General features: G+C 47.9%; 97 protein-coding genes and 2 tRNA genes. 45 read left to right on the top strand and 54 right to left on the bottom strand.

The annotated features are described in order from the left end of the window. Positions 1-117 precede the first annotated feature (117 nt). The 9 genes from miaB (at position 118) to H515_RS0101350 (ending at position 15,478) form a co-directional block, all read left to right on the top strand. The gene (miaB, locus tag H515_RS0101395; RefSeq protein WP_025874717.1) at positions 118-1,452 is read left to right on the top strand and encodes a tRNA (N6-isopentenyl adenosine(37)-C2)-methylthiotransferase MiaB; all 1,335 of its coding nucleotides are present in this window, start codon (positions 118-120) and stop codon (positions 1,450-1,452) included. Between the two features lie 111 nt (positions 1,453-1,563). Continuing rightward, entirely contained in the window at positions 1,564-3,423 is a 1,860-nt protein-coding gene (locus tag H515_RS0101390) for an ABC transporter ATP-binding protein (RefSeq protein ID WP_025874719.1), read from the top strand. 46 nt (positions 3,424-3,469) lie between these two features. Beyond that, a complete protein-coding gene (locus H515_RS0101385; protein WP_028901473.1) occupies positions 3,470-5,443 on the top strand; it encodes an LTA synthase family protein in 1,974 nt (657 codons plus the stop codon). A gap of 638 nt (positions 5,444-6,081) precedes the next feature. Continuing rightward, complete coding sequence (locus H515_RS0101380; protein WP_081410098.1) at positions 6,082-9,375, top strand: C10 family peptidase; 3,294 nt, start codon at positions 6,082-6,084, stop codon at positions 9,373-9,375. A 629-nt stretch (positions 9,376-10,004) separates the two neighbouring features. Then, the gene (locus tag H515_RS0101370) at positions 10,005-10,652 is read left to right on the top strand and encodes a hypothetical protein (RefSeq protein WP_025874724.1); all 648 of its coding nucleotides are present in this window, start codon (positions 10,005-10,007) and stop codon (positions 10,650-10,652) included. A 44-nt stretch (positions 10,653-10,696) separates the two neighbouring features. After that, complete coding sequence (rpoN, locus tag H515_RS0101365) at positions 10,697-12,208, top strand: RNA polymerase factor sigma-54 (RefSeq protein ID WP_028901472.1); 1,512 nt, start codon at positions 10,697-10,699, stop codon at positions 12,206-12,208. 50 nt (positions 12,209-12,258) lie between these two features. Continuing rightward, positions 12,259-12,876, top strand: a complete 618-nt coding sequence (locus H515_RS0101360; protein WP_025874726.1) for a membrane protein — start codon at positions 12,259-12,261, stop codon at positions 12,874-12,876. A gap of 12 nt (positions 12,877-12,888) precedes the next feature. Then, positions 12,889-13,395 carry a 5-(carboxyamino)imidazole ribonucleotide mutase gene (gene purE, locus H515_RS0101355; RefSeq protein WP_025874728.1) on the top strand — a complete coding sequence of 169 codons (507 nt, stop codon included), beginning with the start codon at positions 12,889-12,891 and terminating at the stop codon, positions 13,393-13,395. A gap of 163 nt (positions 13,396-13,558) precedes the next feature. Beyond that, the gene (locus H515_RS0101350) at positions 13,559-15,478 is read left to right on the top strand and encodes a 4-hydroxy-3-methylbut-2-en-1-yl diphosphate synthase (RefSeq protein ID WP_025874730.1); all 1,920 of its coding nucleotides are present in this window, start codon (positions 13,559-13,561) and stop codon (positions 15,476-15,478) included. Positions 15,479-15,816: 338 nt separating this feature from the next. On the opposite strand, the gene cysS is transcribed toward H515_RS0101350, so the two are convergent. Next, the gene (gene cysS, locus H515_RS0101345; RefSeq protein WP_025874732.1) at positions 15,817-17,304 is read right to left on the bottom strand and encodes a cysteine--tRNA ligase; all 1,488 of its coding nucleotides are present in this window, start codon (positions 17,302-17,304) and stop codon (positions 15,817-15,819) included. Between the two features lie 128 nt (positions 17,305-17,432). Between cysS and pncB the strand changes: the two genes are divergently transcribed. Then, the gene (gene pncB / locus H515_RS0101340) at positions 17,433-18,653 is read left to right on the top strand and encodes a nicotinate phosphoribosyltransferase (protein ID WP_025874734.1); all 1,221 of its coding nucleotides are present in this window, start codon (positions 17,433-17,435) and stop codon (positions 18,651-18,653) included. Between the two features lie 46 nt (positions 18,654-18,699). Here the strand turns inward: pncB and H515_RS0101335 are convergent, their stop codons facing one another. Further along, positions 18,700-19,743 (bottom strand): C1 family peptidase, encoded by a 1,044-nt coding sequence (locus H515_RS0101335; protein WP_025874736.1) that lies wholly within the window; start codon positions 19,741-19,743, stop codon positions 18,700-18,702. A 292-nt stretch (positions 19,744-20,035) separates the two neighbouring features. Between H515_RS0101335 and H515_RS0101330 the strand changes: the two genes are divergently transcribed. From H515_RS0101330 to H515_RS0101315, 4 genes are read left to right on the top strand one after another with little or no spacing between them, the layout of a single operon-like run. Continuing rightward, positions 20,036-21,286, top strand: coding sequence for a peptidase U32 family protein (locus H515_RS0101330; protein WP_025874738.1), 1,251 nt, complete (start codon positions 20,036-20,038; stop codon positions 21,284-21,286). A gap of 22 nt (positions 21,287-21,308) precedes the next feature. Beyond that, positions 21,309-21,776 (top strand): hypothetical protein, encoded by a 468-nt coding sequence (locus tag H515_RS0101325; protein WP_025874740.1) that lies wholly within the window; start codon positions 21,309-21,311, stop codon positions 21,774-21,776. Positions 21,777-21,790: 14 nt separating this feature from the next. Next, a complete protein-coding gene (locus tag H515_RS0101320) occupies positions 21,791-22,207 on the top strand; it encodes a SufE family protein (RefSeq protein ID WP_028901471.1) in 417 nt (138 codons plus the stop codon). A gap of 56 nt (positions 22,208-22,263) precedes the next feature. After that, positions 22,264-22,833 carry an RNA methyltransferase gene (locus H515_RS0101315; RefSeq protein WP_025874742.1) on the top strand — a complete coding sequence of 190 codons (570 nt, stop codon included), beginning with the start codon at positions 22,264-22,266 and terminating at the stop codon, positions 22,831-22,833. Positions 22,834-23,150: 317 nt separating this feature from the next. On the opposite strand, the gene murI is transcribed toward H515_RS0101315, so the two are convergent. The 11 genes from murI to H515_RS0101255 form a co-directional block, all read right to left on the bottom strand. After that, positions 23,151-23,993: a glutamate racemase gene (murI, locus tag H515_RS0101310; protein WP_028901470.1), complete on the bottom strand. Its 843-nt coding sequence runs from the start codon at positions 23,991-23,993 to the stop codon at positions 23,151-23,153. 6 nt (positions 23,994-23,999) lie between these two features. Next, entirely contained in the window at positions 24,000-24,503 is a 504-nt protein-coding gene (locus H515_RS0101305) for an OmpH/Skp family outer membrane protein (protein WP_025874744.1), read from the bottom strand. A 294-nt stretch (positions 24,504-24,797) separates the two neighbouring features. Beyond that, positions 24,798-25,301, bottom strand: a complete 504-nt coding sequence (locus tag H515_RS0101295; RefSeq protein WP_025874746.1) for an OmpH/Skp family outer membrane protein — start codon at positions 25,299-25,301, stop codon at positions 24,798-24,800. 115 nt (positions 25,302-25,416) lie between these two features. Then, entirely contained in the window at positions 25,417-25,962 is a 546-nt protein-coding gene (locus H515_RS0101290) for an OmpH/Skp family outer membrane protein (protein ID WP_025874748.1), read from the bottom strand. A gap of 82 nt (positions 25,963-26,044) precedes the next feature. After that, positions 26,045-28,675 (bottom strand): BamA/OMP85 family outer membrane protein, encoded by a 2,631-nt coding sequence (locus H515_RS0101285; RefSeq protein WP_028901469.1) that lies wholly within the window; start codon positions 28,673-28,675, stop codon positions 26,045-26,047. A 12-nt stretch (positions 28,676-28,687) separates the two neighbouring features. Then, the gene (locus tag H515_RS0101280; RefSeq protein ID WP_025874750.1) at positions 28,688-29,434 is read right to left on the bottom strand and encodes an isoprenyl transferase; all 747 of its coding nucleotides are present in this window, start codon (positions 29,432-29,434) and stop codon (positions 28,688-28,690) included. A gap of 49 nt (positions 29,435-29,483) precedes the next feature. Then, positions 29,484-30,176, bottom strand: a complete 693-nt coding sequence (gene porG, locus H515_RS0101275) for a type IX secretion system protein PorG (RefSeq protein WP_028901468.1) — start codon at positions 30,174-30,176, stop codon at positions 29,484-29,486. Between the two features lie 113 nt (positions 30,177-30,289). Continuing rightward, complete coding sequence (locus tag H515_RS0101270) at positions 30,290-31,660, bottom strand: DUF6242 domain-containing protein (RefSeq protein ID WP_028901467.1); 1,371 nt, start codon at positions 31,658-31,660, stop codon at positions 30,290-30,292. Positions 31,661-31,854: 194 nt separating this feature from the next. Further along, the gene (gene pckA / locus H515_RS0101265) at positions 31,855-33,468 is read right to left on the bottom strand and encodes a phosphoenolpyruvate carboxykinase (ATP) (RefSeq protein WP_025874752.1); all 1,614 of its coding nucleotides are present in this window, start codon (positions 33,466-33,468) and stop codon (positions 31,855-31,857) included. A gap of 486 nt (positions 33,469-33,954) precedes the next feature. Further along, positions 33,955-34,341 (bottom strand): hypothetical protein, encoded by a 387-nt coding sequence (locus H515_RS0101260; protein ID WP_154653609.1) that lies wholly within the window; start codon positions 34,339-34,341, stop codon positions 33,955-33,957. A gap of 112 nt (positions 34,342-34,453) precedes the next feature. Next, positions 34,454-35,350 (bottom strand): hypothetical protein, encoded by an 897-nt coding sequence (locus H515_RS0101255; protein ID WP_025874755.1) that lies wholly within the window; start codon positions 35,348-35,350, stop codon positions 34,454-34,456. 584 nt (positions 35,351-35,934) lie between these two features. Here H515_RS0101255 and upp point away from each other — a divergent pair. Continuing rightward, positions 35,935-36,594 carry a uracil phosphoribosyltransferase gene (gene upp / locus H515_RS0101250; RefSeq protein WP_025874756.1) on the top strand — a complete coding sequence of 220 codons (660 nt, stop codon included), beginning with the start codon at positions 35,935-35,937 and terminating at the stop codon, positions 36,592-36,594. A 325-nt stretch (positions 36,595-36,919) separates the two neighbouring features. On the opposite strand, the gene H515_RS14355 is transcribed toward upp, so the two are convergent. The 4 genes from H515_RS14355 to H515_RS0101235 all read right to left on the bottom strand — a co-directional run bounded on the left by H515_RS14355 (position 36,920) and on the right by H515_RS0101235 (position 42,523). Next, positions 36,920-37,108 (bottom strand): hypothetical protein, encoded by a 189-nt coding sequence (locus tag H515_RS14355; protein WP_154653608.1) that lies wholly within the window; start codon positions 37,106-37,108, stop codon positions 36,920-36,922. Positions 37,109-37,374: 266 nt separating this feature from the next. Continuing rightward, the gene (locus H515_RS0101245; protein ID WP_025874757.1) at positions 37,375-38,382 is read right to left on the bottom strand and encodes a 2-oxoacid:ferredoxin oxidoreductase subunit beta; all 1,008 of its coding nucleotides are present in this window, start codon (positions 38,380-38,382) and stop codon (positions 37,375-37,377) included. Between the two features lie 16 nt (positions 38,383-38,398). Continuing rightward, complete coding sequence (locus H515_RS0101240; RefSeq protein ID WP_028901466.1) at positions 38,399-40,297, bottom strand: 2-oxoacid:acceptor oxidoreductase subunit alpha; 1,899 nt, start codon at positions 40,295-40,297, stop codon at positions 38,399-38,401. Positions 40,298-40,861: 564 nt separating this feature from the next. Next, positions 40,862-42,523, bottom strand: a complete 1,662-nt coding sequence (locus H515_RS0101235) for a nucleoside kinase (RefSeq protein ID WP_036890487.1) — start codon at positions 42,521-42,523, stop codon at positions 40,862-40,864. A gap of 88 nt (positions 42,524-42,611) precedes the next feature. Between H515_RS0101235 and H515_RS0101230 the strand changes: the two genes are divergently transcribed. Beyond that, positions 42,612-44,327 (top strand): Na/Pi cotransporter family protein, encoded by a 1,716-nt coding sequence (locus H515_RS0101230; RefSeq protein WP_025874761.1) that lies wholly within the window; start codon positions 42,612-42,614, stop codon positions 44,325-44,327. A gap of 18 nt (positions 44,328-44,345) precedes the next feature. Here the strand turns inward: H515_RS0101230 and H515_RS0101225 are convergent, their stop codons facing one another. The 7 genes from H515_RS0101225 to H515_RS0101195 all read right to left on the bottom strand — a co-directional run bounded on the left by H515_RS0101225 (position 44,346) and on the right by H515_RS0101195 (position 51,687). Further along, entirely contained in the window at positions 44,346-44,954 is a 609-nt protein-coding gene (locus H515_RS0101225) for a WbqC family protein (RefSeq protein ID WP_025874763.1), read from the bottom strand. Positions 44,955-45,162: 208 nt separating this feature from the next. Next, positions 45,163-45,378 carry a hypothetical protein gene (locus H515_RS0101220; RefSeq protein WP_154653607.1) on the bottom strand — a complete coding sequence of 72 codons (216 nt, stop codon included), beginning with the start codon at positions 45,376-45,378 and terminating at the stop codon, positions 45,163-45,165. Between the two features lie 48 nt (positions 45,379-45,426). Then, positions 45,427-46,956: a S26 family signal peptidase gene (locus tag H515_RS0101215; protein ID WP_025874767.1), complete on the bottom strand. Its 1,530-nt coding sequence runs from the start codon at positions 46,954-46,956 to the stop codon at positions 45,427-45,429. A gap of 39 nt (positions 46,957-46,995) precedes the next feature. After that, positions 46,996-47,751 carry a 4-hydroxy-tetrahydrodipicolinate reductase gene (gene dapB, locus H515_RS0101210; RefSeq protein ID WP_025874769.1) on the bottom strand — a complete coding sequence of 252 codons (756 nt, stop codon included), beginning with the start codon at positions 47,749-47,751 and terminating at the stop codon, positions 46,996-46,998. Between the two features lie 651 nt (positions 47,752-48,402). After that, a complete protein-coding gene (locus tag H515_RS0101205; protein ID WP_025874771.1) occupies positions 48,403-49,533 on the bottom strand; it encodes an acyltransferase family protein in 1,131 nt (376 codons plus the stop codon). Between the two features lie 6 nt (positions 49,534-49,539). Then, positions 49,540-50,733 carry an FprA family A-type flavoprotein gene (locus tag H515_RS0101200; protein WP_025874773.1) on the bottom strand — a complete coding sequence of 398 codons (1,194 nt, stop codon included), beginning with the start codon at positions 50,731-50,733 and terminating at the stop codon, positions 49,540-49,542. A 21-nt stretch (positions 50,734-50,754) separates the two neighbouring features. Beyond that, positions 50,755-51,687 (bottom strand): carbohydrate kinase family protein, encoded by a 933-nt coding sequence (locus tag H515_RS0101195; RefSeq protein WP_025874776.1) that lies wholly within the window; start codon positions 51,685-51,687, stop codon positions 50,755-50,757. A gap of 134 nt (positions 51,688-51,821) precedes the next feature. Here H515_RS0101195 and H515_RS0101190 point away from each other — a divergent pair, with 134 nt between their 5' ends. From H515_RS0101190 to H515_RS0101175, 4 genes are all read left to right on the top strand, one after another. Then, positions 51,822-53,072: a M16 family metallopeptidase gene (locus H515_RS0101190; protein WP_025874778.1), complete on the top strand. Its 1,251-nt coding sequence runs from the start codon at positions 51,822-51,824 to the stop codon at positions 53,070-53,072. Positions 53,073-53,153: 81 nt separating this feature from the next. Continuing rightward, positions 53,154-54,617, top strand: a complete 1,464-nt coding sequence (locus H515_RS0101185) for a right-handed parallel beta-helix repeat-containing protein (protein WP_081410097.1) — start codon at positions 53,154-53,156, stop codon at positions 54,615-54,617. 9 nt (positions 54,618-54,626) lie between these two features. After that, positions 54,627-55,106: a cytidine deaminase gene (gene cdd / locus H515_RS0101180; RefSeq protein ID WP_025874782.1), complete on the top strand. Its 480-nt coding sequence runs from the start codon at positions 54,627-54,629 to the stop codon at positions 55,104-55,106. A gap of 82 nt (positions 55,107-55,188) precedes the next feature. Then, positions 55,189-55,389: a DUF4250 domain-containing protein gene (locus H515_RS0101175; protein ID WP_025874784.1), complete on the top strand. Its 201-nt coding sequence runs from the start codon at positions 55,189-55,191 to the stop codon at positions 55,387-55,389. 33 nt (positions 55,390-55,422) lie between these two features. On the opposite strand, the gene H515_RS0101170 is transcribed toward H515_RS0101175, so the two are convergent. The 4 genes from H515_RS0101170 to H515_RS0101155 form a co-directional block, all read right to left on the bottom strand. Further along, complete coding sequence (locus tag H515_RS0101170) at positions 55,423-56,370, bottom strand: alpha/beta hydrolase (RefSeq protein ID WP_028901465.1); 948 nt, start codon at positions 56,368-56,370, stop codon at positions 55,423-55,425. A gap of 248 nt (positions 56,371-56,618) precedes the next feature. After that, complete coding sequence (locus H515_RS0101165) at positions 56,619-57,230, bottom strand: glutathione peroxidase (RefSeq protein ID WP_025874786.1); 612 nt, start codon at positions 57,228-57,230, stop codon at positions 56,619-56,621. Between the two features lie 163 nt (positions 57,231-57,393). After that, complete coding sequence (locus tag H515_RS0101160) at positions 57,394-58,101, bottom strand: SIR2 family NAD-dependent protein deacylase (RefSeq protein WP_028901464.1); 708 nt, start codon at positions 58,099-58,101, stop codon at positions 57,394-57,396. Positions 58,102-58,110: 9 nt separating this feature from the next. After that, positions 58,111-58,698 carry a hypothetical protein gene (locus tag H515_RS0101155; protein WP_028901463.1) on the bottom strand — a complete coding sequence of 196 codons (588 nt, stop codon included), beginning with the start codon at positions 58,696-58,698 and terminating at the stop codon, positions 58,111-58,113. Between the two features lie 123 nt (positions 58,699-58,821). Here H515_RS0101155 and H515_RS0101150 point away from each other — a divergent pair, with 123 nt between their 5' ends. The 6 genes from H515_RS0101150 to H515_RS0101125 all read left to right on the top strand — a co-directional run bounded on the left by H515_RS0101150 (position 58,822) and on the right by H515_RS0101125 (position 65,270). After that, positions 58,822-59,427 carry an FKBP-type peptidyl-prolyl cis-trans isomerase gene (locus tag H515_RS0101150; protein WP_025874790.1) on the top strand — a complete coding sequence of 202 codons (606 nt, stop codon included), beginning with the start codon at positions 58,822-58,824 and terminating at the stop codon, positions 59,425-59,427. An 84-nt stretch (positions 59,428-59,511) separates the two neighbouring features. Next, positions 59,512-60,414 carry an FKBP-type peptidyl-prolyl cis-trans isomerase gene (locus H515_RS0101145; RefSeq protein ID WP_025874792.1) on the top strand — a complete coding sequence of 301 codons (903 nt, stop codon included), beginning with the start codon at positions 59,512-59,514 and terminating at the stop codon, positions 60,412-60,414. Positions 60,415-60,509: 95 nt separating this feature from the next. After that, positions 60,510-61,550, top strand: a complete 1,041-nt coding sequence (locus tag H515_RS0101140) for an FKBP-type peptidyl-prolyl cis-trans isomerase (protein ID WP_028901462.1) — start codon at positions 60,510-60,512, stop codon at positions 61,548-61,550. 168 nt (positions 61,551-61,718) lie between these two features. After that, positions 61,719-62,183, top strand: a complete 465-nt coding sequence (locus H515_RS0101135) for an Lrp/AsnC family transcriptional regulator (RefSeq protein WP_028901461.1) — start codon at positions 61,719-61,721, stop codon at positions 62,181-62,183. A 136-nt stretch (positions 62,184-62,319) separates the two neighbouring features. Then, positions 62,320-64,182, top strand: a complete 1,863-nt coding sequence (locus tag H515_RS0101130; RefSeq protein ID WP_025874795.1) for a membrane dipeptidase — start codon at positions 62,320-62,322, stop codon at positions 64,180-64,182. Positions 64,183-64,253: 71 nt separating this feature from the next. Next, a complete protein-coding gene (locus H515_RS0101125; RefSeq protein ID WP_025874797.1) occupies positions 64,254-65,270 on the top strand; it encodes a M28 family peptidase in 1,017 nt (338 codons plus the stop codon). A gap of 284 nt (positions 65,271-65,554) precedes the next feature. Here H515_RS0101125 and yfcE read toward each other — a convergent pair whose 3' ends face one another. Continuing rightward, positions 65,555-66,103: a phosphodiesterase gene (yfcE, locus tag H515_RS0101120; RefSeq protein WP_028901460.1), complete on the bottom strand. Its 549-nt coding sequence runs from the start codon at positions 66,101-66,103 to the stop codon at positions 65,555-65,557. Positions 66,104-66,218: 115 nt separating this feature from the next. Between yfcE and H515_RS0101115 the strand changes: the two genes are divergently transcribed. Further along, on the top strand, positions 66,219-67,154 hold the full coding sequence (locus H515_RS0101115) for a DUF7017 domain-containing protein (protein WP_025874799.1): 936 nt from the start codon (positions 66,219-66,221) through the stop codon (positions 67,152-67,154). Positions 67,155-67,270: 116 nt separating this feature from the next. Here H515_RS0101115 and dprA read toward each other — a convergent pair whose 3' ends face one another. The 3 genes from dprA to H515_RS0101100 form a co-directional block, all read right to left on the bottom strand. Continuing rightward, positions 67,271-68,395 (bottom strand): DNA-processing protein DprA, encoded by a 1,125-nt coding sequence (gene dprA, locus H515_RS0101110; protein ID WP_025874801.1) that lies wholly within the window; start codon positions 68,393-68,395, stop codon positions 67,271-67,273. Positions 68,396-68,506: 111 nt separating this feature from the next. Continuing rightward, on the bottom strand, positions 68,507-68,917 hold the full coding sequence (locus H515_RS0101105) for an acyl-CoA thioesterase (RefSeq protein WP_025874803.1): 411 nt from the start codon (positions 68,915-68,917) through the stop codon (positions 68,507-68,509). 2 nt (positions 68,918-68,919) lie between these two features. Further along, positions 68,920-70,215, bottom strand: a complete 1,296-nt coding sequence (locus tag H515_RS0101100) for a DUF2851 family protein (RefSeq protein ID WP_028901459.1) — start codon at positions 70,213-70,215, stop codon at positions 68,920-68,922. A gap of 246 nt (positions 70,216-70,461) precedes the next feature. Here H515_RS0101100 and metK point away from each other — a divergent pair, with 246 nt between their 5' ends. The 6 genes from metK to tyrS all read left to right on the top strand — a co-directional run bounded on the left by metK (position 70,462) and on the right by tyrS (position 75,588). Then, entirely contained in the window at positions 70,462-71,754 is a 1,293-nt protein-coding gene (metK, locus tag H515_RS0101095; RefSeq protein WP_025874805.1) for a methionine adenosyltransferase, read from the top strand. A 7-nt stretch (positions 71,755-71,761) separates the two neighbouring features. Beyond that, positions 71,762-72,721: a DUF4271 domain-containing protein gene (locus H515_RS0101090; RefSeq protein ID WP_025874807.1), complete on the top strand. Its 960-nt coding sequence runs from the start codon at positions 71,762-71,764 to the stop codon at positions 72,719-72,721. Positions 72,722-72,727: 6 nt separating this feature from the next. Continuing rightward, on the top strand, positions 72,728-73,474 hold the full coding sequence (locus H515_RS0101085; protein WP_025874809.1) for a uroporphyrinogen-III synthase: 747 nt from the start codon (positions 72,728-72,730) through the stop codon (positions 73,472-73,474). A 47-nt stretch (positions 73,475-73,521) separates the two neighbouring features. Then, on the top strand, positions 73,522-73,947 hold the full coding sequence (rnpA, locus tag H515_RS0101080; protein ID WP_025874811.1) for a ribonuclease P protein component: 426 nt from the start codon (positions 73,522-73,524) through the stop codon (positions 73,945-73,947). A 20-nt stretch (positions 73,948-73,967) separates the two neighbouring features. After that, positions 73,968-74,216, top strand: coding sequence for a membrane protein insertion efficiency factor YidD (gene yidD, locus H515_RS13855; RefSeq protein WP_081410096.1), 249 nt, complete (start codon positions 73,968-73,970; stop codon positions 74,214-74,216). 73 nt (positions 74,217-74,289) lie between these two features. Continuing rightward, complete coding sequence (tyrS, locus tag H515_RS0101075; protein ID WP_025874813.1) at positions 74,290-75,588, top strand: tyrosine--tRNA ligase; 1,299 nt, start codon at positions 74,290-74,292, stop codon at positions 75,586-75,588. A gap of 65 nt (positions 75,589-75,653) precedes the next feature. On the opposite strand, the gene H515_RS13850 is transcribed toward tyrS, so the two are convergent. Next, positions 75,654-75,854: a hypothetical protein gene (locus H515_RS13850; RefSeq protein WP_025874815.1), complete on the bottom strand. Its 201-nt coding sequence runs from the start codon at positions 75,852-75,854 to the stop codon at positions 75,654-75,656. 77 nt (positions 75,855-75,931) lie between these two features. Between H515_RS13850 and H515_RS0101065 the strand changes: the two genes are divergently transcribed. Beyond that, a tRNA-Gln gene (locus H515_RS0101065) sits at positions 75,932-76,002 on the top strand. Between the two features lie 558 nt (positions 76,003-76,560). Here the strand turns inward: H515_RS0101065 and secDF are convergent. The 4 genes from secDF to H515_RS0101040 form a co-directional block, all read right to left on the bottom strand. Continuing rightward, complete coding sequence (gene secDF / locus H515_RS0101055) at positions 76,561-79,593, bottom strand: protein translocase subunit SecDF (RefSeq protein WP_025874817.1); 3,033 nt, start codon at positions 79,591-79,593, stop codon at positions 76,561-76,563. 30 nt (positions 79,594-79,623) lie between these two features. Then, on the bottom strand, positions 79,624-79,764 hold the full coding sequence (locus tag H515_RS14350; protein ID WP_154653606.1) for a hypothetical protein: 141 nt from the start codon (positions 79,762-79,764) through the stop codon (positions 79,624-79,626). Between the two features lie 100 nt (positions 79,765-79,864). Beyond that, positions 79,865-80,959, bottom strand: a complete 1,095-nt coding sequence (locus tag H515_RS0101045) for an endonuclease/exonuclease/phosphatase family protein (RefSeq protein WP_036890499.1) — start codon at positions 80,957-80,959, stop codon at positions 79,865-79,867. Between the two features lie 166 nt (positions 80,960-81,125). After that, positions 81,126-82,073: a rhomboid family intramembrane serine protease gene (locus H515_RS0101040; RefSeq protein ID WP_025874821.1), complete on the bottom strand. Its 948-nt coding sequence runs from the start codon at positions 82,071-82,073 to the stop codon at positions 81,126-81,128. 196 nt (positions 82,074-82,269) lie between these two features. On the opposite strand from H515_RS0101040, the gene H515_RS0101035 reads away from it, so the two are divergent. From H515_RS0101035 to H515_RS0101020, 3 genes are all read left to right on the top strand, one after another. After that, positions 82,270-82,545: an HU family DNA-binding protein gene (locus H515_RS0101035; RefSeq protein WP_025874823.1), complete on the top strand. Its 276-nt coding sequence runs from the start codon at positions 82,270-82,272 to the stop codon at positions 82,543-82,545. 695 nt (positions 82,546-83,240) lie between these two features. Next, on the top strand, positions 83,241-85,061 hold the full coding sequence (argS, locus tag H515_RS0101025) for an arginine--tRNA ligase (protein WP_025874824.1): 1,821 nt from the start codon (positions 83,241-83,243) through the stop codon (positions 85,059-85,061). Between the two features lie 164 nt (positions 85,062-85,225). Beyond that, on the top strand, positions 85,226-86,107 hold the full coding sequence (locus H515_RS0101020; RefSeq protein WP_028901457.1) for a DUF559 domain-containing protein: 882 nt from the start codon (positions 85,226-85,228) through the stop codon (positions 86,105-86,107). Between the two features lie 334 nt (positions 86,108-86,441). Here H515_RS0101020 and thiD (H515_RS0101010) read toward each other — a convergent pair whose 3' ends face one another. Then, complete coding sequence (thiD, locus tag H515_RS0101010; RefSeq protein ID WP_025874826.1) at positions 86,442-87,596, bottom strand: bifunctional hydroxymethylpyrimidine kinase/phosphomethylpyrimidine kinase; 1,155 nt, start codon at positions 87,594-87,596, stop codon at positions 86,442-86,444. Positions 87,597-87,664: 68 nt separating this feature from the next. After that, entirely contained in the window at positions 87,665-88,696 is a 1,032-nt protein-coding gene (locus tag H515_RS0101005; protein ID WP_025874828.1) for a patatin-like phospholipase family protein, read from the bottom strand. Between the two features lie 143 nt (positions 88,697-88,839). Here H515_RS0101005 and H515_RS0101000 point away from each other — a divergent pair, with 143 nt between their 5' ends. Then, on the top strand, positions 88,840-90,495 hold the full coding sequence (locus tag H515_RS0101000) for an RluA family pseudouridine synthase (protein WP_025874830.1): 1,656 nt from the start codon (positions 88,840-88,842) through the stop codon (positions 90,493-90,495). 385 nt (positions 90,496-90,880) lie between these two features. On the opposite strand, the gene H515_RS0100995 is transcribed toward H515_RS0101000, so the two are convergent. The 11 genes from H515_RS0100995 to H515_RS0100945 all read right to left on the bottom strand — a co-directional run bounded on the left by H515_RS0100995 (position 90,881) and on the right by H515_RS0100945 (position 102,159). Further along, positions 90,881-92,179 (bottom strand): L-cysteine desulfidase family protein, encoded by a 1,299-nt coding sequence (locus H515_RS0100995; protein WP_028901456.1) that lies wholly within the window; start codon positions 92,177-92,179, stop codon positions 90,881-90,883. 115 nt (positions 92,180-92,294) lie between these two features. Then, complete coding sequence (locus tag H515_RS0100990) at positions 92,295-92,690, bottom strand: hypothetical protein (RefSeq protein WP_025874832.1); 396 nt, start codon at positions 92,688-92,690, stop codon at positions 92,295-92,297. A gap of 12 nt (positions 92,691-92,702) precedes the next feature. Beyond that, positions 92,703-94,712 (bottom strand): AAA domain-containing protein, encoded by a 2,010-nt coding sequence (locus tag H515_RS0100985; RefSeq protein ID WP_025874834.1) that lies wholly within the window; start codon positions 94,710-94,712, stop codon positions 92,703-92,705. A gap of 436 nt (positions 94,713-95,148) precedes the next feature. Then, a complete protein-coding gene (locus tag H515_RS0100980) occupies positions 95,149-95,742 on the bottom strand; it encodes a thiamine phosphate synthase (protein ID WP_025874836.1) in 594 nt (197 codons plus the stop codon). Positions 95,743-95,834: 92 nt separating this feature from the next. After that, positions 95,835-96,608, bottom strand: a complete 774-nt coding sequence (locus H515_RS0100975) for a sulfide-dependent adenosine diphosphate thiazole synthase (RefSeq protein ID WP_025874838.1) — start codon at positions 96,606-96,608, stop codon at positions 95,835-95,837. A gap of 143 nt (positions 96,609-96,751) precedes the next feature. Beyond that, positions 96,752-98,329, bottom strand: a complete 1,578-nt coding sequence (gene thiC, locus H515_RS0100970) for a phosphomethylpyrimidine synthase ThiC (RefSeq protein ID WP_025874840.1) — start codon at positions 98,327-98,329, stop codon at positions 96,752-96,754. A gap of 158 nt (positions 98,330-98,487) precedes the next feature. After that, on the bottom strand, positions 98,488-99,135 hold the full coding sequence (locus H515_RS0100965; RefSeq protein ID WP_025874843.1) for a thiamine phosphate synthase: 648 nt from the start codon (positions 99,133-99,135) through the stop codon (positions 98,488-98,490). Continuing rightward, a complete protein-coding gene (gene thiD, locus H515_RS0100960) occupies positions 99,132-99,947 on the bottom strand; it encodes a bifunctional hydroxymethylpyrimidine kinase/phosphomethylpyrimidine kinase (RefSeq protein WP_028901455.1) in 816 nt (271 codons plus the stop codon). Before thiD (H515_RS0100960) ends, H515_RS0100965 begins: the two co-directional genes overlap by 4 nt. A 275-nt stretch (positions 99,948-100,222) precedes the next feature. Further along, a complete protein-coding gene (locus H515_RS0100955) occupies positions 100,223-100,930 on the bottom strand; it encodes an ABC transporter ATP-binding protein (protein ID WP_025874845.1) in 708 nt (235 codons plus the stop codon). A 305-nt stretch (positions 100,931-101,235) separates the two neighbouring features. Next, a complete protein-coding gene (locus H515_RS0100950; RefSeq protein WP_025874847.1) occupies positions 101,236-102,030 on the bottom strand; it encodes an ADP-ribosylglycohydrolase family protein in 795 nt (264 codons plus the stop codon). A gap of 57 nt (positions 102,031-102,087) precedes the next feature. Continuing rightward, positions 102,088-102,159: transfer RNA gene (locus tag H515_RS0100945), tRNA-Arg, on the bottom strand. 170 nt (positions 102,160-102,329) lie between these two features. On the opposite strand from H515_RS0100945, the gene H515_RS0100940 reads away from it, so the two are divergent. Both H515_RS0100940 and H515_RS0100935 read left to right on the top strand, forming a co-directional pair. Beyond that, complete coding sequence (locus tag H515_RS0100940) at positions 102,330-104,849, top strand: TonB-dependent receptor (RefSeq protein ID WP_025874849.1); 2,520 nt, start codon at positions 102,330-102,332, stop codon at positions 104,847-104,849. A gap of 647 nt (positions 104,850-105,496) precedes the next feature. Then, complete coding sequence (locus tag H515_RS0100935) at positions 105,497-106,363, top strand: DMT family transporter (protein ID WP_025874851.1); 867 nt, start codon at positions 105,497-105,499, stop codon at positions 106,361-106,363. A gap of 160 nt (positions 106,364-106,523) precedes the next feature. Here the strand turns inward: H515_RS0100935 and metG are convergent, their stop codons facing one another. The 4 genes from metG to H515_RS14975 all read right to left on the bottom strand — a co-directional run bounded on the left by metG (position 106,524) and on the right by H515_RS14975 (position 110,231). After that, entirely contained in the window at positions 106,524-108,587 is a 2,064-nt protein-coding gene (metG, locus tag H515_RS0100930; protein ID WP_025874853.1) for a methionine--tRNA ligase, read from the bottom strand. A gap of 323 nt (positions 108,588-108,910) precedes the next feature. Then, positions 108,911-109,462 (bottom strand): hypothetical protein, encoded by a 552-nt coding sequence (locus tag H515_RS0100925; RefSeq protein ID WP_028901454.1) that lies wholly within the window; start codon positions 109,460-109,462, stop codon positions 108,911-108,913. 18 nt (positions 109,463-109,480) lie between these two features. Continuing rightward, the gene (locus H515_RS15335; RefSeq protein ID WP_025874855.1) at positions 109,481-109,879 is read right to left on the bottom strand and encodes a hypothetical protein; all 399 of its coding nucleotides are present in this window, start codon (positions 109,877-109,879) and stop codon (positions 109,481-109,483) included. 196 nt (positions 109,880-110,075) lie between these two features. Beyond that, the gene (locus H515_RS14975) at positions 110,076-110,231 is read right to left on the bottom strand and encodes a transposase (RefSeq protein ID WP_238300055.1); all 156 of its coding nucleotides are present in this window, start codon (positions 110,229-110,231) and stop codon (positions 110,076-110,078) included. Between the two features lie 167 nt (positions 110,232-110,398). Between H515_RS14975 and H515_RS0100910 the strand changes: the two genes are divergently transcribed. From H515_RS0100910 to H515_RS12770, 5 genes are read left to right on the top strand one after another with little or no spacing between them, the layout of a single operon-like run. Continuing rightward, on the top strand, positions 110,399-111,346 hold the full coding sequence (locus H515_RS0100910; protein ID WP_025874859.1) for a lysophospholipid acyltransferase family protein: 948 nt from the start codon (positions 110,399-110,401) through the stop codon (positions 111,344-111,346). Positions 111,347-111,360: 14 nt separating this feature from the next. Further along, positions 111,361-112,278, top strand: coding sequence for a glycosyltransferase family 2 protein (locus H515_RS0100905; protein WP_025874861.1), 918 nt, complete (start codon positions 111,361-111,363; stop codon positions 112,276-112,278). Positions 112,279-112,337: 59 nt separating this feature from the next. Then, positions 112,338-113,114, top strand: a complete 777-nt coding sequence (locus tag H515_RS0100900) for a DUF5672 family protein (RefSeq protein ID WP_025874863.1) — start codon at positions 112,338-112,340, stop codon at positions 113,112-113,114. A 23-nt stretch (positions 113,115-113,137) separates the two neighbouring features. Beyond that, the gene (locus H515_RS0100895) at positions 113,138-114,319 is read left to right on the top strand and encodes a glycosyltransferase (protein WP_025874865.1); all 1,182 of its coding nucleotides are present in this window, start codon (positions 113,138-113,140) and stop codon (positions 114,317-114,319) included. 4 nt (positions 114,320-114,323) lie between these two features. Further along, positions 114,324-115,274, top strand: coding sequence for a glycosyl transferase family 90 (locus H515_RS12770; protein ID WP_081410095.1), 951 nt, complete (start codon positions 114,324-114,326; stop codon positions 115,272-115,274). Positions 115,275-115,343: the final 69 nt, after the last annotated feature.

The following is a 115,343-nucleotide window of genomic DNA, read 5'->3' as shown; positions in this document are numbered from 1 at the left end:
GTAAACGGTAGGAAATCGAAAGCGAAACCATGGGCCATTGATATGGCATGGATGTCCTTGTGGCAGCTTATCGGCATCGGACTTTTCGGCTAAAACAACTGAAATAAAAATAGATTAATGAAAAAACTCTTTATAGAGACCTATGGATGCCAGATGAATGTGGCTGACTCGGAGGTGGTAGCTTCCGTCATGGGTATGGCAGGATACGACATTTGTGAGAACGAGGGAGAGGCTGACGCCATCTTTTTGAACACCTGTTCAATACGCGAAAATGCGGAAAACAAGATTTATAACAGACTTGAGACACTCTATGCGGAGAAGAAAAAAGGGCGGAAGCTCATTCTCGGCGTACTCGGATGTATGGCAGAGCGCGTGCGCAAAGACCTTATAGAAAACCACTACGCAAACCTCGTCTGCGGACCAGACTCCTATCTGAACCTGCCGGAGATGATTGCCCGTTGCGAGAATGGCCACAACGCCATGGATGTTGACCTGTCAACGACAGAGACCTATCGCGACGTAGTCCCACAACGCATCGGAGGCAACCGCGTGTCGGGCTTCGTGAGCATCATGCGCGGATGCAACAACTTCTGTCACTACTGCATCGTGCCATTCACACGTGGACGTGAACGATCGCGCGACGTGGAGAGTATCTTGCGGGAGGTGAGCGACTTGCACGACAGAGGTTTCAAAGAGGTGACGCTACTTGGACAGAACGTCAACTCATACGGACTGTTGCCCAACGGAAAGCGACCGGAGGAAGGCACATCGTTCGCCGAACTGCTGCGGAAAGTGGCACGGAGCGTGCCCGATATGCGTGTACGCTTCTCGACATCGAACCCTGAGGACATGACGGAAGATATACTCCATGCTGTCGCTGAGGAACCGAACATCTGCAACCACATCCACTTCCCCGTGCAAAGCGGCAGCTCCAAGGTACTCAAGATGATGAACCGCAAATACACCCGTGAGGACTATCTGGCGAAAGTGGCTGCCATCAGAAGGATAATCCCCAACTGCGGACTGACAACCGATATATTCGTAGGCTACCATGATGAGACGCTTGAGGATCAGGAGCTCACCCTCTCACTGGTCAGAGAGTGCCAATTCGATTCCGCTTTCATGTTCAAGTATTCCGAACGGCCAGGCACCTATGCCGCAAAACATCTCCCAGACAACGTGACGGAAGAGGAAAAGGTGCGCCGTCTGAACGAGCTCATCAAGCTGCAGACCGAGATTTCTGCACAACAGAACAAGAAAGACGAAGGCAAGGAATTTGAAATACTCATTGAACGGTTCAGCAAGCGTAGCCGTGAGCAACTCATGGGGCGCACGGAGCAGAACAAGGCTGTGGTCATACCACGCGGTAACCACCATATTGGCGAGACTGTCAAAGTGAGAATCATCAGCTCCAGCTCGGCAACACTCATCGGAGAGGTCGTCGAACAATAGCCCCCTCAGTCCCAAAGCTAATTGCCCAACACAAGGAGACAGAGCGGCACGACGATGAAAACTCGGAATTTTATTTGCAAGTTTCCGTCGAAACACATATCTTTGCATTTCATGAGAGAATTCATACACGTATTACGCAGGTTTGTTCCACCATACAAGAAGTATCTTGCCATGGCGGTTATCTTCAACATTCTGTCAGCACTGCTGAATATTTTCTCTTTTATGACACTCATTCCGATGCTCCAAATCCTCTTCAAAGTCGATTCGGGAACCAGCGCCACACACGCAATGGCATGGAGTGAGGGTTCGTTCAAGGATGTTTTGTCAAACAATGCCGACTACTACACACAGATATTCATCACCAGTTGGGGACCCACCAACACGCTACTCATCATCGGGCTCGCACTGGCTTTCATGACTCTTCTCAAGACAGGTGCCTATTTTCTCTCCTCCGCCTCAATCATCCCCATCAGAACCGGAGTAGTCAGGGATATTCGCAACCAGCTCTATGAGAAAATCAACAGCCTTTCGCTGGGCTTCTTCAGCGAAGAACGCAAGGGAGATATCATAGCACGCATGAGCGGTGACGTTCAGGAAATCGACAACTCTATTATGGCGTCGCTCGACATGCTATTCAAGAATCCCATTCTCATCTTATTGTATTTCACAACACTATTACTCGTGTCGTGGCAGCTGACACTTTTCACCCTCATCTTTGTACCTTTCTTCGGATGGTTCATGGGAAAAGTAGGGCGCAAACTGAAGCAGAACAGTATCGAGGCACAAGGGCTCTGGAGCGATACGATGAGCCAAGTCGAGGAGACACTGGGCGGATTGAGAATTATTAAGGCATTCTGCGCAGAGGGAAAGATGAACCGCCGCTTCGATAACGTCAACACCGAATATCGCAACACCATCATGCGGGTAAACATACGCCAGCAACTGGCTCACCCTATGAGCGAGTTCCTTGGAACATTGATGATCATCGTCGTGCTGTGGTTCGGCGGAACACTCGTCCTGGGGCAATACCCGGTCATCAGCGGACCAACATTCATCTACTATCTAGTCATCCTTTACAGCATCCTCAATCCGCTAAAGGAGTTCTCAAAGGCAGGATACAACATCCCGAAGGGTATGGCTTCCATGGAAAGAGTTGACAAAATACTCATGGCTGAGGTGGAAATAAAGGAGAATGACAATCCTATCCACATCGAATCGTTCGACCATGAGATCGAATTCAGGAACGTTAGCTTCGCCTACTCTGATGAAAAGAATGCAAATGGACAACCAGTGAAGCACTGGGTGCTCAGAAATATCAACCTCGTTATTCCGAAAGGCAAGACCGTGGCTTTGGTAGGGCAGAGCGGAAGTGGAAAATCGACCTTGCTTGACCTGATTCCCCGCTATTACGATGTTCAGGAAGGGGAGATACTGATTGACGGAATCAACATCAAGAACTTACGTTTGCACGATTTGCGGCAGCTCATTGGCAACGTCAACCAAGAGGCAATTCTCTTCAACGATACGTTCAAGAACAACATTACCTTTGGTGTCACGGCCGACGACAGAGCTGTCGAGGAGGCAGCGCGCATCGCCAATGCCCATGACTTCATCATGCAGAGCGAGAGAGGTTACGCTACGAACATCGGCGACCGAGGAGGGAGACTCTCAGGGGGGCAGCGTCAGCGTGTGAGCATTGCCCGTGCGATTATGAAGAATCCGCCAATACTGATACTCGATGAGGCTACGTCGGCCCTTGACACAGAGAGCGAGCGCCTGGTGCAAGATGCGTTGATGAAACTGATGAAGACCCGCACCACGATAGCTGTGGCCCACCGTCTCTCAACCATAAAGAACTCCGACGAAATCTGTGTGATGCACGAGGGGCGGATTGTGGAACGTGGCACGCACGATGAGCTGATGCGGATTGACGGCTACTACAAGAAGCTGCACGACATGCAGGAAATATAGTCGTTCCATCGGTAATGACTCATGATAACAACACTTATTTAAACTGATGAGACCATCTAACGGAAATAGTATTCTCAGCATTTCACTGAAGCCAGTAGCAGCATTGATTTTCAATCTGATACTGGCTTATGTCGTTTATTTCATCGCCCGTGTGGCTTACCTGTTCGAAAACTTCGGCTTCTTCAGCGAAGGGCTGACGGCGGGTCATCTGGCGGAGATGTTCCGTGGCAGTCTGATGTTCGATACCACGGCTATCGTTTACAGCAATGCCCTTTATGTGTTGCTGATGCTTTTCCCATTGTGGTTCAAGGAGACAGAGGCCTACCATCGTTTCTGCCGTATTCTTTTTGTCGTCACCAACAGTATCTGTCTGGCCATTAACCTTGCCGACGCCGTTTATTTTCCGTTCACGTTGCGGCGGACCACCACCAGCGTTTTCAGGGAGTTCGGAAATGAGAATAATTTATGGGGAATCATCGCTACGGAGTTGGTCAGACATTGGTATCTCGTTGTCCTTTTCGTGGCTATAACGTGGCTGATGTACAAGCTTTACCGGATCCCCCGCAGTCGCATCTTCGACTTTCAGAGCCTAAGAAGTCGGTGGTTGTTTGCGGGCATCAACTTTTTGTGTCTTGCTGTCGCAGCAGTGCTTTGCGTCAGCGGAGCCCGTGGGGGATTGCAGAGCGGCGTCCGTCCGATAACCATCAACAATGCCAACGAATACGTGAACCGTCCGGTGGAGTGTGCCTTGGTGCTCAACACGCCGTTCGCCCTGATGCGCACTATCGGCAAGAGCGTTTTCAGCGTACCTACTTATTATCCGAGCCTTGAAGCCTCGGCAAAGGTGTTCGATCCGATTCACAAACCAGTGGCGACCGCCCACAACAAGAAGAACGTGGTGATACTGATTGTCGAGAGTTTCGGCCGCGAGTACATCGGAGCGTTCAACAAACAGCTGGAGGGGGGCAGCTATAAGGGGTACACACCCAACGTCGATAGGCTCATCAGCAAGAGTTGTGTGTTTGAATACTCCTATGCCAACGGTCACAAGAGCATCGACGGCATGCCGTCGGTACTCTCCAGTATCCCGATGCTTATAGAGCCGTTCGTATTGACTCCTTCGTCGATGAATGCCTACACGGGAATCCCCGGACACTTGTCGAAGTGGGGCTACCAGACGGCTTTCTTCCATGGTGCCAACCGCGGCTCGATGGGATTCCTTGCCTTTGCCAACAAGATTGGTTTCCAGAACTATTACGGACGGCAGGACTACAGTGCCGACAAGCGCTTCGGAGGCGACGCCGACTTCGATGGCAACTGGGGCATCTGGGACGAACCTTTCCTACAATACTTCTGTACGAAGATGGGCGAGATGAGGCAGCCTTTCATGACTGCTATCTTCACGGTGTCGAGCCACCATCCCTACATGGTTCCCCGAAAGTACGAGAATATATTCAAAGAGGATGGACTCCCCATCCACAAGTGCATCCGATACACCGATATGGCCATCGGTAAATTCTTTGCGACGGCCAGCAAACAACCGTGGTTTAAGAACACTATTTTCATATTAACGAGCGACCATACCAACCAGAGTGATCATCAGGAGTACAAGACTGACATAGGGGAGTTTGCGGCGCCACTTATCATCTACGACCCGTCGGGCAACGTAACACCAGGAATGCGCAGGGGAATCGCACAGCAGATTGACATCATGCCGACCGTGTTTGGCATTCTCGGCTACGACAAGCCTTACCTGTCGTTTGGTTGCGACTTGCTGAGAACACCCGCTGACAGAACTTACGCACTGAATTACATCAACGGTGTCTATCAATATACCAGCAACGGTTATACCCTCCAGTTCGATGGTACGAAAACCACTGGCCTCTACAAACTCACCGATAAGCTGATGCAGCACAACTTAGCAGGACACGTCAGCGAGCAGGCACGGATGGAAGAGGAATTGAAGGCCATTATCTATCAATACATGTACAGGATGGTGAACGACCGATTGAAAAATTAACCGCCTCACATCGGCTATTGTCGTCGGATTGTCGCCCAAGGCGAACTTGGTGGAATGACCTTAGCACAGTTTGGGCGATGAACTGAAGGGCGTAAAAAGTGTTTTTTTTACTCAATTTCGGAATCTTTCAGAGACCTGTATGTAATCGTCTTATAATCAATGTTTTATGTATTGTAGTTTTATGGCTGACCTATGGCATTGCAAAAGCTCACCTTTTGTGGGCCAATAGCTTACCTTTCGTCGGGTGAAAGCTCACCTATCGTTTTTTCGTTGCTGACCGTGTGTACCACATTTATTATTTCTCTTTTGTTTTAAGACGTCATATTTACCATATCTCTTCTCTCAAATACCCTTAAGGTTGTTTTCGCAGCTACTCGCATCGGGGAACATTTTGAAGAAATTTTTCAATCATATCGGCAGACAACAAACGAAAAAATCAAATGTAAGAAGTGAAAGAAAAAAATGCAAGAAATTTGCAAATCTATGATATTCTTTCACGTATAACACGATATTGGTATAAAATATGTAAAAATATTTACAAGAATACTTATATTTTATTATTTTTGTTCAGCGTTTCTTAAGGCATCTTCCAAACAATCGCTTTAACATTTCGTTTTATCAATTAATTATCTATTCTTATGTTAAGAAAAACTACTTTATTATTCGCATTCTTGCTTTCGGTAACTCTTTTTGCCGCACCCATAACGCAAGATCAGGCAATGCAAGAAGCACAAGCCTTCCTAAACAGCAGAAAAAGCTTGCCACGCTCAATGAAAATGCGCCAGGCATACAGAGTCCCAAAACTCAAGTCGGCATCCAATCAATCGTATTTCTACATCTTCAACGTGGGCACGAACAATGGTTTTGTCATCGTTTCTGGTGACGACCGTACAGCCGCCATTTTGGGTTACACGGATGCTGGCTCCTTTGACGCAAGCAAGATAAACCCAAATATGAAATCGTTCTTGGACGCATACGTTGAAGAACTCAAACAGTTGGACAAAATAAACGTTCTACCAGGGAAACATGCAGGTAGAAAAGCGATTGTCCGACCAAAAGAACCGATATCTCCGCTGGTATCAATACATTGGGATCAGGAAGTCCCCTACAACAACCTCTGTCCGGAAATAACAGATGAAAGTATGAAAAAAGACACGTATAACGGTCGGTTCGTAACGGGCTGCGTGGCTACAGCGATGGCACAGGTCATGGGATATTACCAATGGCCACAGGGGAAAACATTGATGCCGATTCCGGCATACACCTCCAAACAAGCGAATTTGAATGTTTCAGAGTTGCCGGTAACCACTTTCGACTGGAGAAACATGCGAAACGTTTACAGTAGAAACTACTCCCAAGCAGAGGCTGATGCCGTAGCAAAGCTGATGCAGTATTGCGGAAGCAGCGTTCGCATGAATTATTACTATTCCTCCAAGGGCGGTTCTGGGGCTTTTGGCAGCGACGTGCCCAAAGCTCTTAAAACCTATTTCGATTACGCGGCTACAACAAAACTGATAACACGCTACGATTATACCGCAGATACATGGGCAGACGCACTTTACGGCGAGTTGAAGGCGAAGCGTCCAGTGGTGCTCTGTGGCGCATCGCCTTTCGGTGGGCACTGTTTCGTAGTGGATGGATATGCCGAAGGCGAGTTCTTCCACATTAATTGGGGCTGGAGCGGTTTTCAGGACGGATATTACCGCCTGTCGGTTTTAGAACCGGGAGCACAGGGTATAGGTGGTTTTGAAGGCGGTTATTCCCAAGATCAACAAGCCATCATCGGCATTCAGCCGAACAACGGGCAGCCGGCTGCCTGCACACTGGTAGGTTATGGTATATACCCATCTGTGAAAACTGTCAATCGAGCATCAAAAGACGTGAACTTCAAGGGAGCAGATTTCTATTCCAAAGATGATGAATATTCATATACATTCAAAGTGCTGAATATGGAGAAAGGCCCAAGAAACTGTTATCTCAGCATCGGGCTATGCGATGAAAATAACCAATTGATTCAAGTATTGAGCAATGGATCGGAAGAATGTAAATACAAAGACTACAACTATTATTATACCATCAAATTATGGGAGTTAAACGACTTCGGAGCAAACCTCCCATTGGGGAAATATAAAGTATTCCCAGTGTATAGAGAAAAGACAAATGAAGATTGGAAACTCTGCGACGGTTATACGAAAAACTATGTAATGGTGGAAATTACAGAAACACAGTATCGTGTTTTGGAAACTGAAGACGGGTCGAACTTCAACCTCAACGCAACTGCGAAAATTGAAGGAACACCGACGGTAGGAACTCCTTGCACATTCAATTTTGACGTTAGCAACACTGGTTCTGACTATTACGGGCTCGTGGGACTTAGGATCGACAAGAATAATGTTGAAGAGAATGTGGTGTCACTGTCCGTCGCACGTGGCAAGAAATCACAGATATCGTTCGGTTATATCCCAAAAACTGCCGGAACGTTCAAATACAGTTTGGTCAGCGTAGAGGAGTCTTATAACGAGACCACAAAGAAATGGGAAGATACCTATACGGATATTCCTGGATCATCAGGCACATTCATCGTTCGAGAGGCCGGAAACGGAGGTAATCTTAAGGCAGAGGTAAGCATTGACGCGAACAAGGACGGTGTTGTCTATGGAAAAGGCATCACGGGTAAGTTCACATTGACAAACAATGCTTCTACACCATACAATGACAAGATATACGTAACCGTGTTCCAACACTCGGGAAGTAAATGGTACAACCTCGGCGATGTTCCCCGAGAAGTATCGGTAAAGGCAAACGGAACGCTCACACAGACATTTAAATTTGTTGGTTTGAGTGAAGAGCAGAGTTATCTTGTGAGTGTGTTCACACATAAAGATGGTGGGGAATGGAACGAAAGGGGTTATTCAGCTGAATTCAAGGTGTTGCCTGGTGTAACGGCTTTCTATCCGGACGGGACTTTCAAGACTTTCAATCCGACCAATGACATAGATTTAGGCAATGCCACAGCCATTGATTTCGGTTCATCGACCATCAAGGGTGCACTTACTGGTAGTACGAACCCGAATGCGCTCTACTATTTCGCTGAAAAAGCAAACGTACCTTCCGCAGTTGCAGGAAAGAATGTCATTGTCAACGGAGAAGCCGAGAAGATAACCTTGGTAGATGATGCCAATACGGACTTCAGACCTCTTTACGACTTCACTGCCAAAGACATTACCTATACTCGTAAATTTGAAAAAGGTTATGACGGTACAAACTATAACTGGCAAACCATCGTGCTACCATTCGATGTGAACAGCATTACCATTGATAACATAGCTTATGACTGGCTCAAGTCGGAAAAAGACAAAGACAAGAGCGTCTGGTTGATGAATGTTTTCGGTGAAGATGACGCAAAGAATACGATTTACTATGACTATGTAAGAGATTTCAAGGCAAATCATCCTTATATTATTACGATAGAAAACAAATTAATGGGAACTGCTATTGACCCGACTCCAAAGGATGTTGTGTTCCATGGTACGAATGCTGAGGTAATGGCAGATGTAATTCCCGTTGTTACAGGCACAAAGTATAAATTTGTTGGTAGCTACACTGCAGAGCCTGTTGAAAAGGCATATCAACTGAATGAGACTGGTACGAAATTCGTTGTACAGCCTTCGAGCAAGAGCGCACCATTCTACGCTTATTTCATGACCGCGGATGGAATTATACCAGGAGCGGACATAGCCAATGCTTTGAAAATAGATATCGTCACGCCAACTTTAGGCATTGCAGACGTTGGGGTTGATGCCACATTTGACAATTCTATCATCTACAACATCAATGGAGAGATAATGGGATATGGCAAGGCTGACTTCCTTCGTCTTCCGAAAGGTATTTATATTATCAATGGTAAAAAAGTATTAAGAACGGTTCGTTAATTCATTTCAACCATGCAACCTCGTGGTATAATTAAAAGTCCCACGAGGTTGCCGATGACATTGATAATTCTCTTTTGATGGCCTCCAAGCCTAATTTGGGAAAAAACTCAATAACAAAGATAACCAAAGGGGCTGATACTTCGACGAAGTGTCAGCCCTAATTTTTGAAACGGTGACCTATAACTCATTTTGCATTCTGAAAAGTGTCATACCATTATACCTACCTTTCAGCTTGAGGATATCAGTTATTCGCTTTTTTCTGGCTTGCTCCATCATACAGAAAGCAAAGTCTTCAAATTCAATCTATATAATGTTAATGTCAAGTCATTCAGTAAACAAGAAAATATTTGACAAGTAAAACAGAAAGATATCGTCAGATCTGACAAGTGATTTTAGGGAAAAGACAGTGTTTTACTTTTCTCTTTTCAAAAGCTTAGGTTTTGAGATGCAATAGCTTACCTTTCATGTGTCGAAAGCTCACCTTTGACCGTGCGAAAGCTAAGGTATCGGGATGTGGTGGTAAAATTATTTTACACCGACGCTCTATTTCCACAATCTTTTCATGATTATTTGTATAGTAATTATAAAATAGGTAACTTTGCGAGTAAACAAAGAAATCTTCCTCATTTATGGCAACACATCCTCTTTGGTCTGACGAATATTGGCTCTTGCTGCTGCAACTCTATCAGCAGAAGCCAGCCGGAGTAAAACCTTTGTACTCGCACCAGCTGGTGAAGCTCAGCCTTGAGTTGCACATCCCTCCGCAGAACCTTTACGAACAGCAATTCGTGCTACGCCAACGCAATATGCCCGTCATGCGGCTCATCTGGGAAACTTATGCCGACAATCAGCGAAAGCTGAACAGGGATGTGCGTAAATTGCGCGCACTGAAAGGTTTCGGACAGCCGAAGGAATTCTACGAGGGTGTCGAGGTGAAGGAGACTTTCGAGAAAGACTTCATGCCGCTACCGCAAAACGAAAGGTTGAAGCCTGTGATGCTCATCATGATACTTGACTTATACTTCCGGTTGACGCCCATAACCATGGTGACGGAGACACCTGAGGTGAAGGAAATGGCCAAAACGCTGAAGTTAGCGCCCGCGACGGTGGTCGAGATATTGGACGTTTTCCAGTTCTGCGACCCCTATCTGAACCGAGACGACCTGATGATTTCGCCCCTCTTGCTTCCCTGTCAGGAGATATGGATCAGATATGGAAACGACAATCCCAACAAACTTTCATCACTGGCAGCACAATTACACGAATATTTCAGGTGAATATCTTACTTTTTTCGTAATTTTGCATTGAAATTCAAAAGTCGATGGCTCAAAAACAAGTACAAATCCAAGAACAGAAACAACAGCAGGTGCAGCGTCTATCACAACAGCAGATGTTGCAAGTGAAGTTGCTTGAGATGCCATTGACAGAGCTGGAGGACAGCGTCAATGCAGAGCTTGACGACAATCCAGCACTCGAAAAGGGAGGCGACGAAGGCGAATGGACCGAAAATGCCGAGGCAACCGACAGCCAGGAGAACGACTACGATACGCAACAGGAGCGGGAAGAACGGCAAGATGCACTCGATACGGCACTGGAGAGAATGCGCTCCGACGACGAACTGCCCACCTATGATGGCCGGCAGCAGCGCGACAATGCCGACTACGAGGAGATAGTCTATGGCGACACAACTTCATTCATCGACAAGCTCAACCAACAGGTTGGCGAACGGGAGATGACCGAGCTGCAACGCACTGTCATCGAATACCTCATCGGCAGTCTGGACGACGACGGTCTCTTACGAAAAGACCTTGACACCATAGCCGACGAACTGGCCATCTATCACGGAATCGATTGCACTGAGGAAGACATTGCAAGCACATTGGAGCTTCTTCACGACTTTGATCCTCCCGGAATCGGCGCCCGATCGCTCCAAGAATGCCTGCTGCTGCAAATCGACCGTAAGGTAGCGAATGGCGAATGGCAAGCCAACAGCTACATTTACCAGAATCTCCACACAATATTGACCGACTTTTTCGACGCATTTACCAAGAAACACTGGGACAAAATACAAAGCGCCCTCTCACTCTCCGACGACCAAGTGGAAGCCCTCCAAAGAGAGATCCGAAAGCTGAACCCCAAGCCCGGCGCATCAATGAGTGAGACCATGGGCAGGAGCATTCAGCAAATAACACCCGATTTCATTGTTGATACCGACGATGACGGAACGATCAGCTTCACACTCAACCACGGCCGTCTGCCCGAACTGCACGTATCGCAGAGCTTCAACGATATGCTGGCTGCCTATAAGGAGAACAAACAAGGCATGAACCGACAGGCAAAGGAAGCGCTCCTCTATGCAAAGGAGAAAGTTGAAAAGGCCCAAGGGTTCATCGAAGCCATCAAACAACGCCGCAACACACTATACATCACGATGAGAGCCATCATCGACATACAGCGGAAGTTCTTTCAGGACGGCGACGAGTCTGACCTGAAACCGATGATTCTCAAAGACATTGCCGAGAAAACGGGGCTTGATATCTCAACGATTTCCCGTGTCAGCAACATAAAATACGCACAGACAAGATGGGGAACCTTCCCACTCAGGTTCTTTTTCACCGACAGTTACACCACCGAAGATGGCGAGGAAATGTCAACACGTAAGATAAAAGTGGCACTCAGGGAAGTAATCGACGGCGAAAACAAGAAAAAACCGCTCAGCGATGAGGCCCTTGCAAAGGTGATGAAAGAGAAAGGATTCCCGATAGCCAGACGTACGGTGGCCAAATACCGCGAGCAACTCAACCTCCCCGTGGCACGGTTGCGGAGGGAATAGTGACCAAAAGCAAAATGAACAAGCCGAAAACAACTAACGGAAAGTAAAGAATGAGCGAGAAAAACATAATAATGACAGCCAGAATCGTGAGCATGCTACTCACACCCTTTTACCTCCCAGTGGTGGGAGTTCTGGCTATATTTGTTTTTTCTTACCTAAGCACGTTCCCTTGGCAATTCAAGATATCGTTAGTGCTCATGGTCTATCTGTTTACGGTGCTCATTCCCACACTGCTCATCCACATTTACCGGCAGTATCATGGCTGGACACTGATACAACTTGGCCAAAAAGAGCGCCGTATGATGCCTTACGCCATATCAATCCTCTGCTATTTCGGCTGTTTCTACATCATGAATCTGCTGCACCTGCCCCATCTCATTACGTCCGTTCTGGTTATGGCGCTGGTAATTCAGGTATTGTGCGCCATTATCAATGTCTGGTGGAAAATTTCCACACATACGGCTGGCATAGGGGGCGTTCTTGGGGGACTCATTGCTTTCTCGGTGGTGCTCAGTTTCAATCCCATCTGGTGGCTTTGCCTCACCATAATTGCGTCGGGAGTTGTGGGTTCGAGCCGCATAATTTTGCGACAGCACACGCTCACACAAGTGACGGCAGGATTTTTCCTTGGCCTTGTGAGTGCATTTGTTACGATAATGATCATATAATATTCATAGAAGATGAAACCATTAGTTAGTATTATCATGGGTTCAACAAGCGATCTCCCTGTCATGGAAAAAGCTTGTAAGTGGTTGGAGCAGTGCGAAATTCCTTTCGAGGTTAATGCATTGTCGGCTCATCGCACACCGGCCGCAGTAGAAAGTTTCGCCAAAGAGGCCAAGGGTCGTGGCATAAAGGTGATCATTGCGGGAGCCGGCATGGCCGCAGCCTTACCTGGTGTCATCGCAGCATCGACCTCTCTGCCAGTGATTGGTGTACCAATCAAGGGTATGCTGGATGGTCTTGATGCCATGTTGTCGATTATTCAGATGCCGCCGGGCATCCCTGTGGCCACCGTTGGTGTGAATGGAGCTCAGAATGCCGCCATTCTCGCTGCCGAGATGATGGCACTTGGCGATGAGGAGATAGCCCGTAAGGTTGAGAATTGGAAGTCAACACTGGGGGAGAAGATTGAGAAGGCAAACAAAGAACTGGCCGAAATCAAGGATTATCGGTTCAAGTGCTAAGCCAAACATCAATTCATCACTCACGGTTCACGACTTGTTTTCATGATTGGCTTTGCCGCTCACGACTGGTTGCTTGATGACGACAGGGCGAGAGTTGCTGCAAAACTCAATAATAGCAGTGATAATCGATCATTGCGCATGATGACTTATGGGTTAAGGAGACATGATAGATTTATTCAATTACGAGAGAAGGAAGAGTACTGTCACACATGTGGGTGTGTTGGACATCGGTGGCGATAATCCCGTCAGGGTGCAATCGATGACCACCACATCGACCGATGACACACAAGCGAGCGTCGAACAGTCGGAAAGAATCATCGATGCCGGCGGGGAGCTTGTCAGGCTGACCACACAAGGCAAGAAAGAGGCTGAGAATCTAAGGAATATCAGTGCCCGCTTGCGTGCCGACGGCTATAAGACACCTCTCTGTGCGGATGTCCATTTCAATGCGAACGTGGCTGATGTCGCCGCGTTGTATGCCGAGAAGGTGCGCATCAATCCGGGGAACTACGTCGATCCCGGTCGCACGTTCAAGGTTCTGGAATACACCGATGAGGAATATGCCTGCGAGTTGCAGCGCATCGAGGACCGTCTGCTGCCCTTTATCAACATCTGCAAGGAGCATCATACGGCCGTTCGTGTGGGTGTGAACCACGGAAGCCTGTCCGACCGCATCATGTCACGCTACGGCGACACGCCTGAAGGCATTGTCGAGAGCTGCATGGAGTTCCTCCGCATCTTCAAGAAGTACGAGTTCGGCGACATAGTCATATCCATCAAGGCGTCGAACACCGTCGTAATGGTCCGTTCCGTCCGCCTTTTGATTGCCGAGATGGAGAAAGAAGGTATGCACTACCCATTACATCTTGGCGTTACCGAAGCCGGCGAGGGTGAGGACGGACGCATCAAGAGCGCTGTGGGCATCGGCGCACTGCTCAGCGATGGCATCGGAGACACCATCCGCGTGTCGTTGAGTGAGGATCCGGAGTGCGAAATTCCTGTGGCAGCTTATCTCACGCGCTACATCCGTCGCCGACAGGGACATCTTCTCATACCTGCCGAGGCTGGAAAGGACTTCGACTACTTGCGACCGGAGCGCCGTCAGACGGTGGCCGTGGGCAATATTGGGGGTGAGAACGTGCCCGTTGTCATCGCTACCCAGAACAAAGCCAACCAGCCAGTCATGGTATCATCGGCCGATATGCCGAAACCCGATTACATATATGTCAACGACACGCTCCCGAAGCAACTCGTCAAGGGACAGAAGTACATCCTCGACTACAATGCCTACATCGAACTGGCCACAAAGGGTGAGCTACCCGAAGACAATGTCTATCCGATATTCCCGACACCGGCCATCCCTCTCATCGGAACGGTGAGGTCGGAGATGAAGTTCCTCGTGCTGAAATATGGCACACCCTCAGAAGAGTTCCTCACTTGCCTGAAGTACCATCCCGAAGTGGTGGTCGTCTGCACCAGCAATCATCAGAACAAGCTCGGCGAACAGCGTGCTTTGGTTCATCAGATGATGACGGCTGGTGTCAGGAATCCTGTCGTCTTTGCCCAGATGTACCAGCATTCCTCTGTCGATGGTCAGTGTAAATCATCGCCCATCACCACGAAAGAAGCCTTCCAATTGGAGGCAGCGGCCGACATGGGAGCACTGATGATGGACGGATTGACAGATGGTTTGTGGCTGATGAATGACGGAGACCTTTCGGCCGATGACATAGAGCAGACAGCTTTTGGAATTTTACAGGCTGGGCGCTTGCGAATGGTCAAGACGGAGTACATCTCTTGTCCAGGCTGTGGTCGCACACTCTACGATCTCCGCACGACGATTGCCCGCATCAAGGAGGCCACAAAGGGAATGAAGGGCTTGAAAATAGGCATCATGGGTTGCATTGTCAACGGTCCGGGTGAGATGGCCGATGCCGATTATGGTTATGTAGGCGCTGGCAGGAACAAGATAAGTCTTTACCGAAAGAAAGTGTGCGTGGAGCGCAACATTCCTGAAGAAGATGCCGTTGAGCATCTGTTGGCACTCATCAAGTCAGATAGGGCCACTCAGTCGGAAGGCTAAGCGTGGCAAAAAGTCGCCCCACTGGTTTCGCACCGCCAGCTTACAGCAAGGTAGCCGTTAGTTCCGCCATCTAAATGACGGGACTCAGTGGCTTGAATAACCGATGAGGGGTCGCGGAATGGATGAAGAAACTGTGATTGGATGCAGATAGGAAACAAATCGTTTCGTATCTAATTGATTATCAAGTGTCTATGAACCTATAAATAAAAGGTCAGCTTTCGCATGTCGAAAGCTGACCTTTTATTGTGCGAACGCTTACCTTTCACGATGCGATTGGTGAGCTTTTAAAATCAGGTAGTGTTCCGAAGCGAGTACAGTCGCACATCGGCTATACCTTCTTACTTGTCGAGTTTCCATGTCACACCATCCTTGGTGTCTTTCACTTGGAAACCGGCCTCGGCGAGAGCGTCGCGAATCTGATCGCTGACAGCCCAGTTTTTCTCAGCCTTTGCCTTGGCACGAAGGTCGAGAACCATGTCAACCACTTTGCCGAAAGCCTCCTCGCGTGCATCGTTGTTGGCACTGCGCTCGTTCTTCAGTCCGAGAATGTTGAATGTGAAGAGCGTCATCGTGTCAGAAAGCTCCTTTAGGTCGTCGGCGGAGATTTGCGCCTTGTGGTCGATGAGTAAGTTGACAACGTGGCAAGCCTCGAAGAGCAGCGAGATGACCGCTGGTGTCATGAGGTCGTCGTTCATGGCATCGTAGCACTTTTGGCGAAGTCCGGAGACGAATAGCCTTGTGTTGTCGTCCGATGCGCCTGCCGTCGGAATGCGGTTGAGGTCCTCAATGCCGTTCATCAGTCGTTCGTAACCTTTCTGTGCTGCCTGTAAGGCCTCGTTTGAGAAGTCAACCGTGCCTCGGTAGTGCGCCGACAGGATGAAGAAACGGATGGTCATTGGCGAGTAGGCCTGATCCAGTGTTTTGTGGTTGCCGGTGAAGAACTGTTCGAGAGTGATGAAATTATTGAGCGATTTCCCCATCTTCTGACCGTTGATGGTAATCATGTTGTTGTGCATCCAATATTTCACCATGTCCTCTCCCTGTGAAGCCACGGCCTGGGCAATCTCGCACTCGTGGTGGGGGAACACCAAATCCAATCCACCACCGTGGATGTCGAAATGGTTTCCTAAGTACTTGCGTCCCATTGCTGTGCATTCGCAGTGCCATCCTGGAAATCCGTCGCCCCAAGGCGATGGCCAGCGCATGATGTGTTCGGGCATGGCGCGCTTCCAAAGGGCGAAGTCTGCCTGGTTTTTCTTCTCTCCCACACCCGCCAGTTCACGAGAGTTGTTGATCATATCGTTCAGATTGCGTCCTGAGAGCACACCGTAGTGATGGTCCTTGTCGTATTTTGCGACATCGAAATATATACTTCCGTTACTCTCGTAGGCGTATCCGTTCTTCAGTATCTCCTTTACAAGTTCTTCCTGCTCTATGATGTGTCCAGTGGCATGTGGCTCTATTGACGGCGGAAGCACATTGAGCATGCGCATAGCATCGTGATAACGATTGGTGTAATGCTGTGCGATCTCCATGGGTTCCAGCTGTTCGAGCCTCGCTTTCTTCTCTATCTTGTCATCGCCCTCATCGGCATCGTGTTCCAAATGGCCGACGTCTGTGATGTTTCTGACGTAGCGCACCTTGTAACCGATGTGCTGTAGATAGCGGAAAAGTATGTCGAAAGTAATCGATGGGCGGGCATGGCCCAAGTGTGGGTCGCCGTAAACAGTTGGACCACAGACATACATGCCTACATTGGGTGCTGCAATCGGCTGAAAACGCTCCTTCTGTCGGTGCAGCGTATTGTAAATCACTAAATTTTGCATGGTCTAATATTTATTATTTCATTTAGTTGCAAAATTACAAAATAAATGGGAGTCTTACTATTTATCTATCAAATTTTTACTATCTTTGCAATATTCACACTTCTCTGAATGAGAATGAACTAAGGCTTATGCAACAAATAATTCATCATTTTACTGATAACGACGCCTACACCTTCAGCTGTCAGTACTACGTTCTTCAGACTTATCCTCGCGCTGAGGTAGAATATACATTCTTTGACCGCAATAACACTGTCTATCCCGAAGGCTTTGCCGAGTTGGTCAACGAGCAATTGGGCTATATGCCGCAAGTCATCATCACCGAAGAAGAAATTGACTACATGAAACGGCGAATCTATTATCTGCCCGAATGGTACTTCACGTTCCTGCGGGGCTATCGTTTCGACCCTCACGAGGTTACCGTTTCGCAAGACGAAGAGGGGCATCTCGATATATCGGTTCGTGGAAAGTGGTACTCAACCATCATGTGGGAAATGCCAATTCTCAGCATTGTCTCGGAATTGATGCACAATCTGCGGGGCGAAAACTCATCGTACAATCCAGAAAGAGAGTACGAGCGTTGTGTCGAAAAGACGCATAGGATTCTCACCAATGAGCTGATATTATGCGATATGGGGACAAGGCGGCGACTGTCGTTCGACCATCAGAATATGGTTGTCCGCACTATGAAGGAAGTCTATGAGCAAGGAGGGTTCGAAGATGAGGAAGGATTCCACCAGTGGACAGGAAAATTCACAGGAACAAGCAATGTTTACCTCGCCATGAAGTACGATCTGATGGCCGTTGGCACGATGAGCCATCAGATAATAGAGTTCGAAGAGAACGTCAGCGGTATATTCGAATGCAACTTTAACGTAATGAAGAAATTCAGTGACGTATATGATGGCGACAACGGAATATACCTTTATGATTGCTTTGGCGACAAAGTGTTCTTCAGTAACTTGTCAAAGCGCATGGCAATGATGTTCAGCGGACTGCGTGTGGATAGCGGAGTGGAGGAGGAACAGCTCGAAAAAATCATAGCCAAGTACAAATCGCTCGGCATTGACCCCGCAACCAAGCAAGTGGTGTTCAGCAACGGGCTGAACATCGACCGTGCAATCGAGCTACACAAGTATGTAGATGGACGAATGAAGGACAGCTACGGAATGGGGACGTTCATCACCTGCGACGTGGAGAATGCCGAACCGCTGAACATTGTCATAAAGTTGACGGGAATGCGCATCACCGAAAAACGCGAATGGCACGACTGTGTAAAGTTGTCATGTGACAAAGGAAAGACACTTGGCAATCCAGAGAAGTGCGCTTACCTGCTGAAACAGATTGGGTAGAAGGGGCATCGGTGGCCCCGTTTGCCCACCAATGTCAGCCGTAGGCCTATTGTGGAATATAGACGGCTATGGTTTTGAGCCTCACATAATTATAACTGAGATACATGAAGCCGTGGTAACGGTTCTGCGTTCCCCAGCTGTTCTTGCATAAAAAGTATTTGTTGCCTTTGTCATCGTGGGCAACACCCATGATTTCCATACAGTGGTCGTCGGTCGTCTTGTGTGTCTCAAAAGCCTTCTGCCGCTGCTCTTGCGTTGCCTTTACTCCTTCGTCGTCTGTCTTGGCTATGCCTTGGGCGAACGAGAACCCAGCTTCTGAGATGTCACCCTCCCAGCAAACGGGATGTCCGCTCATGACTGACCGCTCGATTCGTTGCATCATCGTGTCGATTGGCACATTGAGGAAGGTGTTGTGGAAGTAGTTATCCTTCACTTCCAATGGGAAACGCTCGTTGAAAGTGTGGTGGGTGAAGCTCGTGAGGGCCAGGTATTCGTCATTGCGACATACGCTTCGGGCAAATTCCTGTGGAGTGTAAACAACGCCATACATGAACACTTGTTTCGGCGCAGAGCCTATCTCGTCATCCAAAAACTCGTTGATGTCCTCCAGTTGATTGGACAGTTCCGATGATTTGGGTGAGTAAATAGCCTGACTTAGCTTACGGGCGAGCAAATTATAGTTAGTGTTCGTCTTCCGGTGGTAAGCTTCGAAGTGCTGAAGTCCGTAGGTGTGAATCAGATCAAGCAGCATACTCGACATGCCGCGTGTGGTAATGCCGTTTCCTTGCTGACCGAAGCGCCCCTTGTTGTTCTTCGATAGCAGTTGTTGGGTCACCTGTTCCTGAAGATACATTCGTGCAACATAGTCTGCACTCAAGTTGATAGAATCGCCTTGCATGAGGTGCTCGGTTTCAATAGTTGCCAACATGGCGTATGCCCAGCAAAGTGAGCTGCGCCCTTGGTTCTTCACTGGAGTGGTCTTCAGTCGTATTTCATCGGTAAGATGCTCAGGTCTCACCTGCTTTTGCCTTTGCTTCCCACATCCGATGAGCAGCACTAATGCTATGATAATGAATGCGTTTCTTTTCATACTTGTATGCAAAGATAAAGAATTATGGTGAAACGGTACTGCTTTTTCTTGTTAATCGTGCACCGGATTCTGACTTTTAGCTTTAAAAAAACTTTGCTTCAGCGGACTTTCTTTGAGCCATGAGGCGGTGATTTGCTGTGTTTGCTCGTTTAACAGATGAAAGTTAGAAAGTTTTTAGCATGATGTTATCAGATATTTTATTTATCTTTGCAGAAGATAAGCTGCACTCGGCCAATTGAAAGTAAACTTTTTTTGTCCTCGTTTGCATTATCTCGCACAGTAAAAGGTAACAATGAATATACAAGAATTTGAAATAATGGCACCAGTAGGCTCACGCGAGAGTCTTGCTGCAGCCATCCAGGCAGGGGCAGACTCTGTCTATTTTGGTATTGGTCAGCTCAATATGAGGTCGCATTCGGCCAACCATTTCACGATTGAGGACCTGAAAGAGATTGCCGAGACTTGCAAAGCGAGGGGAATCAAGACATACCTCACGGTGAATACGGTTATCTATGGCGAAGACCTCAGTGTGATGCGAGAGATTATAGATGCGGCAAAACAGGCTGACATCACAGCGGCGATTGTCAGCGACGTGGCTGTCATGGTGTATTGCCGTCAGGTTGGGCTTGAGGTTCACTTGTCAACGCAGCTCAATATCTCAAATATCGAGGCACTGAAGTTCTATGCTCAGTTTGCCGATGTTGCTGTTTTGGCCCGCGAGCTCAATATGAACCAGGTTGCGGAGATATACCGTCAGATTCAGGAACAGGATGTCCGGGGGCCTCGTGGCGAACTGGTGCGTATTGAAATGTTCTGTCATGGGGCGTTCTGTATGGCCGTTTCGGGCAAGTGTTACATGAGTCTTCACGATGCAAATCGCTCTGCCAACCGTGGCGAATGTGTGCAGATATGCCGCCGTTCCTACACAGTTACCGACAACGAGACGGGCAATCAGCTCGAAATTGACAACAAATACATCATGAGCCCCAAAGACTTGAAAACCATTCGGTTCATCGACAAGATGATGAAAGCCGGTGTAAGGGTGTTCAAGATCGAAGGGCGCGCTCGCGGACCGGAGTATGTTCACGAGGTTGTTACTTGTTACAAGGAGGCTATCAGCAGTGTTATCGAAGGCACTTACACAGAGAAGAAGAAGGATGCGTGGGACGAACGGCTCAAGACGGTGTTCAACCGGGGCTTCTGGGATGGATATTACCAAGGGCAAAAGATGGGCGAATGGACCCGGAACTATGGCAACAAGGCCACCGAGCGGAAAGTTCTCGTGGGCAAGGTCATCAAGTATTTCTCCAAACTGGGTGTCGCCGAGATTGCCGTTGAAGCCTCAGAGATTGCGCTGAATGAGAAAATGCTCATCACTGGTACGACAACCGGCGTGATGAAGTTCACCGCCAGCGAGATACGCTACGACCTAAAGCCTGTCGATAGGGCAGAGAAGGGATGGCGGGTGTCACTGCCCGTGCCCGACAAGGTACGCCCTAACGACAAGGTGTATAAGATTGTGAGGACGAAAGTAGATGAATAAACTTTAGTAAAACATCAAACCTATGATAGAACTACATCAAATTGCCAAACTGTTTCTAAGGCTTACCGTCGCAACGTCTATGCTTTCAGCTGTTGCCGACCGCTTCGGCTTATGGGCAAAGGATATGTGTGTATGGGGAAGTATGGACAAATACCTTGCCTACACGCAAACCTTGATTCCTTATGTGCCCGCCGAATACATTCCCGCACTGGGCTGGACGGCCACCGCCTGTGAGATATTGTTTTCCGTTTGCTTGCTGTTGGGCCTTAAATTGAGATGGACAGCCTCGCTTTCGGGTCTGATGATACTCACCTTTGCCATCGCCATGGCCACATCAGAGGGCATCAAAGCTCCGCTCGACTGTTCGGCATTCAATGCCTCTGCCGCAGCCTTTGCGATACTTGCATGTGGAAAAGGCTTGTTCGAGGTTGACAATTTGTTCGGCAACAGGAGAAGAGACAGCCGTAGAATCAAAATGATAGGTTTATAAAACGATATACCATTATGACAATAAACGAAATGCAAGATGAGGTAATCGGTGAGTTTTCCGATTTCACCGACTGGATGGACAAATATCAGATGCTCATCGACTTGGGCAACGATCTGGAGGAACTGGACCCTAAATACAAGACAGAGCAGAATCTTATAGAGGGCTGTCAGAGCCGCGTGTGGCTGCAATGCGACATGGAGGATGGCAAACTCGTGTTCACTGCCGATTCCGACGCACTCATAACGAAGGGAATTATTGCCTTGCTCATTCGTGTTATCAGTGGCCATACACCACAGGAAATCATTGATGCCGACCTCTATTTCATCGATAGGATAGGACTTCGGCAGCATCTTAGCCCTACACGAAGCAACGGCTTGCTGTCGATGGTGAAGCAAATCAAGTCGTATGCGATTGCATTTTCATTGAAATAATCAATCAGAAGCTATTTCCCTGATGCGCTTTCCAATGCCGACAGGGATCCGATACGATGAGAAAACTGCGCACAATAGAGATGAACCGCCTCTCACTCAAGGAGTTTAAAGAGGCAAACAAACTGCCTCTCGTCGTCGTCCTTGACGATGTGAGGTCGTTGTACAACGTGGGGAGCGTGTTCCGCTCATGCGACGCCTTTCGGGTGGAGGCCATCTATCTTTGTGGGATAACCGCCACGCCGCCCAGTGCTGAGATTCACAAGACGGCACTTGGCGCGGAGGACTCCGTTGATTGGAAATATTTTGCCAATACCGAAGATGCCATCCGTGAATTGAAGGCCAACCATTATTTCGTCTATAGCGTAGAGCAGGTGGAGGGATCGACTAAATTGCACGAACTGCCTGCCACTCCGTTTGCGGGCGACAGGCAGTCGTGTGCAGTAGTGCTGGGCAATGAAGTGAAAGGGGTAAGGCAAGAGGTGGTTGACATGAGCGACGGTTGTTTGGAAATACCGCAATTCGGTACCAAGCATTCGCTCAACGTAAGCGTGACAGCAGGAATCGTGGTCTGGGAATTTGCCAGAAGATTGCTGCTACAGGCAAATAATATTGACAATCAATACTGAAATAGTTGATTGCGCAATCCGTTGTGTTTCAGTATTCTACATGTTTTTATTCTGAAAGCTTACCTGTCACTTGGCAAAAGCTAAGCTTTCGCATGGTCATAGCTGACCTTTTGACAATCGAAAGGTGAGCTATGGGATGACGATGGCGAAAAAATTTTACAGTCGTCGCTCATCGGCCAGCTGATTCTTTGTCGATTTTCAGTCGATATTCGGTGGGAATCACTGTTGTCAAGTTGAAGAAAAGGCCGTCTGAAAAAAATCTATGGGGTGGGAAAAGGGCCACGGTCGGGGCGCATAAAGGGAGTAATTAGAGCAGATTATTCCAGCGACAGATGCGACACCTCTATACCTTCGGGCAAGAATATCCGCGCGTTTTCCTTGAATTTCTCCTCGTTCTCGGTAGTAAAGTACCTTGCCGATCCGCCTTTCGTGCAGCGTTCGTTCATGTCGGCATGGCGGTTGAGATAGTCTTTCAGGCTTTCGGCCACATATTTTCCTTGCGATATAATGCGGATGCCTTCGGGAACGTATTGTTTGATTTTAGGTATCAGGATGGGGTAGTGTGTGCATCCGAGTATAATCGTGTCGATACGTGGGTCGAGACTAAGGATGTGGTCAATGCGTTTCTTGACGAAGTAATCGGCACCGGGCCCGTTGGCCTCGTTGTTCTCAATAATCGGTACCCACAGTGGGCAGGCAACCCCCGTCACCTCAATATCGGGCCACAGCTTGTTGATTTCCATGTTGTAGCTTTCGCTCTTCACCGTTCCTTCGGTGGCTAAGATACCGACATGCCGGGAGTCGGTCAGTTTTCCGATTATCTCGGCCGTCGGACGGATAACGCCCAGCACACGGCGACGTGAGTCGAGTTCAGGAAGGTCGGTTTGCTGGATGGTGCGCAGGGCTTTGGCCGATGCGGTGTTGCAACCCAGTATCACCAGTTGGCAACCCATGCTGAAAAGTTTCAGCACAGCTTGTCGGGTGAATTGGTAAACCACGTCGAACGAGCGCGAACCGTAGGGTGCGCGCGCATTGTCGCCAAGGTAGATGTAGTCGTATTGGGGCAGTAGCTGGCGGATGCCATGAAGGATGGTCAGGCCGCCATAGCCCGAATCGAAAACACCGATGGGGCCTGGTGATTGTGGAAGAGCGTCAGCCATCAGCGTTTATTTCAGAACGGTTTTCAGAGCCTCGGTGATGTTCTCACCCATCGTGGCGTCAACGTAAGGCAAAGCGTTGTCATCAGTGTTGAGAATGAAAGCATAGCCACTCTCGCGCCCCATCTCGCTGACGGTGTCTCTCAGTCTTTGATGCACGGGTGCGAAGGCCTGTTTCTCGGCTTGCTCAAGCAGTTTTTGCGATTCCTTTTTGAATGCCATGTTCTTGTACATCATCTCTTGTATTTCGGCTTGTCGCTTTTTCAGGATAGACGGTGCGAGGTTGCGTTGTTCTTCAAGAAAATTCTCATACTTGGCATGGAAATCTTTTTCCGACCGTTGTGTCTCTGCATCGTATTTCGCACGCAGGTCTTTCATGTTCTGAACGACCGTGGCATAGTCGGCCATTGATTGCAACACTTCGTTGTAGCTGAAGTAGGCAAACTTCAGGCTCTGTGCCGATGTCAGCAAAGGCATCAGGGCCAAAGCAAGGAAAAGGAATGTTTTTTTCATTGTGTTTTGTTTTGTCTCCTTTTGGAGGATTAGCGTCTGGTTGGTCATCCGGTCGCATGGTTTGATTTTCTGATTGCCCGTATTGCCAGTTTCTGCCACTGACTGCCTGTCAGCATTGGTAAGGCTACAATGATCCATTGTGACAGAAAATGAGTCCGAAGGCATGAGAGAAGCGGCCCAGCAATCAGTTGAAATAGTTTCAGACCTCAACTGGAAGGTTTGGAAAGAAAAAAAGGAGGTCACCGCAACAAGACAATTCTTGCGGTGACCTCACCCTTTATCTCCACCGCTCACTTACTTCATCTTAGCCAACTGAGCCTTCACTTCAGCAGTAATGTCCTTGCTGATGGCTTCGTTGATGTAAAGAGGCTGGCCTGCGGCTTTCTCCATGATGTAGGTATAGTTTCCTGCTTTGGCTACAGCTGCAATGGCATTGCGTACTTTTTCGAGTACAGGGCCTAACTGCTTCTGCTGCTCTTCGTTGAAAGCCTTTTGGTTGTCCTGAGCTGTCTGCTGAATCTTGGTGTACATATCCTGCAGGGTTTTCTCGGTTTCAGCCTTTTTTGTAGCGTTCATCGTGCTCTTGGTCTTGTCGTATTCCTCAGCCTTGCGCTGGAGTTCTGTCTGCATGTCGGCGAGTTGTTTCTCATATTCCTTGCCTTTTGCCTCAAGTTTCTGCTGAACGCTTGTTGCTTCAGGAAGTGACTGCAAGAGTGCCTGTGAATCAAGGTGACCAAACTTCTGTGCGAACATAGTCATTGGAGCACAGAGCATCAACATTAAAATAAGCTTTTTCATTTTCTTTCTTTGTTATTTAATAGTTTATAATTCCTTTATTGTTGGCGGGCGCATTTCTTCGGATTGGTGTTTCCCCATGCGTTAGGGGATTTTTCCGTGATGCCCGTCCTTTGTTCTATTGGTTTCCGTAGCCCAGTTTCTGCAGCACCTCGTTGCTGATGTCCACCTTTGGCGAGCCGTAGATGATGCCGGCTGTCGCACTTGAGCGGTCGATTACCAGACTGTAGCCCCGTTGGTCGGAGATGTCCTTAACGGCATTGTAGATTTCTTCCTGAATCGGCGAGATGAGACTGGTGCGCTTTTTGAAGAGCTCTCCTTCTGGACCGAAATATTTGCGTTTGAGGTCGGAAGCCTGTTTCTCCTTTGCCATAATGTCTTCCTGCTTCTTCTTTTTCTGTTCCTGAGAGAGAAATACCAATTCGTTCTGGTAATTCTTGTACATCGTGCCTGCTTCGGTGTTGAGAGCCTCAATCTCGGCTTGCCATTTCTTGCTGACTTGGTTGAGCTGCTCATTGGCACGTTCATAGGCTGGAACATTGCTGAGCACGTATTCCATGTCGATGAGTGCGAACTTCTGGGCTTGCATGCTCAGGGGTAACAGAGCAAAGAAGCAGAGCGGCAGGATAATCCTGATAGCCTTCAATATTCTTTTATCTTTCATTATAAACCCTCCTTGAATTTATTTAGTTCGTTGGTGGGAAGAGAAGCAAGTTTAGTATGCTTGTCTCCCTTTATTGATTTTATTAGAATTCTTGTCCTAAGATGAAGTGGAACTGGCTTCCGCCCTTCTTCAATCCATTGGGACCAATGACTTTGTCGAAACCGTAGGCCCAGTCGATACCCATCATGCCGACCATAGGCAAGAAGATGCGCAAACCCACTCCCGCAGAACGCTTTATGTCGAACGGATTGAACTTCTTGGTCTCGTTCCATGCGTTACCAGCCTCTACAAACCCAAGACCGTAAATAGTGGTGTTGCCCAATAGGAACGGATAACGGAGTTCGAGTGAGAGGCGCTCGTAGGCATAGCCCTCTTGCCCCCTTGGCGTCAAGGCGCCGTTGTCGTAACCACGCAGTCCGATGGTTTCCTCAGCGTAGTTGCTGGAGTAACCGCTCATGCCGTCACCACCCATATAGTAGGTCTCAAACGGACTTTTCTTGTATTTGTTGTAGCTTCCGAGCAAACCGAGTTCAACACGGGTCATCAAAACGAAACATTTCGTGCCGTTTGTCAGCGCTGTGAACGTGCGAGCCTTGAACTTCCATTTGTGGTATTCAATCCATTTGTATTTCTCTTGCTGCTCTTGTTGGAACGTTGGTGAATTTTCGTCTTTGGCAAGGTTCTTGTAATCTTTCTTGTCCCACTTAGACCAAGGCGGGGTGATGGTCAATGAGGCCGTAAATTCTGAACCGCGACGTGGGAACAGTTGGTTGTCGGTTGATGTGCGGTTGATGGAGATGCTCACGTTCAAGTTGTTGGCTGTTCCGTTTGTCATAAGGAAGTAGCGCCAATTCTTAAGCATATACCGCTGATAAGAAAGCTGCAATGACAGCGTGAAATAGTCGTCGGGCCATGACAGACGCTTTCCCCAACCTACGTTGACACCCAAAAGCTGAAGGTATTTGTTGGGATCGGAGTAATTTTCGTAATTATTATAATTGTAATTTCCGTAACCGTACATATAATTATAATAATTGTTCATATAACCACTGTTGTAATAATTGTTCGAAAGGTCAGTCATTTTTGAGAAGTACGAACCTACGGTGAACTGGATAGGGCGCTTCCCACCTAACCAGTTGGTGGCATATTGAAGACTGTATGACTGGTAGAAACGGGCGTTGGTCTGTGCGCTCAGCGATAATGTCTCGCCATCGCCGATGGGGAGGATACCCCTGCGCTCCTTGTTCTTGCGGAAAAGGTTGGCCATGGAGAAGTTGTTCAGCTTTAATCCGATGCGTCCCGTCACACCTGTCTGTCCCCAACCCAGTGAGAATTCAATCTGGTCGTTGCCCTTCTGTTTCAGATTCCAGTCGATATCTACTGTACCATCCTCATAGTTAGGCTTTGTATCAGGAGATACGGACTCTGGATCGAAGTGTCCCATCGACGCCAGTTCACGAGCCGTACGCTGCAGTGACTCCTTTGAGAAGAGATCGCCTGGCTTTGTGCGGAGTTCGCGGCGTACCACATTTTCATAGAGACGATCGTTTCCATTGATTCTAACTCGGTTGATGTGGGCCTGTTGTCCTTCGTAGATACGCATTTCAAGGTCGATGGAATCGCCGACAATATTCACCTCAGTTGGTTGGAGATTGTAGAACAGGTAGCCATTGTTCCAATAGGCATTGCCCACCGCATCATCGTCCTCAGAGAGTCGTTTGCTCATGTACTTCTGATTATAGACATCTCCCTTGTGCATGTCGAGTAGTTTGGAAAGATAATCAGTCGAATAGACAGTGTTGCCCACCCATGTGATGTTGCGGATGTAATATTTTTTTCCCTCGTCCACTTTCACATAAACGTTGACGTGCTTGGCATCGGCATTCCAAACACTGTCCTTAACGATGGTTGCGTCGCGGAAGCCATATTCGTTGTATTTGGCGATGAGGTTCTTCTTGTCTTCCTCCCAACGTTCTGGGGTGAATTTCTTTGATTTAAGAAGGTTGCCCAATTTACCAGCCTCGTGTGTCTTTGCCAGCGCACCTTTCTTGAACATTGATCCCTTGATTTTGCTGTCTGAAATCTGTTCGTTACCTTCGATGATGATCTTGCGGACTTTCTTCTTTTCCTTCTTGTCAACGTCAATGTCAAGGATTACTTGATTCTTGGCTGTTACGTCATCGCGCTGCCGAATGTTGACCACGGCATCCTTGTAGCCCTTTTCATCAAAATATTTCTTTGCAAGCAACTGTGCGCGGTTAATCATGTTCGGGGTGATCTGTCCTCCCTTGAGCAGACCAAGTTTCTGTTCCATATCATCGCGCTCTGATTTCTTCAGGCCGAGATAGTTGATGCTTGATACGCGAGGGCGGGTCTGAAGATAGATGTGCAGATAGGCATTGTTGCCAATGAGTGAGTCCACGGCGATTGAGACGTCGGAGAAGAGACCGTGTTTCCAATAGCGTTTTACGGCGTCTGATATTGCCGTGCCAGGAATTTCGAGCTCCTGGCCTACCGTCAGTCCGGAAATGCCCGTCAGTACATAGTCTTCATATCCTTCAACGCCCGACACAGACAATCCTGCCAGTTTATAGACTTGTGGGTTTCCTGCGTAGGTGATAGTGGGATTTACGATTTTCTCCTGGGCATTTGCCTGCAAACCCAGTCCGAGGACTATGGTCATGAGAATCAGGACCTTATTTATTCTATTCATTGATAGCGTATCTTATATTTTTTCTTGTTCTGTTTCAACTTGTTTCTCTGTCTTACCGAAGCGGCGTTGGCGACTTTGGTAGTCAATGATGGCCTTGTGCAGGTCGGCTTCGTCGAAGTCTGGCCAATAGGTGTTGCAGAAATACAACTCGGAATAGGCCAACTGCCACAGCATATAGTTGGAAATGCGTAGTTCTCCGCCAGTTCTGATTAACAGTTCGGGGTCTGGCATGAAGTGGGTACACAAGTTCTCGCTGATGGTCTGTTCTGTGATATCCTCGATTTTCAGCTCGTTGTTCCTCACTTTCCTGGCAATGTCGCGTGCAGCCTTTGTCAGTTCCCAACGCGATGAGTAGCTCAGTGCCACTACCATGGTCATGGAATTGTTCTTTGCGGTGTGGTCCATGGTTTCCTGAAGCTTGTCCTGCACTTCTTTAGGCAGACGTTCGATATCGCCGATAACATGGAAACGCACATTGTTCCTCATGAATATTTCGTCCTCAAGCGATGTAAGCACTAACCCCATCAAAGCTGCAACCTCGTCGGAGGGGCGGTTCCAATTCTCGGTCGAGAAGGTGTAAAGTGTAAGATACTTCACTCCCAAACGCGTACACTCGGAGGTGATGCGCCGAACGGTGTCAACCCCAGCCTGATGGCCGTATGAGCGTTCCTTTCCTCGCTCAGTTGCCCAGCGTCCGTTGCCGTCCATGATGATGGCAATGTGCTGCGGTATTCGTGTCATATCCAGTTCTTCTGCCATAGAATGCGAAGATTTTTTCGTTACTTAAATGAATGGAAGGCCTGCCTCATTACTCGTCGTCGTTGTGACAAGTCCTGCATTTGGCCATGAAACTATAGGTGAATGTGACCTGTAGTGATGAATAGCAGTCGGTGTTCTTGAAGATTCCACTGCTCTTGATGTCGTAAGGGTCTTTCTGTCCGTCGAGTTCGTCGGATAAAGAGAAATGCATGGCCCACTCAAGGCCAATGTTCGTTCGTTCACCTAATTTATATTTGACACCAATTCCAATCGGCAAGTTTGCCGAAAAGACTGATTTCTTGTCTCCTTTGTCGAGCTTTACGTAGGTTGCGCCAAAGCCACCGAAAACGAATGGTGTCAGACGCTTTGCCCCCCTGTACTCTCTTCCTGTGCCATAGGGCCAGAAATTGTATTCGTATGTCAGCCCGACGTCAATCAGCGTATTGTTAAATTCGTATGGATTTTCTGCGAACTTGGGATAGTAGGTCTTTACGTCGCTTGATTTTCCTTTCATCTTGCCATACGATACATTCATCTTCAGCCCCATGTAAGGGTTGAAATTATAGCGCGCCAATAAGCTTCCCATTGGTTGTAAGTCTTTGGTTAGTGAGCCATTGAAGTCGCCAAGGTAGCCCGTCAATCCAGCTCCAGCACCTATTTCCATTCTATATTCCTCTCCATCCTGTGCCTTTGCGGGGACAGCAGCAATCATAAGTAATATGTAGAACAGAATATTTTTCATTTATTGTCTAAGCCTTACTTCCCTTTATTGGTTTCTTTGACTGTCTTTTTGTCGGCCGTCAGGTCTTATTTTATCAATAGTCAACAAGTCGGGGACTCTGCATGTATGCTGGATTATTCTGTAAATGCAGTCTGTCCCTTTATCCATCCGGCGCTGTTAAGTCGGCCGCGCCATACTTTCCCTCCGCTGATCAGCCATATATATTGCTGGCTATCGACAGTCGCTGCAAATGAGCCGGAAACTGTTGCGTCAGCAGGATAGGCAAATTTGGTAAATCTTTTCCATGTGATACCGCCGTCCTCGCTTGAGAGTATCTTTGCGAAAGCACCGTTATCGATGCCCATTGTCAATGCCTTTTCGTCGTAATTCAGTAGCGTTAGGTCTGTGTAATTAGGCAGCGAGTAAGCATTGTTAGCCTCAACGAAACTCCATTTGTAGTTGGAGGCTGACTGTTGGTCAACGAGTTTTGTCCAAATAACCGCATTTGGCTGTGTTCCCGATGTTCCAACCATCATGATGCACTCGATGGTGCTGTTGGTTGTCAGTGGTTTTGCAATGTAACCGAAGTTTGCATTGGGAAGTTTTGAAGCCTCGTCATCGAGTTCTTCGGCTGCCCATGATACGCCGTTGTCTTTCGATACGTACAAAGTGCCAGCTGTTGAAAGACCGTATAACTCTGTTTTGGTTTCTGCCACCAACCGTGCGAGTGAGGTGGAGCTGACAGACGTCCATGTCAGTCCGTCGGCAGAGCGTTTTACCACTCCGTTTTCTACAAGATAGAGATTGTTTTCGTGAGCGATGACACCCTTATATGTATCTGCTGCAAAAGTTGTTGGCAGCTGAGTCCATGTCTGTCCATCTCCTTCGGCGGTATAATAGCCGTGGGTGAGACTGTCCTTGTTTCCAAATACGAACACCTTACCACCGAAAGCGACAGCCTTATGCCCATCCAGTTGTTCCAAATCGGCGCTCGCTGGCATGGTTGACCATGAGAAAACGTCACCTTGTTGCTTGTGAGCGTTCACCGTAACCTTGTATTGGCGGTAGCTTTTGCCATCTCGCGAGGTGACAATCAGTGTGCGTGGGTTGGTAAAGTCAGTTGAATCTTTCTCAGAGAAATACTTCAGGCTCTCGTCGGTTGTCGATTTTATCGAGACGATGCCTCCGTTTTTCGCAGAGGTCTTGGCCAGAACATGTGCGATATCGGTGCCGTATGGCAAAGAGTCGGGGTTGTAAATCAGTCCTTGTGCCTGATCAATGTAGAATTTATACGCCTCAGCTTTGAACGTTGTGGTGTAGATTGAGTCCCCGCCGGCTTTGTTGATGGTATGGCAAACTTGATTCAGTGTGCCCAGTGAGAAAGCCGTGATAGCTGTGTCGCCGTAAGTTACGTTATTCTTGTCTGTCTCTTCGTCCTTCATACATGAAGTCAACAAGAGTGATGCTGTAAGGATAGCAAAAAGGGAATATATCTTATTTCTCATGAAATGCTAATAATTCAATTTGGATGCAAATTTAATTAGAATTCTTTAGATAAAGTGCTTTTTACTCGTTAATTATGTAAAATATGGTATATAACCATGTTTTTTAAGTTTGTTTAGTACTGATTTGTTATACTAAAAAGCCCTGTTCTTCAGGAGAACAGGGCTTTTTTATCTTAAATTGTCATCTTTTGCTATTAGAGCTGTGGACCAGCTGCTACGAGAGCCTTACCAGCCTCATTGCCAGTGTATTTGACAAAGTTCTTCTGGAAGCGTGCTGCGAGGTCCTTAGCCTTCTCATCCCACTGTGCTGCGTCAGCGTATGTGTCGCGTGGGTCGAGGATGTTGGTGTCAACACCTGGAAGAGTTGTAGGAACAGCGAAGTTGAAGTAAGGAATTTGCTTTGTGTCAGCCTTGTTGATGCTGCCATCAAGGATTGCGTCGATAATGCCACGTGTGTCCTTGATGGAGATACGCTTGCCTGATCCGTTCCAACCCGTGTTAACTAAGTAAGCCTTGGCGCCGTTCTTTTCCATCTTCTTTACCAATTCCTCAGCATACTTTGTTGGATGAAGTTCCAAGAAAGCCTGACCGAAGCAAGCAGAGAATGTTGGAGTTGGTTCAGTGATACCACGTTCTGTACCAGCCAATTTTGCTGTGAAGCCAGAGAGGAAGTAGTACTTGGTCTGCTCTGGAGTCAAGATTGATACTGGAGGAAGTACACCGAATGCGTCAGCAGACAGGAAGATTACCTGTTTTGCAGCTGGACCAGCTGAGATGGGGCGAACGATGTTCTTAATGTGGGTGATAGGGTAAGAGACACGAGTATTCTCTGTTGTGCTCTTGTCTGCGAAATCAATTTTGCCCTGTGCGTCAAGAGTTACGTTCTCAAGAAGAGCGTTGCGCTTGATAGCGGCGTAGATGTCTGGCTCAGACTCTTTGTCGAGGTTGATCACCTTTGCATAGCAGCCACCTTCGAAGTTGAACACACCGTTGTCGTCCCATCCGTGCTCATCGTCGCCGATAAGAAGGCGCTTTGGATCGGTTGACAATGTTGTCTTACCTGTACCAGAGAGACCGAAGAAGATTGCTGTATTCTTACCGTTGAGATCTGTGTTGGCAGAGCAGTGCATAGAAGCGATGCCCTTCAATGGCAAGTAGTAGTTCATCATTGAGAACATACCCTTCTTCATTTCACCGCCGTACCATGTGTTGATGATAACCTGCTCCTTGGTTGTAACGTTGAACACAACTGCGGTCTCAGAGTTCAAGCCGAGTTCCTTGTAATTTTCAACTTTAGCCTTTGAAGCATTGTAAACGATGAAGTCGGGCTCTTGGTCAAGCTCTTCCTGATTGATAGGCTTGATGAACATGTTGGAAACGAAGTGAGCCTGCCATGCTACTTCCATGATGAAGCGAATCTTCATGCGGGTATCCTTGTTGGCACCGCAGAAACCGTCAACCACGAACAATCTCTTGTTGGACAATTCTTTCTTGGCGATGCTGTTTACGGCAGCCCAAGCCTCTTTTGATGCTTTCTTGTTGTCGTTCTTGTATTCGTCGGATGTCCACCAAACGGTGTCATGCGAGTTCTCGTCGTCAACGATGAATTTATCTTTAGGTGAACGACCAGTGTAAACACCTGTCATTACGTTTACTGCACCAAGTTCTGAAACCTGACCTTTTTCAAAACCTTCGAGACCTTCTTTTGTTTCTTCTTCGAACAAAACCTCATAAGAAGGATTGTAAACAACTTCTGTTGTTCCTGTGATACCGTACTTTTCAAGTACGCTTTTATCAAACTTTGCCATTACTTTAAAAATGTATTTAGTTGAAAAATATTTATATTACTTACTTCAATCTTTATACCTTCAAAACCATTGCTTTTGGCCACAATCTTGGCGCTTTCTATCCTAATCGTTTGAATTCAATATGCGGATAAGACTATAATTATTGTGGCAAAGTTATAAAAAAAAATATATAAAAGATAACTTCCTCTCAAAAAAACACTTCCTTTTTCTTTTTTTATCCTATTTTTATTTAGTTCTATCTCTCTGTAACTATCATTTTGTAAAGTTCACCTTGCAATTATGACCGTTTTTTAGTGCAAGTTCTATGAAACGTTTAATCCCTTAGCAGCCATAAACATACAATTTGATACTTGGATGTTTCTATGTATATAAAGTGTAAATATATTGATAGAGAGCGTATATAAGATAAAGAAAAAAGATGCGAGTTGCAGTCTCCTTAAATACATAAGGTTTCTGTTTCTCACATCTTTTTAGTTTCTATGAAGTTTAAATTCTAATACCAAACCCAAGACTGCCTATTGGCTTTAAATAGTTCTTGTGTGCAGCACCACGCGTGTCATAATGTTTCCCACCTATACCAAAGCGAAAGAACATTTTGTGGTGTTCTATTTCTATGTAGCACATCAAATGACAAGTGTTGTATCTCCAATCACTACTTTTCAAAGAAAGGCTGTAACCAGCCTCTGTGATGAGGTTGAACAAGTCGTCTTTTATCACTCTATACCCCACATTCAATCCATAGCTTCTTGTCTTGAAATACTCTCGCTTGTCATCCTGCTTCATCAACAAAGTCGCATCTGTCAGTCTTGTACCTACATACAGTCTGTTGGTGATGTAATAATTACCTACTATTGCCCGTTCTTCTGGTTTCATATCTCCGAATGCGCACCCTTCAAATTGAAGCATAATGTCGGATTTACCTTTTTGAGCGAAATTTGTTAATGGAAACAGGCAGAAAAAAGCCAAAACTAAAAATACTTTGTTTCTATTCATTGTTTCTTGTTTTTAAAAGTGCATCGGTATTCCATAATAAAGCACTTGAATTAGCAATTGATACTGATTTCAATAGATTTTCTTTAATTTCGTCACTAAGATTTGAATCTTCTATAGTTGCGTTTACCTTTTTTATGTAAGTAGTGTCTGTATCAGGAATATTTTCTAATCCCTCTACAACAATACTGCATACATCAAACATTTCTTTTGTAACACGATCAGTTGTTATATTTTTTAAATTATTGAAATTTTCAGAAACGCTTAAATCCGGATTGAATGCATTAAGTATTTTATCTATATTCTTGATAGAGTTTTGAATATCAATATCCTCATTAACAGCTAAATTAAAATCTTTAATATCTTTATAAATAGACTTTATTAATTTTTCTGAAGGTACTTCACTAATAGTATCTCCAAATTCTTGTATCAATTTTACAGAAAGAAAATTATGTATATCCCCAATTGTTTCTCTTTTCTCAAGATATACGCTTGGGCTATCTTTAAATACACAAGCACTCGCTTGTTTGTCAGCTTCTACATCTTTATTTGCTTTCTCTATTTCTGCATTTCTTTCTTTTAAAATATTCCAAGTTAAAGTAGAGGCAGTAACAGCATCTGACACCTTGCCGTCTGCTAAATAAGCACCAACATCTGCTACTGCGGTAAGAAGAACCCTTTTAAACCAAGAATATTTTTTAGCTCTATTATATCTCAAACCATTATCGAAGTTCAAGAGGGAATAATCTTTGTTAAAATTACTTAGATTTTCTTTAAGCAATATTAACTCCTTAGAGTCGTTTTCTGCCAAATTACTTTTTTCTTCCAATTCATTGGAACAACTAGAGCATATAAATGCTACAATAAAAATAAAAAAATAATACTTTTTCATGCTTTTTGATTTTAAATTTAAATTAATGTAAAACTATTATTACTGAAACGTTTCATGCCTCAAAGGTAAAAAAATAAAATAAAAAAATATAATTTTAATCTACTTTTTTATATTTTCTATGCATTTTAGGATAAAAGCCCCCTCTAAAAACTTAGTTATATGTCTTGTTTTTGTATATTTATTATCAAAAAATCAATAAATTATAAAACTAAATAAGCACTGATTACTAAGAATATAATTCTATCTTATCTCGAATTCGCATCATCCTGATAATAATTCACTCGGTATTGATCATAAGACTAAAAACATCATCGCCCAAGATAGCGTTCTGTGATTGAAGTTTGTTGATTGCGGAATTTAACGATGAAATATCATTCTCTGAAAAGAAAAACTGAAAAAAAGAGGATAAAATATTTAGAAATTATTTTGGGAAACTGTTTTTAGATTTCGTAGTTCTTGAAAAAAAATGTAACTTTGCACAGTTTAAACCTTTCCTAAATGGAAGCAACTAAAGCTATAGATAACAAAGAATAGTGCGAAATTCTTGAATTTATCTCTTAAATTTTAATATAGGCAAATCAAAAATGGAAATCATTAACTTCTCAGAGCAAAACTCCATCATCAACCAGTACATGGCGGAAATCCGAGACAAGAGCTATCAGAAGAATCGTCTGTTGTTCCGAAACAATGTGATGCGTATCGGTGAATTCGAGGCTTTCGAAATCTCAAAGAGACTCCAGTACGTAACAAAGGAAATCGAGACTCCATTAGGCAAGTCGAAAGTCAACGTGCCTGTTGACAAGATTGTCCTCGCCACTATCTTCCGTGCTGGATTGCCGTTCCACAATGGTTTTCTCAACATCTTCGACCATGCCGGCAATGCCTTTGTCAGCGCTTACCGTGAATACAAGGATGAGGAGCATCACGAAGTTGGAATCCACGTGGAGTACCTTGCCACACCGAATATTGATGGAAAGACGCTTATCATTGCCGACCCCATGCTCGCAACAGGCGGTTCGATGGAACTGGGCTACAAGGCCATTCTCACCAAGGGAACGCCTCGTCATGTCCATGTAGCCTGTGTGTGTGCGGCGCCCGAAGGAATAGAGCACATCAGGAAAACCTTCCCCGATAGCACCACCACCATTTGGTGTGCGGCCATCGACGAAGGACTGAATGAGCACCAGTACATCGTTCCCGGCTTTGGCGATGCCGGCGATCTCTGCTACGGAGAGAAAATCTAAGTCTCCCGATTGACTGCACACGACTCACGGAGTCTGTATCCAAAGGCCAATTTACCTTTATGCTTGAAGCTTTCTTCAATCGTAAATCAGCCTTTGGATATGGGCTCTTTTTTTTCTTTTATCCGCAAATCGTTAGTTCAAGATGCCCCTGATTTTATTCGTTTGCCGAGCTGTTCGTTTGCCCTTCTGTGGAAAACGTCGTGAGCTGCGGTGAGAAAAGTTGGCAGGGAAGCGGCAGACAAGCGAATTGAATCATTCCGGAAACAAAATTATCATCTTCTAATAGTGAGCATTAAATCTGATAACAGATTGTGAATCAAAGCGCTCAAGCAAAGGTGTGGCGGACTATGCCGATGCGGAAAGGAAGGCGAAAGGCCAACAACGGGATAAAAAACGCTTGGGAGCGATGTGCCCAATATCGAATGGTGAAATTGCGGTGGAACGACCGGTTAGGGCTGATTTGTCGGCAATGATTGGCAAGTCTGCCGTACATCTTTGTTGATGCGTTTTTCATTGTTGTTGCGATGTGTGAGGTTTGGCATTTCAATAGCTTACCTATTGTGCAATGAATGGTAAGCTATCACACAACGAAAGCTGACCTTTTAAATTGAGTCTTCTGTATCTATGTCTTACTGCTCCTATTTTATAGGTGTGCGACTCACTTTTCAATTCTGTCAATCGTTGCCCGAAGAGTGGGATTCGGGCAACTGTGACAAACGAAAAGAGGATGCTCTCCGTATGGAAAGCATCCTCCCGATTATGTTTGTCTGTACAATTGACTTATTGAACCTCCCAAATGTCGTTGGTTTCGAGCAGTTCCATGAAGTTGTGATAAGGCTTCTTACCTTTCACTTCCTCAATCTGCGCATTGACAGCCTCGTCGTATGTGGGAGCCTCCACGTCGCGGATAACACCCAAGGCTACTGGGAAACCGTGTTCGTTGTCCATCATGGCCAACTTCAGCTGTAGGGTGTCGTCAACACAGTGTGCGTCGTGAATGAGAATATCCTCCAGCTTGACACCGTTTTCGCCAATCTTCACCACCTTCAGACCGAAGCCTTCCTGCACCAGTCCGTACTCGTTGTTCTCGCCGAATACCAACGGCTGTCCCTGACGAACATAGATGGCATTCTTGCTGCGGCCTTCCTTGTTATAGATGCTGTTGTGGCATCCGTCGTTGAAAATGACGCAATTCTGGAGAATCTCGCAGACAGCGGCACCCTTGTGACTGTTGGCAGCCTTGAGGATGTTGATGGTCTCCTGCGCATCGGTGGCAACACTGCGGGCGAAGAACTTGCCGCGTGCGCCGAAGCAGAGCTCTGCTGGGCGGAATGGGTCCTCAACACTACCGAATGGTGTTGACTTTGATACAAAACCACGTGGACTGGTAGGTGAATACTGTCCCTTGGTCAAACCGTAGATGCGGTTGTTCAAGAGAATCATGTTCAGATTGATGTTTCGGCGCATGGCATGGATGAAGTGGTTTCCACCAATGGCCAGACCGTCGCCGTCGCCTGACACTTGCCAAACGGCAAGTTCTGGATTCACAACCTTTGCGCCTGTGGCAATGGCAGCTGCACGACCGTGGATGGTCTGCATGGCATACGTGTTGACATAGTAGGGCAAACGGCTTGAACATCCAATACCAGAGATAACCGCAGTCTGATGAGGAGGGATGCCTATTTCGGCCATAGCTTTTTGGAAACTCACCAAGAAGAAGTGGTCGCCACAACCAGGGCACCATCTTGGTTGACCTTTCTTGAAATCTTTTTCTGTATATTCGCTCATTTTTGATTTTTCCTTTTTATTGTAAGATTCGTGAATAGAACGTACCACAATCATCCTTTGGCAATGGGAGGGAGATGAGTCGCTCGAAGCCCTTGACGAGTTCCTGAACAACAAATGGCTGACCCTTTACCTGATTGTACTGGTAGGGTGCGAAATGGTTGATGCGGATGCGGAGCAAAGCTGCCAACTGGCCAAGGTTCTGCTCGGCTACCACCACCTTTTTGTACTTACCCAGTATCTGGGCGGTGTTGGCTGGCAGTGGGTTGATGAACTTGAATTGTGCAAGTGCAACCTTATGGCCTTTCGCACGTAACTCCTGCATGGCTGAATACAAGTGACCGTAGGTACTTCCGAAACCTACGATGAGCAACTCAGCATCGTCAGCATCGCCTTGGACTGTGAGATCTGGGACCGGAATGCGGGCAACCTTCTCGAAACGTAGGGTGTCCATCTTGTGGTGGTTCTCTGGTTCTGTAGAGATGGCGCCAGTCTTGCCGTCTTTCTCCAATCCTCCGAGGATATGTGTGTAGCCTTCCATTCCCGGAATGGCCCAATAACGTACGTTGCTGTACTCATCGCGCTTGTATGGTCTGTATGAGTAGCGCTGTGCCTCAGTGGCATAGTGTGGGCGAATCTCTGGAAGGTCTGCGATGTCGGGTAACTTCCATGCTGACGAACCGTTGGCAATGAATGCGTCGGTGAGGAGCACTACTGGTGTCATGTGCTCCAATGCCATCTTACAAGCTGCAAAAGCGGCATCGAAACAGTCGGTAGGGCTGGTGGCGGCAATCACTGGCATTGGGCTCTCACCGTTTCTGCCATAGAGTACTTGCAGAAGGTCGGTCTGCTCTGACTTGGTTGGAAGACCGGTAGATGGTCCACCACGCTGAACATCGACAATAACGAGCGGCAACTCGTCGATGACAGCCAAGTTCATGGCCTCGCTCTTCAGGCAGATACCAGGACCAGAAGTTGTGGTTACTGCCAAAGCACCCGCGAACGATGCGCCGATGGCTGTGGCTGCTGCTGATATCTCATCTTCGCTCTGTACGGTGATGACACCGAGAGATTTGTGCTTAGCCAGCTCGTGAAGGATGTCTGTTGCTGGGGTGATGGGATATGAGCCCAGGTACAGTTTCAGCCCCGCCTTCTCGGCAGCTGCTATCAAACCGTAGGCTGTTGCTTTGTTGCCGGTGATGTCCATATACCGGCCGGCTTGCTTCTCCTTAGTCTCTATGCGGTAAGTGTTGGGGACAGAGGCATGGATGTTGTGCCCATAGTTGTATCCAGCCTCCACCACTTTAATGTTGGCTTCGGCAATCGCTGGCTTTTTCTTGAACTTGTCTCTCAGGAAATTGCCCACCAATTCGAGATCGCGGTTGAACAACCAGCAAACAAGACCCAAGGCAAACATGTTGCGGCACTTGAGCATCGCCTTGTTATCCATGTCGGAATCAGCAAGACAGTCTTTCACCATTTTGGTGATAGGACAAGCTACGACACGGTCTGGGTCAATACCCAGCTCGCCAAGATAATCGTCTGTTGTGAATTCAGCCTTTCGCAAGTCGCGAGGACCAAAGGAATTTGTATCAAGAATGATGGTTCCCTGTGGTTTGCAGTTCTTGTATTGCGTTTTTAAAGCGGCTGCATTCATTGCTACCAGTACATCGCACTTGTCACCAGGTGTATAAACTTTTCCTGCACCGATGTGCACTCTGAATCCACTGACACCAGTTAATGAACCTTGCGGGGCGCGGATGTCTGCAGGATAGTCAGGAAAAGTTGAGATTCCATTTCCCACTGTTGCTGAAACATTGGAAAAGATGTTGCCTGCAAGTTGCATTCCGTCACCGGAATCGCCGGAAAAGAGCACAACAACATGTTCGAGTTCTTTCACTTCGATTTGTTCTTCCATAGAAATTGTTTTGTTTATAGTTAGTTCCGTGGCAAAAGTGCGAATAAAAATTGAATAAACAAAATATTTTGCTGAAAAATAACATTTTAATTTCTTAATTGTAATCTATTGAATATGTGGCTGAAATAGAAAAAAGGGAACGGTAATAGTGGTTTTAGTATTAAATGTTAAATTATGATGGGTTGATAGTGGCAATTTTATAGATAAACGCTTGAAATAAAATATATTTGTATTGTTGTTATTTTTTTTGTCTGAGACAGGCAGATTGTGGCAATGAGCGCTTTCGTTGTGTCTGGGCTTTCACTCTGTTTTTTTACCGATGTATTTTCAGGAGGTTAAAGATTCTATTGTGACGATTGATTTTTGACCCATGACAGTGAGGCGAAATTAACGGAGAATGTTGGTTGCTGTCTGGCAAAGCCACATTATTATATATGTGATTTCGAATATAAAAGTCTTTTTGCAAACTGCGATAAATGCACAATCTGCAAAAAGACGTGGAGCGTATAGTCGTGAATAGTCTTGTCTTGCTAAGAGTATTTAGGACAGAGTAATGACGCAATTTTAGTATTTGAACGACGATCCGCCCAGGAATTCGCGTAAAAGTGAGGTTGGTGGCAGACTTTTGTAGGGCAGGGGGGAGAAGTATTTGAGGAATTTTCGTAAGCGATAGGCCTCGGCATACTCCTCGCATCTTTCCGGTACCTGTTCCAACACCTCCTCAGCTTGATTCTTTATGACGGCGAGTTCGAACAACATGGCACTGTTGAACATGACATCGGCATTTTCCTGATAAGGGAATATCCACTTATTCTCGCCTGCCCGCACGCTGGGCCATCGGCGAATGGTCTCCTGCGCTGAGCAACCGCGATATTTGTAGTCGCGGACGATGCGACGGAGCAGGCGGTTGTCAGTCGTAGGGATGTAGTTGTGATCGTCGAGGAGGATGGTTGTCAGGGCGGACGCATAGATTTTGAATTTCTGTTCGTCTGGAATGTGTGCCGTAAGCTCAGGATTCAGGGCATGTATGCCTTCCACCACAAGGATATTGTTGGCTTTCAGTTGGAGTTTCTTGCCACTTCTCTCGCTCTTTCCTGTCTGAAAGTTGTATTTTGGCAGCTTCACTTCCTCTCCTCTGAAGAGTGCCGCAAACTGCTCGTTGATGAGCGCGATGTTCAAAGCATGGATGCTTTCGTAGTCGAGCTCACCATTCTCATCTCTGGGGGTGTTCTGACGGTCAACGAAATAGTCGTCCAACGATACCTGTATCGGCTTTATGCCGCATGTGAGCAGCTGAACAGAGAGACGTTTGCAAAAGGTTGTCTTGCCGCTCGATGACGGGCCGGCGATGAGCACTACCTTTGTTCCCTTCCGTCGTGCGATAGTCTCGGCGGTTTGGGCGATCTTTTTTTCCTGCAAGGCTTCGCTGACGTGGATGAGATCATTGGAAAGGCCTTTTTTAACCGCCTCGTTAAAGTCGCCAACAGTGCTCACTCCCAGTATGTTTTGCCAGCGATGGTGTTCCTTGAACACCTCAAACATCTTGTCTTGGCGGATGAATTCGCCCAGTTTTGATGGGTCTTTCACAGATGGAATGCGAAGCAGGATGCCGTCAAAGTACTTCTCTATGCCGAAAAGCTTTATCTCTTTTGTGTTCGTCAGCATCGAACCGTAATAGTAATCCTTGTAATCGTCAAGCTTATAATAAGTCGTGTAGAGCGAACCGCTGCTCTTCAGGAGCTTCACCTTTGCCTCATCGCCCAGTTTCTCAAACATTTCGATCGCTGCCTCAGTGGTAGTCTCAAAGCGTAGGATGGGTATTTGCGCTGCGATGATTTCATGAATACGTTGGCGAATCTTGGCAACATCTTCCTCTTCTACGGCATGTCCTAACTTCAGATTGCAATAATAGCCATTCGAGACGGGAATGTCGATTACCACTTCGCTGCCCGGATAGATGTCGTGAACTGCCTTGCAGAGCACCATGAACAACGAACGGGTGTAGGTTCGTATGCCAGAAGACGTGTGAAGGTCAAGAAACTCAATGTCTTTGTTGTGATACACCCGGAAGTGCATGCCCTCTACCTTGTTGTTCACTCTGGCACTGACTGGGCCATGCTCCATTTCTATATTTAGTTCATTAAAAATTTCAGAAAGTGTACTTCCTATAGGAACTTCTAAAGTTTTTTTATTATTTTTGCATCGAATTTGTAATACTTGTTTCATCCTTATGAAATATGCCTTGTTAATTGGCTATAAAGTTAACAAATTCTGGGCTAAGTGCAAAAAATATCGCATTACAATACAATTAATTATGACTACAAGTGATTATTTAGCTATTTTTTTCAAGATTATAGGTTCGCTGGCGCTCCTTATTTATGGAATGAAAGTCATGAGCGAAGCTCTTCAGAAAATGGCGGGTTCACAGTTGCGGCATATCTTGGGCGCAATGACCACCAACCGATTTACAGGAATGCTGACGGGAACTTTCATCACCTGCGCCGTCCAGTCGTCGTCTGCCACTACGGTAATGACCGTTTCGTTCGTCAATGCCGGACTGCTGACGCTTGCACAGGCCATCTCTGTCATAATGGGAGCCAACATCGGTACCACGCTCACGGCCTGGATTATGTCCTTGGGCTATTCCGTTGATTTGACAAGCTTTGTGTTTCCAGCCTTTTTGGTGGGCATTGTCCTTATCTATACGCGTAAAATGCGTTACATCGGCGACTTCCTCTTCGGCCTTTCGTTTATGTTTTTCAGCCTTGTGTTGCTCAGTGCTGGGGGGGAAGACCTGCAATTGGAGCATAATCCAGCCGTTATCGAATTCTTTAAGTCAATAGATGTCAACAGTTATGGGAGTATCTTTGTGTTCCTCGCCATCGGAACTTTAATCACTTGTATCGTACAGTCGTCAGCAGCTGTTATGGCGATTACCATTCTCATGTGTTCTACGGGTGTGCTTCCTATCTATCTTGGTATCGCTCTTGTGATGGGCGAGAACATTGGCACTACCATCACGGCCAATTTGGCTGCACTCGGCGCCAATACGCAAGCCCGTCGGGCTGCATTGGCTCATCTTATGTTCAACATCATTGGCGTAACGTGGGTGGTTTGTGTGTTCTATCCGTTCATTGATATGGTTTGTGACTTTGTCGGCTACGATCCGGCCAGCCATGTGTTGGGCCGTGCCGAGGCCGCTGTTAAGCTTCCGATCGTGCTGGCAGCCTTCCACACTACCTTCAATGTCGCCAACACGTCCTTACTTATCTGGTTTATCCCACAGTTGGAGAAGCTTGTCAGCAACATGATAAAGCCTTCTAATATTGAAGCTGAAGAAGATTTCCGTCTTCGCTTCATACAGGCTGGCATTATGAAAACCCCTGAGCTGTCCGTACTTGAGGCGAGTAAGGAGATTCAGTCGTTCGCAGAGCGCTTGCAGCGTATGTTTGGCATGGTGCGTGAGCTGCTGACGATAGACGATGAGGCTGAATTTTCCAAACTTTTCGCCCGCATTGAGAAATATGAGAGCATCTCTGACAACATGGAAATCGAGATTGCCAAGTATCTTGATGAGGTGGGGAATGCCCATCTGAGTGATGAGACCAAGGAAAAGGTGAGATCGATGCTGCGTGAAATTTCGGAATTAGAAAGTATAGGCGATGCTTGCTTCAACATAGCGCGCACTGAAAATCGTCGCTTCAAGGGCAAAGAGAATTTCTCAGAGGAACAATACAATCGTATTTTCCAGATGTTTGAACTCACCGATGACGCACTCACGCAGATGAACAGTATATTGGTGGGGCACAAACACGAGAACGACATTCACCACTCGTTCAACATCGAGAATGAAATCAATAATTACCGCGACCAGCTTCGCTCGCAGAACATCAACGATGTGAACGAGCATAAATACACCTATGCGATAGGAACCATGTACATGGATATCATACAGGAATGCGAAAAACTGGGCGACTATGTTGTCAACGTTGTCGAGGCGCGTATGGGAATCCGCCAACAGGAAGCATAGCCGTGTGGCTTGTCTATGCTATAAATAAAGAATGGCCTCGTTGCCTTCGTTGAAAAGCAAGTCGAGGATACTGAGATTGGGCAGAAAACCGTGTTTCTGCTCATACACTTGATAATACTTTCGGGGGATGAACTCTGGGTCGTCGGCTGGATGTTTTGGGTCGATGGCATTGCGAAAATCCATGTATTGCCCAGTTTCATTGGCTGGAAGGTATTGCTCCGTGAAGCGTATTCTTGGTCGGACGTCAAGTAACTCACAGATTTTGTGGGTTATCTCGTTGTTGAAATCGAAGAGAAAATCCCATTTTTTCTCAAAAAACGGGTGTATATCGTCTTGATAGAATTCAAAGAAAGGGCTTTCGCCGTAGGCCGAAAGCAAAGCGTTCCAATGCTGGTGCCTCCAGTTGTCGTGGTCGCTGATGCGCACATCTTTCATCTTACACTTTGGTCCGTCGAACTTTTCCACAGGTATCGACAGCGTTTGCTTGCCGTTTGTGGTGGCAATCACGCAGCGATTCCTGTAGGTCTGCTTCACGAAGTGTTCGTGTTGTTCGACGACACATTCGTCCCGGTTGAGTTTCTGGTACCATTGTACAGGTCCGAAGTAAGTGGATGCTAAAAGATACATATCGCTTTCTCTGTCTATTTTGCTTCTTGACTGATAAGGATATAGTTGATTTATGTCGCCAATGTATTTTTTTTCATGCCAATGGTCTGTGTCATCACTGGCAGTTTGTGGCTCCGTGGTTGCTCTGTCTTATTTTCTTTTACGGTAATATCTATGGAAGTGAGGGCTGACATTATAAATTGACTGTAACGAACCATTCCTTGTCCAATTATGTAACGTAATCCATCAACTTGTTCGCCACACCCCCAGCTTGGTTATTTCCGTCCAAGATATAGACGAAATCTTGTTTTCTAATCTCAATTTTCTTGTGTCCTCCTTCAGCTCCGAAATTCAATTCCGTTGCTGATATAATGGACTGACATCCATCATTGTTGTTGCTCGTGCATCCTACCATTAAGGTGGAGATGAGTAGAAGAGATGGCATCAATAAGTTTTCATTTCTCCTGAATTGTACAAGATGTCATGAATCAGCCTATTTGATGTTGTCAACCCACATGAACAATCTGCTCCAGCGGATGCCTCCCAATCCCTTTCTGTCAGGATCGCTCGACCACCAGACGAACAGTGGCTTGCCTACGATGTGATCTTCTGGCACGAAACCCCAATACCGGCTGTCCGCCGAGTTGTGTCGGTTGTCGCCTTGCATCCAATAGTAATCGAGCTTGAAGGTGTAGCGGTTGGAGCGTTTGCCGTTGATGAATATCTGATTGCCCTTCACCTGCAAGTCATTTCCCTCATACACTTTTATGCAGCGCTCATAGATTGGGAGGTTGTCGATGGTCAGCGTGATGCTCTTGCCTTTCTGTGGAATCCAGATTGGACCGTAATTGTCGCGCGTCCAGCCGTGGAAGCTGTTCAGCGGGTACATCGAACCAGCATAGACATCTTTGTCTGTGACGGGTCGTATGGCAGTGACGATGCCCTGACGCTTCAGCTGTGCCGCTGCGTTCTTGGTCAGCGGCATATAGCCGTCGTATCGCAGAGCGTCTTGGTTCAGTACAAAGCCACGGTCAACGTCGTACCCATGCAAGCGGCTGAGGCTCTGTACATCCTCGGCACTTATCCCAAGCTGTTTACGCAGCTCGTCGTAGCGCTCGCCAAGTAAGTCGGCCGCCGTTATATTGTTGAGTTTCACCATGTAGGTGTATTGCACGTTGTCGGGTTCTTTATTGGCTTTTCCGTCGAGATAGATAATCTTGTTCTTCACTTGCAAGGTCTGTCCGGGAAGTCCCACGCAGCGTTTTACATAATTTTCCCTACGGTCAGTCGGCCTTGATTCTATCTCTCCGTATGTCCCTATGTTCTGAACGATATAGCTACGTCCCATCAAATAGGCCTTGTTGAAGAAGTCGCGCTGTTGCAGTGCGTTCATATTAGCCAGATTGATGTTTGGGTTTTGCTGGTAGAGCAAATTCGTTCCCGTCTCGTAAACAAACTGATAGTAGTCTTGTCCTTGATAGGCGATGTCGCTCATGATGGTATCGCCGGCTGGATAGTTGAACACCACGATGTCGTTGAGCTCCACTTTTCCGAATCCCTTCACGCGTCGGTAGTCCCAGTGTGGCCATTCGATGTAGCTCTTCACATTGAAGAGTGGCATGGTGTGCTGTGTCAGCGGCATGGTAAGTGGTGTTTGGGGAATGCGGGGGCCGTAGCTGACTTTCGAAACGAAGAGATAGTCGCCCGTGAGCAGAGACTTCTCAAGCGATGACGACGGTATGACGTAGTTTTGGAAGAAGAAAAGATTGATAAAATAGACCGCCACGAGTGCGAACACGATGGCATCGACCCAGCTCATGATGAACTTTACCGGTCCGTCGGAGTCCTTCCACCACTGCCATCTTATTTTCTTTGTGATATAGACGTCAAAAATGAATGGCAGGACGATAAGTCCCAGCCAGCTTTTCACCCAGAAAAGGAATAGCAGGTAGAGCACTGCCACGATGATAAACTTAGCCCATTGCTTTTTGGGATTGAGTTTTGCTTTTTCTTTATCAATCATTGATTTTTGTTTTGTTGGTCGTTTCGGGCCAATGTTGTTTTAAAACTTGAACAGGTCGCTCATGGTGAGCAGTCCGCTGTGGTCTTTGGTGTATTCGGCGGCCAGCACCGCACCGAGCGCAAATCCCTTACGGCTGTGCGCATCGTGTGTAATGGTAATCTTGTCGGCTTCGGAGTCGTAACTGATGCTGTGGATTCCTGGCACTTCGTCGCGGCGAATCGACGCGATGGGCAACTCGTTGTCGGCCACTTTGTTGCTTCCGCTTTCCGAGCCGTCGGCGTTGAGCTGATGGCCCTTCACCCACTGCTGCTTGCGGTCTATGTTTTCGAGAATGCCCTCTGCCAGAGTTATGGCCGTTCCTGATGGAGCGTCCAGTTTGTGTATGTGGTGGGTCTCCTCTATCTCAACGTTGTATTGTGGAAAATCGTTCATTAGCTTTGCCAGATAACGGTTGACGGCAGCGAAGATAGCTACTCCTACCGAGAAGTTGCTGGCCCAGAAGAGTGTTTTGCCATTTTCGCCACAGAGTCGCTCTACATCCTCCTTGTGTTCGTTCATCCAGCCCGTTGAACCGCTGACGACCTTTACGTCGTGATCGAATGCTCTCAGGTAGTTGCCGTATGCAGTAGCCGGAGTTGTGAATTCAATGGCAACGTCGGCAGAGGCGAACTCCGGAGAGTTGAAGTCGCTTTGGTTGTCGGCATCTATCTTGCAAACAATCTGATGCCCACGGTCGAGCGCAATCTGCTCTACCATGTGCCCCATCTTGCCATAGCCTATTAATGCTATTCTCATAATTAAAATTGTTTTATAACCTTGCAAAGTTAGTGGAAATCGTACATAACACAAAATATATTCATTAATTTTAATGCTTTAACACCAAACGGACATAAGGGCTTGAGCTGATTTTGTTTGATTGTCGAGCAGATGGTTTGTCGTTCTTTCGGAAGTTTAGCGCGCTAAGCCGTGAGGGAAACGGCAGACAAGATGCCAGCATGCGAATACAAGATTTTATGAAGATAAGAAATTGAACTGAAGTGTAGGTTTGCGAAATATCTTTACAAACACTTCAAAAATACGGGCTTTTGCCCTACCGACCATAGGTTTGTTCTCAAATTTGGCAATTATAGCTCTTTCTTATAACTTATTTTGATTCAGTGTGTTGTGTGTTTGTAGTTTTCTTATCATTGGAAAAAGTGCAAAACCATCTGCTGTTTTGTTGGCGATAGCTCACCTTTTGGATGCTCAAGGATTATCTTTCGCCGTTCGATAGCTTATGTTATGGGGTGCGATAGGTGACCTTTTGTCGGTTGCATCGTGCTATTCGAGCGTGCGAGGGACGGAAAACTGCTGATGGAACCACAAAACTCCATGAACGGTTGCTCTGGATTGACAAAAATAAAAGTGAGTTTTTAGGTAATAAGTCTTGACATTCCTCATGGCTTTCTATCTTCCTCCGGTCAGCAGTCTTGCCAGTCCGGGCGCAACCTTCTTGATGAGACTGTGGGTGATAGCTCCGACAACAATCAGGATGACAGGACAGAGGAGGTAGATTCCCAAGGCCTCGATGCCATTCTGCGGATTGACGGCACCCGTTTCGAACAGGTAGCGGAATCCGCCCACAAGCAAAGAGTGATAGGCGAAGATGAAAAAGCTGGCATTGGCCAGAAACGGTGGGATGAGCGGTCGGGGATTGCCTGTCGTTTGCTGGTGTTCGATGAGTCGGGTGACAACCGAAACGACAAAGACGATGAGGCCGGCATACATCAAGTTGGGGCTGTTGAACTGCCAGAAAAACAGTGCAAAGAACAAGCCACCCCATCGCATAGGGCGCATGGCATCGGTGAATTTCAGCCCACTGATGGAGAAATAGGCTCCGAACGAGAAGAACAGTATCCCTTGTGAGCTGAGTCCTGGCAAGCCTTCGACCCACTTGGTGGCGTAGAGCAGGGCCATGAATAAGATGATGGGTACTTCCTTACGCTGCGACGACAGAAATCTGAGCAACTGATAGATGACTGGTGAGAGCAGAGCGATGAGCATTAGATCGCGAATGAACCAGAAATGAATGGCTATGGGGGCTGTCATCGCACCCTGACCGCCAATCAGGGTGATGTCCCAGAATGCGTAAAGCCAGTCGGCGACGGTGAAATCTGTCATCGTCTTACCGATGTTGGCAGTCCATCCTGGCATCGTCCGCTCACCAGCCAATAATGCAACGAGGTAGATGGCGTTCCAAATAAGATAAGGTATGAGCAGCGACGAGACCCTGTTTCGCAACTTGTGCAGGTACAGTGACTTTGAGAACGTGCCCTCACGGAAGAACAGGAATCCGCCGATGAAAAAGAAAAAAGGGTTCGCCAGCTGTGCCAGTGAACCCGATATGATGTCGATGATAGTTCCCAATGTAGGCATGGTAGGTCCGACGGATGGAGACCCAGCTGCCCAAAGTGCGTTCCACGCTTCACTTGTGCCGTGGAAATTGCTGTGGATGAGCAAAACCAAGACCACCAACGGCAAACGCAGGAAATGTATCACCTGCGAGTCCGTGTCGGCCGTGTTCATCCTCAGCAGCATGGTCGCTTACTCTTCAGCCAGCAATTTTGTAGCCATTTCGCGGCCCAGTCTCCAGCATTCGGCCTTCGTGGTTTCGTTGAGGGCCTGACGCATCTCAACAGGCTCACCCACTTTCACGAAGTGAGCGCATTTGTCGTTCCACTCACCGATGGCATGTACCGCACGGCTTGCCCATCCATAAGAGCCGAACCAGCCAAGGTAACGGTTCTTGATGTCACGGTTTGCAATCTCGGAGAGGAGCACTTCCATTTCGTGGTAGAGCCCGTTGTTGTAGGTTGGAGCACCCAAAATCAATCCACGGTAACGGAAGATGTCACGGATGATGTAGCTGTGGTGCGTTTTTGATATGTTGTACATGGCGATGTTCTTGACACCTGCCAACGATGCGGCACGTGCTATCTGCTCGGCCACGCGCTCGGTGTTGCCGTACATCGTGCCGTAGCAAATCACAAGTCCGGTTTCGGTTTCGTATTTCGACATCTTGTCGTACAGTCCGATCACCTTTTCTACATATTCGTGCCATACGGGGCCATGTGTTGAGCAGATGTAATCGATGTGGCTGCCCGACAATTTCTTCAATGCGTTCTGTACAGGAGTACCATATTTACCGACGATGTTGGAGTAATAGCGGACCATCTCGTCCCAACACCAGCTGGTGTCTATATCCTTGTCAATGAAACCGCCATTCAACGCACCGAAACAGCCGAAGGCATCGCCGCTGAACAGTGTGGAGTCGCCGCCAGTGCAGAGGGTCATCATGGTCTCAGGCCAGTGCACCATTGGTGTGAGGAAGAACTCAAGCTTGTGCTTTCCAATCTCAATGGTGTCGCCATTCTTCACCTCAATGGTGTTCTCCTTAATGCCATAGAATCCAGACATCATATCGAAGGTCTTTTTGTTACCAATGACTTGAATGTCAGGATAGTATTTCTTGAGCAGCGCCAGTCCGCCGGAGTGGTCTGGTTCCATGTGGTGAATTACTAAATAATCAATTTTTCTGTCGCCCAGCACTTCGCGTATATTCTCAATAAACTGAACAAAGAAGTCAACTTCCACAGTGTCGATGAGCACAACCTTATCGTCGTCAATCAGATAGGAGTTGTAACTGACGCCGTTTGGCAATGGCCACAATCCCTCGAACTTAGCCTTGTTGCGGTCGTTGACACCGACATAAAAAATCTTATTGGTTATTTCTATCATATTTTTTAATAATTGGTTTCGTTATTGTTGTTGAATGGAGGCTCCGAACTCCTTGCTGACGTAGTTGTAGATGTCTTTGCAGCAGTTGGAGGAGAACGCTTGCGCGCAATCCACGAGCTTGTCCCATTGCTGTTCTGTGAGTCCGTTCTCCAAGTCGTTTTTTGTAATTCCGTATTTGATGAGCCCGAAGATGAAACCGGCATTGAAATTGTCGCCTGCTCCCACCGTGCTGACTGTCTGTAGGTCGTGGGTGGGATAACATTTCCTGAACCCATTCTGCGCCCTTACTTCGATAGGGTTCGCCCCATCTGTGTAAATGAATCGTTTGCAGTAGAATGAGATGTCCGCATGATACACCTTTTCGGCGTCATCTTTCTTGTAAAGGTTCATGAAATCTTCCTTGCTGCCGCGCACAATGTCGGCATAGTCGAGATTTTCCAGTAGGTTGGGTGTTATTTTGATGACCTCTCCGATGTGGGTGGAGCGGAAATTGACGTCGTAGTAGATGATTGCGCCCCTCGACCGTGCCAGTTCGAGTAGCCTTTGCACATGTTGGCGTATCACAGGGTTGACCGCATAATACGAACCGAAGAGCACTATGTCGTCGGGTTGTATGTCGGGGAAGGAAAATTCGAGCTGGTCGTGTGGATGGTCTTTGTAGAAAATGTACTCGGCATCATTCTGCTCATTGAGGAAAGCTAAGGAAATAGGCGATTTTGAGCCAGGGAACGCAGCCACTCCGTCGGCATTCACACCGTTTTCAATCAGGAATTTCCTGATGAAGTCTCCCACCCGGTCGCTCCCGACCTCACTGATGAAAGTGGTGTTCATCCCAGAACGGCCCAAAGAGACCATTGCATTGAACGTGGAACCTCCTGGATAAGCCCCGATTGGCTGTCCGTCTTTGAAAATTATGTCGAGAACAGTCTCGCCAATTCCTATGATCTTGCGCATGGATGATAGTCTTTATCCTTAATTACGTTAGGCTAACTAATTTTCGATTATCCTAAGATATCAGGTATTCGATGTGCAAATATAGTACAAATTGGGCATATTTCAAAAAGAAATTCAGTAATTTTGCAAGCAGAATGAAATATAACACAGCAAGGTTAGATAACGGATTGCGTATAATTCATTTGCCCTCCACGTCGCCAGTGGTCTATTGCGGCTACGAAATCAATGCGGGGACGAGCAATGAAGGCAAGAATGAAGAGGGCATTGCTCACTTCTGCGAACACGTTTCGTTCAAAGGCACGCAACGACGCGACAGCCTCGACATTATCAATTGTCTGGAAGATGTCGGGGGAGATCTGAATGCGTACACCACTAAGGTAACGACGGTCTATTATTCGGCCATTCTGAAGGAACATTTCCTACTCGCTGCCGACCTCTTGTCTGACATTGTGTTCCACAGCACTTACCCACAGTCGGAAATCGATAAGGAAGTGGAGGTGATTTGCGATGAAATTGAGTCGTACAACGACAGCCCTGCGGAACTCATCTATGATGAATTCGAGAATATTGTGTTCAGAAACCATCCGCTGGGTCACAGCATTCTGGGAACGACACGCAACGTACGCTCGTTCACGACTGAGGATGCGCGGCGGTTTACTGACAAATTCTATCGCCCTGACAACTGTGTGTTTTACATTTACGGAGATATTGCGTTCGATGAGGCTGTTGCCGCATTGCGAAACTACACCGCTGACGTGCGACGGATGGCTTCCGAAGCTCAGCCGGTCATCGAAGACGGTACGGCGGCGGTGGATACGAATCGCTATCACTATCGTGCCTCGAACATTACGGTCCACAAAAAGACGCACCAAGCTCATGTAATGATTGGCAACCGTGCGTATAATGTCCACGACAAGCGCCGTCTGGTGTTGTATTTGCTCAACAATATTCTTGGTGGACCAGGCATGAATGCACGGCTTAACTTGTCGCTCAGAGAACAGAACGGACTTGTTTACACGGTGGAAAGTTTCATGACAGCGTTCAGCGCTGTGGGGTTGTGGGGCATTTACTTTGGTTGCGACCCGAAAGACGTAAGGCTATGCACGCAGTTGGTGCGCAAAGAACTTGATCGGTTCATGAACGTGCCCCTCACTCCTGACGAATTAGCGACTGCCAAGCGACAGATAAAGGGGCAGTTGGGCATCGCTTCTGACAACAAGGAGAACTTTGCGCTCGGCTTTGGCCTGAGTTATCTCCACTATGGGTGGGAGAAGCACACCGAAAAGCTCTACCAGCAGATTGATTCCATTACCGCTGAAGAATTGCAAGCTGTGGCAAGCGACTTGTTCCAGCCAGAGACGTTGACGACATTGATTTACAAGTAAGCTCTCTTTGATGAACCGCCACTTTCAAGTCAGTGCCCAACGATAGGCAATAAAGTGAGGCAAATTACGTTTGAATAGCGTATGAAGATAATTAACAAGATAACAATCATTGTACTGTTGGCTGTTGTCGGACTCGCGACAGCCTGCAATGACGACGACTCTTTTACGACATCAACCAGCAATCTGTTGACGTTCTCAACCGACACCTTGCGTTTGGATACTACTTTCTCGAAAGTTCCCACACCCACCAAGACCTTTTGGGTATATAATAGGTCAGGTGAGGGAATCCGACTGACGAATGTACGGTTAGAGAATGGCAACCAGACGGGTTTCCGGGTTAATGTAGATGGCATCTATCTCGGACAATCCAGTGGCTATCAGGTGAACGGACTTGAGGTGAGAAATAAGGACAGCATTCGCGTCTTTGTGGAACTGACCACTCCCATCAACGGGAACACCGATCCGACGCTGGTGGAAGACAACCTGATTTTCACCCTTGAGAGTGGCGTTCGGCAGAAAGTCAACCTCAATGCCTACAGCTGGGATGCAGAGTTGCTCAAGAATGTAGAGATAACCACAGACAAAACCATCCGTAGTACGAAACCCATCGTGATTCAAGGCTCGCTGAAAGTTGCTGAAGGGGCAACGCTGACAGTTGCAGCGGGGACGACTCTCTATTTCTCCAACAAGGCGGGGATTGACGTTTATGGAACGTTGAAAACCGTGGGCACACCCGACGCATGGGTGACGCTCAGGGGCGACAGGCTGGATTGGATGTTCGACTACCTGCCCTACGACCGTGTGAGCGGACAATGGCAAGGAATCCATTTTCACAAGTCCAGCTATGACAACGAGATGGCCTACACCGATTTGCATTCGGCATACAATGGTGTGGTCTGCGACTCATCCGACGTTTCGCGAACCACACTGACGATGCGCAACAGCACAGTGCACAACTGTCAGGGGTATGGTTTGCTTGCGACAAACTGCAAGGTCAATATCAGCAACTCGCAGCTGACGAACACACTCAATGACTGTGCGGCATTCTTCGGCGGAACTGTGACCATGAGCCACTGCACCCTCGCCCAGTTCTACCCTTTCGATTCCCGTCGGGGAGTTGCGCTGAGATTCGGCAACACACGAGCAGGCATGATTTACCCACTCCTACAATTCGACGTCTTCAACACGCTAATAACAGGTTATGCCGAAGATGTCATCATGGGAGAGTTCAGCAAGGATGTGGCTCTGAATTATAAATTCGACCACAGCATCCTTCGTACCACGAAACCCAAGGAGATGGATGAGACCAAATATATTGAAGTGAAGTGGGAGGAAGCCACAGACACTGTCGGTTCTGGCGAGAGGCATTTCCGCAAGATCGATAGCGAAAAGCAATACTATGACTTTCATCTCAGCGAGAAATCAAAGGCGCGCGATGCGGGCTATGTGCTTGCAAACGGTACCAGTGCGGCCGATCACGATGGCAAGACGCGTAGCGATGTGCCCGACGTCGGTTGCTATGAATATGAGGAAAAAAAAGAATGATGAAAGGTTATGAAAACAATAGATATTAATATTAAGATCGGTTACTGTCAGCCCGATGAGCTTTCGGAGAAGGAACAGCACCTCGTGCAGACGGCTATTAAGGCAACGGAACATAGCTACTCCCCATACAGTCATTTTGCCGTAGGTGCGGCGTTATTGCTGGAGAACGGAAACGAGGTGATGGGTGCCAATCAGGAGAATGCCGCTTATCCATCGGGGCTGTGTGCTGAGCGATCGGCCATTTTCGCTGCCCAGTCGCAATGGCCAGACCAAGCCATTACAACGCTGGCCATAGCCGCCCGCACTGGCGGAGGTCTTGTCCGTGAGCCCATTGTGCCTTGTGGCGCATGCCGGCAGGTGATATTGGAGATAGAGGCACGCTACAAACGTCCCGTTCGCATTCTGCTTCATGGCACCGAAGGAGTGTATGTCATCGACACTATCAAGGATTTGCTGCCGTTGCAATTCACTGGCGATTCCATGCAGTAGGGTCGGAGTTGAAACCTTTATTCATCAATCTTCCTCTTTCCGCTGAATAAATGCGGGTGGAGGAAACCACTAAGTACTTCCAATGGATTATCTACCAAAAGACCCAGCTATCCTTGTTAGCAGTGTGAATATGCTGTTGAGAGACGGAGAGTTTGACAGTCTGGAGTCGTTGTGCTATTCTTTCGGCGAGCTCCCCGACCATTTACGTGAGGTGTTGCTGGCTTCCGGCTTCGTCTATAGCCAGGAACAGAGACAGTTCCGACCCATAGGCTTCGACGAATAGTCCATCCTTTCGGCCCTCCTCATGCTGCGCTCGTCAACGGAAAGATCTGCCGACGAATTCAGCCACTCTCCGACTATATTCCTCTGGATAATCTTTGTAGCTCTTGGCATGCGCCGTTCCCTTTGTTATCCAAAGTTCCTTGGGCTGTGGCTTGGCATTGAAAAGCGGATAGACCATGCCTGACGGAACGAAATTGTCGGTGTCACCATGAATGAAAAGCATGGGCTTGCTGCACTTTGCGACTTGTTTCAGTGAGCTGGCCTCGCCGAACGACCAGCCGTATCTCAGTCGGCAGAGTGCCGAGGTGGTGTATAGCAGTGGAAATTCGGGCAAGTTGAACTCTGCTTTCAGCTGGTTGCCGAACTCGTCCCATACACTTGTGTAGCCACAATCCTCGATAAAGCATCTCACATAGTCGGGAGTCGTGTCGCCGGAGATGTTCATTGTCGTGGCTGCGCCCATCGATATTCCGTGGATGACCATCTTCGATTTCCTTCCACTTTTGCGAAACATTTTTTCGGCAATGGGAATCCATTGCTCCACGTCAAGTCTGTCTTTCCATCCCATCTGTATGTCGTTGCCCTCACTTTTGCCATGAGCGTGCAAGTCGGGCAGCACGACATTCATTTTCATCACCTTATTATATATGTAAGCTATCTGCATCATTCCCAAAGCATTGTTTCCGTAGCCGTGTATGCAGATGGCACTTTTTCCTTGTGCCGAATCGTTCCGCAGATAGAAAGCGTGCCCACGTAGTCCGTTAGCAAGCGTGATGGTGGTGTCGCCCAACCGGTTGTTGTTCTTCACCGAATCGAGCCAATCACGCAGCTGCGGGTAGTCGATGTGCAGTTTTCGCCATTGCGAGGCATAGCCATTCGTGGGCGCCTCGATGGAATAGTTGAGCATATAGAAAGATGCTCCAGTCAGGGCTATGAGAATCAGCAGAATGATTCCTCCCAAAATTCGATAAAATTTTTTCATGAATGTGATGGGTTTTTGGAGGAATGAAAGGCCAACCAATCAGTGTTGGAATGATGGTTTGTAATTATCTGTTGATCAATAAGATACATGTTTGATTGTAAAAGGTGACCTTTTACCGTCCGTTTGGTGACCAAACACGCGGCGAAAGCTCACCTTTTGTTTTGCGATTGCTGAGCTTTGGTCATGAATGCACAGCCTTCAGTCTGAAAAACGGTTACCTGTGAGACGGTTGTAAAGCTCACCGACAGTTACATTCTCAGCACTGCCCTGATGCCGCTCTCGACCTCTTTCATGTCGGCCGTTGGCTCGAAGCGGTCAACCACGTGTCCCTCGCGGTCGATGAGGAACTTGGTGAAGTTCCATTTTATACTGGGACTCTTGGCATAGTCTGGGTCTTCTTGGCTGAACTTAGAGTCGAGATATTGTCCAATCTTGTTGTTCTTGTCGAAACCCTTGAAGGCTTGCTGCGCTTTCAGATAGGTGTAGAGGGGCGACTCGTTCTTTCCGTTGACGTCGATTTTAGCAAACTGTGGGAAGGTTACTCCGTAGTTGCCCGTGCAGAACGCATGAATCTCCCGATAAGTGCCCGGTGCCTGTCCGCCGAATTGGTTGCACGGGAAATCAAGAATCAAGAGTCCCTTGTCCTTATAGCTCTCGTAGAGCTTTTGCAACTCTTCGTATTGCGGTGTGAATCCGCACTTGGTAGCCGTGTTCACTATCAGCAGCACCTTGCCCTTGTACTCCTTCAGTTTCACTTTCCGCTCGTTTCCGTCTTTCACCGTGAACTTATAGACATTCTTTTGCGCCATTGCCGGAACTGTCAGCACAGCGCAGATGATTAGCAACAGTAGTTTTCTCATTGAATGAATCCTCCTTGCATGCCCCTCCTTCTTACTGTCAGCCTTGTTGTCTGTCGATGACGGATGTCAGGCTGGCTACGAGTCGGGCATTGTTTTATGTATTCTTGATTGCCTGAACCCCTATTCATGGTCGGGGTCTGTACCGGTTTCGTTTGATGGTCAGTCAGATACCGATGTCTTCAAGGCGGCCCATAAGCTCCTCCAATCCCTCGCTTGCGCCTTTCCTTATTACGGTGATGTCGTCTCGCTTGCCCTGTGTCACCTCGTTTGGGTCAATCAGGTAGATGGGCTTTCCTGGTCTGACGTAGTGGATGAGGCCAGCTGCGGGATAGACGTTGAGCGATGTTCCGACGATGACGAATATATCTGCCTCGCTGACTTCCCGTGCTCCGACTTCGATCATGGGCACTGCTTCGCCGAAAAAGACGATGAACGGGCGTAGCATGCTTCCGTCCTTGGCCTTCGTTCCGGGTGTTACCTCCCAGTTTTCCTCGGTCAGTTGCTCAATAAACTCTGGATTATAAGGGTCGTTACTGGAGCACATTTTCTTGAGTTCGCCGTGCAAGTGTATGACATTCGACGAACCAGCGCGCTCGTGCAGGTCGTCAACGTTTTGCGTGACGATGGCCACCTCGTAGTTCTTTTCCAAGTCTTTGATGAGTTTGTGCCCTGCGTTGGGCTGTGCTGCGAACAGTTTTTTGCGCAAGCGATTATAGAAATTAATGACCAATGCGGGGTCGGCCTCTAATGCTTCGTGGGTTGCCACCTGCTCCACGGGATAGTCTTCCCATAGTCCATCGCTACCTCTGAAAGTCTTAAAGCCACTCTCCACAGACATCCCAGCTCCAGTTAGAAATACAATTTTCTTCATTTTTCTATCTTAATTGTTATTTGTTCCTTTAAAAAAAGGCATGTTCTTGCCCCCTGTACGAACATAATACTCCATACGTTCCCGCTCACTTCGAAATTCCTTTCGCCTGAAATCGTCGATATACCAGTCGGAGTCTTCATAGAGAAGCGTCAACGTCAAAGAATAATTGTAAGGCTTGCCAATGGCCAGTTCTGCCTCTGCATGGAAACCGTCGATGACATTAGCGGAACAGATTTCATAGTCGAATCCCTCTGGTTCCATGTGCTGAATCCAGTAATCGAGATAGTCATATCCTTTAAAGTCAGGACAATGGAGGCTATCGTATTGATATACCTTGTATTCATCTATTTTGAATTCCGACGAAAGGAATCGCCTGATGTCGGGCATCTGCCAGGCAGTGTCGCCCTCAAGTGTTGCCTTGAAGGCTTCTTTGTAGGCCTTCGACACCTCGTTGTATATTTGTCTGACACGCTCTTTCACATAGAAGTCGGAGTATTTGTTGACACCGATGCTGCTTATTTGCGCACCAGCATGAGTTGCCGGGTAAGTGCAGAAAAGCAAAAGACACCAGAATGACAAGATGTGAAATCTCCTCATGTTTATATATTTTAAGTTCTTTTCATTTCACAAATTTAGTAATTTTAATTAGAATAATGCCATACTGTATTCTAAAAATAGTATCTTTGCACAATAATTTATTATAAATACAAACGTAATTAAATGGACAAATTAAGCTATGCATTGGGTATCGGTATCGGCACGCAACTCTCTGGTATGGGTGCAGGTAACTTGAATATCGACGACTTCGCACAGGCTATCAAGGATGTTATAGCAGGCAACGACCTGAAAGTAAGCAACCAGGAGGCACAGACCCTCGTTAACGACTTCTTCGCTCAGCAAGAGGCGAAGCAGAAGGAAGCCGCTGCTGAGGCTGGCAAAGTAGCCAAGGCTGTTGGTGAGGACTTTCTTGCCGAAAATGCCAAGAAAGACGGAGTGACAGTGCTGCCTTCAGGACTTCAGTATGAGGTTATCAAAGAAGGAAACGGCAAGAAGCCAGGTGCTACCTCACAGGTGAAATGCCACTATGAGGGTACGTTGGTTGACGGAACCAAGTTCGACAGTTCTTACGACCGTGGCGAACCGGCTACGTTTGGCCTGAATCAGGTTATCCCTGGATGGACGGAAGGCGTCCAGTTGATGGGCGAGGGGGCCAAATATCGTTTCTTTATTCCCTATAACCTTGGTTATGGAGAGCGCGGAGCTGGTGCTTCCATTCCTCCTTTCGCAGCATTGGTGTTCATTGTAGAATTGATCGAGGTGCTGTAGCTGACATACAGACCCCAGTCTTATGCAACTGGCGGGGGTGAAAACTGAATGATAACAGAAACAATTACTAAATTTTATATAAAAATGAAGAAACTTACTATCGTAGCCGCTTTGGCTATTGCAGCAGTTGGGTTCACATCTTGCGGAAACTCTGGTGCACCAAAAGAAGAATTGAAGTCTGATGTCGATTCTCTGAGCTATGCTTTCGGAATCGATCAGGGACAGAACGTTAAGCAGTACCTCCAGCAGATGAACATCGACACTGCTTATGTTGATGAGTTTATCAAAGGTATGAACGACGGTGCGAAGAACATGGACGACAAGAAGAAAGCGGCTTACAATGCCGGTATCGGTGTCGGCATGAACATGAACATGGTCATCAAGAACCAGATTAACAAGAGCATCTTCGGAGAAGACTCTACCAAGACAATCTCGTTGAACAACTTCCTCGCTGGTTTTGCGGCAAGTGCTAAGGGCAAAGGTCAGAAAATGACTATCGATAAAGCACGCGAGGTTGAACAGAAGGTGTCGCAAAATATTCAGGCGAAGAATGCTGAGAAGACATACGGTGCCAACAAGAAGAAGAACGATGCCTACATGGCCAAGATTGCTAAGGCAGCAGGCGTAAAGGCTTTGAAACAAGGCGTATATTATAAGGTAATCAAGGCCGGGACAGGTGCGAAACCAAAGAACAGCGATATCGTAAAGATTAACTATGAGGGAAAGACCATCGACGGTAAGACATTCGACCAGCGCAATGGCGCAACAATGCCAGTGGGAAGTGCCGTTCCTGGTTTCACGGAAGCATTGAGCAATATGCCAGTAGGCTCAAAATGGGAGATTTATATTCCTTACACTGCTGGCTACGGCGCTCAGCAGCCAAGTCCTGATCTCAAGCCTTTCTCTACATTGATTTTCACTGTTGAGTTGGTTTCTATCGAGAAAGCGCCTCAGGGTGTTCCAGCTCCAGCTGTAAAAGCTGAGTAATCAGGTCCGAAAAGATAAGACAATAAGGTGGATTGGGAACGGTATCGGCTCCAATCCACTTTCCTTATAAGAAGTATTAATTATCCAATAGCAATATGAAAAAAGTCGTATTGATGGCACTTGTCATATTCGCAGGTGCGTCGTTCTGCACCGTAAGTGCGCAGAACAGCAAGAACAAGAAGAACAAGGATCAGGTTGGAGTTGTCGAGGAGAAGGTTTCACTTGCCAATACCTCAGATTCTGTCAGCTATGCGGCAGGTATGGCGATGACTCGTGGACTGGAAGGTTTTATAGAGAATCAGTTTGGCGTGAAAAAAGAGCAGCTGCCAGATTTCATGCGTGGCCTGAAGGAGGGCATTGCCAGACGTAAGGAGGCTGCTTTATCACCCTACACTGCCGGATTGCAGATCGCTGTCGAAGTGGAAAAGTTCAAGTTGCCTGGCATAACTAAGCAATTTGAAGGCACGGATGAGCAAATCAATGCCGATATGTTGTTCAAGGGATTTGTTGCCGCATTGGAGAAGGACACAACGGTGCTCAAACAAGGCGATGCAGAGCAGTTCTTTCAGGAAAAACAGATGAAGGTGAAGGCGCAGAAGGACAAGGCTATGAAGGCAAAAGGTGAGAAATTCCTTGCCGATAACAAGACAAAGCCTGGTGTTGTTACACTTCCGAGTGGCCTACAGTACAAGATTCTTACCAAGGGAACTGGCAAAATACCGACAGTCAGCGACAGAGTAACGGTTGTTTACGAAGGTCGGACCATAGATGGAAAGGTGTTCGACGCGACCTCACGCCACGGAACATCCAACGATACCTTCGGTGTCGGCGGTCTTATCAAAGGTTGGACCGAGGCTTTGACCATGATGCCAGTAGGTTCGAAGTGGGAACTCTATGTCCCTCAGCACCTTGCGTATGGTGAACGTGGAGCGGGCGCAGACATTGCCCCATATTCCACACTTATTTTCACCCTCGAATTACAAGGGATTGAGAAGAAACCAGAAGCGTCAGCTCAACCAAAGCCTGCCACTGCCAGCCAAAAACCAGCTCAGGGCAAAGCAACGGCAACTCAGGGCGCAGCAACGACCGCCCGAACCAGTGCCAAGAAGGCTGCTGTCAGAGCAAAGAAGAAATAAAAGCAGCCCTTCCGAAAAGGGTGGTTTAGCTATTTGACAAACAAAATGCGCCAATAGGCGCATTTTTTGTGACTTTTTGTTGTTTATATCATTTATAATTTCTAAATTTGCTTTCAAATTGTAAACAGTTAACTTACTTGCCTCAAGCAAGATCTAAACCTAAAGGTAATGGAGAAGATAGACAAATTAGACAAAAAGATTCTCGGCATTCTCTCGCACAATGCCCGTATTCCATTCAAAGACGTAGCTGCTGAGTGTGGAGTGTCACGCGCAGCCATCCACCAGCGTGTTCAACACCTTATCGAAAATGGGGTAATCACTGGTAGTGGATTTTATGTCAACCCCAAAAGTCTGGGCTATACCACCTGCACATATATCGGTCTCGACCTCGAACGAGGCTCCATGTACAATGATGTGGTGGAGCGTATGAGTGCCATTCCTGAGATTATTGAGTGTCATTTCACAACTGGCCCTTACACCATGTTGGTGAAACTCTATGCGAAGGATAACGAACAGCTCATGGATCTTCTCAATAACCAGTTGCAAACCATACCTGGAGTTGTTTCGACCGAAACGTTAATATCGCTCGAACAGAGCATCAAACGCGAGATTCCCATCAACGAAAACCTGTAAAATAACAACGGAAAGCCGATAGAAAATGAGCCGTTCATAAGTTGATTAGCCACCTGCCACTGAACGAACGAGGCTGAACGATAATACGTTGTTTCGTGTTGAGGCTTCTGTCAGATAATCTTAAAATAGAAGAGGAATGAACTATAACTTGGAATCGCATTTGGAAGAAATATACGCTACCTATCCAGAGGGAAGCCATCAGCCGGTCATTGGCATTATGGCCAACATCGGCGACAAAGACGTTACTGCACGAGAGGTGTATCACCAACAAGTCATTGCTGCTGGTGGCACACCTTTGCTCATTCCGCCGGTTACCGACAAACGTGTGATAGTCAACATTTTAGAATGTCTTGACGGACTATTGCTGACCGGCGGGGCTGATTTGAACCCATTGTGGGCCAACGAAGAGCCATCGTTGAACATCGGACACATCAACGACAAGCGCGATTTCCCCGAACTGCTCATCACTCGCCTTGCCTACAACCGACAGATTCCGATATTGGGTATCTGCCGTGGCATGCAAGTGCTGGCCACCGCTTTGGGTGGCGAGGTTCAGCAACACATCTATGACCCATATATAAAGGTGGAGGAAACGGTGGAGAAGAAGTTGGCAAAGGCCAAGACTGTGACTACGCTCCAGCCGGCAAAACTCCGTCATTCGCAAGATGCCGACTTCACGGTGGCGACCCACAGTGTATCGCTCGTGCCCGACTCCATTCTGAGGGCTGTGTATAAGGAGGACACCATCTATGTCAACTCCTACCATCACCAAGCCGTCAGAGAAGCCGGCTGTCGTTTCCGCGTCACGGCCTTGGCCCCCGACGGTGTCATCGAGGGCATGGAGAGTTCCGAACACAAGCCTGTCGTTGGTGTACAGTGGCACCCTGAATGGATGGAAGCCGAAGGACAGAAACTCTTTAGGTGGTTTGTCGGACAGGCTGGCAACTTCAATATTGCCAAGAAGCTCCACGAACGTATCCTGACGCTCGACACCCATTGCGACACGCCGATGTTTTTTCCGCAGGGAGTTGACTTCAGCCGCCGCGACCCACGAATACTCTACGACCTGCACAAGATGACTGAGGGGCGGCAAGATGCCGTTACGATGGCGGCCTATCTGCCTCAACCGCGCATTGGCGAGACTTTCTCATCGAAAATCGATGTGGAGGGCCTCAAGAAATATAACCCGGAAATCAGCGACATGCTCGACAATCTGACACCGGCGGCCTATGCCGACCTCATCTTCGACAAGATTGAGAAAATTGTAAAGGCCAACAGTCGTTACCTGAGCATAGCTCGCACACCGTCCGACCTCTACGAAGACAAGCGGAAGGGCCGCCACAGCATCATGTTTGCTATTGAAAACGGTCTGGCACTGGAGCACCGACTTGAGAATGTGAAGCATTTTGCCCAGCGTGGAGTAGTCTATATCACCCTTTGCCACAACGGTGACAATGACATCTGCGACTCTGCACGTGGCAGCAGCCTCCATAATGGTGTCAGCAAGTTTGGTGTCGAGGTGATTCAGGAGATGAATAAGAACGGCATCATGGTTGATTTGAGTCATGGTGCGGAGAAAAGCTTCTACGACGCACTCGAAATCAGCAGTCAGCCCATCGTTTGCAGCCACTCCAACAGTAAGGCTCTCTGTGATGTTCCTCGAAATCTCACTGACGAACAAATGCGAGCGCTGGCCAAGAAGGGTGGTGTTGCCCACATAACGCTTTACAAAGGGTTCCTCACCAAGCGAGGCGAGGCCACCATACTCGATGCCATAGCCCATCTTGAGCATGCCATCGACGTCATGGGAATCGAGCATGTGGGAATCGGCACTGACTTTGATGGTGACGGAACCGTACGAGGCATGGCCGATGCCAGCGAGATGATCAACTTTACGCTCCATCTTCTGCGCCGCAAGTACAACGAACGCGACATAGAGAGGGTGTGGGGAGGCAACTGGCTGCGTGTCATGGCACAGGTTCAAGCATCAAGAAAGTAAGCAAACAATAAAGGTGGGGGCAGTCAATCGACACCTTGCAACAAGTAAACAATAAAAAAGAATAGCATAATATGAAACTGAAATTTTTTCTCTGCTGCACTGCAGCACTGGCATTGGCATTCTCCGTCGCCAGCTGCAAGGGACAGAAAAGCAGCAATACGTCAGAAACTGAAACTGAAAACGAAACCGCTGCCAAGCCCGTTGGGCCTAAGTTTAATCCCGACTCTGCCTATGCCTTCACGGCAGCACAGTGTGCATTCGGTCCGCGCACAATGAACTCAACGGCACACGAGAAGTGCGGCGAGTGGATTATGGACAAATTCAGACAATACGGATGCGACGTGGTGACGCAAAAGGCCGATCTCAAGGCCTACGACGGTACGATACTGAAATCCACCAATATCATTGCCAGCTTCAATCCGCAGGCACAGCGCCGCATCATGCTCTGCGCCCATTGGGACAGTCGCCCGTGGGCGGACAACGATCCCGACTCCACTAACCACAAAAAACCAGTGATGGCAGCCAACGACGGTGCTTCGGGAGTGGCCGTGATGATTGAAATCGCACGCTTGTTGCAAAGCGACAGCAGCCTGAATGTGGGAGTGGACTTCATTTGCTTCGATGCCGAAGACTGGGGGCTGCCACAATGGGAGACCAATTATCAGGATACGGGCGACAGCTGGGCACTGGGCTCGACCTATTTCTCGCAGAACCTCCCCGAAGGATTCCGTCCAGAGTTCGCCATCCTGCTCGATATGGTAGGTGGAGAGGGCGCGCAGTTCTATCGTGAGGGCGTCTCTAAACAGTTTGCCCCCGATGTAGTTAATAAGGTTTGGGCAGCTGCGCGTGTGGCAGGCTTCGGCAGCTTCTTCCCAGATGCCGATGGCGGCATGGTCACCGACGACCATTATCCCCTCAATCAGAATGCCAACATTCCCACAATAGACATCATTCCCTATTATCCTGATTACGCAAGGAGTTCTTTTGGGCCAACATGGCACACTGTAAGCGACACGATGGAGCACATCGACAAAAACACTTTGCAAGCCGTGGGCCAAACGGTGATACAAGTTTTGTACAGTTGTTGAACCACCGTTGCTGACGTGAGCGATGCCGTTAGTTTGCGACTTGTCTGGCGAGTGACAGACAGATTTTGTAAAGATTTTTGCAATTGCTTTCCAAAAGCTGAGGAATCAGCGTGCAGAAGGTCAGCTATCGCAATGCAAAAGGTCACCTTTCATCAGACGAAAGGTGACCTTTTGTTTAGTAAGTTGCATTGTGTTGATTGTCAGATGGTTGCGTGCTTAATGATGAAAGCGGTTTTGTTAATACTTTTTTATGGGATATTTCTCTCCTCCCACCTAACCACTGGTTATCTTTTCGCTAAAGAATACTCCTTCAATTTCTTGCCTTCCAGATTGTAGGCCGTGAACGTTCCATGCTCGTAGGTCATGAATGTCGGTTCGTTTCCGCCCTTTGGAAACGTTATCGATCCCGTATTGCATACCACTGTGCCATCGATGGGAGTCATTTCCCAGAGATGCGTATGGCCGTAAACAATGGCGTCGAAATGCCCTTGTGGCATCTTGTCCTTGTTATAGACATGCCCGTGGGTGAGAAACAGCTTCTTCCCCTCGTCAACCAGCAGCAGATAGTCGCCAAGTATAGGGAAGTGGAGCAGCATTTGGTCAACCTCGCCGTCGCAGTTTCCCCGAATGGCCACGATGTCGCTGGCCCGTGCATTGAGGATTTCCACTATTCCCTTCGGGTCTAGTCCATCTGGGATAGAATTCCGCGGACCATAGTTGAGTATGTCGCCGAGAATGCAAAGCATGTTGCAGTGCTGCTCGTCATAGAATTTCAACACGGTCTCCAATGCCGGACGGCAACCGTGTATATCAGATACCAACAAATATTTCATATTCTCTTGTTTTGCTGCAAAGGTACGACGATTAATTCAAAATTAGCATTTATCTTTCACAATTTCGGTTTATAATCATTATCTTTGTAAGAAAGATGCAAGGGAGATGAGTACTATGGAAGTAAGTGACGTTTTGAGATTAAGAAAACAAGGACGGATAGAGGAAGCCTATGAAGCCATTAAGCCCATGTATGCCGTCCACAAGGGACACTACACCACGATAGCCATGTTTTGGGTAGGAGTTGATATGATGCGGTTGCGGTATCAGCAGCGTAGGTTGGAGGAAGCGTATAAAATTTTCAGGAGTCTGTTACGCCTCTATCCGACGATGGATGACAAGGACTTGCGCGGACAGTCTGCCATGATGCGCGCCGCGCTGCTTGTTTTCGGCCATCATCCTGATTTCTCCATGCTCGATTTCATTACAGAATGGGGCATCGACAGACTTACCGACGACGATTGGACGATGGGGCAGAGCAACGGGCATCCCATACAGTCGATTGGAATGCGTGTGGTGGGGAAAGTTTTCTGTGAGGTGGAAGGCAAACCCACCGTGGATATGGCGCTGAAAGCCGCCCCGATATTAGCCGAGGCCTTGAAACACAGTCCCTACAACATGAACAACCAGCGCTACAAGGCTGTCATCTATACGATAATGGGCAAAAAGACGAAGGCTGTGAACATCTATCGCCACTTGTTGCAGCGTCACCGCAAGTCGTATCTGTATCAAGAACTTGCGGAACTGTTGGATGACCGTGGTGCCAAGATTGCTCTGTTGTGTCGGGCCATCGTTGCGCAACGGGAGGAGAAATACCGACAACGCATGCGATTTCAGCTGGCCAGCATGTTGTTCGTTGACGACAAGCGCAAGGCAAAATATGAATTGGATAAATGTATTGCCACACGAAAGCAGGCGGGATATTCCATCACTTGGGAGATGCAGAACCTGATGGCGAGTCTTGAGAGCGTGCAGCCCGCCAGCGAAGTGGAGCAGAAAGGATTCTACAGGGAGCAGGAACAGGTGGTTGAGGCGTTGATACGCAACGGTTGAGGCTGTGTTCCAACCATTTCTTCGCTACCGGCGGGGGCGGTGGAACCCAATGTGAGGCATGTCAGTACGGTGGTGTGGCGAGTGGCCAGTGTCGTTTTGTCAACAGCTTCTTTGGACTACATCAGCAAATGGTAGCTGCCGCCAGCCAGAGCCTTGACCACTCCCTTCATCTCCAGTTCGAAAAGAAGAGCTGTGAGACGCGATATCGGCAATCTTGTCTGCACGGATAGGAGGTTGATTTGCAGGTCGTTGTTCTTCTGTAGCACATCAACCACGGTTTGTTCGTCGGCCGATAGGTCGGGGAAAAGCGTGCGCTCAATGCCTTGTTGCAGCGATTTCTCCAACAGTAGATCGTCGCCCCAGCCCATTGCCTTCACGAAATCGATGGCGGAGGTGATGAGGCTTGCCCCATTGTCACGGATAATATTATTGCACCCCTCGCTGTATTCAGCGCCGATGTTGCCCGGAAAGGCAAACACGTCACGGTTGTAGCTGCGTGCTATGCCACAGGTGATGAGTCCTCCGCCCTTGCTTGCCGACTCCACGAGTATCGTTGCGTCCGAGCAGCCAGCCACAATGCGGTTGCGTTGTACAAAGTTTTGGGCTTTCGGCTTAGTGCTGATGGTGTATTCTGTCAGCAGTCCGCCGTTCTCCAACATCCTGAGAGCCGTCTCTCGGTGTGAGCTCGGATAGATGGTGTCGAGCCCATGTGCCAACACTGCTACGGTATCGAATCCGTTTTCCAGTGCCGAGCGGTGTGCGCAGATGTCAACTCCGTAGGCCAGACCGCTGACAATGAGCACGTCGGGACAAAGTGTCCGCAACTCTTTGGTGAATGTCCGTATGATGTCTTGTCCGTAGTTGGTGCAATGGCGCGTGCCAACGATGTTGACAATGTGCCGCTTGTTGAGGTTAGCATTGCCCATTCGGTAGAGGACAAGTGGCGCATCGGGACATTCTCGCATGCGTTGCGGATAGTTGTTGTCGTTGAAACAGAGTGCTTTGATGCCGTGCCTCTCGTCGTATTCCAGTTCTTCTTCTGCCTGTTTCACTGCGTTTTCGGAGTTCTTCAATCCTTCGATGAGATGGTCTGAGGCATCGGGGAGAATGTCGCGTATGTGGTTTCTGTTGTCAATGACGGCCGTTGCCGAGCCAGCTCTTCGATAAAGGTCGAGCAAACCGGGAGAGCTGAAATAGCCAATTCGTGTTAGTGCGATGGTATTGATGGTTTCCTGTGACATGAGGAGTGTTTATTAGTCTTTTAAATGTCCGATATCCTACTGGCTGTCATTGCTATGTGGGTGGGGCGTAGGGGTGTCGGTGCAACAGGCTGGGTACGGTGGCTCGTTGCGTCAGAGTACTTGTGCGAAAGCCTTGTCGTAGTCTTCGCTCTCGCCCATCTTGCCATTGATGATGGTAACGAGGTGAACGTCGGCATGGAAGCAAAGCCGTTCGTCGCTGGCACGGAAGATATCGTGGGTGAATACGTAACGGATGCCCTCCTTGCGAAGCCCCAGTCGGGAGATGAACTCATCGTCGCAGGTCAGCGGAGTCTTGTATTCGAGTTGCATTCGTGCCACGACGGGGTCAATTCCCTTGTCGTGGAGTTTCGAAAAGCTGATGCCGAGCGAGCGGATGAAGCGGTGTCGGGTGTGCTCAGTGTAGTGAAGGTAGTTCGCATTGTTAACGATGCCTTGGATATCGCACTCGTAGTCGCGCACTTCCATGCGTGTTTCAAATATATACTTGGTGTTTCTTTTCATCTTTATCTTGCTTTTAAATACTCATATCCTATTCTGCAGCGCAGGCATTCCCTACGGTCGCAGTATTCGTTCTTCAGTTGAAGGAGGGCTTGCGAGTCGCTGGCGTTCTCCACTCTCAGGCCCACGTCCTGCCACATCTTAACGATGTGGTTGCTCTCGGCTTTCAGTGCCTCAAGGAAATCGAAGGCACGGTTGCAGAGCTCCTCAGAAAACTTGTGTCGACCGTAGGCGAAAAGTATCGGGACAACGGTGTTGATGATGAGCAGTTGAATGGAAGCCCTTGACAGGGCCTTGTTGCTTTTCTTGCTTTCAGAGCCGAATGTGTAGTGCGTTTCCCAATAGGGGGTGACCTGTGTCTGCATGAGTGCCGCCACTTCCTCGATAGTGGTGCAGCCTACAAGTGCCGACAGACCCGCACTTCTTTGATAATAGAGGTTTGCCAGTTGGGCGATTCGTATGTGAGGGAAGTTCTGCGGTCGCAAGCGGAGGAACTTCCAGAGGCTGCGGTCTATCGGTTGGAGTGAGAATTTGTGTGCCAGATACTTGTATTCTGACAGCAACTTTTCGAAATATCCCTCCTCCGATGCCTCTTTCCGATAGCGTTCGGGAATAGAGTCGGGCTCCAGCAATCCTGCTTGCCCCATGAATATGGCTTCGATCTGAAACAAATTGTCACGGTGGTGGTCAACTGAATGCAGCGGAATGCTCATGGCCCATTGTTCGAAAGCGTCGCCGTTAATGCCGAAACCATAGTTTCGGGCCAGTGTTGCGAAATATCCTGCCTCCCAACTGCCGTTGCAAGCTTCGACCCTTCGCGAGATGGCCTTGGTTCGTTGCTCAAGTCGCTCGGTCTGCAGCGCACTCATCCATGAGTGGACCATCAGCTGGCTCAGACTGGGAATTATCTTATAGCAAGGCGGGTAATCGTCGGTCTTCACCAATTCCTCGTAGTGCGCTCGCACAGAGGTAGGCACTGGCAGTTCCATTTGCGGCGGTACGTCTCCGTTCTGCTTTTTTACCACGGTGTCGGAGCTTTCCACAACATGGAGAATCACGTTGTTGTAATGCACGTCTTTCTCATGTCGGTGAAGAAACCAGTCAGAAGCCTTGTCGTGAATCTCGATGTTTCCCACCCACAGCGTTCCGCCGATTTTTACCTTCGCATTGAAAAAATCAGGGCCCGCATTGCGATTGTGCAATCCAGGGTCAATAACCTCAACTTTCTGCTCATCAGTTGTTTTTAGTCCAGTGAGTGGAAATAACTTGTGCTTCCAGCAGTAATGAATCAAATCCTCCATGGTCGATGGTTGGTTTATGGTAGGCAAAAGTACAAAAAATCGGCTATAAAAACGAAATAGTTGGATTGTATTTAACGGATTGTAGCCCATCTCTGGCTGTTTTTACTGGCAGTCCTGAAGTAGTAGGTTGGCGATTGGGGAATCTAATAAAATCTAAATATTCTGGTTTTATTTTGTTATAACACTAAGTTGCAGTAACTTTGCAAACTTAAACACAAATAATGTAATAGTAAAATAGAACGTACAATGGCATATTTATTTTCATCAGAATCAGTTTCAGAGGGACACCCAGACAAGGTGGCCGACCAGATTAGTGACGCATTGCTCGACCAGTTCCTTGCCTATGACAAGGACGCACGTTGTGCTATCGAAACATTCAATACGACAGGGCAGGTGGCAATCATGGGCGAGGTTCGTTCAAAGGAATATATTGACATCTCTGCCATTACGAGAAAGACCATCAACAAGATTGGTTACACGAAGGCAGAATACCAGTTCGACGGCAATAGCTGTGGCATTCTGTCAGCTATCCACGAGCAGAGCTCTGACATCAACCGTGGAGTAGATAACGGCGACGAAGAAAATCAGGGCGCTGGCGATCAGGGAATGATGTTTGGTTATGCCTGCAATGAGACAGAGAACTATATGCCGGTAACACTCGACTTGGCACACCTCATCATGAGCACGCTGGCCGATATCCGAAAGGAAGGCAAGGAAATGCTTTATCTCCGTCCTGATTCAAAGAGTCAGGTGACGGTGGAATACAGCGACGACAATATTCCTCAGCGAATTGACACCATTGTTGTGTCAACGCAGCACGATGACTTCGTGAAACCTGCCGATGGCTCACCAGAGGCACAGTTGAAGGCCGACGAGCAGATGCTGGCAAAGATTCGCGAGGACGTTATCACCGTCTTAATGCCACGTGTGAAGGCACAAATCAACTCGGAGAAGGTACTCAGACTCTTCAATGAGGATATCAAATACTTCGTAAATCCTACTGGTAAGTTCGTCATTGGCGGTCCTCACGGCGACACAGGCTTGACAGGTCGCAAGATTATTGTTGATACCTATGGCGGGAGAGGGGCTCATGGAGGTGGTGCATTCTCAGGAAAGGATTCGTCGAAGGTTGACCGTTCGGCAGCGTACGCAGCCCGTTACATCGCCAAAAATATGGTTGCGGCAGGCGTGAGCGACGAAATCCTTGTACAATTGGCCTACGCCATCGGCGTGGCGCAGCCCGTCAGCGTGTATGTAAACACCTATGGTCGTGCGAACGTGCAGCTTTCTGACGGAGAGATAGCAGAGAAAATCAAACAGATGTTCGACCTTCGGCCGAAAGCTATAGAGCGTCAGTTGAACCTTCGTCAGCCAATGTTCCTTGAAACGGCAGCTTACGGACACATGGGGCGCAAGAACGAGAAGGTGATGAAGCATTTTGAGAGTCTCTATCATGAGGAACTCGACCTTGAGGTGGAACTCTTCACATGGGAGAAACTCGACCGTGTGGATGAAATCAAGAAAGTTTTCGGACTCTAAATAGTTGATGTCGAAAACCGACTCGATAGCAGTACCGCCTTTGTTGAGGCGCTTGAAACCTGCCGGACGGAAGAAAAAAGACCTTGCCGCAAAGGATTCGACGAGCGGTAAGTCCATCATTGATTCTGTTCTGTCGGGAACCCCCCATAGAACTGACTTGTTGCATTGGAGAGCGCCGAAGCCTTTCAGTCTCACGGATGTCAGTTTTCGGGACGAGGGCTACTTTAAAGGCAATCCTTACTTCCATCCTGAACAGGGAATAGCCCACAACGGCGTGCTGGGCGATCCGGCACCATACAGCGTTAGCAACGACAATACGGTTGCTGGCACATTACTTGTCTGCTTTGCCTTGGCAATGATAGCGGCATCGATGTCGAGCAATTTCATCGTACGCCAGATAAAGAGTCTTTTCCACATGCCCCATCGCAGAACAATGGTGAGTGAAACAGCCTACGAGGTGCGCTTTCAACTGTTCTTAGTTTTGCAAACGGCGCTTCTTTTCAGCATCACATATTACCTTTATACAAGGTCGCTCACGGGAGGAGCTTATATTCTCGACTCCCAATTGGCGATCGTGGGAATTTATCTGGCAGTTTTCCTCTGCTATTTCCTGATAAAATATTTATTGTATTCGCTGGTAAACTGGGTCTATTTCGACCGAAAGAGCAACTCCCAATGGACAAGGTTATGCCTTTTCCTGACCTCCGCCGAAGGAGTGCTTACCTTTCCCGTGGTGTTGCTGTTGATTTATTTCCATTTGTCGGTGCATTACACCCTGATCTATGTGGTTTCGGTCATCGCTATTATCAAGATTCTCACCTTTTACCAGGGTTTTGTCATCTTTTTCAGAAGAACCGCGGCAAGTCTGCAAATAATTTTGTACTTTTGTGCACTTGAATTGATGCCGTTGACGGCATTGTTAGGTATCTTGACATACACAGGCAATTATTTGACTATAAATTATTAGGACACGATGATTAAAAAGATCTTGATATCACAGCCTAAACCAGGTAGCGACAAGTCGCCCTATTATGACATTGCGAATAACTTTGGTGTTGAGTTGGACTTCCGTCCGTTCTTCAAGGTGGAGGGACTCTCCGCAAAAGAGTTCCGTCAGCAGAAAGTAAACTTGCTCGATTATTCAGCCGTGGTATTCACTTCACGTCATGCAATCGACAATTATTTCAAGCTTGCGCAGGACATGCGAATTACCATTCCTGAGACAATGAAGTATTTCTGTGTCATAGAGACGATCGCGCTGTATATCCAAAAATATGTGCAATACAGGAAACGCAAGGTGTTCTTTGGAAATTCGGGCAAGATTGACAGCTTGATTCCAACAATGGTGAAGCACAAGGATGAGAAATATCTTGTCCCACAAAGCTCTGTTCACAATGACTCTATCAACGAGTTGCTGACCAACAATAAGTTGCACCATAAGGAGTGCGTCATGTATCGCACGGTGAGCAACGATCTAACGGAGGATGAAAAGAAGAACTTCGATTACGACATGATGATTTTCTTCAGCCCTACGGGTGTACGTGCCTTAAAGCAAAATATGCCCGACTTTGTACAGGGCGACGTCAAGATTGCAGCCTTCGGTCCAGCAACCGCCAAGGAAGTAGAGGCACAAGGCTATCGTCTCGACCTTGAGGCACCGTCGAAGGAACATCCTTCAATGACAGGAGCACTCCGTGCATTCCTGGAAAAGAACAAATAAGAAAGCAGGAACACATTGCCTGCACACAGAATATAAACAAACAGCCTATGCCAGCTTCCCGCAGATTTACATTCAGTAAGGAAGAGCGGCTGTGCAGTAAGAAACTCATTGACCAGCTCTTTGTCGGGGGAAACAGCCGTTCGTTGGCAGCGTTCCCTTTGAGAGCAGTCTATCAGTTGATAGATAGGCACCAGGAGCTCGGAGACAACGCTCCAGACCTCACCACTCCGGTGAAGATTCTTGTCAGTGTGCCCAAGAAACATTTCAAGCGTGCAGTCAAGCGCAATCGTGTGAAGCGGCAGATACGCGAGGCTTACCGAAAGAACAAATACATACTTTGGGACAAATTGTCAGAGACGGCGGGTAAAGAGATACTGCTTGCATTTGTATGGCTTGATGACAAATTGCACGAGTCAGCTGATGTCGAGGCAAAGGTTTGCAACCTAATGCAACGCATCAGCGAACGTCTATAAACGAGAAGAAGAGGCTGATTATGACGTTTAGAAGGATAATACAATTCATATCTCATGCGACAGCAAGTGTTCTGGTTTTGCCCATATTGTTCTATCAGAAATTTATAACCCCCTATACGCCACCTTCTTGCCGATTCACGCCCACCTGTTCAGAGTATGCCCGTCAGGCACTCTTGAAACACGGACCGATAAAAGGAATGGCCTTGGCGATATGGCGAATACTAAGATGTAACCCTTGGGGTGGGAGCGGGTACGACCCCGTTCCGTAGCATTTTGAAAAGACAGCACCCCCATTTTTAAATAGTAATATAAAGCCTCAATGGCTTCAAACACATTCATTTGATGAAAAACTTTGTTGAAGAACTTCGTTGGCGAGGAATGTTGGCGCAGATTATGCCAGGCACAGAGGAATTCCTGCAAAAGGAAATGGTATCGGCCTATCTGGGAACGGATCCTACGGCCGACTCCCTGCACATCGGTCACTTATGTGGCATCATGATGTTGCGCCATCTCCAGCTTTGTGGGCACAAGCCCTATCTGCTCGTAGGTGGGGCAACAGGTATGATTGGCGACCCATCGGGCAAGAGTCAGGAACGTAACCTGCTCGATGCAGAGACGCTTTATCACAATCAGGAGGCTATCAAGAAACAGGTCAGCAAATTTCTCGACTTCGATGGCGATGCTCCCAATAAGGCGGAGATGGTGAACAACTATGACTGGATGAAGGATTTCACCTTCCTCGACTTTGCCCGTGAGGTGGGTAAGCATATCACTGTCAACTACATGATGGCGAAGGACAGCGTGAAGAAACGTCTTAATGGCGAGGCGCGCGACGGCTTGTCGTTCACGGAGTTCACCTACCAGCTCTTACAGGGCTACGATTTCCTCTATCAGTATAAGAAATACGGTGTGAAACTCCAGCTCGGAGGAAACGACCAGTGGGGAAACATGACCACCGGTACAGAGCTCATTCGCCGAACGCTGGGACAAGAAGCCGAGGCATATTGCCTGACGTGTCCCCTGATTACGAAGGCAGACGGCAAGAAGTTTGGAAAGACCGAGAGTGGGAACATCTGGCTCGATCGTAACCGCACCACTCCTTATGTGTTCTATCAGTTCTGGCTCAATGTGAGCGACGACGATGCAGAGAAATACATCAAGATTTTCACCTCGTTGGACAAGCCAACCATAGACACACTCATCGAAGAGCACAAGCAAGATCCAGGCCGTCGCACACTGCAGCGTCGGTTGGCCGGGGAAGTTACAAGGATGGTTCACTCGCAGGAAGACCTTGATATGGCTATTGCGGCCTCAAACATCCTATTCGGAAAGGCGACGAAGGAAAACCTGCTCCAACTCGACGAGCAGACTTTCAACGACGTTTTCAAGGATGTACCCCATTATGAGGTATCGAAAGAACTCTTGGGACAGCCCGCAGTGGATATCTTCAATCAGGAGGGCATGCAGATATTCCCAAGCAAAAGCGAGATGCGCAAGTTGGTAAAGGGCGGCGGAGTATCGCTCAACAAGGAGAAAATCGCTGCGTTCGACCAACCAGTCACTGCTGCAGACCTCATCGACGACAAGTATCTCCTCGTTCAGCGTGGCAAGAAAAACTATTTTCTTGTCATCGTTAAATAAGTTGAGGAAATCATATCATAATGCAAAGCCGACACCCCAATCAAGGGATGCCGGTTTTTTTTATCTCACTCTGTCCTACAAAGCCAGTTACGGGTTGGTTGATTGCGGGCAGACGTCTTGTCGTTTAGTCGCAGCTCGACGTTGGCTCGAATGCCATGTCCTTGTCCCTTTTTACCTGTCTCCCCAACGTTGTTGCCTCTTTCCACGCCATGATCTTGTGTTTCACAAACATGGTCAATACCTGTTGAAAGCAATTTCTTAGCCACGGATTTCTTGGTTAATTGCAAAATAAACAGCAAAAATTTGGTTAAATACTCAAAAAACACTACCTTTGCAGCGCAATTGTCCTATGGTGTAATGGTAGCACAACAGGTTTTGGTTCTGTTTGTAGTGGTTCGAATCCGCTTAGGACAACATTCATTATCATCAAAGTAATGGCTAACTCGTTAGAATGTAACGGATTGGCCATTTTTTATGCCACGTCTATCGTGCTTTTGCCACCGACATGCCATGGAAGGATAACTCTGTCTTAGTTTTTTTCTCAGCCTTCCAACCGTTAAAAACTATCAAGGATTGAGTTTTCATAAGTTGCTGAAAAACAGAATGATAGCAAACGCTTTCTCATAGGTAAGCTATTACCTGATGATAGCTCACCTTTCATCAGGTGATAGGTCTCCTTTGGAAGTCTCATAGCTGAACTTAATTCTTCGAAAACACCTACTGCGCTCGCTAGACGCTTCACTCAGCACATTTGCGGAGGCCACAAAATTCGCACAATCAGCTCTTTTTTCAAGACTCTAATGCGCCTCTGTTGCATCACTCATGCCTGGCTTTCACCATAAGAGTAGCGTTTGCGTGCGTTCCGTCGGGGTTTCATTGCGTTAGGTGTCGATGACGTGTGGGAAAACAAAAGGCCAATAGTCGTGATGACTACCGGCCTTCAGGCTGATTATTTATTATAAAGTTTATAGCTTATTCTTTTGCCTCGTCTGCTGGGGCCGCAGCTAAGCGGTTCTCAATTTTCTTTCCTAATACCAAGTATGCTACAGGAGAAGCAATGAAAATGGATGACAAAGTACCGATAATCACACCGATAATCATGGCGAATGAGAAGCTGCGGATGCTGTCGCCGCCAAGTATAAAGATGGATATGAGCACAATCAATGTTGAGACAGACGTGTTGATAGTACGTGAGAGGGTCTGATTGATTGAATCGTTGAAGAGCCCCTGCATGTCAGTCTTGTTCAGTCGGTGCTTGTTGTTGCGTAGGTTCTCGCGGATACGGTCATACACAACCACGGTATCGTTGATGTCGTAACCGATTACCGTCAGGATGGCGCCGATGAATGTCTGATCAATCTCAAGCGAGAATCCTATCCAGCCATAGCAAAGCGAGAAGATTCCGACTACGATGGTCGTGTCGAGAATCAAACCTACGATAGATCCTACAGAGAAACCGATGTTGCGGAATCGGAGAAGGATATAGAGGAAGATGAACACGATGGCAAGTGCGACGCTGATGATGGCACCGTGGGTGATGTCCTTTGCCACTGACGGACCTACTTTGGCTGAGCTGATGATTGATCCTCCCTCACGGATGTCAGGGTTCTTGAAGCTCTCAACGCTCGTCTGGCTTACGAAACCGCCCTTCTTCAATGCGTTGTAGAGCACTGTCTCTGCGTGGTCGTCCTCTGCCGGGTCGTTCGACTCGATATTATAGTTGGTTGATACACGGATGGTGTTGCCTTCCGTACCCAGTGCTATCACGTTGGTGGTGGCTGGCTTCCCAGCGTTCTCACCTATTGTGTTGACAAAGGCATTCTGAACGGCTTTTCGCACTTCCTCAACAGGTACAGACTTATTCAATGTGATGACATAGTTGCGACCACCTGTGAAGTCGATACTCTGACTCAAGCCTCGTACTGCGAAGCTAACGATACAGATAAGAACTGCCATTCCCCAAACAGTGAAGCTCTTCTTGTACATACTCATGAAGAGATAGTGGGTGTTCTGCAGCATCTTCTTGCTGAATGAAGTGTAGAACTTTTGGTTGAGCCACTTGTCTTTCTTCAGACGGTTTTCGTAAATGAGACGAGTCAGGAACACCGCGGTGAAGAACGAGCAGATGATACCGATGATCCAGGTTGTGGCGAAACCACGGATAGGACCTGTGCCAGTGACAAGGAGGATGACACCAGTGATGAGTGATGTCAGGTTAGAGTCGAAGATAGCCGAGAAAGCATTGCTGTAGCCGGCTTTCAGTGCCTCCTTAATTCCCTTTCCGCCTCGCATCTCTTCCTTAATGCGCTCGTAGATGAGCACGTTGGCATCCACTGCCGTACCGAGGGTCAGCACTATACCGGCAATACCAGGCATGGTTAGGGCCGACTGGAATGAGGCCAAAATACCGAGGGTGAAGAAAAGGTTGGCAAGCAACGCTCCATTAGCCAGCATTCCTGGAATGAAGCCATACATGATAATCATGTAAATCATCAAGAGAACGAAGGCTATGGCGAACGACCAAAGACCCTGTTGGATGGATTGGGCTCCCAGTGTAGGACCAACCACTTCTTCCTGAACGATGCGTGCAGGTGCTGGCATGCGACCAGACTTCAGAGTATTGGCCAAATCCTTTGTATCTTCAATCGTAAATGAGCCAGAGATCTGTGACTGTCCACCGTCGATTTCCTGATTGATGCGTGGAGAGGTGTAAACCAATCCGTCGAGAACGACTGCAACAGCCTTGCCGATGTTGGCCTTAGTGATGTTTGCCCACTGGCGAGCACCGTCAGAATTCATGCTCATGCTGACCTCTGGGCGGCCGAACTGGTCGAACTGGTCCTTGGCATCTGTGATAACGTCGCCTTCCAGTGGCGCACGGCCGTCGGCCGTTGTGACTTTCAAAGCGTGAAGCTCATAGATGTTCTTCTGGTTAAGACCGTCTGCTGGCTTGGCGCTCCAGAGAAGTTTCAAGTCGGATGGCAAAACCTGCTTTGCCAACTGGCTGTAGATAATTTTGTTGATGGCTGCTGTGTCGCGGACACTGGCATAACCCACCATGCTCAATGCGTCGCCTGGAATCAGCTGAAGCATAGAGAGCAGCGGATTGCGCTTCTTGGCTGCTGCCATCTGAGCATCGTTGCCGTTCGTAGCCAGCTTGTTGCCCTTCTTCAAGGAAAGTTTTGGAGCTGGCTTTGCTTGAGCAGCCATCTTGTTTGGATCAGCTGCCGTCGTATCCTTGGCTTCAACCTTTGTGTTACCATTGGCCAAACGCTGGTCGAGCTGTGACAGATAGGGCGCGATTTCCTGATTGTTGTACGTCTCCCAGAACTCAAGATTAGCAGAGCCCTGTAACAGTTTGCGCATGCGTTCCGGCTCACGGATACCTGGCATCTCAACCATCAGGCGTCCTTCCTGGCCTTCCAGCTTCTGAATGTTAGGCTGTACGACGCCAAACTGGTCAATACGGTTGCGAACTACGTTGTAAGAGTTGTCGATGGCTGCCGTAACTTCCTGTCGGAGGGCATTCTCGACTTCCTTGTCCGTGCTCTGCGTGCTTACCTTGCCTTTGAGCTGCTGTGTCGCAAATATCTCTGCCAGCTTGCGTCCTGGTGCATTCTTGTGGAAGGCATCGATGAAGAGGGAGATAAAGTCTGACTGACTTGTCGTCTCCTGCTTTCTTGCTTCTGTCATTGACTTCACGTAAGCTGGGTCGGTCTTGTGGTCAGCGAGAACATCTACTACGTCTGGAACTGAAATCTCAAGGATAACGTTCATACCGCCCTTAAGGTCCAAACCAAGGCCTATCTGTGTCTCAAGACACTTTTGGTAAGAGTAAATACCCAGATACTTCACAGAATCTTTGTAGTCCTGTTGTGCAATAGGGTCTTTAATCTTTGCCGCCTGACTGTCGTAGTAGCTGGTTGCTACTGAGAAAGACAAGTAGAAAATGCTTGCAAGCGTCAGCAAGACGGCAACACAAATTACTAATCCTTTGTTTTGCATTTTATTTTTTTGTTATAATTTATTGTTTCCCTATCTGAGTTGGCTGGCTGGCGAATGCCAGGAAATGAGTTGTCGGACAAACTTTCCTCCTTGTTGAATGTGAGATTGCTGCCCGTTGGCGAGCTGGTCACCCATCCTTTCGGGCTCTTTGCTGCCCGTCCGTTTCACCATACGTCTCCTTTTGGTTAACTCACTATCAGCCAATATAGACGTGCAAAGATAGTTATTTTTTCACATTTTTGGAAATTTAAATGATTTTATTCTTCTTTTTTTAAGGTTTTGGTCTGTATTTTAGCCACGTATATATAGGATAGTGGTCGGAATTGTCAATCTTGTCATCGACTTTGGCCTCGAATGGCTCAAAATCGTCCGAGCAAAAAATGTGGTCGATGCGGAAATACATCCCGTTTTTGTGATAGGAGATTCCCGGACCGTTACCGCTTGCTATGTAGCAGTCTGTCAATTGTTTCTCCAGTGTGTGGTGGGCGAAGCTGATGGGGCTGTCATTGAAGTCGCCACAAAGAATGACGGGCACGTGTCTGTCCATATATGTCTTTACGTAGGCTGCGACTTTCTCCACCTGCGGTGAGCGGATGGCTGCGGCTTCTCCCAGTTTGGTGAGCAAACGGAACGATGCGCGCTCCGTGTCCTTTGTTTCGAGCGGTGACTTGACAATGTTCTTGTAGCTTTGTTTGTCTTCCTCGCTCAGATGGTTGCTTTCAAAGTGGTTGTTGACTACGAGTACTTCGGTTCCTTTGTAGTCGATGATGTAAGCGTAGCTGATGTTTCCCGCCGATTTGTATTCAATTCTCTCTTTTCTTATGATGGGGAATTTCGTCAGCAGCATCATGTGTTGTCCGCCGGAATCGGTTATTTTCACGAAGTCGTGGTGCGGATACGCGTCCTTGAGCCTCTTCTCTATGAGTTCTTCCCCTGCTTCCCTTGCGTCAGATTCCTGAAGGCAGACGATGTCGGCCTTGCTGTTGATGATGTAATCGACGATAGGATTGGACTTCCCTTCTTCCAAATCCCATGGTGCGAACATGTAAACGTTGTACGAGAGCACTTTGATCGACCCGTGGGGGTGCTCCTTTGGCTTGTTGAAAGGTGTGTATTTGCGGATGGGCGAATAGCAGATGAGCAATCCAAGTACTGGAAGCCACAGCATTTTCGGACGGATGAATATCCAAATGACGAGAAAAGCCAGATTGATGGCCAGCAGAACGGGGAATCCTAGCCCAATACTGGCCCACAGCGGATGCTCTGTCGGATTGATTCTGTCGATGAATCCGACACTCGCCATTGCTATGATGGCCAGTATATTGGCTATCTTCAGCAGTGACAAGAATACGCTTCCCCAACTCATTCTTCGTGGGGTATGTTCTGTTTTGCCCTTATTTTTCCAGAATATCATTGTTTGGCATTCGATAAATGGGGAGCGACGTTCTTGCGGTGGTTCTCCTCCGTGCTTGTAAAACTAAAGTGGTGGGGTGGCAGCATGACCATTGGATGCGTCCTTAAGGTGACGTATCCTATTTGCTACTATCGAATAACTTCTGTTTTTCCTCTTTCGACAGACTGTCGTAACCGTTCTTTCGGATTTTGTCGAGAATCCCGTCTATCTCCTCCTGCTCACGTTTCTTCCTTGCGTTGTAGTCCCAGTCGCTCTCAGGCTGTTGGGTATTTCGTGAGTTCCACTGCCCCTCGTTGCCATTGTCGTGCCTGTGGTTGTCAGCCGAGTGGTTCGTCCGTTGCTCCCAGCTGTTCCGCAGATTGTCGAAGAACTGCTGTCCCTTGTTCATACCGAAGTTGCCGTCAGAATAGGGATGCTTCCTCCAGTATCGTATCAGCAGGAATCCAAACAGCATACCTCCGAGATGGGCCAAGTGGGCCACACCGTCGTTGCTCGTTCCGATAGCCGAGAACAGTTCAATGGCGATAGAACCGATGATAATCCATTTGGCTTTGATGGGAATAGGGATGGGAATGATGAACATACGCTCCTCAGGAAACATCATTCCGAAAGCAAGCAGCACCGCATAGATGGCCCCCGACGCGCCAACGGTGGTCCAAAGGTTCAGGTAGTCGCTCATAGGAATCTTGTTCACGCCCGAAACGATGTACTGATAGGCGGCAAGGTTCTCCACCAGGTACGACCCGTATTGCGCCAATTCCTGACAGATTCCAGCTCCGACCCCACAGATTATATAATAAAGGAGGAACTTTTTAGGTCCCCAGACGTTCTCCACTACCATGCCGAACATCCAGAGCATGAACATATTCATCAGAATGTGCATGAAGCCACCGTGCATGAACATGTAAGAGATGAGTTGCCACAGGTGGAAATCATCGGCAAGAAAGAAATGGAGGCCCAGAACATTGTTCAGGTCGATACCCATTCCTCCCATGATAATGGTGACGATGAACATCAGCACGTTGATGATCAACAGGTTTTTTGTTACAATTGGTATGTTGCGCATAATTTAATTAAGTTCCGTTCAGTGTACAAAATTACGAATTTTTCCCGTTATAATGCATAAAATGTAGGGTATGTGGAACTTTTTTTAGTAAATTCTTCACTTTCTTTGACTTTTTGTTTGTTTTCCGAAATGAAACAATTATATTTGCAACAAAGTTTGAATATAATTCACGTATAATCACTTAATAATTCAAGTTATGAACAAATCAGAATTAATCGAGAAGATTGCAGCCGGTGCAGGTTTGAGCAAGGCTGACGCAAAGAAAGCATTGGACGCAACAACAGCAGCCATCAAGGATGCATTAGTAGCAGGTGACAAAGTTCAGTTGGTAGGTTTCGGTACTTACTCTGTAACAGAGCGTCCTGCTCATGAGGGTATTAATCCAGCAACAAAGCAGAAAATCAAGATTGCTGCTAAGAAAGTGGCAAAATTCAAGGCTGGTGCTGAATTGTCAGATGCAGTCAACGCTTAATAGCTGATTGTCCACAAGTTAAAAGAGACGTCCCGTCCGGGGGGCGTCTCTTTTGTATTTATATTCCTAACATCTGTACTTGTGGCTGCCGTCCATAGTCATTCATCGTGGCTCACCCTGGCTTTCATCCTCGTTTCCCTTGTACGTTGTCGTCCCATGTCTCCAGAATGAGTCATTCCCCCTCAAACTTTTCATGCTCTCAAAGCATAGACCGCTATGCATTGGTAGTACTGCAAACAATCTGCCGACATTCCAACTTAATCAGCACAGGGTTCGATAGCCGATTTAAATTTAATCGCCCAACCGCCTAAGCTCACCTTTCGTTTCCCGAAAGCTCATCTATTACACTGCGAAAGGTCATCTATCACATAGGATTTTATAACTATCTATTTATCAGTCGGTTAGGAATCTACCTTTTAAGGCTGATTTTTTATGGTTTATAGCCTCATTGTTAGATGTCAAGTCCTTCATATTTTCTTGTATGAAGGTAGGAGGCAATAATACCCTTCTTTACTTAACTATTCAACTCGAAAGTCTCATCAGCGCCAAGAATGTGGCTGTGATGAATGAGGAAAAGACGGGCTTGTCAGGCTAACACTGACCTAATAATTACAAGCCCATACATTGAATTATCGATGCGTGGGCTTTTTCTTTTTTTTTTATTACCTTTGCAGTCAGAAAATAACATACAGAACATGAAGATAGAAGAGCAGATAACCACCGCGGCACTTGCCGCTGTCAAGGAACTGTACGGTGCTGAAGTGCCGGCACAGATGATTCAGTTGCAGAAAACACGCACCGACTTCGAGGGAAATCTCACATTGGTGGCATTTCCACTGCTGAAAACTTCCCGAAAGAAACCGGAAGATACGGCACAGGAAATGGGCGCATACCTGAAAGCCCACTGCAAGGCTGTGGCAGACTTCAATGTCGTGAAGGGATTTCTCAACCTTGTGATAGCTCCAGCAGCATGGGTGGGGCTGCTCAACGACATCAATGCCGACGAGAAGTTCGGCGAAAGGAGAGCGACGGCAGACAGTCCGTTGGTAATGGTGGAGTATTCTTCACCCAATACCAACAAGCCGCTCCATTTAGGACACGTCCGCAATAACCTGTTGGGATGGTCATTGGCACAGATAATGGAAGCCAACGGCTACAAGGTGGTAAAGACCAACATTGTGAACGACAGAGGTATTCACATCTGTAAGTCCATGCTCGCATGGCAGAAGTGGGGCAATGGCATCACACCAGAACAGGCAGGAAAGAAGGGCGACCACCTCATTGGCGATTTCTATGTGGCATTCGACAAGCATTACCGTGAGGAAGTGAAAGAGCTGATGGCGAAATTCACAGCTGAAGGGATGGACGATGAGGCTGCAAAGGCAAGGGCCGAGAAAGAGGCACCACTCATGAAGGAAGCCCATGCCATGCTCGTGAAGTGGGAAGCCGGCGATCCGGAAGTGCGTGCGCTTTGGGAAAAGATGAACAACTGGGTCTATGCAGGTTTCGACGAGACCTACAAGGCACTCGGAGTGGGCTTCGACAAAATCTATTACGAGAGCAATACCTACTTGGAAGGAAAGAAAAAGGTGGAAGAAGGACTCGAAAAGGGATTATTCATCCGCAAAGCCGACAACTCCGTCTGGGCAGATCTCACCAACGAGGGACTCGACCAGAAACTCCTTTTGCGCAGTGACGGCACATCGGTCTATATGACACAGGACATCGGCACGGCAGAAATGCGCTTCAAAGACTTCCCCATTGACAAGATGATCTATGTCGTCGGCAACGAGCAGAATTATCATTTCCAAGTGCTTTCCATTCTTTTGGACCGTCTTGGCTTCAAGTGGGGCAAAGACTTGGTTCACTTCTCCTATGGAATGGTGGAACTTCCGAACGGAAAAATGAAAAGCCGTGAGGGAACAGTGGTTGATGCCGACGACCTCGTAGCTTCAATGATTGAGAATGCCAAGAGTCTCAGCGAAGACAAAGTGAACAAACTCGAAGGCATCACCGAAGAGGAGAAAAACGAGATTGCACGCATTGTCGGAATGGGTGCGCTGAAGTATTTTATCCTAAAAGTCGATGCAAGAAAGAACATGCTCTTCAATCCTGAAGAGTCAATCGACTTCAATGGCAACACCGGTCCGTTCATACAATACACCTATGCACGCATCCGAAGCATTCTCCGCAAAGCCACCCAGCAGAACATCGTCATCCCTGCAACACTCAGTGACGACGCACCGCTGAACGAAAAGGAAGTCGCACTCATACAGAAAATGAACGATTTTGGCGCAGCCGTCGCACAGGCAGGCATCGACTACAGTCCGAGCGGCATCGCCAACTATTGCTACGAACTTACCAAAGAGTTCAATCAGTTCTATCACGACTACAGCATTCTCAATGCTGAGCGCGAAGAAGAGAAGACCACACGTCTTGTTCTGGCACAGAACGTTGCCAAGATAATCAAGAACGGCATGGCACTCTTGGGCATAGAAGTACCGGAGAGAATGTAAAGCCCCTCCCTAACCCTCCCCGAATGGGGAGGGAATCTAAAGAGGGAGCATAAGAAAAGGAGGAAATATAAATAAGGAGGGAATATAAATAAGGAGAACGAGAGAGTATTGTTCTTTTGTTTTATGTGTGAAGAAGCTCACTTCTATTATTAAAAGATACAAGATTGAAGTATATTTATGAAACTGCCGATGTATTTGAATATGAACTATTAAAGGCTAATGCCGAAAAGAATAGAAAATTCTCAACCGATGCTGAACAAATATTATGGAGGGCATTGCGAGGCAAACAAATAGGCTATAAGTTCAGACGACAACATGTAATTGGGCAGTACATAGCTGATTTTGTAAATCTTCACTCAAAATTAGTAGTGGAAATTGATGGGAAATATCATTTCAAAGACGAACAGCTAATCAAAGATGAAGAGCGAACGAAAGACTTAAACTTATTGGGATTTACCGTCATCCGATTTACCAATGAGGAAATAGCAGCTGGTATAGAAACCGTTATTCAGAAAATCAAACAGGCTATCGAAACGATTAATCTCCAAAAGGAGCAGCAAACGATACCAAATAATGAACAATCAAAGCAAATGAATAATCAGGCAAAGAACCAAACTATTGGAACCTCCCCCCGTTCGGGGGGAAAGAGGGGGGCTTGGGCTGTCGATGCAGCTTGTTCGGGCAACCCCGGTCCTATGGAATACCAGTGTATCGACTTGGCAACGGGCGCACGGGTGTTTCATTACGGTCCTGTGCATGGCACAAACAACATCGGCGAATTTTTAGCCATTGTCCATGCGTTGGCCCTGATGGAGCAGCGCGGCATCAAGGATAAGGTTATCTACAGCGATTCTTACAATGCCATTCTGTGGGTGAGTAAGAAGAAATGCAAAACTGCATTGGAGCGGAATGCCCAGACCGAGGAACTCTATCGTATTATAGCCAGAGCCGAGCAGTGGTTGCGCTCTCATCCCGTAACGGTACCCATCATCAAATGGGAGACCAAGCAGTGGGGCGAGATACCCGCTGACTTCGGACGCAAATAGCGCTTTGCCAAATCGTCGCCAACGCTATGCCCACCTTTCTCCCCACCGTTCTCTTTCGCTATCTTTCAGTCTCATTCCACCCCTTATTCAGAAAGTAAAGAATGCTTACAATGGCATTCTTTTTTCCCTTTTCTACCATCTTGATTTTCAGTGTGATAGCTTTCCAATTACAAAAGGTCAGCTATCATGTTCCGAAAGGTGAGCTATTGGATGATGATAGCTCACCTTTTGCCTTGCAATAGCTCACCTTTTGAAAAAGATAGTAAAAGCCGAGACGGTCGGTTGCTCATTGGCGAGTGGGAAAAAGACGGGTGGAGATGGTTTCGGAAGGTAGCTATGTGGGGGTCGCTGCTTTTCTGAACTGTGTGGGCGAGCATCCTTTCATCTTCCTGAAGAACTTGTTGAACTGCACTTGCGAGGAAAACCCGAACCCAAAGGCTATCTCCTGTATGTTTTTCGTTGTGCCGATGAGCTGCGTCTCCACTTCCTTGATGATATAATCGTCGATAAGCTGCTTGGGCGTCCGACCGGCAACACGGTGCGTCACCTGTGCAAGATAGCGTGGGGTGACGCTCAGTCGGTTGGCATAGAAGCTGACTTCCTTGGTTGATTGGTGGTGGCTGGCTATCTCATCCATCAACTGATTGTAGAGTTCCAGTATGCGGGCAGTGATGTTTTGGCGTGACAGCTGGCTACTGTGGTCGAGCAATCGGCTTGCCGTTCCTAATTTTGAATCGGCCGATCGGAGAATCAGCTGACTCATATACTCCTGCGCCTGCTCGACCGATGTTTCGAGACGAGCGCCCATACACAGATAAACGGCCATGGCAGAGGTGAACGCTCCGCCGGCGCCGTGGGTTATACGGTCGATGAATCCTGGTCGGGTGTAGAAGTTTACGGTGGAGGGATTGGCCTGTACCAACACATCGGTGAGCGATTGCGAGGCGATGGCGCCACCTTGGAGCACCACCGACCGACAGCCCCACCTCATCAGTTTGCGTGCCATCATCTCCAGCTCCTCGTTACTTCTGATTTCGTTACCCCGAAGCATGTAGGAGATGCTGTCTCGCTTGATGGTAACAACAGTGCTCAGTGGGAAAAGGAGACGCACCATGGCAGCCACCACCTCCTTGGGCATAAGCATGTTGCCACGGCTACTGATGACTACGGCATCAAGAACAATAAATTTGGGCCTGTACTCGCGCAGCAGGCGCTCGACGACCCTTACCTGCTCGACCGTCCGCAGCATGCCCACCTTGATGGCATCGGGTTGCAAGTCGTTCATCACCGCCCGTATCTGCATATCCAATACTTCGGAGGGAATGTCGTAAAGTTGCTGTATGCCCTCAGTGTCCTGTGCCGTCACGGTGGTGATGGCTGTGGCGGCATAAGCCCCCAGAGCCGTAATGGTCTTGATATCGGCCTGTACGCCTGAACCTCCGGTGCTGTCTGAGCCCGTAATCGTAAGTATCGTTATTTTCTTTTCCATAAGAGAGTCATGCGAATGCTGATGTCCTACTCCGCCACGGACAAGTTATCATGACGGTGTTTCTACTGTCAGAACGTCCGTTTGTGGGCCAACCGCCTCAATTCGTCAAAGTGCTGCCGCCCTGCTTTTTGACCTATCTCAATCATATCGGCAATGGATTTGGTACTGAAACTCGTCACGCTATAGTTGCCAAGGTCAGGATTGATGTAGATGTCGGCGAGCTTGCGGTTCTCGTTGTAACGCTTGAAATCGGGACGCTCCACCAACCAGCGCACCATTCCTCCCAATCTCCTTAGGAATCGCAAAGGCGACTGGTAATCGTCGTGCTTGTTCTGCGTCAGGTCGATGGCAATTACCACATCGGCGCCCATCTCTCGCACGACATCTACTGGCAGATTGTTGATCATTCCGCCATCGACGAGCGTCATAGAGTCGAGTATGACAGGCTTGAAGCCCCCTGGAATGGCCATGCTTGCCCGCATATTGCGAGCGAGACTGTCGTCGGAGAGAACAATCTGCTGGTGTCTGCGAATGTCGAAGGCCACACATCTGAACGGGATGGGCTTGCAACGGGCCCGTGATTTCGAGGAGACCGATGTCGTTTGGCGGACCTTTTGCCGTCTCTTACCTGATGGATATTGCCGATAAATGGGAGCATTGGCGACAAGAGAGTCGAGGAAATGATAGACGGCATCTCCACGCAGCAACCCGAATCTGCGTTTGGTGGCAGTGTCTGACTTGCGCCGTCGCACGGGGAAACCAAACAAATAGGTCACTCCGTCCTCCTTCTTGACAATACGCTTGGTGAGCGTTGTGTCGCGCTCGGTGAGCAAGGCTATCCAGTTTTGTGTTCTGAAAAGAGAATCGAGGTCATCGGCCCGATACCCAACGCTGTATAATCCTCCCACAATGGAGCCGATACTCGTTCCTGCAATGTAATCAATCTTAATGCCGGCGCGTTCTATTTCTTTCAGCACACCGACTTCTGTGGCGCCTTTCGCTCCACCACCGCCCAGCACCAGTCCAACCTTGGGACGCTGGGAGTGTAGCGGCAACAGGCAGCCGACGAGCAATAACGACAATAGAAGTCTCCTAATCATTTGGCAAATATACTGCTTTTCAATCAATTGCATCACCAAAAACTGTTTTTTATCACTTATTTATGATTGAAATTCCGTATCTTTGCAGAAATAGGAACTGCACTTCAATCCAATGAGTGTCACTTTCGGCTTAGAATTGAATGATGAACGACAAAAGATTCCATACGCTCAGCACCCCAGATGCAGACAAGCGAAAGGCCAAGCCCTTCAACAATCCGTTTTACTACACACCATCGCCCCTTGCCCAGCAAGCCGCCGAGCTGCTTCAGGCCAGCCTTCCCACCTTGTCGGAAGGCAAAATGTTTGGTGTTCTGATAGTGGAGAAGGACGGACAAACAGGCTATCTGCAGGCCTATTCAGGCCAATTGGAGGGGATGAATGAGGAAGCGTTCGTCCCTCCCATATTCGACTATCTCCAACCGGAGGGCTATTTCAAGACGAAAGAGAAGGAAATATCTCTCATCAACCAGAAAATCAATGACATGTCATCATCGGACGAGTACCGTCGGGCACGAAAGGAGTTGGACTCATTGAGGAATGAGGCCGAAGAAGCCATACGTGAGAAGAAGAATGCTATGACGGTGGCGAAGCTACTGCGCGACAAACGTCGCAAGGAAGCATTCATATCGGAAGCCGAGAACAATGAGATGATGCGCCAGAGCCAGTTTCTGAAAGCTGAAGTGCAACGAACGAAAAGGAAATATGCCGAGCTCGTCGAACACGCGGCAGAGAAAGTGGAGGTTTTCGAGTCACAAATGGCCAGTCTTCGAACCAGCAGAAAGTTGAAGTCGGACAGGCTTCAAGGATGGCTTTTCGACCAATTCATGCTGCGAAATGCCAACGGCGACACCAAACGGCTCATCGACATATTCAGCGAATATTACCAAAGACGGGGCGCCGCGCAGGCTTTATCGATTCCCCCGTCAGGAACGGGCGAATGTTGCGAGCCTAAACTGCTGCAATATGCCTACCAACACAACATGAAACCAAAGAGTTTGGCCATGTTCTGGTGGGGACCGTCACCCAAGACAGAGATACGGAAACACCGACACTTCTACCCCGCATGCAACGGGAAGTGCAAACCCATACTGACATGGATGCTACAGGGGCTCGATGTGGCATCCAACCCACTGGAAGCGGACATCCACCTGCCACTGGAAATCATCTACGAGGACAACGACCTTGCCGTGGTGAGCAAGCCCGAAGGAATGCTCACAGTGCCGGGACGAAGCCAACGCGAGTCGGTGGAAAGCATCTTGCGACAGCGATGGCAGCTTTTCGACATACCGATCGTTGTCCACCGCCTCGATATGGCCACGAGCGGCATCTTAGTGGTGGCTCGAAACCAAACAACCTACCACCATTTGCAACGACAGTTTGCCAGCCGAACAGTCGTGAAACGCTATGTTGCGCTACTCCCCGTCTCAGTAATGGGAAGTGCGATGCCCAAAGAGGGGACTCTGTCGCTACCGCTTCGCCCTGACTCGCTCGACCGACCACGGCAGGTGGTTGACTTCTCCAACGGCAAATCAGCAACGACGAACTACCGGATTGTAGGCCAAGTCGAACTTCCACAGAGCCAACCTACCAAAGCCGTTAAGGTGGAACTCTACCCTGTCACAGGTCGCACCCACCAGCTGCGTGTCCACTGCGCCCATCCGCAGGGGCTTGACTGCCCCATCATCGGCGACACACTCTACGGGCAACGAGCCGATCGCCTTTACTTGCATGCCGAAAGCATTGAGTTCACTCATCCTTCGACGGGGAAACGGCTGAAATTTGAGGCGAAGTTGTGGTAAGTCGCATCCCTTGTCAGCTGACAATGCAAGGTGAAAAACAGAGGAAGAAAGCAGCAAAAATGAGCATTTAAAGACGGCTTCGTAACTCATTGATAATCTGTACGATAGTTTTTACATTGTAAAAGGTCACCTATCACACAGCGAAAGCTGACCTTTTGAGAGGCGATTCCTCACCTTTCACACGACGACAAAACATCAGACATCATTCAGTTAGTATTGGTGACACTATTGAGTGAATACAGGAGTACGAATAACCGATTTGGGTTAAAAGTAAAAAGGCTGAAATCCATGCATGGATTTCAGCCTTTATGTGTCATATTTCCTTTTTCTGTTAAACGATAACAGCTTGCGAATATTTCACATTCTACTATTCTTTCGATATCTTTTAGCAGCCGTTTTTGTTTGTCATTATGTTGAGAACCATGTCGTCTGTGGCACACATGGCATCCTTTCCAAGACTTGTAAGGTTCTTGATGGAACGGTCAACATCTTTGTCAATGATACCTTCCGCCTCCGTTACGTGACGTCCCTCCATGGAAAGCATGGCTGACAAGACGGCAGTCGATACGCCTGATGAGATTTTCAGTGAGCAACTGGGTTTCGCTCCGTCGCAAATCATACCCGTAAGGTTGGCAATCATGTTCTTGACGGCATAGCAGATGTTGTTGAAGTTTCCACCCATCAGGTAGGTAATACCACAACTTGAGCCCGTGCTGGCCACGATACATCCGCAAAGTGCTGACAACGCACCGAGGTTTTGCTTGATATAGATGGCTGTGAGATGACTCAAAGTCAGTGCTCGGACGAGTTCCTCTGGCGTGTTCTCATTCTCTTTAGCAAACACTACCACTGGGTTGGTAGCGCAAATGCCTTGGTTTCCCGAACCGCTATTGCTCATAACGGGCACCATTGCGCCACCCATTCGTGCATCGCAGGCCGATGCTGTCTTCGAAATGATGTGCGAATAGATGCTGTTTCCGAACAGGCCGCGGCTCAAAGGGCGGTCCATTGTCTTGCCAAGACAGTGACCGTAGTTGCCTTTCAGTGCCTCTTTGGCAGCCCGCATGTTGTATCGCTTGGCCTCAAGTATGAAGTCAATCTCCTCAAGGGGTGTTGTCGTGGCGAAGTCCCATACCATTTTGAGATTCAACTCTATGTCCTTGTTGTCGGTTTTCTCCTCCGATTTGGCTGATACCTGCTTGTCCATCAGAACTTTGCCGTTTTGTTCCTCATAAATGAAGTTGGTATGGGTGTGCGAAATGATAGCCGTGGCCCGCTTTTCGCCAGCCTCGCAAGTGATTTCGATATAGAGTTTTTCGCTGATTCCTTCCTTAAGCTTGATGTCAATGTGGTTTTCACTCACATATTTCTTACCTTCTTCCAGCGATTCAGGGGTCAAATCCTTGATGACCTCAAGCTGATAGCTCGACTTTCCGATAAGTGCGCCCAAAGAAATGGCTATCGGCAAGCCGATCATTCCTGTTCCGGGAATGCCCACTCCCATAGCGTTCTTGAGGATATTGGCAGAAAGCTGCGCACTGATTCTCTCCGGTTTCTGGCCTAACAGTTCGGTTGCACGTGCCGTACAAAGAGCTACGGCCATTGGCTCGGTACATCCCACAGCAGGAACGACCTGCCTGTGTATCAAATCGATGATTTGTTCGCGTATGTTTTTCTCAAGCATTTTTTTATAAATTAGCAGTTATTTTGCAAATGTACGGAAATTTTGGGAAATGGAAAGGAAAATAAAAGAAAAAAAAACGCTGTCGCTTCAGCAGGCTTTCTCTGAGAGTTACTGATTACAAAGATGGTACGATATTGTTGTTTAGGTTACTTATCTTTCTCTTTCTATCCACCGAATACGTGTCGCTGTTGACATCTACGTATTTGTAGAGCAGCAATGCCTTGTCCATGAGCATCGAACGCAGTGGATTCACTTTGTAACCAGCCTCGGTATAAAGTAGTTCGGCAAGCATTTCCAGACGTCTGACACGCTCATCGGGCTTCCACTGCTCATGGGAATAGACCAAAAGTTCGTCTATCGACATGTTTCGCAGCAATTCGTAGTCGCCAACGTATTGCCTGTACAGATCTTTCATGGCACCGTCGCGCTCGTCTTCTTTTTTTTCGAGGAACTGTGAGAGTGCCGACATGAACTCCTCGATGATTCTCAGAAAGTAATCTTGTTGTATCATATTATCTGTTGCTTAATATTCTGTTATTTCCCGAACGTAGTCGAACAACCTTTTGTAGAACGGATGCTTAGTGAGTGTTGCCGCACTGCCAAGTATTATGAGCTTCATCCGTGCACGAGTGATGGCTACATTCATGCGACGGAGGTCCTTGAGGAAACCTATCTGGCCCGTTTCGTTGGCCCGTACCATCGAAATCAGTATGATGTCGCGCTCCTGTCCTTGGAAGCCATCAACCGTATTCACGCTGATGAGCCGACGATAAGGCTTGAAGAATTCGCGTTTTCTGATGAGCCGGCGGAGATACTGCACCTGTGCACGGTAGGGCGATATGACACCGACATCTATTTGCTCGTCGAGTATGCGTTGCTTGCCTATCTTTTTGAAATATTCCTGTAAGGAATGGAGTGTCAGCTCAGCCTCGCCTTTATTGATACGGCCGAAGCTCTCGCCAACAAATTGCTCTGAAAAAGACACTCTGCCATCATTACCGATCATGTCGTCTCCCACCGTTTCATTGCAAGGAGGCACTTCCGACAGTGAATCAGCTTGCTGAAGCACTGGCTCAAAAGCTGTCATCTGCAAGTCGGATGTATCGACCCACATGATGGGATTGTCGTAATCGAGAATGCCCCGGTGCTTGATTTGCGGCGCACTCACCACCTGTCCGTGATAGAACCAGTCGGAAGAGAAACGCATAATGTGCTCGTTCATCCGGTATTGCACCTTCAGCAGCGTCACCACTTCAGGCTTATTCTCCACTATCCGCTCCATCAACGTCTTGCCCAAGCCTGCCCTCAGTGCGGCGATGCTCTTCACTGTGGGCGGAAGCTGGCAATGGTCGCCGGCCAGAACCACACGCGAAGCTCTGCGGATGGGTATCCAACAGGCGGCCTCAAGTGCTTGTGCAGCCTCGTCGATGAAGAGAGTGCCGAACTTCTGGCCCTCCATGATACGACTGTTGGCCCCCACCAGCGTAGAGGCGATGACCCGTGCTTCGCCGAAAAGCGCGCTATTGATGCGTATCTCCAGTTCGGTGGCACGGCTTTTCAGTCGTTCCAACTTCTGATGGTAGCTCTCTCCGCCCTTCTTTCTGTTCGACCGCAACTGGCGTATGGCCTTTCGGATGGACCAAAGTTGAGGATAGTCGGCATGAGCTTCGAACTTCCGCTCATAAGTGAAGCCCAGCATCTTGTCGTTGACACGGGTTGGGTTGCCGATTCGCAAGACATTGATGCCTCTATCGACAAGTTTCTCGCTAATCCAGTCAACCGCCATGTTGCTCTGGGCACACACCAGCACCTGTGTCTCGCGCATCAGCGTCTCGTTAATGGCCTCAACCAGTGTCGTTGTCTTACCCGTTCCAGGCGGTCCATGAACGACGGCCACGTCCTTGGCCCACATCACTTCGTTGACGGCCTGCTCCTGAGTGGGATTTAGCCACGGAAAATGCGTCGGTGCGAAGCTGAATTTCTCTGCTTTCTCATTCGAGTAGAAGAGATTGCGCAGATAGGCGAGGCGACCGTTCTTGGCTTTGATAACCCTGTCGAGGGCATCGAACATCATCTGGTAAGATGTCTCATCGAACGACAACTGACAACCGATGGGCTCAGCCGAACGTTGAAGATCAATTACGGGAGCACTGTCTGGGACACTCACTACCATTCGCTCGCCATCGACATAGGAAACCACACCCGTGAAGTTGAAATAGCGGATGCCTTGCTTCGTACCCGCGCCTCCGTCGGTAGTCCGTCTGACGGTGAAGAAAGCCACTGGACGCCCAAACTCAAAGTTATGTTCGATGTCCAAGTCTTGTGTCCGAAACAATTCTATCACCCTTTGGTTGAGCGAGTTGTAATAACTCTTTCCTATGCGCAAAGGAAACCATGCATCGCCCCGTTTGACTTTCCGCTGAATGCCTATCGTCTCGGTTTGTCGTCTGAAAGTTTCCTTCTCGGCATAGTACTCCATTTGCAAAAGTAGCTTCTGCCTTTGCAGTGCTTGTATGGGTGATTCTTGTTGCATAACAAATACAAAGGTAATAATTCTTTGACGTCTGGCAAGAAAACGTGGGATGAAAGAAGCAAGAAAAGACGACAGTTGGCATAAAACACACTCATTTATGAATGTCATCATGATAGAAAAAGGTGGATAACATTGTTCCAATTTCATGGTCGTATGCGTGGAATTGTACTTGTTGTTTTTGGTGTTGGCAGAACCTTCATGAACCTTTTGCGGATGAAAGCTTAGCGATGATCCTGCAAAGGCTCACCTTTTGCGATGCGATAACTCACCTTTTGCGATGCGAAAGCTCACCTTTTAAAATGAATTATCTATCACATTGATTTGCAACAGATTAGGACTTGTGTCAATATTATGTTTTATCAATCTGAAAAGTGAGCGATAAAAATGTGCTACGGGTTGCCGAATGGGGAGAAATGGCTGGCGATTCGACTAATCATCAGCCATTGGCAACTGCCACCAATCTGAGAATATATCGTTCAAAATCAGGATCGCCGAGTCGTTGCCAGACATCGCCCAACAGGGCTGCTCCCCCAAATCCGTAGGTTTTCAATAGCGGAATGTTTTCGACCGCTACACCACCGAGGGCAACAACGCGTGAATCGATAATCGACTGTTGGGCAGCAGCTGTCAATGTGTCGTGGTTGAAAGCCGATTCATAACCTTGTTTGGATATGCTGTTGAAGATGGGACTTAGGAAAAGATAGTTGAAATAGGGTTTGTGGGTCTTTAGTTCTTCCAAGGAATGGCAAGAACGGGAGAGCGATCCACGAAAGGTGCCCGGAGTTTTACTGTTCCTGCGGTTGAGATGAATGCCATATAGTTGATAGTTGGCGGTTAATTCAAAGTGATCGTGCAGAACGATGCGGTTGTGATAAGTGGCTGGAATAGAGGTGAGCAAGGTGGCGCAATCCCTGATGGCAGACTCAGGCTTGCGAATATGGATGAGGTCGATGCCCCAATCAAGCAGATTCTGAATGGCGGTTGCCTCTTGGTCGAAGAAAAACGGCTGGGTGATGACAATGAGTTTCATTGTGAATAGAGGATGGATGAGGTGGATGGGAATGAAAAAAGGGAAGTTATGAGTGAACCTAATCAACTCATACTTCCCTCAATTCCTGTCGATTAACCTTTAACTCGCTTGATAATCATGTCGGCAACTTTCTTTCCCGACAAGAGCATTCCTCCGAAGATGGGCCCCATTCGAGGCGTGCCACCAACGGCAGACGATGCCATTCCACAGACGTAGAGTCCTGGATAGATTTCCTTCGTTCCCTCAACCACTTGGCGTTCACCCTCTGCCACGTCCAATGAACGCTCGCCGATAACTTCGCCAGTGGTGGTTTCGAGTTTGATACCGTTCTTACGGGCTACCACTTTGCACATCTCGCTGTCGTGACCAGTGCCATCGATGACAAATTTAGCCATAATGTTGAGCGGATCAACGTGCAATCCCTCGCGCAAGACAGGTGTCCAGTTCACCACAACACCACTGACGACGTTGTTCTTGAATACCACATCCTCAACGGAATAGCAGTTGAAGATGGTTGCACCAGCATGAACGGCCTTATAGAGCAATGCCGACGTGCTCTCGATAGAGTCGGCAGTGTAGAGTCCATCCTCATAAGACTCGTAGCTAATGTCGAAATCTTTCAGGATGCCGAGTGCCTCTTCCTGTATGACAAGCTGGTTGAACATCATCGCTCCGCCCCACATACCGCCGCCGGGTGACAACTTGCGGTCGAACAATGCGACACGAAGGCCAGCCTTGGCCATGTAGTAGGCAGCTGCAATGCCTGACGGACCGCCACCGACTATGGCAACGTCGAGTTCCAGACACTTTTCCATTTTCTCGAAATAGGTACGGATAATACCTTTAGATACTTGTTTTTCAATCATGATTTTAATGTTATTGAAGTGTCTTACCCCAGTTCCTCTTTACTGAAAGAGAGGCAAAGGGGTTGAGACAATTGGTTGTTATGTTTGTTGATTCTGTGAAATTAGTTGGCTATCACCCAGTCGGAGGAGTGGATAGCCGTATCTTACGGTTGGGAACAGTCTGAGTTTAGCTCCTGACTGATTCGCATAGCGCAGAAGTTCGGACCACACATAGTGCAGTATTTCCCACCCACTTCATTGGAGGATTTCCAGTATTCGAGGGCCTTTTCAGGGTCAAGGGCGAGGTTGAACTGGTCTTTCCATCGGAAATCGTAGCGTGCTTTGCTCAGCGCATTATCACGTACGGCGGCACCAGGATGACCTTTGGCAAGGTCAGCGGAATGTGCCGCAATCTTGTAGGTCACCACTCCCGTGCGCACATCATCCTTGTCGGGCAGCGCAAGATGCTCCTTCGGGGTTACATAGCAAAGCATCGCTGTGCCGAACCATCCGATAGTAGCCGCTCCAATGGCACTCGTGATGTGGTCGTAGGCTGGGGCAATGTCAGTGACGAGTGGGCCGAGCGTGTAGAACGGTGCGCCGTGGCACTTTTCTATCTGCCGTTCCATGTTCTCACGGATCTTGTGCATTGGGACGTGTCCTGGCCCTTCGATGAACGCTTGTACGTTCTTCGCCCACGCTCGCTGAACAAGCTCACCCATTGTGTCAAGTTCGGCAAACTGTGCCGCATCGTTGGCATCGTAAGTGGAGCCTGGTCGGAGTCCGTCGCCCAAGGAAATGGCCACGTCATATCGGGCACAGATGTCGCAGATGTCATCGAAGTGGCTATAAAGGAAACTCTCCTGCTGATGGACCTGACACCATTTGGAGATGATACTACCACCACGGCTCACCATTCCCGTAAGTCTGCCATTGGCAAGGGGTACGTTCTTCAGACGGATTCCGCAGTGAATGGTGAAATAATCCACACCTTGCTCGCACTGTTCGATGAGCGTATTGCGGAAAATCTCCCACGTAAGGTTCTCCGCACGTCCGCCAACTTTTTCGAAAGCTTGGTACATAGGCACCGTTCCTACGGGAACAGGGCAGTTTCGTAGAATCCACTCGCGCGTTTCGTGAATGTTGCTGCCCGTTGAGAGATCCATCAAGGTGTCACCGCCCCACTTACAGCTCCAAACGGCCTTCTCTACCTCCTCCTCAATGCTCGAATGGGCATGCGAGTTGCCAATGTTGGTGTTAATTTTCACGGCGAAACGCGTACCGATAATCATCGGTTCGCTCTCCGGATGTCTGATATTGGCAGGTATGACGGCACGTCCTGCGGCCACTTCCTCACGGACGAACTCTGGAGTGATATGGCTTTCGATGCCCAACTCCTTGCAATTCATGTTTTCCCGGATAGCAACGTATTCCATTTCCTCAGTGATGATGCCACGTTTGGCACACTCCATCTGCGTGCCACGTCGGCGATCGATCCACGGCTGTCTAAGTTTCGGCAACCCTTTGCTAAGGTTTATTTCCACATTCGGGTCGCTGTAAGGTCCACTCGTGTCATAAACGAGCACAGGATCGTTGGGCTTTTCCACCCTTTTCCCGTTATCATTGATCACGGTAGGGGTGAGGTTAATTCTTCTCATTCCTACTCTCAGATCGGGATAGATCTCACCTTTCATATATATCTTCTCCGAAGAAGGATAGGAAATCTTGATGTTTTTCTTCATATTTTGATATTTATAGTTAAAGGAGTCGTGATTGAAATTATGAAGAGTCATGAGGATACTCAGCCTCTTTCGCCCATGACTGTCTTTTGCGGATGCTCGATTGCAGAGCGACACACCACTGACGGATGGGTGGCAATCAACCTCACGGGCTGAGTCGGTCAACGCTCGTTCAACTTCTGCCCAACTTCCGCCTCATCAATTATCTTTCTCATCTCGTCCATTGGATTAACAGCGTTCAATACTGCCCCACTCACGGCAATCCCACTGATGCCCGTTGCCATGATTTCAGGAATGTCATCTCTCAATATACCCCCAATGGCGATGACTGGGATATTGATTTTATTCGACTTCATCAGTGTGATAAGATGCCGATATCCCTCAAGTCCGACCGTCGGAGCCAGCTTCTTCTTGGTGGCAGTGAATCGAAACGGACCGCAGCCTATGTAGCTTACACCTTGTCGGTGAAGCCGTCTGATGTCGTCGAAGGTATTCGCCGTACCACCTATTATTATAGAATCGTCGCCCAATAGGGCACGTGCCTCGTCAACAGGCATATCCAACTTGCCCAGATGTAGTCCGTCAGCCTGCAGTGTTTTCACAAGATGCACGCGGTCGTCAATTACGAATGTTGCCCTGTAAGCTTTGCAAAGAGCCCTCACTCGTCTGCCAACGGCCATGAACTCTCCGTCGTCGGCATCCTTCATTCGCAGTTGCACCCACCGACATCCACCTTTCAGTGCAAGTTCTGCCCCTTCTTCATAGCCGAACCGTTGGTTTTCATGTGTTATGTATTGTACATTTGTCATCGCTTTATGAGTTTTTCAGGCTGAAAGAAATGGTTGACCGGTCCGTGTCCGCTGCCAATCTGAACATCAGCTCCTGCGGAAATGGCTTTGCCAACATAGTCCTTGGCCAACTGCACCGCACCGACCAGCTCCTCGCCTCGGGCCAGAAACGAGGCTATTGCCGACGAAAGCGTACAACCTGTGCCATGTGTGTTGCGTGTTTCGATGGTTTTTCCGGCGAAAACCGTGTAACTGCCATCGTGCCGGTAGAGTCTGTCTGCCTTCTCGTTGCCCTCGATGTGCCCTCCCTTTATAAGCAAATTCCGACATCCAAGGTTCATCATCAGCCGTGCAGCATTGTCCATCTGTTCTTCGGAACGGATGGTTATTCCCGACAACACCTCAGCCTCCGGGATGTTCGGAGTGAGCAAAGAAGCCATTGGCAGCAAGCGTTCGCAAAAGGTTTGCACAGCTGTTTCCTCCATCAGCTGGCTTCCGGAAGTGGAAACCATCACGGGATCGACCACCAGATGTCGTGGTTTGTATTCCGAAAGCACATCGGCAATGGTGCGGATAGTGGCGGCATCGTTCACCATCCCTATCTTAATGGCATCGGGACGGATATCGTCCATAACCGCTCGCAGCTGTGCCGCCACCACATTGGGCGCTATTGGCTGAATGGCCGATACCCCTATCGTATTCTGTGCCGTCACCGACGTGACCACCGAAGCCGCATAACATCCCAATGCCGACATTGTTTTGATGTCCGCTTGTATGCCAGCCCCACCGCAACTGTCGGAGCCTGCGACCGTTAAAGTTTTGAGATAGACCATTGCATCACCTTATATAATAGAAGGCCTACTATGGGAATGCACTGAATCTAATGAATGATAAACGCAAATTATGTATATTCGCACTTCCTACGGCAGCATTATCTGCATCAGGTTATACGGGTATAATCTCAGCTCACTCAACGGAGTGGCACCCCCTCTTCGGTCAATCCGAATGTTTATCTGTTTGCAAAGATATAAAAAAAGCGAACGAAAAACAAATGTTTTCGAAGGAAAAAATATTTTTTTTCTCGCCAGTCTGCCCCCGCAGCGCCATCCTATGCCAACAGCTCATTGATGTCGGCCTTCACTTTGGAGGACTCAACAACATGGAGTCCGCTCCCGTCGAGTTCAACAAGACTGTCGGCCAGCCGCAGCGCCAGTTCGAGATCATGGGTCGATAGGAAAATAACCTTGTCTGTCTCCACAGCCAACCGGTGCAGAAGCTGCAGCATCTCAACCTTAGAGCGGAAGTCGAGGAATGCCGTAGGTTCGTCAAGAAGAATGATAGGAGTCTGTTGTGCGAGCGCCTTGGCAATCATCACCTTCTGTCGCTCACCGTCGGAGAGCGTCTGTATCATCCGATCTTTCAGTTTAGTAATGCCCACCATCTCAATCGACTGCGCAACGATGGTCTGGTCCTCAACTCCGAGTTTTCCCCAAAAGCCCGTATAAGGCATACGGCCCATCCCCACCATCTCCGTCACACTGAGATTCTGAACATCGGGCTTATAGGTCAGCACAATGCTGATGAGCTTAGACCGCTCGCGCGTCGTCAGCCCGTCAATATCCCGTCCGTCGAGCAGTAGCCTTCCACCGAGCTTCGGCAAGAAACCTGTCAGCGTCTTCAACAGGGTTGACTTGCCGATGCCATTTGAGCCGATGAGACATGTCAGCTCGCCACTCCTGATTTCCACATTGATGCCCGAGACTACGGGTGCGTAACCTTTGTAGCCTATCGAAAGTTGTTCAAGCGTTATTTTCATCGTTGCAAAGATAAGTAAAGAAAGTGAAAGACTTCAAAGAATCTCCGACAAAAAAACATAACCTCCGGGCGTGATGTCGCCAGCGGACTGACGAATGTCCATCGACTCGTCTGGGAGTAAATAATTTTGACAAACTATCCTTTTGCTTGACGTTTTATAATTATCTGAAAAACAAATTATTACGCACATAGAAACAAAACGTCAGTGTTTATCAGCCAGAAGCTGACCTTTTATCGTGCAATAGCTCACCTTTCGCCTTGTGATGGCTGAGCTTTTGAAAAGCCAATGGTAATCAATCTTTACAATTACTTTCTGATATCGGCCTGAATAGCATCGTAGAACTGCTCCAGAATGGCCAGTATATCATCGGGCAAATAGCTGAAAGCCTTCTCCACCATCCAGTCGGGGACTTCGTAATAAGCCTCTGCAACCGAGCCCGTAATGCAGGCCTTTGTGTCGGTATCTCCATCGCAGAGCACCGCAAGCCTGACGGCCTCCTCGAAATCGTTGGCATCCATGAAGCAACGGAGGGCCATCGGTACGGTCTCCTGACAGGTTCCGTCGAAATGTCCCTGAGCACCAATCTTCAGAATGTCGCGCATCGGCGGCAGTTCGTAACCGTAGAATTTGCTCACCTTGATTTCCAAATCCTGCTTGGAGTAGCGCATGTTCTTCAACCAGCAGATAACCTCTGCAATACACTGAGCGCCCTTGATTCCTTCCGGATGATTGTGGCTCACTTCGGCACTCTTCTTCGCCTCGGCGATGACCTCCTCCCACTCGTTGAACAACCATCCTATCGGACTGACACGCATAGCCGATCCGTTTCCAAAGGAGTTCATCGGCTGTGGGTCATCTGCGTGAAGCCATTCGTAGAACATGCTCCCGTAAGCCCCCATCGGATCGGGGTAGCGGTCGCACCAATCGAGCAGCGATTCCTTGTAGCCACGGTGGTTCAGCACGGCATCGGCAATGGCAACGGTACATATCGTATCGTCGGTGTATGAACATTCGTCCGTGAACAATTTAAAGTCTTTCTGAGGTGCGGCTCCAAATTCAAAGCGAGAGCCGACAATGTCGCCAATGATTGCTCCAAGCATACTGAAAAGGTGTTAGGTGTTGATTGTCCAGTGATAGGCCTACAAAGAGCCATAGTGTACCCCTGATGAGAATCGAACTCATATTTCAGCTTTAGGAGAGCCGTGTTCTATCCATTGAACTACAAGGGCATGGTAATTCGTCATATACACTGGCAAGTCGCAAAAATGAGATGACAGATGCGCCTGAATATAAATTGTGAATGCAAAGATAACGAAAAAATATTGTATCGCAGACTTTCCGACATTTTTTTTATCATCAAATTAAACTTTCCAAACCGCAAATGGTCTTAAAATTAGTTATGAACAGGGTTATTAAAATCACACTGCTACTCCTGCTTAGCACTACAGTAGCTCTCGCTCAAGGCTCAGTGAAAGGAAAAGTGCTTGATAAAAAGTCGAACATAGGGCTTGAATTTATCAACATTGCTATCCGAAAAGAAGGTAACGATAAGATTTTCAAAGGCGCTATCACCGATACGGAAGGAAATTTCATGATCGGCAACCTTCCCAATGGTTCCTATTCGTTGACTGCCAGCTTTATGGGTTACAAAGACTTGGTTAGGAAATTCACCGTCACAACATCAAAGCCCGACCATCATTTCATCGCTCTTTATCTTTCGGAAGACACGAAAGCGCTCGACGAAGTGGTAGTGACGGGCCAACGGTCGGAGATGAAACTGGAGGTTGACCGCAAGACATTCAACGTCGATCAGCAAATAGCCAATGCCGGAGGCGTAGCTTCCGACGTGCTGGAGAACATCCCAAGCGTTGAGGTCGATAACGATGGGAACGTCTCTTTGCGAGGAAACTCAAGCGTTGAGGTATGGATCAACGGCAAGGCATCGGGCCTATCGAGCGACAACCGTGCCGAAATCCTACAGCAATTGCCAGCCGAAAGCATCGAGCGCATTGAGGTAATCGACAACCCTTCAGCCAAATTCTCGGCCGAAGGTTCAGCCGGCATCATCAACATCGTACTCAAGAAAGAGCGAAAGGCAGGCTATTACGGCAGCGTTCAGGCTGGAGGCGACACCCGTGGCGGAGCCAACACATCATTCAATATCAACTACAACAGCTCATTCATCGACACTTATTTCAACATTGGTTACCGACACCGAAAAAAAACGGGAGGTGCGTGGAGCGAACAGACGTACAATAACACCAATACCTATCAGACATACGAGTCGGAAAACAGAAGTCAGGGCAACAATCTCTTCACCCGCGCCGGCCTCACACTTCACGCAACCAACAAGGATGACTTCACACTTGGCGGCATGTTCATGGTCGGACGCCGTAACGAAAACAACATAACACCCTATCATTACGGAGCCATCGGCTCGCCATTCGACACCCGAATCATGTACAGACAGACGTCAGGAGAGGGCGATATGCGAATGATGCACGGCGAATTTGGCTACCGTCACAACTTCAACGACCATCACTTCATTGATTTCAACGTAGGTTACGACCACTGGAAGTCAGACAATAACAACGTCTATCAAGACTCCACCACCTATTTCGACACCAACGGCGAACCTATTGTCAAGACACCGCAGATTGCATCCTACCAACTGCGGCCGATGCACATTAACAATCGCTCGTGGGAGGTGAAGCTCGACTATGAAAACCAACTCTCTGAAGCCTTCAAACTGCAAGCTGGTTATCAGGGAGAGTTCAACCACGAGAACACCCCACAGGAGAGTTTCATCGACAAAAACAACTGGAACGGCAACAATATGGTGGAAGACCAGGCCTATTACAACCGCTTTATCTACAAGAACGATATCCATGCGCTCTACACCACGGCAACTTACAGGCTCGGTAAGTTAAGTCTTATGGCGGGATTGCGCGGCGAATACTGGAAAGTGAACACCGAAAGTTATTCATGGGCACAGGAAAGGGATGCCAGTCTGCGCGACAAGCCTTTCAAGAAGGATTACTTTCAACTCTTCCCAAGTGTGTTCATGAGCTACCAACTCACAGACAACGACCAACTACAACTCAACTATACCCGTCGGCTGCGCCGTCCATGGGGCGGACAGCTCAACTCTTTCCGCAACACAAGCGATGCCACTGTCATATCGTTTGGCAATCCAGAATTGACCCCCGAATACAGCAATTCATTCTCATTGAACTACTTACGCACTTGGGTGCAGCACTCTTTGCTCGTGGCGGCTTATTATCGGCCGACGAGCGATGTCGTGCAGCGCATCAACTACCGAAGCTCGGCCGACGGCCTCATGTATCAGACGAGTTTTAACGTGGGCAAAAGCACGGCGACAGGTCTGGAACTGACGGCGAAGAACAAGCTCTCCCGCATACTCGACCTGAGCACATCGGCCAATTTCTATTATTACAAGCTCGACGGGTTCAACTTCGACATCGACGGACAGACCGTTTCGGGCAAGGGCAACAGCAATTTCACGTGGAATGCCAGAATGCAGGCAAGTCTTATGCTGCCCTACGACATCTCGCTGCAGGTGACTGGCAAATACCGCAGTCGCCAAACCATCTCCCAAGGCTACCGAAAGGGAAGCGGAAGTCTTAACCTCGGTCTGAGAAAGAGTTTCCTCAACAAGAGCCTTGTTTTGTCAATCAACTGCAAAGACTTGCTCAACTCACGGCGATGGAAGACCTACACAAGTGGTGAGGCTTTCTCACGATACCAAGAGAACTGGCGTTCGGGACGCAGAGTAAGACTGACGCTCACATGGAACTTCGGCAACATGAAGAAGCACAAGAATCAACGTAACGACGACGATGAGCAAGACGACGACTTCGGCAATTCCTACAGTGGATCGGACATGGGCGAACAATAACTCCCTGTCGGCCGTTTGACAGCAACAGGCACATCCGACATCGACTGTATGGCCTCTTTCCAGCCATCATAGGTTCACCTACATCTTGGACGTCGTAGCGTTTCGACGCAGCTCGCCACACCATCGGTAGAACAATAAGCCATCTATTCGACAACTAAGAAAAGCCTACGATGTCTCAAATGACCAGATTTAAACAAGCGAACCATAGATTTTCTCTATATGAAAGCAGTGCTGACATTGATTGTTTGCACTGCTTTCTTTTTTGTTTTATAACACAAAGCATATCAGCACTTTACAAGTTGGACAACAAAAGGTCACCTTTCACACGACGATAGATGACCTTTCTGTTTGCAATAGGTCACCTATTGCACAACGAAAGCTCATGTATAGGACGACGAGACTGGAGCCATCTCACCACGACCGCCCGTCTCACGAAGTGCAATGGAACGCCGCAGGCATACTATTCACCACAGTGAAGCGCATCGTCTGGATAGGTTTTTAATTCACAAAACTCTGTGTGTTTCTGAAAAGAATGAGTAACTTTGCAGCCGTTTGTCTGGAATTGCCGCTCGTCAGCTACCCATCAGCATTACTCCGATGGCCAGAAACAAGAGGCAACCAGCCGTTTTCAACTATAAAACAACAACATGAATACTCAGACAAAAGGATATATAGCCGGCATTCTGGCCGCTGTCTTCTACGGAACTAATCCCCTTGGGGCATTGCCTCTCTATGCTCACGGCATCACATCGGGCAATGTACTCTTCTATCGCTATGGCATCACGGTGCTCATGTTCGCCGTCTGGCTGGTACTGCTCAGGGAAGACTTCAGAATCAAATGGGGTCATGCCATCAAATTCGCCATTCTCGGCTGCTTTTTCGGTTTCTCCTCAATAATGCTCTTTGCCAGTTTTCACTTCATGAACGCTGGTGTCGCGTCAACGATACTGTTCTCCTATCCCATCATCACGGCTGTCCTGATGGTGGTTTTCTACCATGAGCACATCAATTGGTCCACCGCCCTGTCCATTTTGCTTGCCATCGTCGGAATAGGGCTGCTCTATCGGGGCGACGGAGGCGAGACTCTGAGCGTCACGGGAATCATGCTGGTACTTGGATCGTCGTTGCTCTATGCGCTTTACATCGTGTATGTCAATCAGTTCAAGGTGGAAATGTCGCCCATCAAGTTCACTTTCTGGGTCATTCTCTTCGGCTGGTTTTCCATCATCGGCTATATGCTGTTTGTCGGTGACAGGCTGCAGATGCTGCAAGGGACTACCGAATGGATTTTTGCTGCTCAACTGGCACTGCTTCCGACGCTGCTATCGCTCTACTTTATGAATATTGCCATCAAGCATATAGGCAGCACACCCGCCTCGATTCTTGGAGCATTGGAACCCGTTACGGCAGTCATCATCAGCACTTTCGTCTTCAGCGAGGCTTTTACGTTGAGGCTTGCCGTGGGAATCGTCTTGATTTTGTCGGCGGTCATACTCATTATCCTGAAGAAATAGCTGCCTCTGCAACAGGCCATCGACAGACAGAGCGACTGCGAAACATAAACCCCATCCGGTTGGTTGACCAGATGGGGCTTATGCTATGATGACACAAGGCCACGTTCTTCCAAGCATTTGCACTGTAAGCCGACGAGCAAAGGCAGTGCAAAGGCTTGTCCTATCCTACCTGACTGCCGGGTTTCACCTCGTCAAGTGTGGTGGTGACGCTCAGCGATCCGTCGAAATTCACTGCCGAGAGAATCATGCCCTGACTCTCAATGCCCATCATCTTGCGGGGCGCAAAGTTGGCCACGAACAGCACGTCCTTGCCAATGAGCTGCTCAGGCTCATAGAAGGCTGCAATTCCGCTTAGGATTGTACGGGTATTGCCGGAGCCGTCGTCGATTGTGAACTGAAGCAGTTTCTTGCTTTTCTTCACCTTCTCGCAGTTGATAATATGTCCGACGCGGATATCGAGCTTTTCGAAGTCGTCGAAAGGAATCTCCTTTTTGATAGGCTCTGCTTTGTAGGCGGCCGCCTCATTTGCCTTCTTGGTTTCCTCAAGCTTCTTGAGCTGGGCGTCGATGGTGTCGTCCTCTATCTTTTCGAACAGTAATTGTGGGTCGTTGAGCCTATGTCCGGCAGGCAGAAGCTCAGTAGATCCCAGCGAACTCCATTCATAGTCGTTCATGTTGATCATCTCGCGCAGTTTCTTACTGCTGAAAGGCAAGAACGGTTCGAATGCTATGCTGAGGTTGGCAACGAGCTGCAGCGAGATGTAGAGTATGGTCTCCACTCGCTTTGGGTCTGTTTTCCACACCTTCCAAGGCTCGCATTCGGCGATGTACTTATTGCCAATGCGCGCCAAGTTCATAGCTTCCTTCTGTGCTTCGCGGAACTTGAACACGTCGAGGAATGACTCAACCTTGTCTTTTACGTCCTTGAATTCCTGTATTGCCTGACGATCGACGTCCAGCAGCTCACCGCATACGGGCACAACGCCGTCCCAATATTTCTTGGTGAGCTGCAATGCACGGTTGACGAAGTTGCCATAGACGGCTACAAGCTCACTGTTGTTGCGCTCCTGAAAGTCTTTCCATGTGAAATTGTTGTCCTTTGTCTCCGGCGCATTTGCCGTAAGCACGTATCGGAGCACATCTTGCTTTCCTGGGAAGTCAACGAGATACTCGTGAAGCCACACCGCCCAATTGCGGCTGGTGGATATTTTATCGTTCTCAAGGTTGAGAAACTCGTTGGATGGTACGTTGTCAGGGAGTATGTAGTCACCATGCGCCTTCAACATGCTTGGGAAAATGAGGCAGTGGAACACGATATTGTCCTTGCCTATGAAGTGAACGAGGCGCGATTGTGGGTCTTGCCACCACTTTTGCCAAGTTCCGAAGCGCTCTGGCTCACGGTCGCAGAGTTCCTTGGTGTTCGATATGTAGCCGATAGGTGCGTCGAACCACACGTAGAGTACCTTTCCCTCGGCTCCCTCTACCGGAACGGGGATGCCCCAGTTGAGATCGCGGGTCATGGCGCGTGGCTGAAGGTCCATGTCCAGCCAACTCTTGCATTGCCCATATACGTTCGGACGCCATTCCTTGTGTCCGTCGAGAATCCACTGTTTCAACCATTCCTGATAGTTGTTCAATGGCAAATACCAGTTCTTGGTTTTCCTGATGACGGGCTTCGAACCAGAGATGGTTGAGTGTGGATTGATGAGTTCCATTGGACTAAGGGCACTTCCGCACTTCTCACACTGGTCGCCGTAGGCGTTTTCGTTATGGCAATGGGGGCATTCGCCCACCACATAGCGGTCGGCAAGGAATTGCCGCGCCTCCTCATCGTAGAGTTGCTCGCTCTCTTTCTCAACGAGTTTTCCCTCGTCGTAGAGTTTCCGGAAGAAGTCGGCTGCGAACTTGTGGTGAATATCGCTGGTGGTGCGGCTGTAGATGTCGAACGAGATGCCAAATTCCTCGAACGAATCTTTGATCATCTTGTGATAGCGGTCACACACATCTTGCGGGGTGATGTTCTCTTTCTTGGCACGCAACGTGATGGGCACTCCGTGCTCGTCGCTTCCTCCGATAAAAATGACTTCTTCTTTCTTCAGCCGAAGGTATCTGACGTAGATGTCTGCTGGAACATAGACTCCGGCAAGGTGACCTATATGCACACCGCCGTTGGCATAAGGCAGAGCCGCCGTGACGGTGGTGCGTTTGAATTTCTTTTCTTCCATTTATGTTTGATATTTTAATCTGGGTGCAAAGTTACTGTAAATCAAGGGAAACTCAAAAAAAAAGTGCAATTATAATATTCCGACGGGTGACACTTTAGCCCTACGAGACGAGCGATTGAGGACTGGAAGCCATCGAACATTGTCCGTTTTTTTTACTTTCAGCCAACCAAAGATATGCTTCTGTAAAGCGAACGGTGAGCTTTTACACTGCGAAAGCTCACCTTTCGCCGTGCGATGGCTCACCTTTTGTAACGCAATTATTATCACGCTGTCAGTCAGGTATTTACAGCTTCATACGAAAACAGTTACTTTGTCGTGTTTTTTTACTGAACTCTCACGGTCTTTGCGCCCGCATAACAGGCTATCCTGCGTGAGCCTTTCACATAGATATCTTCGTTGCCAGGCATGTCGAGTGTGTAGCCGGCCGCCTTCACCTGAGCCACCAGATTGTCATATGCCTTCTGATTGAACACACCTATTATGATAGCGCCCTCCTTAAAGGCCACATAGCTCGACACTCCCTTGCGCAACGGCTTTGGATAATCCTCGTATTGGTTGGCGGTGAGTATCTTGGCCAATCGGCAATTCTTGTAGAATAGCTTCGAGAACTTGTCGAGACGGTAGATTTCGTAGTCTTTTTTCAGCTTGTAGCCGTATTTCTTAGCAGTTTCAGCCATCCTTTCGGGATGCTCGAACACATCAACAGCCTCGGCAATGCTGATAACTTCAGGCTCAGGGGTAACCTGTTCCACAGTAGGTTGCTGAATTGCCGGCTCGCCATTGGCCGGACTGGTGACTTTTTTCGTCATTCCACAACCTGCCAACACAAAGGCTGCGCCGACGAGGGCTATAGCAATAAATTTTCTCTGTTTCATCTTTTTTACGCTTATAAATTAAATTGTGTGCAAAGATAATACATTTATTTCATTCTCTAACGAACATTCCTCACCCCCAAGGTTAAATGGAGTTAAGCCTGTGGTCATCCTTATCATAACACTTAGGTATAATAAGGCTCCATTTTCACTTACAGACAGGAATCCGATGACGCAGCATTCATGTATGCTCCGGTATATGGAGCAACGTGGTATGGTGGCGTAAGCATCACCATCTGATAGGTCAAAAGCTAACACAGTCTTACTGTAACTCCCCTGAATTGCAAGATATTCAGGGGAGTTTTCTTGTCGAATGATGTTGCAGCTCATTGTATTCTGAAGGTAGAACACCTTTATCCGCTTTTGGTTGGTTTGGATATAATGGAACAGATTATCGGCAATCTGGATATATTTTGACATGTTGGGATGGCTGTTATTTCTATAAAGCCAAATGCGGTCATTAGGATTTATTCTTTCAATATAGAGAACCTATTCGTCCTTGCGAATTTAATAGAATCCGGGTACTCACCCGTATAATTTTAGGACTCAAGAACCCCTGTGCCATCTGCTTATGATAATCGACAAAAACACAGCGTTTCAAGTGCAGCAACTTGATTCAATTACGGGAGCGATCGTAGAAAACATAGGCTACACCCTCAGGAGGGATAAAATCATAGCTGCGCTCCAATTGAGACAAACGAAGAATACCCCGACGCATGTCCACTGGAGTGTAACAAATCCGAAAAGCATTTGTTTCGTCGAGTACAAACATAAGTCTTTCGGACAAAGGTTGTAAATTGGAGATACCACACAAAAGCGGCTAATATTGGATACTTTCTTTGCAGAGAGGACGTGCTTGAATGATTACCACAATTCTTGCATTTCCAAAAGTTTTTCAGTAACTTTGTGACGTAAATAGTGACGAAAAACGACTTCAACATGAAGAAAGCATTCAATTATATAGCATACGGACTGGCTTACGGCTTCTGGTATTTGATGTCGTTATTGCCTTTCTGCATCCTTTTCCTGCTCTCTGACTTCCTTTTCGTCATCATCGCCCACGTGGTACGATACCGTCACAAAGTCATTTGGAAGAATCTCACAGAGAGTTTTCCCGATAAAAGCGAGGCGGAGATAAGGAAAATAGAGTACGATTTCTACCACTGGTTCTGCGACTACTTGGTCGAAACCATCAAGTTGATGACCATGTCACCCACATCGCTCCAGAAACGGATGCGGTTCACTGGCATGGAACCATTCAACGAAGTACTAAAGAACGGCGGATCGTGCGCCGTTTACCTCGGTCACTATTGTAATTGGGAGTGGATAACCTCCATACCCTACTGGATTCCCGACCACGTTCAGTGCTGCGAGCTTTACCATCCGTTGGAAAATGACTATTTCGACAGGCTATTCAAGTATGTCCGAGAGCGGCAGAATGCTCTCTGCATACCGATGCAAGAGTCGTTGCGGAAGATAATAGAGTTCAGGCGCAACAGCCAGTCGCTCGTCGTGGGCTACATCGCCGACCAAGTACCGCTATGGTGGAACATCCATCACTGGGTTGATTTCCTCAACCACGACACCCCGGTGCTGACTGGTGCCGAGCGGATTGTAAAGCACACTGGGCAGGCTTGCTTCTATGGCGATGTGCGGAGGCTGAGGCGTGGCTACTACGAGTGTGAGATGAAGCTGATGACACTTCATCCAAAGGAGATGAAAGACTTTGAGATCACCGACATTTACTTCCAGATGCTTGAGAAAACCATCAAGCGCGATCCCGCCACCTATCTGTGGAGCCACAACCGTTGGAAGAGAACCCGTGAGGATTTCGACCGCTACTGGAAAGTCGTGGATGGGAAAGTGATAAGAAAACAAACCGACTAATCCTATATTCAGATATGAAAATAACAGCTGTTGTAGTAACCTTCAACCGACTGGAGCTGCTTAAGAAAGGCATCGAGAGCCTGAGAAAGCAAGCACGGTTGTCAAATATCATCGTTGTGAACAACGGCAGTACCGACGGAACCGACAAGTGGCTGGCCACACAAACTGACCTGCGGGTCATCAATCAGGAAAATGTGGGAGGCTCAGGAGGATTCTATACGGGCATAAAGGCAGCCTACGACGACGGCGCCGATTGGCTATGGTGCATGGACGATGACGTCTTTCCCCACGATGACTGTCTCGACAAGCTGCTGCGGCAGGTCGAAGAGCTGCACATCACTGCCGACGGAGGACAGCCTTTGGGAATATTGAGCCCGCGGAGACTGATGGAAGGGCAGGTGTTCACACACGAATTCCGGCAATATAACTTCACAAATCCATTCGGTAGCATGCACGGCAGCAAGCTGAAGGGCAGCGAAACCGAAACGACGGAGATTGTCGGATGCGACTTCGAAGGCCCATTCATCAGCCGTGCCGTAGTGGAGAAGATTGGATTGCCCAACAAGGAGCTGTTCATCTTCTGCGACGACACCGACTATTGTCTGCGTGCGCATCTGGCAGGTTTCAAATTGCTCTATGTTCCCGATGCCCTGATGGACAAACACAAGTTCTTCACAGATGATTCGTGGACCACACGCAACCAGAAAAAGAAGTGGAAACGGTACTATCAGGTACGAAACGAGGCCTACATGAACCACCATTACGGAAAGAACTGGGGCGTAAGGTATCTCCGAAGCTGGATAGGCGTGATGGGCTACGTAATTCCTGCAATCGTTACCATGCCCTTTACGAAGGCATGGCAGCCCAAAGACCTCATGATGCTTCACCGCGCCTATCATGATGGCATTGCCGAGAAACTCGGAAAGAGATAGAATGGGCAATGAAAGGTAGGTGGCGAATCGACAAACGTTAAATACTAAGAAAACAAGACATGAACGGAAAACTGGTAAAGGTCATCATCCCCATTTACAAACCTCAGCTGAAGGACTACGAGAGGGCAGCACTCGAAAACAATCTCAGACTGCTCGAAGGCTTTCCCGTAACTTTCCTGAAGCCGGAGCACACCGATATGACCGAATTGCATGAGCAATATCCAGCAGTGGGTATGCAAAGCGTGAGCGATGAGTGGCTGGGGACAAAGAAAGGGATACAGGGTTACAACGAAATGATGATGTCGGAAAAGTTTTACGAGCTCTTTTCCGATTACGAATATATCTTAATCTGCCACGTTGATGCGTGGCTCTTTAGAAATGAGTTGGTAGAATGGTGTCGGAAGGGCTACGACCATGTGGCAGCACCTTGGCCCATGCGGCCACGTTACAGACGTTTTCCCTTGAAACAGTATCTGAAACTGAAACTTTGGCTCAAACCCAAACGAAAAATCATTCATTGCCAGATGTTCGGAAAGATTGGAAACGGTGGATTGTCCCTACGTAGAGTGGAAACGTTTCGCAAGGCCTGTGTTGATTATGCCGATACAATAGCTTATTATAATAGCCAATCGGGAGCACTTTACAACGAAGATCTCTTTTGGGCATTGGAGCCTTCATTGAAGTTACCATCCGTAGAAGAAGCCCTGAAATTCTCTTTTGACTTAAAACCGGAACTATCTTACGAGCTCAATCATCAACAACTGCCAATGGCTTGCCACGGATTCAATAAACCGGTGCGCATCAAATTTTGGCGGCAGTTCATTCATGGACTGTAAATAAATAAAAAAACACTGAAAAAATGAAGATAGTACACATCAGCATGGCTGATTTCAATGGTGCCGGACTCTGTGCTTATCGCATCTGTAAGGCGCAAAGAGCTATGGGAATGGATAGCCGAATGGTAGTGTTAAAGAAAAAACACAAGGATGATTTCATAGAGACTTACGGAGGATTTACTTATTTTTTATATAGCATTCTGCGAAAGATAAAAAAGTTATTACGCATTCCAGATGACTTTAACACGTGCCGTGAGTTGGGAAAGCTGCATAATGGCGTCTATACACTTCCTGTTTCGCACATTGACTTGACAAGAGTGAAAATTATTCGGGAAGCTGATATCATTCATTTGCATTGGGTGGGGAATTTTTTGGATTATAGAACGTTTTTCGAGACACTTAAGAAAAAGCCTGTTGTTGCGACGCTTCATGATGAAAACCTGCTCTACGGATTGGCAAACATAGAGAAACAACTGTTGCCAGATAATCAGTTGGAACGAAAATATTATCGATTGAAGTTCAATGAAATACAAAAGTTGGACAAATTCGGAGCGGTGTTCCTCTCAAAGATGGGCTTCCGTCTCTATGCCGACCACGAAATGCTTTCCAAGGCTAAGAAACGAATTATCTATAATATGGTTGACTGTGGCAAGTTTCGACCTTTCCCAAAGTTGGAAGCTCGCAAATGTTTGGGATTGTGCGAAGATGACATGGTGTTTGCTTTCTGTGCATGTAACATCAATGAGCCGAGAAAAGGTCTTGATGAGCTTTCCGAGGCATTGTCGCACATTAATCCCAATTACAAAGTTATTGCAATAGGCAAGAATAGAGGTCAGAAAAAGTGGGCAAACGTTATGGAACTCGGAAGAATTTCCGACCCAGGGGAAATGTCTCGAATATTTTCAGCTGCCAATTTCTTCTGTATGCCCAGTTTTAAGGAAAACTTTGCCCAAGCCCCGCTTGAGGCAATGGCATGCGGATTGCCCGTGATAGCTTTCCCGTGTAGCGGTACCGAAGAACTGATTACCGATATGAATGGTGTCAGATGCGAAGCCTTCACTGTCGAGGCACTGGAAAACGGAATAAGGAAGGCATTGGCAACGCAATATGACGGAACGATGATTAGGAACGACATGATTGAGCGGTTCTCACCTGAAAAGATAGCCGGCGAATATCTGGACTTCTACCACGAACTAATGAAGTAAAAGCATGAGCATCCTACCCCGTAAGTTCTATTACAAGTTGCATAGTGGCAAAAACTCCAAATTGACCTACTATATCGGCTCGTATGTCGCCATCAGTTGGCCACGCGCGCTGCTCTCATTATTATATAAGTGCGAAATGAAGGCGCTGGAGCGAAGAACCGACAAAGAGTACATCATGGACCGTGTGGGCTACTACAACAAGTTGAAGGCCGATACACCCTTCGACCGTGAGGCATTCATGAGCGAGTCGGTGCGGTTGAAGGACCAGAAGATGACTGGACAGAAAGTTTACTATCTCGATTCCTATCGCTATGCGCGCTACTTTTCACAGTCGTTGCGCTGGATACTTCTGCCAGGCGACATCATTCACGTGCCCAAAGTGCCGTCGGTGACCAAGAGCCGACCGCTGAAGACCGACAATGCCAACTCCGTGCTGATGAAACTCGACCGCGTGCGCCATTTCCTGTTTGTCAACGACCGGAAAAGCTTTGCCCAAAAGAAAGACATGGCCATCTTCAGAGGCCTCATCGGGCAGGAAGGAGGCACCGAACTGAAACGCAACCGCTACGATTTCGTGCGTCGATTCTTCGGCCATCCCCTGTGCAATGTGGGTGTAATCGACCCGCAATACCCAGAGTGGCAGACAGAGAAGCTCACCATCAGTGAGCATCTCGACTACAAATTCATCATGGCACTTGAGGGAAACGATGTGGCAAGCAATCTGAAGTGGGTGATGTCGTCCAACTCTGTCGCAGTCATGCCACGACCAACCTGCGAGACATGGTTCATGGAGGGAAGGCTGAAGCCCAACTACCACTACATAGAAATCAAGCCCGACTTCTCCGACCTTGAGGAGCGGCTCAACCATTACATAGCTCATCCTGACGAAGCCGAAGCCATCATCGCTCATGCCCATGAATACGTGGCCCAAGGTAGTGTCCTTAAAAGTGTGTAATTCATCTTTCCTTTCTCAGTACTTCCGCTGTTATTTTATTCTTTTCTTTCCAGTTTTTGAATTGATATA

The organism is Prevotella corporis DSM 18810 = JCM 8529 (assembly GCF_000430525.1).
Classification (GTDB): Bacteria; Bacteroidota; Bacteroidia; order Bacteroidales; family Bacteroidaceae; genus Prevotella; species Prevotella corporis.
Note: the sequence above shows the minus strand (reverse complement) of the source record. Positions and strands in the feature narration are given on the sequence as shown.

Excerpts from the sequence above, each read along its gene's own strand:
- H515_RS0101155 (WP_028901463.1), bottom strand. The coding sequence starts at position 58,698 with ATGAGGAGATTTCACATCTTGTCATTCTGGTGTCTTTTGCTTTTCTGC.
- H515_RS0101175 (WP_025874784.1), top strand. The coding sequence starts at position 55,189 with ATGGATTATCTACCAAAAGACCCAGCTATCCTTGTTAGCAGTGTGAAT.
- H515_RS0101205 (WP_025874771.1), bottom strand. The coding sequence starts at position 49,533 with ATGCTGCTGAGGATGAACACGGCCGACACGGACTCGCAGGTGATACAT.
- H515_RS0101085 (WP_025874809.1), top strand. The coding sequence starts at position 72,728 with ATGATTAAAAAGATCTTGATATCACAGCCTAAACCAGGTAGCGACAAG.
- H515_RS0101290 (WP_025874748.1), bottom strand. The coding sequence starts at position 25,962 with ATGAAAGATAAAAGAATATTGAAGGCTATCAGGATTATCCTGCCGCTC.
- H515_RS0101240 (WP_028901466.1), bottom strand. The coding sequence starts at position 40,297 with ATGGAAGAACAAATCGAAGTGAAAGAACTCGAACATGTTGTTGTGCTC.
- H515_RS0100950 (WP_025874847.1), bottom strand. The coding sequence starts at position 102,030 with ATGCTTGGAGCAATCATTGGCGACATTGTCGGCTCTCGCTTTGAATTT.
- H515_RS14975 (WP_238300055.1), bottom strand. The coding sequence starts at position 110,231 with ATGTTTGTACTCGACGAAACAAATGCTTTTCGGATTTGTTACACTCCA.
- H515_RS0101350 (WP_025874730.1), top strand. The coding sequence starts at position 13,559 with ATGATAGATTTATTCAATTACGAGAGAAGGAAGAGTACTGTCACACAT.
- yfcE (WP_028901460.1), bottom strand. The coding sequence starts at position 66,103 with ATGAAATATTTGTTGGTATCTGATATACACGGTTGCCGTCCGGCATTG.
- H515_RS0100895 (WP_025874865.1), top strand. The coding sequence starts at position 113,138 with ATGAAGATAGTACACATCAGCATGGCTGATTTCAATGGTGCCGGACTC.
- thiC (WP_025874840.1), bottom strand. The coding sequence starts at position 98,329 with ATGAAGAAAAACATCAAGATTTCCTATCCTTCTTCGGAGAAGATATAT.
- H515_RS0101130 (WP_025874795.1), top strand. The coding sequence starts at position 62,320 with ATGAACTATAACTTGGAATCGCATTTGGAAGAAATATACGCTACCTAT.
- H515_RS0101360 (WP_025874726.1), top strand. The coding sequence starts at position 12,259 with ATGAGCGAGAAAAACATAATAATGACAGCCAGAATCGTGAGCATGCTA.
- thiD (WP_025874826.1), bottom strand. The coding sequence starts at position 87,596 with ATGGAAAAGAAAATAACGATACTTACGATTACGGGCTCAGACAGCACC.
- H515_RS0101270 (WP_028901467.1), bottom strand. The coding sequence starts at position 31,660 with ATGAGAAATAAGATATATTCCCTTTTTGCTATCCTTACAGCATCACTC.
- secDF (WP_025874817.1), bottom strand. The coding sequence starts at position 79,593 with ATGCAAAACAAAGGATTAGTAATTTGTGTTGCCGTCTTGCTGACGCTT.
- H515_RS0101385 (WP_028901473.1), top strand. The coding sequence starts at position 3,470 with ATGAGACCATCTAACGGAAATAGTATTCTCAGCATTTCACTGAAGCCA.
- tyrS (WP_025874813.1), top strand. The coding sequence starts at position 74,290 with ATGAAAAACTTTGTTGAAGAACTTCGTTGGCGAGGAATGTTGGCGCAG.
- H515_RS0101165 (WP_025874786.1), bottom strand. The coding sequence starts at position 57,230 with ATGAGAAAACTACTGTTGCTAATCATCTGCGCTGTGCTGACAGTTCCG.
- H515_RS12770 (WP_081410095.1), top strand. The coding sequence starts at position 114,324 with ATGAGCATCCTACCCCGTAAGTTCTATTACAAGTTGCATAGTGGCAAA.
- H515_RS0100975 (WP_025874838.1), bottom strand. The coding sequence starts at position 96,608 with ATGATTGAAAAACAAGTATCTAAAGGTATTATCCGTACCTATTTCGAG.
- H515_RS0101220 (WP_154653607.1), bottom strand. The coding sequence starts at position 45,378 with ATGCCATCTCTTCTACTCATCTCCACCTTAATGGTAGGATGCACGAGC.
- murI (WP_028901470.1), bottom strand. The coding sequence starts at position 23,993 with ATGGCTGACGCTCTTCCACAATCACCAGGCCCCATCGGTGTTTTCGAT.
- H515_RS0101285 (WP_028901469.1), bottom strand. The coding sequence starts at position 28,675 with ATGAATAGAATAAATAAGGTCCTGATTCTCATGACCATAGTCCTCGGA.
- H515_RS0101185 (WP_081410097.1), top strand. The coding sequence starts at position 53,154 with ATGAAGATAATTAACAAGATAACAATCATTGTACTGTTGGCTGTTGTC.
- thiD (WP_028901455.1), bottom strand. The coding sequence starts at position 99,947 with ATGGTCTATCTCAAAACTTTAACGGTCGCAGGCTCCGACAGTTGCGGT.
- H515_RS0101040 (WP_025874821.1), bottom strand. The coding sequence starts at position 82,073 with ATGCGCAACATACCAATTGTAACAAAAAACCTGTTGATCATCAACGTG.
- H515_RS0100980 (WP_025874836.1), bottom strand. The coding sequence starts at position 95,742 with ATGAAACTCATTGTCATCACCCAGCCGTTTTTCTTCGACCAAGAGGCA.
- H515_RS0101305 (WP_025874744.1), bottom strand. The coding sequence starts at position 24,503 with ATGAAAAAAACATTCCTTTTCCTTGCTTTGGCCCTGATGCCTTTGCTG.
- metG (WP_025874853.1), bottom strand. The coding sequence starts at position 108,587 with ATGGAAGAAAAGAAATTCAAACGCACCACCGTCACGGCGGCTCTGCCT.
- dprA (WP_025874801.1), bottom strand. The coding sequence starts at position 68,395 with ATGTCACAGGAAACCATCAATACCATCGCACTAACACGAATTGGCTAT.
- pncB (WP_025874734.1), top strand. The coding sequence starts at position 17,433 with ATGCAACAAATAATTCATCATTTTACTGATAACGACGCCTACACCTTC.
- H515_RS0101090 (WP_025874807.1), top strand. The coding sequence starts at position 71,762 with ATGTCGAAAACCGACTCGATAGCAGTACCGCCTTTGTTGAGGCGCTTG.
- H515_RS0101045 (WP_036890499.1), bottom strand. The coding sequence starts at position 80,959 with ATGAGTTGGGGAAGCGTATTCTTGTCACTGCTGAAGATAGCCAATATA.
- H515_RS0101135 (WP_028901461.1), top strand. The coding sequence starts at position 61,719 with ATGGAGAAGATAGACAAATTAGACAAAAAGATTCTCGGCATTCTCTCG.
- H515_RS0100965 (WP_025874843.1), bottom strand. The coding sequence starts at position 99,135 with ATGACAAATGTACAATACATAACACATGAAAACCAACGGTTCGGCTAT.
- H515_RS0100995 (WP_028901456.1), bottom strand. The coding sequence starts at position 92,179 with ATGCTTGAGAAAAACATACGCGAACAAATCATCGATTTGATACACAGG.
- H515_RS0101315 (WP_025874742.1), top strand. The coding sequence starts at position 22,264 with ATGAGAAAACTGCGCACAATAGAGATGAACCGCCTCTCACTCAAGGAG.
- rpoN (WP_028901472.1), top strand. The coding sequence starts at position 10,697 with ATGGCTCAAAAACAAGTACAAATCCAAGAACAGAAACAACAGCAGGTG.
- H515_RS0101280 (WP_025874750.1), bottom strand. The coding sequence starts at position 29,434 with ATGGCAGAAGAACTGGATATGACACGAATACCGCAGCACATTGCCATC.
- cysS (WP_025874732.1), bottom strand. The coding sequence starts at position 17,304 with ATGCAAAATTTAGTGATTTACAATACGCTGCACCGACAGAAGGAGCGT.
- H515_RS0101225 (WP_025874763.1), bottom strand. The coding sequence starts at position 44,954 with ATGTATCTTTTAGCATCCACTTACTTCGGACCTGTACAATGGTACCAG.
- cdd (WP_025874782.1), top strand. The coding sequence starts at position 54,627 with ATGAAAACAATAGATATTAATATTAAGATCGGTTACTGTCAGCCCGAT.
- H515_RS0100985 (WP_025874834.1), bottom strand. The coding sequence starts at position 94,712 with ATGCAACAAGAATCACCCATACAAGCACTGCAAAGGCAGAAGCTACTT.
- yidD (WP_081410096.1), top strand. The coding sequence starts at position 73,968 with ATGACGTTTAGAAGGATAATACAATTCATATCTCATGCGACAGCAAGT.
- rnpA (WP_025874811.1), top strand. The coding sequence starts at position 73,522 with ATGCCAGCTTCCCGCAGATTTACATTCAGTAAGGAAGAGCGGCTGTGC.
- H515_RS0100900 (WP_025874863.1), top strand. The coding sequence starts at position 112,338 with ATGAACGGAAAACTGGTAAAGGTCATCATCCCCATTTACAAACCTCAG.
- H515_RS0101160 (WP_028901464.1), bottom strand. The coding sequence starts at position 58,101 with ATGAAGAAAATTGTATTTCTAACTGGAGCTGGGATGTCTGTGGAGAGT.
- H515_RS0101245 (WP_025874757.1), bottom strand. The coding sequence starts at position 38,382 with ATGAGCGAATATACAGAAAAAGATTTCAAGAAAGGTCAACCAAGATGG.
- H515_RS0100905 (WP_025874861.1), top strand. The coding sequence starts at position 111,361 with ATGAAAATAACAGCTGTTGTAGTAACCTTCAACCGACTGGAGCTGCTT.
- H515_RS0101235 (WP_036890487.1), bottom strand. The coding sequence starts at position 42,523 with ATGAAACAAGTATTACAAATTCGATGCAAAAATAATAAAAAAACTTTA.
- H515_RS0101260 (WP_154653609.1), bottom strand. The coding sequence starts at position 34,341 with ATGAAACCAGAAGAACGGGCAATAGTAGGTAATTATTACATCACCAAC.
- porG (WP_028901468.1), bottom strand. The coding sequence starts at position 30,176 with ATGAAAAATATTCTGTTCTACATATTACTTATGATTGCTGCTGTCCCC.
- H515_RS0101150 (WP_025874790.1), top strand. The coding sequence starts at position 58,822 with ATGGACAAATTAAGCTATGCATTGGGTATCGGTATCGGCACGCAACTC.
- H515_RS0101035 (WP_025874823.1), top strand. The coding sequence starts at position 82,270 with ATGAACAAATCAGAATTAATCGAGAAGATTGCAGCCGGTGCAGGTTTG.
- H515_RS0101255 (WP_025874755.1), bottom strand. The coding sequence starts at position 35,350 with ATGAAAAAGTATTATTTTTTTATTTTTATTGTAGCATTTATATGCTCT.
- argS (WP_025874824.1), top strand. The coding sequence starts at position 83,241 with ATGAAGATAGAAGAGCAGATAACCACCGCGGCACTTGCCGCTGTCAAG.
- miaB (WP_025874717.1), top strand. The coding sequence starts at position 118 with ATGAAAAAACTCTTTATAGAGACCTATGGATGCCAGATGAATGTGGCT.
- dapB (WP_025874769.1), bottom strand. The coding sequence starts at position 47,751 with ATGAGAATAGCATTAATAGGCTATGGCAAGATGGGGCACATGGTAGAG.
- H515_RS0101390 (WP_025874719.1), top strand. The coding sequence starts at position 1,564 with ATGAGAGAATTCATACACGTATTACGCAGGTTTGTTCCACCATACAAG.
- H515_RS0100910 (WP_025874859.1), top strand. The coding sequence starts at position 110,399 with ATGAAGAAAGCATTCAATTATATAGCATACGGACTGGCTTACGGCTTC.
- H515_RS0100955 (WP_025874845.1), bottom strand. The coding sequence starts at position 100,930 with ATGAAAATAACGCTTGAACAACTTTCGATAGGCTACAAAGGTTACGCA.
- pckA (WP_025874752.1), bottom strand. The coding sequence starts at position 33,468 with ATGGCAAAGTTTGATAAAAGCGTACTTGAAAAGTACGGTATCACAGGA.
- H515_RS0101115 (WP_025874799.1), top strand. The coding sequence starts at position 66,219 with ATGGAAGTAAGTGACGTTTTGAGATTAAGAAAACAAGGACGGATAGAG.
- H515_RS0101295 (WP_025874746.1), bottom strand. The coding sequence starts at position 25,301 with ATGAAAAAGCTTATTTTAATGTTGATGCTCTGTGCTCCAATGACTATG.
- H515_RS0101200 (WP_025874773.1), bottom strand. The coding sequence starts at position 50,733 with ATGATAGAAATAACCAATAAGATTTTTTATGTCGGTGTCAACGACCGC.
- H515_RS0101380 (WP_081410098.1), top strand. The coding sequence starts at position 6,082 with ATGTTAAGAAAAACTACTTTATTATTCGCATTCTTGCTTTCGGTAACT.
- H515_RS0101170 (WP_028901465.1), bottom strand. The coding sequence starts at position 56,370 with ATGAAAAAATTTTATCGAATTTTGGGAGGAATCATTCTGCTGATTCTC.
- H515_RS0101370 (WP_025874724.1), top strand. The coding sequence starts at position 10,005 with ATGGCAACACATCCTCTTTGGTCTGACGAATATTGGCTCTTGCTGCTG.
- H515_RS0101125 (WP_025874797.1), top strand. The coding sequence starts at position 64,254 with ATGAAACTGAAATTTTTTCTCTGCTGCACTGCAGCACTGGCATTGGCA.
- H515_RS14350 (WP_154653606.1), bottom strand. The coding sequence starts at position 79,764 with ATGGTGAAACGGACGGGCAGCAAAGAGCCCGAAAGGATGGGTGACCAG.
- H515_RS0100940 (WP_025874849.1), top strand. The coding sequence starts at position 102,330 with ATGAACAGGGTTATTAAAATCACACTGCTACTCCTGCTTAGCACTACA.
- H515_RS0100935 (WP_025874851.1), top strand. The coding sequence starts at position 105,497 with ATGAATACTCAGACAAAAGGATATATAGCCGGCATTCTGGCCGCTGTC.
- H515_RS0101335 (WP_025874736.1), bottom strand. The coding sequence starts at position 19,743 with ATGAAAAGAAACGCATTCATTATCATAGCATTAGTGCTGCTCATCGGA.
- H515_RS0101330 (WP_025874738.1), top strand. The coding sequence starts at position 20,036 with ATGAATATACAAGAATTTGAAATAATGGCACCAGTAGGCTCACGCGAG.
- H515_RS0101100 (WP_028901459.1), bottom strand. The coding sequence starts at position 70,215 with ATGGAGGATTTGATTCATTACTGCTGGAAGCACAAGTTATTTCCACTC.
- purE (WP_025874728.1), top strand. The coding sequence starts at position 12,889 with ATGAAACCATTAGTTAGTATTATCATGGGTTCAACAAGCGATCTCCCT.
- H515_RS15335 (WP_025874855.1), bottom strand. The coding sequence starts at position 109,879 with ATGTCAAAATATATCCAGATTGCCGATAATCTGTTCCATTATATCCAA.
- H515_RS0101000 (WP_025874830.1), top strand. The coding sequence starts at position 88,840 with ATGAACGACAAAAGATTCCATACGCTCAGCACCCCAGATGCAGACAAG.
- H515_RS0101145 (WP_025874792.1), top strand. The coding sequence starts at position 59,512 with ATGAAGAAACTTACTATCGTAGCCGCTTTGGCTATTGCAGCAGTTGGG.
- H515_RS0101325 (WP_025874740.1), top strand. The coding sequence starts at position 21,309 with ATGATAGAACTACATCAAATTGCCAAACTGTTTCTAAGGCTTACCGTC.
- metK (WP_025874805.1), top strand. The coding sequence starts at position 70,462 with ATGGCATATTTATTTTCATCAGAATCAGTTTCAGAGGGACACCCAGAC.
- upp (WP_025874756.1), top strand. The coding sequence starts at position 35,935 with ATGGAAATCATTAACTTCTCAGAGCAAAACTCCATCATCAACCAGTAC.
- H515_RS0101105 (WP_025874803.1), bottom strand. The coding sequence starts at position 68,917 with ATGAAAAGAAACACCAAGTATATATTTGAAACACGCATGGAAGTGCGC.
- H515_RS0101195 (WP_025874776.1), bottom strand. The coding sequence starts at position 51,687 with ATGCGCAAGATCATAGGAATTGGCGAGACTGTTCTCGACATAATTTTC.
- H515_RS0101190 (WP_025874778.1), top strand. The coding sequence starts at position 51,822 with ATGAAATATAACACAGCAAGGTTAGATAACGGATTGCGTATAATTCAT.
- H515_RS0100925 (WP_028901454.1), bottom strand. The coding sequence starts at position 109,462 with ATGAAACAGAGAAAATTTATTGCTATAGCCCTCGTCGGCGCAGCCTTT.
- H515_RS0101230 (WP_025874761.1), top strand. The coding sequence starts at position 42,612 with ATGACTACAAGTGATTATTTAGCTATTTTTTTCAAGATTATAGGTTCG.
- H515_RS0101005 (WP_025874828.1), bottom strand. The coding sequence starts at position 88,696 with ATGATTAGGAGACTTCTATTGTCGTTATTGCTCGTCGGCTGCCTGTTG.
- H515_RS0100990 (WP_025874832.1), bottom strand. The coding sequence starts at position 92,690 with ATGATACAACAAGATTACTTTCTGAGAATCATCGAGGAGTTCATGTCG.
- H515_RS0101320 (WP_028901471.1), top strand. The coding sequence starts at position 21,791 with ATGACAATAAACGAAATGCAAGATGAGGTAATCGGTGAGTTTTCCGAT.
- H515_RS0101215 (WP_025874767.1), bottom strand. The coding sequence starts at position 46,956 with ATGATTGATAAAGAAAAAGCAAAACTCAATCCCAAAAAGCAATGGGCT.
- H515_RS14355 (WP_154653608.1), bottom strand. The coding sequence starts at position 37,108 with ATGAAAAACGCATCAACAAAGATGTACGGCAGACTTGCCAATCATTGC.
- H515_RS0101140 (WP_028901462.1), top strand. The coding sequence starts at position 60,510 with ATGAAAAAAGTCGTATTGATGGCACTTGTCATATTCGCAGGTGCGTCG.